This is a genomic window from Streptomyces sp. NPDC058697 (genome assembly GCF_042715345.1).
GTDB classification, from domain to species: Bacteria; Actinomycetota; Actinomycetes; order Streptomycetales; family Streptomycetaceae; genus Streptomyces; species Streptomyces liliifuscus.
In genome coordinates this window covers 374,155-484,761 of sequence record NZ_JBHXSU010000006.1, presented here as the reverse complement: position 1 = coordinate 484,761, position 110,607 = coordinate 374,155, and the positions used below count along the sequence as shown (strand labels likewise).

At 69.8% G+C, this 110,607-nt stretch carries 102 protein-coding genes, 4 tRNA genes and 1 riboswitch (2 of these 107 cut by a window edge); of the genes, 64 read left to right on the top strand and 42 right to left on the bottom strand.

The features are described 5' to 3' along the window. The 9 genes from ACFWXQ_RS18110 to ACFWXQ_RS18070 form a co-directional block, all read left to right on the top strand. Window positions 1-832, top strand: partial view of an extracellular solute-binding protein gene (locus tag ACFWXQ_RS18110; protein ID WP_383941991.1) — the 3' portion only. The gene continues 455 nt to the left of window position 1, outside the view; only the last 832 of its 1,287 coding nucleotides appear in the window; its start codon lies off the left edge, out of view; the stop codon is at window positions 830-832. 5 nt (window positions 833-837) lie between these two features. After that, a complete protein-coding gene (locus tag ACFWXQ_RS18105; protein ID WP_383941910.1) occupies window positions 838-1,932 on the top strand; it encodes a carbohydrate ABC transporter permease in 1,095 nt (364 codons plus the stop codon). Beyond that, complete coding sequence (locus tag ACFWXQ_RS18100; protein ID WP_383941913.1) at window positions 1,929-2,813, top strand: carbohydrate ABC transporter permease; 885 nt, start codon at window positions 1,929-1,931, stop codon at window positions 2,811-2,813. Before ACFWXQ_RS18105 ends, ACFWXQ_RS18100 begins: the two co-directional genes overlap by 4 nt. Window positions 2,814-2,816: 3 nt before the next feature. Then, the gene (locus ACFWXQ_RS18095; RefSeq protein ID WP_383941916.1) at window positions 2,817-4,472 is read left to right on the top strand and encodes a beta-N-acetylhexosaminidase; all 1,656 of its coding nucleotides are present in this window, start codon (window positions 2,817-2,819) and stop codon (window positions 4,470-4,472) included. 277 nt (window positions 4,473-4,749) lie between these two features. After that, window positions 4,750-5,643 (top strand): xanthine dehydrogenase family protein subunit M, encoded by an 894-nt coding sequence (locus ACFWXQ_RS18090; RefSeq protein WP_143632667.1) that lies wholly within the window; start codon window positions 4,750-4,752, stop codon window positions 5,641-5,643. Continuing rightward, the gene (locus tag ACFWXQ_RS18085) at window positions 5,640-7,205 is read left to right on the top strand and encodes a 2Fe-2S iron-sulfur cluster-binding protein (RefSeq protein ID WP_383941920.1); all 1,566 of its coding nucleotides are present in this window, start codon (window positions 5,640-5,642) and stop codon (window positions 7,203-7,205) included. Before ACFWXQ_RS18090 ends, ACFWXQ_RS18085 begins: the two co-directional genes overlap by 4 nt. Continuing rightward, the gene (locus tag ACFWXQ_RS18080; protein ID WP_383941923.1) at window positions 7,202-9,511 is read left to right on the top strand and encodes a xanthine dehydrogenase family protein molybdopterin-binding subunit; all 2,310 of its coding nucleotides are present in this window, start codon (window positions 7,202-7,204) and stop codon (window positions 9,509-9,511) included. The genes ACFWXQ_RS18085 and ACFWXQ_RS18080 overlap by 4 nt, the downstream gene beginning before the upstream one ends. Next, entirely contained in the window at window positions 9,508-9,630 is a 123-nt protein-coding gene (locus ACFWXQ_RS18075; protein WP_383941926.1) for a hypothetical protein, read from the top strand. Before ACFWXQ_RS18080 ends, ACFWXQ_RS18075 begins: the two co-directional genes overlap by 4 nt. A 277-nt stretch (window positions 9,631-9,907) precedes the next feature. Continuing rightward, window positions 9,908-11,083, top strand: a complete 1,176-nt coding sequence (locus ACFWXQ_RS18070) for an SUKH-4 family immunity protein (protein ID WP_383941929.1) — start codon at window positions 9,908-9,910, stop codon at window positions 11,081-11,083. 129 nt (window positions 11,084-11,212) lie between these two features. Here ACFWXQ_RS18070 and ACFWXQ_RS18065 read toward each other — a convergent pair. Then, window positions 11,213-11,284: transfer RNA gene (locus ACFWXQ_RS18065), tRNA-Cys, on the bottom strand. A 276-nt stretch (window positions 11,285-11,560) separates the two neighbouring features. Between ACFWXQ_RS18065 and ACFWXQ_RS18060 the strand changes: the two genes are divergently transcribed. From ACFWXQ_RS18060 to ACFWXQ_RS18045, 4 genes are all read left to right on the top strand, one after another. Continuing rightward, complete coding sequence (locus tag ACFWXQ_RS18060) at window positions 11,561-13,063, top strand: MFS transporter (RefSeq protein WP_383941932.1); 1,503 nt, start codon at window positions 11,561-11,563, stop codon at window positions 13,061-13,063. A 210-nt stretch (window positions 13,064-13,273) separates the two neighbouring features. Beyond that, window positions 13,274-15,076, top strand: a complete 1,803-nt coding sequence (locus tag ACFWXQ_RS18055; RefSeq protein WP_383941994.1) for a DEAD/DEAH box helicase — start codon at window positions 13,274-13,276, stop codon at window positions 15,074-15,076. 459 nt (window positions 15,077-15,535) lie between these two features. Further along, window positions 15,536-16,177, top strand: a complete 642-nt coding sequence (locus tag ACFWXQ_RS18050) for an IclR family transcriptional regulator (RefSeq protein ID WP_200397890.1) — start codon at window positions 15,536-15,538, stop codon at window positions 16,175-16,177. Window positions 16,178-16,421: 244 nt separating this feature from the next. Further along, window positions 16,422-17,213, top strand: a complete 792-nt coding sequence (locus ACFWXQ_RS18045; RefSeq protein ID WP_383941935.1) for a S16 family serine protease — start codon at window positions 16,422-16,424, stop codon at window positions 17,211-17,213. Between the two features lie 33 nt (window positions 17,214-17,246). On the opposite strand, the gene ACFWXQ_RS18040 is transcribed toward ACFWXQ_RS18045, so the two are convergent. Genes ACFWXQ_RS18040 through ACFWXQ_RS18020 form a run of 5 tightly spaced genes read right to left on the bottom strand, consistent with a single transcriptional unit; the run spans window position 17,247 to window position 21,570 of the window. Then, window positions 17,247-18,215, bottom strand: coding sequence for a glycine betaine ABC transporter substrate-binding protein (locus ACFWXQ_RS18040; RefSeq protein ID WP_383941938.1), 969 nt, complete (start codon window positions 18,213-18,215; stop codon window positions 17,247-17,249). Continuing rightward, on the bottom strand, window positions 18,212-19,111 hold the full coding sequence (locus tag ACFWXQ_RS18035; RefSeq protein ID WP_383941941.1) for an ABC transporter permease: 900 nt from the start codon (window positions 19,109-19,111) through the stop codon (window positions 18,212-18,214). The genes ACFWXQ_RS18040 and ACFWXQ_RS18035 overlap by 4 nt, the downstream gene beginning before the upstream one ends. Continuing rightward, window positions 19,108-20,406 (bottom strand): betaine/proline/choline family ABC transporter ATP-binding protein, encoded by a 1,299-nt coding sequence (locus tag ACFWXQ_RS18030; protein ID WP_383941944.1) that lies wholly within the window; start codon window positions 20,404-20,406, stop codon window positions 19,108-19,110. Before ACFWXQ_RS18030 ends, ACFWXQ_RS18035 begins: the two co-directional genes overlap by 4 nt. After that, window positions 20,399-21,046 carry an ABC transporter permease gene (locus ACFWXQ_RS18025; protein ID WP_143632650.1) on the bottom strand — a complete coding sequence of 216 codons (648 nt, stop codon included), beginning with the start codon at window positions 21,044-21,046 and terminating at the stop codon, window positions 20,399-20,401. The genes ACFWXQ_RS18030 and ACFWXQ_RS18025 overlap by 8 nt, the downstream gene beginning before the upstream one ends. Before the next feature lie 50 nt (window positions 21,047-21,096). After that, window positions 21,097-21,570 (bottom strand): Lrp/AsnC family transcriptional regulator, encoded by a 474-nt coding sequence (locus tag ACFWXQ_RS18020; protein WP_055617039.1) that lies wholly within the window; start codon window positions 21,568-21,570, stop codon window positions 21,097-21,099. Between the two features lie 122 nt (window positions 21,571-21,692). On the opposite strand from ACFWXQ_RS18020, the gene hppD reads away from it, so the two are divergent. Further along, on the top strand, window positions 21,693-22,838 hold the full coding sequence (gene hppD, locus ACFWXQ_RS18015; RefSeq protein WP_383941947.1) for a 4-hydroxyphenylpyruvate dioxygenase: 1,146 nt from the start codon (window positions 21,693-21,695) through the stop codon (window positions 22,836-22,838). 39 nt (window positions 22,839-22,877) lie between these two features. On the opposite strand, the gene ACFWXQ_RS18010 is transcribed toward hppD, so the two are convergent. Next, window positions 22,878-24,242 (bottom strand): tetratricopeptide repeat protein, encoded by a 1,365-nt coding sequence (locus ACFWXQ_RS18010; protein WP_383941950.1) that lies wholly within the window; start codon window positions 24,240-24,242, stop codon window positions 22,878-22,880. A gap of 226 nt (window positions 24,243-24,468) precedes the next feature. On the opposite strand from ACFWXQ_RS18010, the gene ACFWXQ_RS18005 reads away from it, so the two are divergent. Beyond that, window positions 24,469-25,884: an FAD-binding oxidoreductase gene (locus tag ACFWXQ_RS18005; RefSeq protein ID WP_383941953.1), complete on the top strand. Its 1,416-nt coding sequence runs from the start codon at window positions 24,469-24,471 to the stop codon at window positions 25,882-25,884. 47 nt (window positions 25,885-25,931) lie between these two features. Here ACFWXQ_RS18005 and ACFWXQ_RS18000 read toward each other — a convergent pair whose 3' ends face one another. Continuing rightward, window positions 25,932-26,405 carry an SsgA family sporulation/cell division regulator gene (locus tag ACFWXQ_RS18000; RefSeq protein WP_383941956.1) on the bottom strand — a complete coding sequence of 158 codons (474 nt, stop codon included), beginning with the start codon at window positions 26,403-26,405 and terminating at the stop codon, window positions 25,932-25,934. 321 nt (window positions 26,406-26,726) lie between these two features. On the opposite strand from ACFWXQ_RS18000, the gene ACFWXQ_RS17995 reads away from it, so the two are divergent. Together ACFWXQ_RS17995 and ACFWXQ_RS17990 are read left to right on the top strand one after the other, a co-directional pair. Beyond that, window positions 26,727-28,391, top strand: a complete 1,665-nt coding sequence (locus tag ACFWXQ_RS17995; protein WP_383941959.1) for an RDD family protein — start codon at window positions 26,727-26,729, stop codon at window positions 28,389-28,391. Window positions 28,392-28,452: 61 nt separating this feature from the next. Continuing rightward, window positions 28,453-29,160: an RDD family protein gene (locus ACFWXQ_RS17990; protein ID WP_383941961.1), complete on the top strand. Its 708-nt coding sequence runs from the start codon at window positions 28,453-28,455 to the stop codon at window positions 29,158-29,160. A 112-nt stretch (window positions 29,161-29,272) separates the two neighbouring features. Here the strand turns inward: ACFWXQ_RS17990 and ACFWXQ_RS17985 are convergent, their stop codons facing one another. After that, a complete protein-coding gene (locus ACFWXQ_RS17985) occupies window positions 29,273-29,572 on the bottom strand; it encodes a hypothetical protein (protein ID WP_383941964.1) in 300 nt (99 codons plus the stop codon). Window positions 29,573-30,081: 509 nt separating this feature from the next. On the opposite strand from ACFWXQ_RS17985, the gene ACFWXQ_RS17980 reads away from it, so the two are divergent. Both ACFWXQ_RS17980 and ACFWXQ_RS17975 read left to right on the top strand, forming a co-directional pair. Beyond that, window positions 30,082-32,448, top strand: coding sequence for an immune inhibitor A domain-containing protein (locus ACFWXQ_RS17980; protein ID WP_383941967.1), 2,367 nt, complete (start codon window positions 30,082-30,084; stop codon window positions 32,446-32,448). 121 nt (window positions 32,449-32,569) lie between these two features. Continuing rightward, window positions 32,570-32,905 carry a hypothetical protein gene (locus tag ACFWXQ_RS17975; protein ID WP_189843439.1) on the top strand — a complete coding sequence of 112 codons (336 nt, stop codon included), beginning with the start codon at window positions 32,570-32,572 and terminating at the stop codon, window positions 32,903-32,905. A 107-nt stretch (window positions 32,906-33,012) separates the two neighbouring features. Here ACFWXQ_RS17975 and ACFWXQ_RS17970 read toward each other — a convergent pair whose 3' ends face one another. Beyond that, on the bottom strand, window positions 33,013-33,597 hold the full coding sequence (locus ACFWXQ_RS17970) for a nicotinamidase (RefSeq protein WP_383941970.1): 585 nt from the start codon (window positions 33,595-33,597) through the stop codon (window positions 33,013-33,015). A 183-nt stretch (window positions 33,598-33,780) separates the two neighbouring features. Continuing rightward, window positions 33,781-35,109 carry a nicotinate phosphoribosyltransferase gene (locus ACFWXQ_RS17965; RefSeq protein WP_386268520.1) on the bottom strand — a complete coding sequence of 443 codons (1,329 nt, stop codon included), beginning with the start codon at window positions 35,107-35,109 and terminating at the stop codon, window positions 33,781-33,783. Window positions 35,110-35,188: 79 nt separating this feature from the next. Here ACFWXQ_RS17965 and clpS point away from each other — a divergent pair, with 79 nt between their 5' ends. The 7 genes from clpS (at window position 35,189) to ACFWXQ_RS17930 (ending at window position 40,031) form a co-directional block, all read left to right on the top strand. Next, window positions 35,189-35,506 carry an ATP-dependent Clp protease adapter ClpS gene (clpS, locus tag ACFWXQ_RS17960; protein WP_055617033.1) on the top strand — a complete coding sequence of 106 codons (318 nt, stop codon included), beginning with the start codon at window positions 35,189-35,191 and terminating at the stop codon, window positions 35,504-35,506. Window positions 35,507-35,550: 44 nt separating this feature from the next. Then, the gene (locus tag ACFWXQ_RS17955) at window positions 35,551-36,156 is read left to right on the top strand and encodes a DUF2017 domain-containing protein (RefSeq protein ID WP_383941977.1); all 606 of its coding nucleotides are present in this window, start codon (window positions 35,551-35,553) and stop codon (window positions 36,154-36,156) included. A 331-nt stretch (window positions 36,157-36,487) separates the two neighbouring features. Next, on the top strand, window positions 36,488-37,966 hold the full coding sequence (locus ACFWXQ_RS17950; RefSeq protein WP_383941980.1) for an amino acid permease: 1,479 nt from the start codon (window positions 36,488-36,490) through the stop codon (window positions 37,964-37,966). Between the two features lie 99 nt (window positions 37,967-38,065). Beyond that, window positions 38,066-38,488, top strand: a complete 423-nt coding sequence (locus ACFWXQ_RS17945; RefSeq protein ID WP_383941983.1) for a Mov34/MPN/PAD-1 family protein — start codon at window positions 38,066-38,068, stop codon at window positions 38,486-38,488. Between the two features lie 79 nt (window positions 38,489-38,567). Continuing rightward, a complete protein-coding gene (locus tag ACFWXQ_RS17940) occupies window positions 38,568-38,669 on the top strand; it encodes a putative leader peptide (protein WP_313904860.1) in 102 nt (33 codons plus the stop codon). Window positions 38,670-38,779: 110 nt separating this feature from the next. Further along, window positions 38,780-39,058, top strand: a complete 279-nt coding sequence (locus ACFWXQ_RS17935; protein WP_143632625.1) for a MoaD/ThiS family protein — start codon at window positions 38,780-38,782, stop codon at window positions 39,056-39,058. 22 nt (window positions 39,059-39,080) lie between these two features. After that, window positions 39,081-40,031 carry a PLP-dependent cysteine synthase family protein gene (locus ACFWXQ_RS17930; protein WP_383941988.1) on the top strand — a complete coding sequence of 317 codons (951 nt, stop codon included), beginning with the start codon at window positions 39,081-39,083 and terminating at the stop codon, window positions 40,029-40,031. 232 nt (window positions 40,032-40,263) lie between these two features. Here the strand turns inward: ACFWXQ_RS17930 and ACFWXQ_RS17925 are convergent, their stop codons facing one another. Beyond that, window positions 40,264-40,758 (bottom strand): type II toxin-antitoxin system PemK/MazF family toxin, encoded by a 495-nt coding sequence (locus tag ACFWXQ_RS17925; protein ID WP_383937284.1) that lies wholly within the window; start codon window positions 40,756-40,758, stop codon window positions 40,264-40,266. Between the two features lie 187 nt (window positions 40,759-40,945). On the opposite strand from ACFWXQ_RS17925, the gene ACFWXQ_RS17920 reads away from it, so the two are divergent. Further along, entirely contained in the window at window positions 40,946-41,698 is a 753-nt protein-coding gene (locus tag ACFWXQ_RS17920) for an MBL fold metallo-hydrolase (RefSeq protein WP_383937288.1), read from the top strand. Window positions 41,699-41,827: 129 nt separating this feature from the next. Here the strand turns inward: ACFWXQ_RS17920 and ACFWXQ_RS17915 are convergent, their stop codons facing one another. Then, on the bottom strand, window positions 41,828-43,078 hold the full coding sequence (locus tag ACFWXQ_RS17915) for a PTS transporter subunit EIIC (RefSeq protein WP_383937290.1): 1,251 nt from the start codon (window positions 43,076-43,078) through the stop codon (window positions 41,828-41,830). 288 nt (window positions 43,079-43,366) lie between these two features. Further along, window positions 43,367-44,653 (bottom strand): PTS transporter subunit EIIC, encoded by a 1,287-nt coding sequence (locus tag ACFWXQ_RS17910; RefSeq protein WP_383937292.1) that lies wholly within the window; start codon window positions 44,651-44,653, stop codon window positions 43,367-43,369. A 174-nt stretch (window positions 44,654-44,827) separates the two neighbouring features. Here ACFWXQ_RS17910 and ACFWXQ_RS17905 point away from each other — a divergent pair, with 174 nt between their 5' ends. The 4 genes from ACFWXQ_RS17905 (at window position 44,828) to rdgB (ending at window position 47,501) form a co-directional block, all read left to right on the top strand. After that, a complete protein-coding gene (locus ACFWXQ_RS17905; RefSeq protein ID WP_055611837.1) occupies window positions 44,828-45,061 on the top strand; it encodes a glucose PTS transporter subunit EIIB in 234 nt (77 codons plus the stop codon). 108 nt (window positions 45,062-45,169) lie between these two features. Further along, window positions 45,170-45,907: a ribonuclease PH gene (rph, locus tag ACFWXQ_RS17900; protein ID WP_383937294.1), complete on the top strand. Its 738-nt coding sequence runs from the start codon at window positions 45,170-45,172 to the stop codon at window positions 45,905-45,907. A 168-nt stretch (window positions 45,908-46,075) separates the two neighbouring features. Next, entirely contained in the window at window positions 46,076-46,480 is a 405-nt protein-coding gene (locus ACFWXQ_RS17895) for a hypothetical protein (protein WP_383937296.1), read from the top strand. Between the two features lie 418 nt (window positions 46,481-46,898). After that, complete coding sequence (rdgB, locus tag ACFWXQ_RS17890) at window positions 46,899-47,501, top strand: RdgB/HAM1 family non-canonical purine NTP pyrophosphatase (RefSeq protein WP_383937298.1); 603 nt, start codon at window positions 46,899-46,901, stop codon at window positions 47,499-47,501. 19 nt (window positions 47,502-47,520) lie between these two features. Here rdgB and ACFWXQ_RS17885 read toward each other — a convergent pair whose 3' ends face one another. Next, window positions 47,521-48,255 (bottom strand): hypothetical protein, encoded by a 735-nt coding sequence (locus ACFWXQ_RS17885; protein ID WP_383937300.1) that lies wholly within the window; start codon window positions 48,253-48,255, stop codon window positions 47,521-47,523. A gap of 160 nt (window positions 48,256-48,415) precedes the next feature. Between ACFWXQ_RS17885 and ACFWXQ_RS17880 the strand changes: the two genes are divergently transcribed. Continuing rightward, on the top strand, window positions 48,416-49,069 hold the full coding sequence (locus ACFWXQ_RS17880; protein WP_383937302.1) for an ArsR/SmtB family transcription factor: 654 nt from the start codon (window positions 48,416-48,418) through the stop codon (window positions 49,067-49,069). Window positions 49,070-49,148: 79 nt separating this feature from the next. Here the strand turns inward: ACFWXQ_RS17880 and ACFWXQ_RS17875 are convergent. Both ACFWXQ_RS17875 and bcp read right to left on the bottom strand, forming a co-directional pair. Then, a tRNA-Leu gene (locus ACFWXQ_RS17875) sits at window positions 49,149-49,233 on the bottom strand. Window positions 49,234-49,442: 209 nt separating this feature from the next. Beyond that, entirely contained in the window at window positions 49,443-49,910 is a 468-nt protein-coding gene (gene bcp / locus ACFWXQ_RS17870) for a thioredoxin-dependent thiol peroxidase (protein ID WP_055611833.1), read from the bottom strand. Between the two features lie 156 nt (window positions 49,911-50,066). Between bcp and ACFWXQ_RS17865 the strand changes: the two genes are divergently transcribed. The 3 genes from ACFWXQ_RS17865 to sugE all read left to right on the top strand — a co-directional run bounded on the left by ACFWXQ_RS17865 (window position 50,067) and on the right by sugE (window position 51,360). Next, entirely contained in the window at window positions 50,067-50,405 is a 339-nt protein-coding gene (locus ACFWXQ_RS17865) for a DUF3618 domain-containing protein (protein WP_383937304.1), read from the top strand. A gap of 136 nt (window positions 50,406-50,541) precedes the next feature. Then, window positions 50,542-50,844, top strand: coding sequence for a co-chaperone GroES (locus tag ACFWXQ_RS17860; RefSeq protein WP_055611843.1), 303 nt, complete (start codon window positions 50,542-50,544; stop codon window positions 50,842-50,844). Between the two features lie 83 nt (window positions 50,845-50,927). Beyond that, window positions 50,928-50,997: riboswitch (guanidine-III (ykkC-III) riboswitch) on the top strand. A 42-nt stretch (window positions 50,998-51,039) separates the two neighbouring features. Next, the gene (gene sugE / locus ACFWXQ_RS17855; protein WP_383937306.1) at window positions 51,040-51,360 is read left to right on the top strand and encodes a quaternary ammonium compound efflux SMR transporter SugE; all 321 of its coding nucleotides are present in this window, start codon (window positions 51,040-51,042) and stop codon (window positions 51,358-51,360) included. Between the two features lie 42 nt (window positions 51,361-51,402). Here the strand turns inward: sugE and ACFWXQ_RS17850 are convergent, their stop codons facing one another. Next, complete coding sequence (locus ACFWXQ_RS17850; RefSeq protein ID WP_383937308.1) at window positions 51,403-53,811, bottom strand: transglycosylase domain-containing protein; 2,409 nt, start codon at window positions 53,809-53,811, stop codon at window positions 51,403-51,405. A gap of 199 nt (window positions 53,812-54,010) precedes the next feature. Between ACFWXQ_RS17850 and ACFWXQ_RS17845 the strand changes: the two genes are divergently transcribed. Genes ACFWXQ_RS17845 through ACFWXQ_RS17830 form a run of 4 tightly spaced genes read left to right on the top strand, consistent with a single transcriptional unit; the run spans window position 54,011 to window position 57,459 of the window. Then, complete coding sequence (locus ACFWXQ_RS17845) at window positions 54,011-54,820, top strand: ABC transporter permease (RefSeq protein ID WP_383937310.1); 810 nt, start codon at window positions 54,011-54,013, stop codon at window positions 54,818-54,820. Further along, window positions 54,813-55,679 (top strand): ABC transporter permease, encoded by an 867-nt coding sequence (locus tag ACFWXQ_RS17840; RefSeq protein ID WP_383937312.1) that lies wholly within the window; start codon window positions 54,813-54,815, stop codon window positions 55,677-55,679. Before ACFWXQ_RS17845 ends, ACFWXQ_RS17840 begins: the two co-directional genes overlap by 8 nt. A 6-nt stretch (window positions 55,680-55,685) precedes the next feature. Then, window positions 55,686-56,699 carry an ATP-binding cassette domain-containing protein gene (locus tag ACFWXQ_RS17835; protein WP_383937314.1) on the top strand — a complete coding sequence of 338 codons (1,014 nt, stop codon included), beginning with the start codon at window positions 55,686-55,688 and terminating at the stop codon, window positions 56,697-56,699. Window positions 56,700-56,709: 10 nt separating this feature from the next. Then, window positions 56,710-57,459, top strand: a complete 750-nt coding sequence (locus ACFWXQ_RS17830) for a DUF1707 domain-containing protein (RefSeq protein ID WP_383937316.1) — start codon at window positions 56,710-56,712, stop codon at window positions 57,457-57,459. A gap of 86 nt (window positions 57,460-57,545) precedes the next feature. Here the strand turns inward: ACFWXQ_RS17830 and ACFWXQ_RS17825 are convergent, their stop codons facing one another. Beyond that, window positions 57,546-58,871, bottom strand: a complete 1,326-nt coding sequence (locus ACFWXQ_RS17825) for an SGNH/GDSL hydrolase family protein (protein ID WP_383937318.1) — start codon at window positions 58,869-58,871, stop codon at window positions 57,546-57,548. 221 nt (window positions 58,872-59,092) lie between these two features. Here ACFWXQ_RS17825 and ACFWXQ_RS17820 point away from each other — a divergent pair, with 221 nt between their 5' ends. The 3 genes from ACFWXQ_RS17820 to ACFWXQ_RS17810 all read left to right on the top strand — a co-directional run bounded on the left by ACFWXQ_RS17820 (window position 59,093) and on the right by ACFWXQ_RS17810 (window position 63,296). Beyond that, window positions 59,093-60,454, top strand: a complete 1,362-nt coding sequence (locus tag ACFWXQ_RS17820; RefSeq protein WP_383937320.1) for a DUF445 domain-containing protein — start codon at window positions 59,093-59,095, stop codon at window positions 60,452-60,454. 183 nt (window positions 60,455-60,637) lie between these two features. Beyond that, window positions 60,638-62,161 (top strand): MFS transporter, encoded by a 1,524-nt coding sequence (locus ACFWXQ_RS17815; protein ID WP_383937322.1) that lies wholly within the window; start codon window positions 60,638-60,640, stop codon window positions 62,159-62,161. Between the two features lie 184 nt (window positions 62,162-62,345). Then, window positions 62,346-63,296 carry an alpha/beta hydrolase gene (locus ACFWXQ_RS17810; RefSeq protein ID WP_383937324.1) on the top strand — a complete coding sequence of 317 codons (951 nt, stop codon included), beginning with the start codon at window positions 62,346-62,348 and terminating at the stop codon, window positions 63,294-63,296. A gap of 126 nt (window positions 63,297-63,422) precedes the next feature. Here the strand turns inward: ACFWXQ_RS17810 and ACFWXQ_RS17805 are convergent, their stop codons facing one another. After that, entirely contained in the window at window positions 63,423-64,508 is a 1,086-nt protein-coding gene (locus ACFWXQ_RS17805; protein ID WP_383937326.1) for a helix-turn-helix domain-containing protein, read from the bottom strand. Between the two features lie 135 nt (window positions 64,509-64,643). Between ACFWXQ_RS17805 and ACFWXQ_RS17800 the strand changes: the two genes are divergently transcribed. Then, window positions 64,644-65,180 (top strand): hypothetical protein, encoded by a 537-nt coding sequence (locus tag ACFWXQ_RS17800; RefSeq protein ID WP_383937328.1) that lies wholly within the window; start codon window positions 64,644-64,646, stop codon window positions 65,178-65,180. On the opposite strand, the gene ACFWXQ_RS17795 is transcribed toward ACFWXQ_RS17800, so the two are convergent. Continuing rightward, on the bottom strand, window positions 65,143-65,643 hold the full coding sequence (locus ACFWXQ_RS17795) for a protease (protein WP_383937330.1): 501 nt from the start codon (window positions 65,641-65,643) through the stop codon (window positions 65,143-65,145). The genes ACFWXQ_RS17800 and ACFWXQ_RS17795 overlap by 38 nt on opposite strands. 199 nt (window positions 65,644-65,842) lie before the next feature. Here ACFWXQ_RS17795 and ACFWXQ_RS17790 point away from each other — a divergent pair, with 199 nt between their 5' ends. Beyond that, window positions 65,843-66,796, top strand: a complete 954-nt coding sequence (locus ACFWXQ_RS17790; RefSeq protein ID WP_383937332.1) for a GlxA family transcriptional regulator — start codon at window positions 65,843-65,845, stop codon at window positions 66,794-66,796. Between the two features lie 23 nt (window positions 66,797-66,819). On the opposite strand, the gene ACFWXQ_RS17785 is transcribed toward ACFWXQ_RS17790, so the two are convergent. The 5 genes from ACFWXQ_RS17785 to ACFWXQ_RS17765 all read right to left on the bottom strand — a co-directional run bounded on the left by ACFWXQ_RS17785 (window position 66,820) and on the right by ACFWXQ_RS17765 (window position 70,016). Next, the gene (locus ACFWXQ_RS17785; protein ID WP_383937334.1) at window positions 66,820-67,122 is read right to left on the bottom strand and encodes a hypothetical protein; all 303 of its coding nucleotides are present in this window, start codon (window positions 67,120-67,122) and stop codon (window positions 66,820-66,822) included. A gap of 65 nt (window positions 67,123-67,187) precedes the next feature. Next, window positions 67,188-67,889 (bottom strand): rhamnogalacturonan acetylesterase, encoded by a 702-nt coding sequence (locus tag ACFWXQ_RS17780; protein WP_383937336.1) that lies wholly within the window; start codon window positions 67,887-67,889, stop codon window positions 67,188-67,190. A gap of 231 nt (window positions 67,890-68,120) precedes the next feature. Continuing rightward, on the bottom strand, window positions 68,121-68,837 hold the full coding sequence (locus ACFWXQ_RS17775; protein ID WP_383937338.1) for a hypothetical protein: 717 nt from the start codon (window positions 68,835-68,837) through the stop codon (window positions 68,121-68,123). 85 nt (window positions 68,838-68,922) lie between these two features. Next, window positions 68,923-69,444, bottom strand: coding sequence for a PASTA domain-containing protein (locus ACFWXQ_RS17770; protein ID WP_383937340.1), 522 nt, complete (start codon window positions 69,442-69,444; stop codon window positions 68,923-68,925). Then, window positions 69,441-70,016 carry a SigE family RNA polymerase sigma factor gene (locus ACFWXQ_RS17765; protein WP_383937342.1) on the bottom strand — a complete coding sequence of 192 codons (576 nt, stop codon included), beginning with the start codon at window positions 70,014-70,016 and terminating at the stop codon, window positions 69,441-69,443. Before ACFWXQ_RS17765 ends, ACFWXQ_RS17770 begins: the two co-directional genes overlap by 4 nt. Window positions 70,017-70,150: 134 nt before the next feature. On the opposite strand from ACFWXQ_RS17765, the gene ACFWXQ_RS17760 reads away from it, so the two are divergent. Beyond that, a complete protein-coding gene (locus ACFWXQ_RS17760; RefSeq protein WP_383937344.1) occupies window positions 70,151-70,852 on the top strand; it encodes a maleylpyruvate isomerase family mycothiol-dependent enzyme in 702 nt (233 codons plus the stop codon). A 146-nt stretch (window positions 70,853-70,998) separates the two neighbouring features. Beyond that, the gene (locus tag ACFWXQ_RS17755; protein ID WP_186001011.1) at window positions 70,999-71,274 is read left to right on the top strand and encodes a DUF1876 domain-containing protein; all 276 of its coding nucleotides are present in this window, start codon (window positions 70,999-71,001) and stop codon (window positions 71,272-71,274) included. 10 nt (window positions 71,275-71,284) lie between these two features. Here ACFWXQ_RS17755 and ACFWXQ_RS17750 read toward each other — a convergent pair whose 3' ends face one another. The 3 genes from ACFWXQ_RS17750 to ACFWXQ_RS17740 form a co-directional block, all read right to left on the bottom strand. Next, window positions 71,285-72,637, bottom strand: coding sequence for a DUF222 domain-containing protein (locus tag ACFWXQ_RS17750; RefSeq protein WP_383937347.1), 1,353 nt, complete (start codon window positions 72,635-72,637; stop codon window positions 71,285-71,287). Between the two features lie 553 nt (window positions 72,638-73,190). Beyond that, a complete protein-coding gene (locus ACFWXQ_RS17745; RefSeq protein ID WP_383937349.1) occupies window positions 73,191-73,412 on the bottom strand; it encodes a DUF397 domain-containing protein in 222 nt (73 codons plus the stop codon). After that, the gene (locus ACFWXQ_RS17740; RefSeq protein WP_383937351.1) at window positions 73,409-74,257 is read right to left on the bottom strand and encodes a helix-turn-helix domain-containing protein; all 849 of its coding nucleotides are present in this window, start codon (window positions 74,255-74,257) and stop codon (window positions 73,409-73,411) included. Before ACFWXQ_RS17740 ends, ACFWXQ_RS17745 begins: the two co-directional genes overlap by 4 nt. Window positions 74,258-74,484: 227 nt before the next feature. On the opposite strand from ACFWXQ_RS17740, the gene ACFWXQ_RS17735 reads away from it, so the two are divergent. Then, window positions 74,485-75,129: an ATP-binding protein gene (locus ACFWXQ_RS17735; RefSeq protein WP_383937417.1), complete on the top strand. Its 645-nt coding sequence runs from the start codon at window positions 74,485-74,487 to the stop codon at window positions 75,127-75,129. A gap of 3 nt (window positions 75,130-75,132) precedes the next feature. Here the strand turns inward: ACFWXQ_RS17735 and ACFWXQ_RS17730 are convergent, their stop codons facing one another. After that, complete coding sequence (locus ACFWXQ_RS17730) at window positions 75,133-78,294, bottom strand: DUF3427 domain-containing protein (protein ID WP_383937353.1); 3,162 nt, start codon at window positions 78,292-78,294, stop codon at window positions 75,133-75,135. A gap of 155 nt (window positions 78,295-78,449) precedes the next feature. On the opposite strand from ACFWXQ_RS17730, the gene ACFWXQ_RS17725 reads away from it, so the two are divergent. Beyond that, a complete protein-coding gene (locus ACFWXQ_RS17725; RefSeq protein ID WP_383937355.1) occupies window positions 78,450-79,439 on the top strand; it encodes a YDG/SRA domain-containing protein in 990 nt (329 codons plus the stop codon). Window positions 79,440-79,461: 22 nt separating this feature from the next. On the opposite strand, the gene ACFWXQ_RS17720 is transcribed toward ACFWXQ_RS17725, so the two are convergent. After that, window positions 79,462-80,475: an SEC-C domain-containing protein gene (locus ACFWXQ_RS17720; RefSeq protein WP_383937357.1), complete on the bottom strand. Its 1,014-nt coding sequence runs from the start codon at window positions 80,473-80,475 to the stop codon at window positions 79,462-79,464. Between the two features lie 212 nt (window positions 80,476-80,687). On the opposite strand from ACFWXQ_RS17720, the gene ACFWXQ_RS17715 reads away from it, so the two are divergent. Beyond that, on the top strand, window positions 80,688-81,485 hold the full coding sequence (locus tag ACFWXQ_RS17715; protein ID WP_383937359.1) for a class E sortase: 798 nt from the start codon (window positions 80,688-80,690) through the stop codon (window positions 81,483-81,485). Window positions 81,486-81,515: 30 nt separating this feature from the next. Here the strand turns inward: ACFWXQ_RS17715 and ACFWXQ_RS17710 are convergent, their stop codons facing one another. Genes ACFWXQ_RS17710 through ACFWXQ_RS17700 form a run of 3 tightly spaced genes read right to left on the bottom strand, consistent with a single transcriptional unit; the run spans window position 81,516 to window position 86,946 of the window. After that, window positions 81,516-83,882 carry a bifunctional serine/threonine-protein kinase/ABC transporter substrate-binding protein gene (locus ACFWXQ_RS17710; protein ID WP_383937419.1) on the bottom strand — a complete coding sequence of 789 codons (2,367 nt, stop codon included), beginning with the start codon at window positions 83,880-83,882 and terminating at the stop codon, window positions 81,516-81,518. Between the two features lie 35 nt (window positions 83,883-83,917). After that, a complete protein-coding gene (locus ACFWXQ_RS17705) occupies window positions 83,918-86,128 on the bottom strand; it encodes a bifunctional serine/threonine-protein kinase/ABC transporter substrate-binding protein (RefSeq protein WP_383937360.1) in 2,211 nt (736 codons plus the stop codon). After that, on the bottom strand, window positions 86,125-86,946 hold the full coding sequence (locus tag ACFWXQ_RS17700) for a hypothetical protein (RefSeq protein WP_383937362.1): 822 nt from the start codon (window positions 86,944-86,946) through the stop codon (window positions 86,125-86,127). Before ACFWXQ_RS17700 ends, ACFWXQ_RS17705 begins: the two co-directional genes overlap by 4 nt. Before the next feature lie 249 nt (window positions 86,947-87,195). On the opposite strand from ACFWXQ_RS17700, the gene ACFWXQ_RS17695 reads away from it, so the two are divergent. The 3 genes from ACFWXQ_RS17695 to ACFWXQ_RS17685 all read left to right on the top strand — a co-directional run bounded on the left by ACFWXQ_RS17695 (window position 87,196) and on the right by ACFWXQ_RS17685 (window position 89,488). After that, a complete protein-coding gene (locus ACFWXQ_RS17695) occupies window positions 87,196-87,510 on the top strand; it encodes a DUF6412 domain-containing protein (RefSeq protein ID WP_383937364.1) in 315 nt (104 codons plus the stop codon). A 187-nt stretch (window positions 87,511-87,697) separates the two neighbouring features. Further along, window positions 87,698-88,465: a YidC/Oxa1 family membrane protein insertase gene (locus ACFWXQ_RS17690; protein WP_383937421.1), complete on the top strand. Its 768-nt coding sequence runs from the start codon at window positions 87,698-87,700 to the stop codon at window positions 88,463-88,465. A 165-nt stretch (window positions 88,466-88,630) separates the two neighbouring features. After that, window positions 88,631-89,488, top strand: a complete 858-nt coding sequence (locus ACFWXQ_RS17685; protein WP_383937366.1) for a fumarylacetoacetate hydrolase family protein — start codon at window positions 88,631-88,633, stop codon at window positions 89,486-89,488. Between the two features lie 237 nt (window positions 89,489-89,725). Here the strand turns inward: ACFWXQ_RS17685 and ACFWXQ_RS17680 are convergent, their stop codons facing one another. Together ACFWXQ_RS17680 and ACFWXQ_RS17675 are read right to left on the bottom strand one after the other, a co-directional pair. Continuing rightward, window positions 89,726-90,202, bottom strand: a complete 477-nt coding sequence (locus tag ACFWXQ_RS17680) for a heme-degrading domain-containing protein (protein WP_383937368.1) — start codon at window positions 90,200-90,202, stop codon at window positions 89,726-89,728. Then, on the bottom strand, window positions 90,199-91,320 hold the full coding sequence (locus ACFWXQ_RS17675) for a Gfo/Idh/MocA family oxidoreductase (protein WP_383937370.1): 1,122 nt from the start codon (window positions 91,318-91,320) through the stop codon (window positions 90,199-90,201). The genes ACFWXQ_RS17680 and ACFWXQ_RS17675 overlap by 4 nt, the downstream gene beginning before the upstream one ends. A gap of 118 nt (window positions 91,321-91,438) precedes the next feature. On the opposite strand from ACFWXQ_RS17675, the gene ACFWXQ_RS17670 reads away from it, so the two are divergent. The 6 genes from ACFWXQ_RS17670 to ACFWXQ_RS17645 all read left to right on the top strand — a co-directional run bounded on the left by ACFWXQ_RS17670 (window position 91,439) and on the right by ACFWXQ_RS17645 (window position 97,681). Continuing rightward, window positions 91,439-92,566 (top strand): ROK family transcriptional regulator, encoded by a 1,128-nt coding sequence (locus ACFWXQ_RS17670; RefSeq protein WP_383937372.1) that lies wholly within the window; start codon window positions 91,439-91,441, stop codon window positions 92,564-92,566. A 264-nt stretch (window positions 92,567-92,830) separates the two neighbouring features. Further along, window positions 92,831-93,664: a hypothetical protein gene (locus ACFWXQ_RS17665; RefSeq protein ID WP_386268498.1), complete on the top strand. Its 834-nt coding sequence runs from the start codon at window positions 92,831-92,833 to the stop codon at window positions 93,662-93,664. A 171-nt stretch (window positions 93,665-93,835) separates the two neighbouring features. Further along, on the top strand, window positions 93,836-94,615 hold the full coding sequence (locus tag ACFWXQ_RS17660; RefSeq protein ID WP_143632539.1) for an HAD-IIA family hydrolase: 780 nt from the start codon (window positions 93,836-93,838) through the stop codon (window positions 94,613-94,615). A 101-nt stretch (window positions 94,616-94,716) separates the two neighbouring features. Then, complete coding sequence (locus ACFWXQ_RS17655; RefSeq protein ID WP_383937376.1) at window positions 94,717-95,367, top strand: hypothetical protein; 651 nt, start codon at window positions 94,717-94,719, stop codon at window positions 95,365-95,367. 6 nt (window positions 95,368-95,373) lie between these two features. Next, entirely contained in the window at window positions 95,374-96,039 is a 666-nt protein-coding gene (locus ACFWXQ_RS17650; RefSeq protein WP_383937378.1) for a class F sortase, read from the top strand. A gap of 601 nt (window positions 96,040-96,640) precedes the next feature. Next, window positions 96,641-97,681: a glycoside hydrolase family 6 protein gene (locus ACFWXQ_RS17645; RefSeq protein ID WP_383937380.1), complete on the top strand. Its 1,041-nt coding sequence runs from the start codon at window positions 96,641-96,643 to the stop codon at window positions 97,679-97,681. A gap of 82 nt (window positions 97,682-97,763) precedes the next feature. On the opposite strand, the gene ACFWXQ_RS17640 is transcribed toward ACFWXQ_RS17645, so the two are convergent. From ACFWXQ_RS17640 to ACFWXQ_RS17625, 4 genes are all read right to left on the bottom strand, one after another. After that, window positions 97,764-99,701, bottom strand: a complete 1,938-nt coding sequence (locus tag ACFWXQ_RS17640; RefSeq protein ID WP_383937382.1) for a galactose oxidase-like domain-containing protein — start codon at window positions 99,699-99,701, stop codon at window positions 97,764-97,766. 103 nt (window positions 99,702-99,804) lie between these two features. After that, window positions 99,805-101,796, bottom strand: a complete 1,992-nt coding sequence (locus tag ACFWXQ_RS17635) for a glycosyltransferase family 2 protein (protein WP_383937383.1) — start codon at window positions 101,794-101,796, stop codon at window positions 99,805-99,807. 315 nt (window positions 101,797-102,111) lie between these two features. Continuing rightward, window positions 102,112-102,822: a FadR/GntR family transcriptional regulator gene (locus tag ACFWXQ_RS17630; protein WP_383937385.1), complete on the bottom strand. Its 711-nt coding sequence runs from the start codon at window positions 102,820-102,822 to the stop codon at window positions 102,112-102,114. Window positions 102,823-102,918: 96 nt separating this feature from the next. Further along, window positions 102,919-102,995 (bottom strand) — tRNA-Lys (locus tag ACFWXQ_RS17625). Window positions 102,996-103,247: 252 nt separating this feature from the next. Between ACFWXQ_RS17625 and ACFWXQ_RS17620 the strand changes: the two genes are divergently transcribed. The 6 genes from ACFWXQ_RS17620 (at window position 103,248) to ACFWXQ_RS17595 (ending at window position 109,715) form a co-directional block, all read left to right on the top strand. Then, window positions 103,248-104,645, top strand: coding sequence for a peptidoglycan-binding protein (locus ACFWXQ_RS17620; protein ID WP_383937387.1), 1,398 nt, complete (start codon window positions 103,248-103,250; stop codon window positions 104,643-104,645). Between the two features lie 116 nt (window positions 104,646-104,761). Continuing rightward, complete coding sequence (locus ACFWXQ_RS17615; protein WP_383937389.1) at window positions 104,762-105,934, top strand: SPFH domain-containing protein; 1,173 nt, start codon at window positions 104,762-104,764, stop codon at window positions 105,932-105,934. Next, the gene (locus ACFWXQ_RS17610) at window positions 105,921-106,664 is read left to right on the top strand and encodes a nucleoside/nucleotide kinase family protein (RefSeq protein ID WP_383937391.1); all 744 of its coding nucleotides are present in this window, start codon (window positions 105,921-105,923) and stop codon (window positions 106,662-106,664) included. The genes ACFWXQ_RS17615 and ACFWXQ_RS17610 overlap by 14 nt, the downstream gene beginning before the upstream one ends. 65 nt (window positions 106,665-106,729) lie before the next feature. Next, window positions 106,730-107,332 (top strand): lytic polysaccharide monooxygenase, encoded by a 603-nt coding sequence (locus tag ACFWXQ_RS17605; protein ID WP_383937393.1) that lies wholly within the window; start codon window positions 106,730-106,732, stop codon window positions 107,330-107,332. A 129-nt stretch (window positions 107,333-107,461) separates the two neighbouring features. Then, window positions 107,462-107,998 carry a hypothetical protein gene (locus tag ACFWXQ_RS17600; protein WP_383937395.1) on the top strand — a complete coding sequence of 179 codons (537 nt, stop codon included), beginning with the start codon at window positions 107,462-107,464 and terminating at the stop codon, window positions 107,996-107,998. A gap of 55 nt (window positions 107,999-108,053) precedes the next feature. After that, complete coding sequence (locus ACFWXQ_RS17595) at window positions 108,054-109,715, top strand: AMP-binding protein (protein WP_383937397.1); 1,662 nt, start codon at window positions 108,054-108,056, stop codon at window positions 109,713-109,715. A gap of 80 nt (window positions 109,716-109,795) precedes the next feature. On the opposite strand, the gene ACFWXQ_RS17590 is transcribed toward ACFWXQ_RS17595, so the two are convergent. Together ACFWXQ_RS17590 and ACFWXQ_RS17585 are read right to left on the bottom strand one after the other, a co-directional pair. Beyond that, a tRNA-Lys gene (locus ACFWXQ_RS17590) sits at window positions 109,796-109,869 on the bottom strand. Between the two features lie 87 nt (window positions 109,870-109,956). Beyond that, a protein-coding gene (locus tag ACFWXQ_RS17585; protein WP_383937399.1) for an IclR family transcriptional regulator crosses the window boundary here: on the bottom strand, window positions 109,957-110,607 show its 3' portion. It continues 108 nt past the right edge of the window; 651 of the gene's 759 nt are visible here — the last part of the coding sequence; the start codon falls outside the window, past its right edge; the stop codon is at window positions 109,957-109,959.

Sequence of the window (110,607 nt, the reverse complement as noted above, 5' to 3'; positions counted from 1 at the left end):
CCGCGCCCTCTACTACCGCACGGACGTGTTCGAGGAGCTGGGCCTCGAAGTACCCAAGACCCAGGCCGAGTTGATCAGCACCGCCAAGGAGATCCGGCAGGCGAAGCCGGACCTGTACGGGCTCGCGGTCGGCGGTGCCTACACGTACGGCGCGATGCCGTTCATCTGGTCCAACGGCGGCGAGATCGCCGAGGGCAAGGGCGGCTCGTACGCCTCGACGATCGACGGCACGGACGCCCAGAAGGGCATCAAGGCGTACACCTCGCTGTTCGGCGACGACAACTGTCCGGCCGCCAAGTGTGCGGGCATGGGCGGCAACGACACCGTCACCGCGTTCGCCTCCGGCAAGGCGGGCATGGCGATCGGCGGCGACTTCAGTCACGCGGCGATCGAGGCCGGGAAGGTCAAGGGCAAGTACGCGGTCGTGCCGCTGCCCGGAGTGAAGTCCGGTGAGATCGCTCCCGCGTTCGCGGGCGGCAACAACCTCGGCGTGCTGAACAGCACTTCGCACCGCACGCTCGCCGTCGACCTGATGGAGCAGCTCGCCTCGAAGAAGTCGCAGGACGAACTCTTCGACGCCATGGGCTTCCTGCCGACGTTCACGGACGTACGCCAGGACGTCGCCAAGCGCGAGCCGTTCGTCGCGCCCTTCGTGAAGACCCTGGGCGCGGGCGCCAAGTTCGTCCCGGCCTCGCCCGCCTGGTCCCAGATCGACGCGTCCCTCGTACTGCCCACGATGTTCCAGGAGGTCGTCAGCGGGCGTAAGAGCGTGGACGCGGCCTCGAAGGACGCGGCGAAGAAGATGAACGACGCCTTCAGCTCCGCGGGGTGACCCGGATGACGAACCGTCCGCTGCCGGGGGCCGCTCCGCCGCCGGGCCCGTCCGCGGAATCGCCCTCGCGCGACGGCGGGCCGGACGGGGCGCTGCCAGGGGCCACGGCCCCGCCCGCGCCCCGGCGGGGTGGGTCCGGTCCGGCAAAGGGCGCGTCGCCCGCACCCGTCCGCACGGCGGCCCGCCCGGGCCGCCGTGGCGGCGGGGGCCGCAAGTCCCCGCTCGCGCGGGGCGGTTGGACGCCCTGGCTCTACCTCGCCCCCGCGCTCGTCGTCATCGGCGGGCTGCTCGTCTACCCCGTCTACCAGCTCGGGCTGATCTCGTTCCTGGAGTACACGCAGGCGCAGGTCAGCGGTGGGGAGCCGGCGACCTTCCAGGGGTTCGGGAACTACGCGACGCTCTTCGGGGACCCGCAGTTCTGGCAGGTCCTGCTGGCCACCGTGCTGTTCGCCGGCGCGTGTGTGGTGTCGACGCTCGCGGTGGGCTGCGCGCTCGCCGTCCTTCTGACACGTGTCCGTGCCGTGCCGAGGCTCGCGCTGATGCTGGCCGCGCTCGGCGCGTGGGCGACACCCGCGGTGACCGGCTCGACGGTGTGGCTGCTCCTCTTCGACCCCGACTTCGGTCCGGTCAACCGGATCCTCGGGCTCGGCGACCACTCCTGGACGTACGGCCGTTACAGCGCCTTCGCCCTCGTCCTGCTCGAAGTGGTCTGGTGCTCCTTCCCGTTCGTGATGGTCACGGTGTACGCCGGCATCCGCGCCGTACCGGCCGAGGTGCTGGAGGCCGCGTCCCTGGACGGCGCCTCCCAGTGGCGGATCTGGCGCTCGGTGCTCGCCCCGATGCTCCGGCCGATCCTCGTGGTCGTCACCATCCAGTCGGTCATCTGGGACTTCAAGGTCTTCACGCAGATCTACGTCATGACGGGCGGCGGAGGCATCGCCGGCCAGAACCTCGTACTGAACGTGTACGCCTACCAGAAGGCCTTCGCGTCCTCCCAGTACAGCCTCGGCTCGGCGATCGGAGTGGTGATGCTGCTGATTCTGCTCGCCGTCACGCTCGTATATCTGAGGCTGATCAGAAGGCAGGGGGAGGAGCTGTGAGTTCCGCAAGTCCCGTGAAAACAGAAGGCTTTGTACGTGATTTCGCACGACGTTCCGTACAGCGGCCGTGGCGGCTGGCCGCCGAGGCGTCCGCACTGCTGATCGCGGCGGTCGTCGCATTCCCCCTCTACTGGATGGTGCTCAGCGCCTTCAAGCCCGCCGGGGAGATCGAGTCGGCCGAGCCGCGGCCCTGGACGCTGGACCCGACGGTCGATTCCTTCCGACGCGTCTTCGGGCAGCAGGAATTCGGCCGGTACTTCCTCAACAGCCTTGTCGTGGCGGTCACCGTGGTCGCCGTCTCGGCGCTCATCGCGTTTCTCGCCGCGACCGCCGTGACACGATTCCGCTTCCGTTTCCGCACCACCCTGCTCATCATGTTCCTGATCGCGCAGATGGTGCCCGTCGAGGCCCTGACGATCCCCCTCTTCTTCCAGATGCGGGACCTCGGTCAGCTCAACACGCTGGGCGCGCTGATCCTGCCGCACATCGCCTTCTCGCTGCCCTTCGCGATCTGGATGCTGCGCGGCTTTGTGAAGGCCGTCCCGGAGGCCCTTGAAGAGGCCGCCTACATCGACGGGGCGAGCCGGACGCGGTTCCTGTGGCAGATCCTTTTCCCGCTGGTCTTTCCCGGGCTCGTCGCCACCAGCGTGTTCTCGTTCATCTCCGCGTGGAACGACTTCCTCTTCGCCAAGTCCTTCATCATCAGCGACACTTCGCAGTCCACTCTGCCGATGGCCCTCCTTGTCTTCTACAAGCCCGACGACCCCGACTGGGGCGGTGTGATGGCCGCGTCCACGGTGATGACCATTCCGGTACTGATCTTCTTCGTACTCGTACAGCGGCGGCTGGTCTCCGGACTGGGCGGCGCGGTGAAGGACTGAGACATGACCACCTCGGAACTGATTCCCGGGCCGCTGACCACGTCGACCTGGGGCGACGGCGTTTTCCCGCTCGACGAGGAGACGACCCTCACGGCGGGACCGGAGACCGACGGCACGGCACGCTGGCTGCGCGCGGTGCTCGTCGCCGCCACGGGGCTTCCGCTGCGCGAAGGCGAACCCGGGCCGTCCGGGCACGCGGCGGAGAACTCCGTCGAACTGCGCCTCGACCCGCAACTGCCGCCCGAGGGCTACCGGATCACGGTCCGCGACCGGCGGGCTCTTGTCACCGGAGGCGGCCCGGCCGGGGTGTTCTGGGGTGCCCAGACGCTACGGCAGCTGCTGGGCCCCGACGCCTTCCGGCGTGCCCCTCTGCGGCGCACCGGCTGGCAGCTGCCGGAAACCGAGATCCAGGACGCCCCGCGATTCGCCTGGCGCGGCCTCATGCTCGACGTCTCACGGCACTTCATGCCCAAGGACGGTGTCCTGCGCTATCTCGACCTGATGGCGGCGCACAAGCTGAACGTCTTCCACTTCCACCTCACGGACGACCAGGGCTGGCGTATCGAGATCAAGCGGTACCCGAAGCTCACGGAGACCGGATCCTGGCGGGCGCGCACCAAATTCGGCCATCGCGCCTCGCCCCTCTGGGAGGACAAGCCGCACGGGGGCTTCTACACCCAGGACGACATCCGCGAGATCGTCGCGTACGCCACCGAGCGGCATATCGCCGTCGTCCCCGAAATCGACATCCCGGGGCACTCGCAGGCCGCCATCGCCGCATATCCGGAACTCGGCAACACCGACGTCATCGACACGACCTCCCTCTCCGTCTGGGACACCTGGGGCGTCTCCAAAAACGTACTCGCCCCCACTGACAACGTCCTTCGCTTCTACGAGGGCGTCTTCGAGGAAGTCCTCGACCTGTTCCCCGCGGACGCGGTCGGCTTCTCGGAGTTCGTCCACGTCGGCGGCGACGAGTGCGCCAAGGACCAGTGGGAGGCGTCGCCGGCCGCGAAGGAACGGATCGTGGACCTCGGGCTCGCGGACGTGGACGAACTCCAGTCGTGGTTCATCCGGCACTTCGACAACTGGCTGACCGCGCGCGGGCGTCGGCTGATCGGCTGGGACGAGATCCTGGAGGGCGGCCTCGCCCCGGGCGCCGCCGTGTCCTCGTGGCGCGGCTACCGCGGCGGCATCACGGCCGCCCGCGCGGGCCACGACGTCGTCATGTGCCCCGAGCAGCAGGTCTACTTGGACCACCGTCAGCACGGCGGCCCCGACGAGCCGGTGCCGATCGGCTTCGTACGCACCCTTGAGGACGTCTACCGCTTCGAGCCCGTTCCACCGGAGTTGACCTCCGATCAGGCGCGGCACGTCCTGGGCACCCAGGCCAACCTGTGGACCGAGGTCATGGAGGACCGCACCCGCGTGGACTACCAGGCGTTCCCCCGGCTCGCCGCCTTCGCCGAGGTCGCCTGGAGCGCCCTGCCCGACCCCGCGGAGCGCGACTTCGCCGGCTTCGAGCGGCGGATGAGCGCCCACTACGGGCGACTTGACGCCCTCGGAGTCTCCTACCGGCCCCCCACCGGGCCGTTGCCCTGGCAGCAGCGCCCAGGAGTGCTCGGACGCCCGATCGAGGGAGCGCCCCCGAACGTGTGAGGTGCCTCCCAAGGGGTGTCGTCCGAAGCGGTTGCCCTGGGACGGTGACCCTCAAGGAGAAAGGCCCCCAAGGGCCATCGAAGGCTGCCAATTCGCGCTGACGGGCGATGTGGTGCGAAAACGGACCATCCGCTGGTGGCGGTAGGAATGCCTCCTAGCGGACCCCCGCGCCGAGGGGCGGGGAAGATGTGCCAGAGTTGCCACGTCCGCCCTGTCAGCACGTACCGTACGGCAACACAGGTGGGACCAGGTGGGGCAGCGGGAAGGGGCAGCCGGTTTGACCACGCACGCACCGCAGGCGGCGCAGGCCGTGACACTGCCCGCCTCGCTGGACGAGGCCGTGGCGGCTCTCGCAGCCATGCCCGCGGCCGTTCCCGTGGCCGGCGGCACCGACCTCATGGCCTCCGTCAACTCCGGGCAACTGCGGCCCGCCGCGCTCGTCGGCCTCGGCCGGATCAGCGAGATCCGCGGCTGGCAGTACCAGGACGGCCACGCGCTCCTGGGCGCGGGCCTCACCCACGCCCGCATGGGACGCCCCGACTTCGCCGCCCTCATCCCCGCCCTCGCGGCCGCCGCGAGGGCCGCGGGACCGCCGCAGATCCGCAACGCGGGCACCCTCGGCGGCAACATCGCCTCGGCGTCCCCCACGGGGGACGCGCTTCCCGTGCTCGCCGCACTGGAGGCGACGCTCATCATCGCGGGCCCCGGCGGCGCCCGCCGCGAGATCCCCGTGTCCCACCTGCTCGCGGGCATGGAGATGCTCCGCGGCGGCGAACTCATCGGGTACGTGCGCGTGCCGCTGCTGCACGCCCCGCAGGTCTTCCTGAAGGCGACCGGACGGACCGGGCCCGGGCGCGCCATCGCGTCCGTCGCGCTCGTCCTGGACCCCGCCCGGCGCGGAGTGCGGTGCGCCGTGGGCGCCATAGCGCCGATGCCGCTGCGGCCCCTGGACGCCGAGCAGTGGGTCGCCTCGCTGATCGACTGGGACAACAACCGCGCGATCGTGCCCGAGGCGCTGAACGCCTTCGGCGAGTACGTCGCCGCGGCCTGCATCCCGGACCCCGCGCCCGCCGAGGACGGCTCCGCCCAGCAACTGCCACCCGCCGTACTGCACCTGCGGCGTACTGTCGCCGCGCTGGCCCGACGAGCACTGGGGAGGGCACTTTCGTGACCGACGACCAGCACGGAGAGAGCGGCCCCCGGTCGGGCAGCCGCTGGGATCCGCTGCCCCAGGGCGACTACGACGACGGCGCCACCGCCTTCGTCAAGCTCCCCGAAGGGGGCATCGACGCGCTCCTGGCCGACTCGCCGCTCGCCGCGCCCGGCCACGGCTACGTACCGCCGCCGATAGCGCCCTCGCCCGCCACGGAGGACGGCACCGACCCGGCCGCGCCCGGCTCCTGGGCCGCGCCGCCCGAGGGCGGGCAGCCGCAGCCCGTGCAGTGGCCCGACCCCAACACCCTGCCCGAGGAGCACCGGCAGGGCGCCCAGGACGCTTTCGTGTACAACCCGGGGGCCACCGGCCAGTGGACCTTCGACGAGCCCGCACAGGGCCGCCAGGGCGGTCACGGGGACCAGGGCGCGCCCGGCCAGGACGTGACCGGGCAGTGGTCGATTCCCGTCGCCGACGGTGATCTGCCCGACGAGTCCGGCGAGTTCACGACCTCGGCCCTGGTCGAGCAGTGGGGCGGGACCCCTCCGGCGACCCTGCCGGGCGGAGCGGCGGCGCCCTGGGCCAACGAGCCCTGGGCCCAGCAGCCGGCCCCCGGACAGCAGCCGCCCGCAGGGGAGGCCGCGGCCCACGCCGAGCACGGCACCGCCGGGCCCACCGCCGCCGAGATCGAGGCGGCCGAGATCATCGACGTCTCCGGAGCGCACGCCGACGAGATCGCGGTCTCCGTGGACCGCGAAGAATCGATGCGCGAAGGCACGATGCGCGAGGAGCCGGGTGACGCACCGGCCGGTCACGGACCCCCGGAACGGGCCGACGAACCTGCCTCCGAACGCGGGACGCACTCTCCGGAGGAGACCGCCGAGTCACCTGCCGACGCCGCCGAGGGACCCGCGGCCGACGACACCCCGGGCACCCCCGCGCACAACGACCACCCCCTCGCCTCGTACGTCCTGCGGGTGAACGGCGTCGAACGGCCCGTGACGGACGCCTGGATCGGCGAATCGCTGCTCTACGTACTGCGCGAGCGGCTCGGTCTCGCGGGCGCCAAAGACGGCTGCTCGCAGGGCGAGTGCGGGGCCTGCAACGTGCAGGTGGACGGCCGGCTCGTGGCGTCCTGCCTGGTGCCCGCCGTGACCGCCGCCGGGAGCGAGGTGCGCACCGTCGAGGGACTCGCCGCCGACGGGCAGCCCTCCGACGTCCAGCGGGCGCTCGCCAAATGCGGCGCCGTGCAGTGCGGATTCTGCGTCCCGGGCATGGCGATGACCGTGCACGACCTCCTGGAGGGCAACCCGGCGCCGACCGAACTGGAGACGCGCCAGGCCCTGTGCGGCAACCTGTGCCGCTGCTCCGGCTACCGCGGCGTCCTGAACGCCGTACGCGACGTCGTCGCCGAGCGCGAGGCCCACGCGTCCGGCGACAATGCCACGGACACCGCGGACTCCGCCGACGCCCGTATCCCGCACCAGGCGGGCCCCGGCGCCGGAAGCGTCAACCCGTCCGCGTTCGAGTCCCCACAGCCGCACCAGCAGCCGTACGGCCAGGACGGAGGCCAGGCGTGAGCAACGACACCGCCACCGCGACCACCGCGGAGCCCGGCACCGCCCCGGAGCCGCTGCCCCACGGCCTCGGCGTGTCCCTGCCGTCCGCGGAGGCCCGCGCCAAGACGGAGGGCACCTTCCCGTACGCGGCCGACCTGTGGGCCGAGGGCCTCCTGTGGGCCGCCGTCCTCAGATCACCGCACCCGCACGCGCGCATCCTGTCCATCGACACCACCCACGCGCGCGAGATGCCCGGCGTACGGGCCGTCATCACCCACGAGGACGTACCCGGCACCGCGCTGCACGGCCGCGGCAGAGCCGACCGCCCGGTGTTCGCCTCCGAGGTCGTACGCCACCACGGGGAGCCCATCGCGGCCGTCGCCGCCGACCACCCCGACACCGCCCGCATGGCCGCGGCCGCCGTCATCGTCGAATACGAGACACTCGACCCGGTGACCGACCCTGAGCAGGCGTTCGAGGCCGAACCCCTGCACCCCGACGGCAACCTGATCCGCCACATCCCGCTGCGCCACGGCGACCCGGACGCGGCCGGCGAGATCGTCGTCGAGGGCCTGTACCGCATCGGACGCCAGGACCCGGCCCCGATCGGCGCGGAGGCCGGCCTCGCCGTGCCCCGCCCCGACGGCGGGGTCGAGCTCTACGTGGCGTCCACCGACCCGCACGCCGACCGCGACACGGCCGCCGCCTGCTACGGCCTGGAACCGGAGCGCGTGAAGGTCGTCGTCACCGGAGTGCCCGGCGCCACCGCCGACCGCGAGGACCAGAGCTTCCAGCTCGCCCTCGGACTGCTTGCCATGAAGACCGGATGTCCGGTCAAACTCACCGCGACGCGCGAAGAGTCCTTCCTGGGGCACGCCCACCGGCACCCGACGCTCCTGCGCTACCGGCACCACGCCGACAGCGACGGCAAGCTGGTCAAGGTCGAGGCACAGATCCTGCTCGACGCGGGCGCGTACGCCGACACGTCGTCCGAGGCCCTCGCCGCCGCCGTCTCCTTCGCCTGCGGCCCCTACGTCGTCCCGAACGCCTTCATCGAGGGCTGGGCCGTCCGCACCAACAACCCGCCCTCCGGGCACGTACGCGGCGAGGGCGCCATGCAGGTGTGCGCCGCCTACGAGGCCCAGATGGACAAGCTCGCCAAGAAGCTGGGCGTCGACCCGGCCGAACTGCGCCTGAGCAACGCCATGGCCACGGGCGACGTGCTGCCCACCGGCCAGACCGTGACCTGCCCGGCCCCGGTCGCCGAACTGCTGCAGGCCGTACAGGACTTCCCGCTGCCCGCCCTCCCGAAGGACACGCCCGAGGACGAGTGGCTGCTGCCCGGCGGACCCGAGGGAGCCGGCGAACCCGGTGCCGTACGGCGTGGCGTCGGCTACGCCCTGGGCATGGTCCACATGCTCGGCGCCGAGGGCGCGGACGAGGTCTCGACCGCCACCGTGAAGGTCCACGACGGCATCGCCACCGTGCTCTGCGCGGCCGTGGAGACCGGCCAGGGCTTCACCACGCTGGCCCGGCAGATCGTCCAGGAGACGCTCGGCATCGAAGAGGTGCACGTCGCCTCCGTGGACACCGACCAGCCCCCCGCGGGGCCCAGCTGCCGCGGCCGCCACACCTGGGTGTCCGGCGGCGCGGTCGAACGGGCCGCCAAGATGGTCCGTACGCAGCTGCTGCAGCCCCTGGCCCACAAGTTCGGGATGTCCACCGAGCTCCTCCAGATCACCGACGGCAAGATCACCTCGTACGACGGTGTGCTGTCGACCACCGTCACGGAGGCGATGGACGGCAAGGAGCTGTGGGCCACCGCGCAGTGCCGCCCGCACCCCACCGAGCCGCTCGACGGCACCGGCCAGGGCGACGCCTTCGTGGGGCTCGCCTTCTGCGCGGTCCGCGCGGTCGTCGACGTCGACATCGAGCTGGGTTCGGTGCGCGTCGTGGAGATGGCGCTCGCCCAGGACGTGGGGCGCGTGCTGAACCCCGCGCAGCTCGCCTCCCGGATCGAGGCCGGTGTCACCCAGGGCATCGGTGTCGCCCTCACGGAGAACCTGCGCACCGCGCGCGGGCTGGTGCGCCACCCCGACCTCACGGGGTACTCGCTGCCGACCGCCCTCGACACCCCCGACATCCGCATCGTCAAGCTCGTCGAGGAGCGTGACGTGGTCGCGCCCTTCGGCGCGAAGGCCGTCAGCGCGGTCCCGGTGGTCACCTCCCCGGCCGCGGTCGCGTCCGCGGTACGGGCGGCCACGGGCCGTCCGGTGAACCGGCTGCCGATAAGGCCGCAGGCGGCCGTGGTGACGGCGACGCAGTGACCCCGCCCGAGCCGCCGCGCTACGAACCGGCCCCCGGCGTCGGGAAACTGATGCTGTGGCTGCTGGTGTTCGTGCTGGCGGCGGTCGTGGTCGTCGCGGGCGGCGTGTACTTCGGCTGAGCCCGGGTCGGGCTAGGGCCGGGCCGAGGTCCGGCCACGGCCGAACGCCGCCGGGAAGCCGCTGGTCACGGCGGTGCCGGGGCATTGTCAGTGGTGCCGCGTAATGTTCTGGGCAGTGGGAGGACCGCTGGGCGGCGGGGCATCCTCCACGGGTTCTCCATGCGTTTTCCGTGAGTCTGTCCACAGGTTCCGTGCGTGGGTTTCCGTGGGTTTCCCTGAGCATGCCGCCCGGTCTGGTCCTGCCGGGGGACTGTGAACAACCATGCGCGGGGGAACGATGAGCACGACGGACGCCGGCATCAAGACGATCACCCTGACCGAGGACGAACTGGACCCGTACGTCACGCACGCGGCGACGCGGCACTGGCTGGCGGGCCCCGGACTGCCGGACGACGGCGGCCTGTTGACCTTCGAGGCACTGCGCGCGGACGGACCCCGGACGGTGGCGGACTCGACCGGCGACCCGGACCTGCTCGCGGACGACCTGCGGGATCTGTTGGTGATAGGTGCGCTGTGTGGCGGCTCCGCCGACGCCGAGACGGAGTCGGTCCTGCTCGACGGAGCGACGGGCGAGGTCTCCACCACGTACTTCTTCCACGACCGCCCCGACCTGATGGACCGTCGCCCGCTCGCACCCTCGCTCCAGGTGCTGACGGAGTTCGTGGCGGCGACGGAGGAGATGGCAGCCAGACGCGGTCGATTCGCCTCCTACGAGGGCCGGTTCGGGCCGAAGGCCGTGGCCGCGATGTCGCAGCAGTTGCTCGCAGTCTTCGAGGAGGGCACCGGCGGCGAGATCCCGCCGTTCTGGCGGATGGCCGCGCTGATCCGCCCGCTCGCCCTCGTCGCCGGCCCGCCCGCCGACGAGACCCTGACCCTGGACCTGCCGGCCCGGCTGCTGGACCAGGAGTTCGGCCAGAGCAGGGTCGTGCGCTTCGAGGACGTCGACTTCCCGGCGGCGCTGACGCACGAGCCGACCCGCCGCTTCCTGCGCGACACGGGCCTGCCGGAGGACGGCTTCCTCTTCCAGCTGGACACGGACGTCCCACTGCCGACCCTCGCCGAGTACTACGAGGACGAGCGCCCGGGCGAGTACACCGCCGCCGAACTCCCCGACAGATCCGGCCACTTGATACGCCTCGGCCACCTCATCGAGGACAACAGCCTGGTCGTCGACGGCTCCACGGGCGAGATCCTCAACTGGAGCGAGCCCGAGGCCACCCTGCACGCCCTCAACACGGACGTCTCCACCCTGGCCTTCACCCTCTGGCTCCTCCACCGCGAGAAGGCCATCGACGGCACCCTCTCCCACGAACTGACCACAGAGGCCTACGACCAGCTGGCCACGACGATGACGCAGACCCTCTCGACGGTCGACCCCACGGGCTCCGCCTCCCAGGCGGACTGGCACTACTGGACGGAACTGTTCCAGGACGAGGCGGGCGGGGTGTTGTGAGCCTCTCCCGTACACGGAGGCACGCCCCCGCCTGAACCGGTTGCGCACGGCCGCCCCACACGCGTCCGGGCCCGCCGCACACGCGTAGGGGCCGGCCGCCTGACAGCGACCGACCCCGACACCGAACAGAGGCCGTGGCGGGAATTGAACCCACGTGCCTCGCTTTGCAGGCGAGTCCCTAAGCCACTCGGGCACACGGCCAAGCTTGAGTCCGGGGTTGCGGTGACCCGGTCACCCGGTGTTCCGGACTCGTTGTGTCGAACGTACGGCGCTGTCGGCAGGGGCTCAAGGGACGGGGCGGGGCTGCAATGGGACTGCCACACGGCGTTCATGAAAGGAGGTGGGGAGCGGGGTGGGGAGGGGCCGGGAGAGGGGGGTGGGAAGGTCGGGCGAGGGTGGTCGTACGACCAAGGTCCCGGGGTGGGACCCATCCTCCGACAGGGGTCAATGTCAGTCGTGCCCCTTACGCTGGCGGGCATGACCACCCTGGAACCGAGCGACACCGGCGTCGCTGAGACCCCGGCCGACCCGGCCCATCCTGCTGCGGAAACGGCCGTACAGATCCCGGCGACCGGAGTCGACGCCCACGAAGGCGTCCACGAAGGCGTCCTCGGGCGTGATCACCGGGCGCTCAGCGTCGGGATCGTGTCCGTCGTGCTGCTCATTGCCTTCGAGGCGACTGCCGTTGGGACGGCAATGCCGGTGGCGGCGCGGGAGCTGGGCGGGGTCTCGTTGTACGCGTTCGCGTTCTCCGGGTACTTCACGACCAGCCTGTTCGGGATGGTGCTGGCCGGGCAGTGGTCGGACCGTGCGGGCCCGCTGGGGTCGCTGACGGCGGGGATCGGGGCGTTCGCGGCGGGGCTGCTGCTGTCGGGGACGGCCGGGGTGATGTGGCTGTTCATCCTCGGGCGGGCCGTGCAGGGGCTCGGCGGCGGGCTGGTGATCGTCGCGCTGTACGTGGTCGTGGGGCGGGCCTATCCGGAGCGGTTGCGGCCGTCGATCATGGCGGCGTTCGCGGCGAGCTGGGTGATCCCGTCCGTGGTCGGCCCGCTCGCCTCCGGGGCGGTGACCGAACACCTCGGCTGGCGCTGGGTGTTCGTCGGGATACCGGTCCTCGTCCTCCTGCCGCTGGCGTTCGCGCTGCCGCAGATACGGCGACGGGCGTCCGGCCCGGCCGAGGGCACCGTGGCCGCGCCCTTCGACCGGCGGCGTATCCGGCTGGCGCTCGGTATCTCGCTGGGCGCCGGGCTGTTGCAGTACGGGGCGCAGGACCTGAGGTGGCTGTCGGTCGTCCCGGCCGTGGCGGGGGTCGCCCTGCTGATCCCGGCTGTGCTCGGGCTGCTGCCCAGAGGGACCTATCTGGCGGCGCGCGGGCTGCCGTCCGTCGTGCTGCTGCGCGGGATCGCCGCCGGGTCCTTCATCGCGGCCGAGTCCTTCGTGCCGCTGATGCTGGTCACCGAGCGGGGGCTGTCGCCGACGCTGGCCGGATTCTCGCTGGCGGCGGGCGGGGGCACCTGGGCGCTGGGTTCCTTCGTACAGTCCAGGGCGCGCGTGGAACCGTACCGGGACCGGCTGATGATGCTGGGCATGGTGCTGACCGCCGCCGCCATCGCCGCCGCGCCGAGCGTGCTGATCGACGGGGTGCCGGTGTGGACGGTCGCGGTGGCCTGGGCCTTCGGCTGCTTCGGTATGGGCCTGGTGATCTCCTCCACCAGCGTCCTCCTGCTGCACCTCTCCGCCCCGGAGGAGGCCGGCACCAACTCCGCCGCCCTCCAGATATCCGACGGCCTCTCGAACGTCCTCCTCCTCGCCGCGGGCGGCGCGGCCTTCGCGGCCCTGGGCGGCGGCACGGTCACCCACGCCGCCACGGACGCCTCCGGCGGCCACCCGGCCGCCTTCGCCGCGGTGTTCCTGCCGATGGCCGGGGTGGCGCTGGTGGGGGCCTGGGTGACCACACGGCTGCGGACCGAGTCCCGGTGACGCCCGATCCGGCAGTGCTTGCTGTGACCTGAGTCCCATCCAAGGGTGACCCCGCGTCGTCCGCGCGTTGACGCGGGCGGGGCGCCGGTAGGGTGGCCCGGTTGTCATACGCAGCCGTTGCCAGCCATAGCCGAGCCGCCCAACCACCCCACGGAGACCGTGACTACCGCCCGCCCGTCGCCCGCCGCCACCCTCAACGGAGGGCCCTCCGTGCCCGCCTCTCCTGTTGCCAGTGCCACCTCCTCGCACCACCTGTCACCCGCGTTCCCCGGCCGTGCCCCTTGGGGTACCGCCAGCAAGCTGCGTGCCTGGCAGCAAGGTGCCATGGAGAAGTACATCCAGGAGCAGCCGCGTGACTTTCTCGCCGTCGCCACACCCGGAGCCGGCAAGACGACCTTCGCGCTGACGCTCGCCTCCTGGCTGCTGCACCACCATGTCGTGCAGCAGGTGACCGTGGTCGCGCCGACCGAGCATCTGAAGAAGCAGTGGGCGGAGGCGGCCGCGCGGATAGGGATCAAGCTGGACCCCGAGTACAGCGCGGGGCCGCTCAGCAAGGAATACCAGGGCGTCGCGGTCACGTACGCCGGTGTCGGCGTGCGGCACATGCTGCACCGCAACCGCGTCGAGCAGCGCAAGACCCTGGTGATCCTCGACGAGATCCACCACGCCGGTGACAGCAAGTCCTGGGGCGAGGCCTGCCTCGAAGCCTTCGAGCCCGCCACCCGCCGGCTCGCGCTCACCGGTACGCCCTTCCGGTCCGACACCAACCCCATCCCCTTCGTCGCGTACGAGGAGGGGAACGACGGGATCCGGCGGTCCGCCGCCGACTACACCTACGGCTACGGCAGCGCGCTGGGCGACGGCGTCGTGCGGCCCGTCATCTTCCTCTCCTACAGCGGCAACATGCGGTGGCGTACGAAGGCGGGGGACGAGATCGCCGCCCGGCTCGGCGAGCCGATGACCAAGGACGCCGTCTCGCAGGCCTGGCGCACCGCCCTCGACCCGCGCGGCGAGTGGATGCCCAGCGTGCTGCGCGCCGCCGACCAGCGGCTCACGGAGGTCAGGAAGGGCATCCCGGACGCCGGCGCCCTCGTCATCGCCTCCGACCAGGAATCCGCCCGCGCCTACGCCAAGCTCATCCGGGACATCACCGGCAGCAAGGCCACCCTCGTCCTCTCCGACGACACGGGCGCGTCCAACCGCATCGACGAGTTCAGCCACAGCGACGACCGCTGGATGGTCGCGGTGCGGATGGTGTCCGAGGGCGTGGACGTGCCGCGGCTCGCCGTCGGTGTGTACGCCACCACCATCTCCACGCCGCTCTTCTTCGCCCAGGCCGTCGGCCGTTTCGTACGGTCCAGGCGGCGCGGCGAGACCGCCTCCGTCTTCCTGCCGACCGTCCCCGACCTCCTCACCTTCGCCAACGAGATGGAGGTCGAGCGCGACCACGCCCTCGACAAGCCCAAGAAGGAGGGCGAGGAGGACCCGTACGCCGAATCCGAGAAGGAGATGGAGGAGGCGAACAAGGAGCAGGACGAGGACACCGGGGAGCAGGAGCAGTTCTCCTTCGAGGCCCTTGAGTCCGAGGCCGTCTTCGACCGGGTGCTCTACGACGGCGCCGAGTTCGGCATGCAGGCCCACCCGGGGAGTGCGGAGGAGCAGGACTACCTCGGTATTCCGGGGCTCCTCGAACCCGACCAGGTCCAGCTCCTGCTCCAGAAGCGGCAGGCCCGGCAGATCGCGCACAGCCGCAAGAAGCCGGACGACGAGGCGGATCTTCTCGAACTGCCCGCCGAGCGGCGGCCCGTGGTCTCCCACAAGGAGATGCTGGAGCTCAGGAAGCAGCTCAACACGATGGTCGGCGCGTACGTCCACCAGAGCGGCAAGCCGCACGGTGTGATCCACACCGAGCTGCGCCGGGTGTGCGGCGGGCCGCCGAGCGCGGAGGCGACGGCCGGGCAGCTGCGTCAGCGGATCGCCAAGGTGCAGGAGTGGGCCACCCGTATGCGGTGACCGCGCCCCTGCCCGCCCCGCCCCGGTACGGCCACGGGCCCGGGTACGGCCACGGGCCCGGGTACGTCCACGAGCCCGGGTACCTCCACGTGAGCGCCGGTGTCCTTCACGACACCGGCGCTCACGCGTGTGCGCGCTCTGTGCAGGGCTCGTGCACGCCCAGTGGCGCGCGCCGGATATATCAGGGCGAAGGTGAACCTAACTCCGGGTAACCGAACCCGGTCCGTACCTGCGAACGCCCGGATTCTGGACGGAGACTTCCGCTGAGCGAACCAGCTCGCTACTGTCCCGCTACGCACACGCCCCGTGGCAGCGCCGCCGCGGAGCGCAGCCGGTGCCCGCCCGGGAGAGCCCGGGACGTTGCCGAACCGGCGGCCTCTGACGCGCGTCGCCGATGGGACCGGTGACGCATCCGCCGCGTACGGGGCCGTCGACTCTCACCACTAAGGAGTGGGCGTCGTGACCGCGGAAACCTCCCAGACGCTCGACCGGGGACTCCGTGTCCTCAAACTGCTCGCCGACACCGACCACGGTCTGACCGTCACCGAGCTGTCCAACAAACTCGGAGTCAACCGGACCGTTGTGTACCGCTTGCTCGCCACGCTGGAGCAGCACGCCCTCGTACGCCGTGACCTGGGCGGCCGTGCCCGGGTCGGGCTCGGGGTGCTGCGGCTCGGGCGGCAGGTGCATCCGCTGGTCCGCGAGGCCGCGCTGCCCGCGTTGCGCTCGTTGGCCGAGGACATAGGGGCGACCGCCCATCTCACGCTGGTCGACGGTGCGGAGGCGCTCGCCGTCGCCGTGGTCGAGCCGACGTGGACCGACTACCACGTGGCCTATCGCGCCGGGTTCCGCCATCCGCTCGACCGGGGGGCCGCCGGCAAGGCGATCCTCGCCGCGCGGGCCGCTTCCGCGGAGGAGCCGGGGTACACCCTCACTCACGGGGAGCTGGAGGCGGGGGCCAGTGGGGCGGCCGCGCCGCTGCTCGGGGTGACCGGGGTGGAGGGGAGTGTGGGGGTGGTCATGCTTGCGGATGCTGTGCCTGAGCGGGTGGGGCCGCGTGTCGTTGACGCGGCCAAGGAAGTTGCCGAGGCGTTGCGTTGATCTTGGTTCGGGGGGTTCGGGGGGTTGGGGGTGCCGTGGGGGAGGTTGTGTGTCGTCCGCGGCCCGGTGGGGGCTTGTCGCGCAGTTCCCCGCGCCCCTAAAAGATTGCGCAGTTCCCCGCGCCCCTGAAAAGCTCGCCGCGCCCCTAAGGCGCGCACTTCCCGCAGCCTCTGAGAAAAGGTGCCCAGCCGGTCAGCTGTGGGTGGGCACCGGCCGGAAAACTGCCGCGCGTTAGATTGATCCCGTGCTCTCTCGTCTCACGCGCCCCCGGGCCGTCGCTGTCTGCGCTCTTCCCGTTGTGGGTCTGCTGGCCACGGCGGTGTTCGCGCCGTTGCCCTTTTCGGTGGCTCAGCCCGGGATGACGGCGAATGTCCTCGGTGAGAACAAGGGTGACCCGGTGATCACGATCACCGGCGCCGACAGCCGTGAGACGCGCGGGCAGCTGCGGATGACGACCATCGAGGCGACGGGCCCCGACCAGGACGTGAGCCTGGGCGATGTGCTCGACGGCTGGTTCCGTACGGATCAGGCGGTGATGCCGCGCGACTCGGTGTACCCGAGCGGCGACACCGTGAAGGAGATCGAGGAGCACAACGCCGAGGAGATGAAGAAGTCCCAGGACACCGCCACCGAGGCCGCCCTCAACCACCTCGGTGAGGAGTCGGACGACATCAAGGTCAGCCTCAAGCTCGCCGACGTCGGCGGCCCGAGCGCCGGGCTCCTCTTCTCCCTCGGCATCGTCGACAAGCTGGACGGCGACGGCAGCGGCGGCGACCTCACGGGCGGCCGCAACATCGCGGGTACGGGGACGATCGACGCCGACGGGAAGGTCGGCGCGGTCGGTGGTGTCGCCCTCAAGACGCAGGCCGCCCGCCGCGACGGCGCCACGGTCTTCCTGGTCCCGAAGGCGGAGTGCTCGGACGCGAAGACGGACCTCCCGAAGGGGCTCCGCCTCATCCCGGTCACCACGCTGAAGGGCGCGATCACCGCCCTGGTGGCCCTGGAGAAGGACCAGGGCGGCGTACCGAGCTGCTAGCCGAACCGGACCGTCCCCTCGGAGAGTCCTCGCTCAGCCCTCCTTCACGAACCCCTCGTCCTTCATCCAGTCCAGCGCGACCGAGTGCGGGTCCTCCCCGTCCACGTCCACCCGCGCGTTCAACTCCTGCGCCACGTCGTTGTTCAGGCGTCTGGTGATCGGGTCGAGGACCTGCGCGATCGCCGGATACTTCTTCAGGGCCTTGGAGTTGATCTCCGGAGCCACGTTGTAGTTGGGGAAGAACTTCTTGTCGTCCGCCATCACGACCAGGTTCATCGACCTGATGCGCCCGTCGGTGGTGAAGACCTCCCCGTACGTGCAACTCCCCTTCGCCGCCTGGGTGTAGATGATCCCGGTGTCCATCTGCGTGATGTTCCCGGCGGGCAGCTTCATGCCGTACGCCTTCTCCATGCCCGGCAGCCCGTCGGCCCGGTTGGCGAACTCGCTCTCCACGCAGAGCGTGACCGCCTTCGGATCGGACTTGGACAGCGCGGCCACGTCGGAGAGGGTCTTCGTGCCGTACTTCTTGAAGTTGGCCTGGTTCATGGCGAGGGCGTAGGTGTTGTTGAGTGCCGACGGGGGCAGCCAGGTCAGGCCGTTCTTCCGGTCGGCGTCGCGTACCGCCTCCCACTGCTTGCGCGGATCGGTGATGGGCCCGCTGTTGCCCTGGTAGGTGATCCAGGCGGTGCCCGTGTACTCGTACATGCCGTCCGCGTCCCCGCTCTTGACCGCCTCGCGGGCGCCGATGGAGCCCTGGATGCCCGTACGGTCCAGTACCTTCGCACCGGCCGCCTCGAAGGCGATGCCCATGATCGCGCCGAGGATCAGCTGCTCGGTGAACTCCTTGGAGGTGACCGTGAGATCGGCGCCCTTGAGCGGCTTCCCCTGCCCGATCGAGCCGGGCTCCACATCGTCGACCATGGGCGAGCCGCTGGTCAGTCCGCACCCGGCCGAGGCCGCCAGCACCGCCCCGGCGGCCACCAGACCCGTACGCCGTCTCATGTTCCCGCCTCCAACCCGCGCGGGCTGAGCAGCAGTTCGGCCAGCGAGGCCAGCCAGTCGACCAGCAGCGCGAGGGCCACGGTCAGGATCGAGCCGAGCACCAGCACCGGCATCCGCTGGTTGGTGATGCCGGTCGTGATCAGTACGCCGAGACCGCCGCCCCCGCCGAAGGTGGCGAGGGTCGACGTGCCCACGTTCAGGACGAGGGCCGTACGGACGCCGGCGAGGATCAGCGGTACGGCCAGGGGCAGTTCGACACGGGCCAGCACTCCCACGGACGACATGCCGATGCCCCGGGCGGCCTCCACCAGCGTCGGGTCGTTCGCCTTCAGCCCGGCGATCGTGTTCGACAGGACCGGCAGGACGGCGTACGCGATGATGCCGATCAGCGCCGCCTTCCGGCCGATCCCCAGCCAGATCACGAGCAGCGCCAACAGGCCGATCGCGGGGGTCGCCTGTCCCATGTTGGCGAGGGCCATGGCGGCCGGGGTCGCCTTCCGGAACGCCCCGCGGGTCAGCAGGATGCCCAGTGGAATCGCGATGATCAGCACGAAGAACGTGGAGATCACGGTCAGTTCGATGCTCTGCCGCAGCGCCTTCCACACCTGGCCGCCGGACAGCGCGTTCTCCGAGAGCGGGTCCAGGTCCGCCTGCCGGAACCAGAGCCAGGTGGCGAGCAGCACCACGGTGAGCACGGCCGGCAGCAGGGTCAGCTTCTGCCAGGTCACCCGGGACGCACGGGACGTGCCGGGCGGGAGGGCCTTCGCCCCCTCGAACCCGGCGTCCGTACCGGCGCCTGTGCCAGCGTCCGTACCGGCGTCTGTACCAGCGTCCGTCCCGGAGCCCTCGCCGCCCGGGTCCGCCTCGGTGTCGTGGCCGGTCTCCGGGGCCCTCACGCCTTCGCCTCCCCGTCGGCACCGCTGATGCCCTCCTGCTCGTGACGGGTCTGCCCGGCGCGCGTCTCCTCCAGTTCGTGCTGGTGCTCCATCGCGTCGAGCCGGTCGGCCTCAAGCAGCTCGTGCACGGAGTTCATCAGCGTCTCCATGTCCACGACGCCCGTGTACTCCCCGCGCCGCCCCGTCACCACGACCCGCCCCGCGTTGTCGATGAGCACGGCCTCCAGCGCGTCCCGCAGCGTCGCGTCTCGGGTCACCGTGTCGTGCACCAGCGTGCCCGCCCGGGCCAGCGAGCCCTTGGCCCGCATCAGGTCCCCGCGCCGCAGCCACTTGTAGGGCCGCCCGCGCCGGTCGAGCAGCAGGATCTCGTTCGTACCGCTCGACCTCAGCTTGTTGAAGATCTCCTGGAGCGGGTCGTCGACGGTCACCGTCGGATAGTCGGTGATCTCCACATCCCGTACGCGCGACAGATTGAGCCGCTTCAGCGCGGCCCCCGCGCCCACGAACCCGGACACGAAGTCGTCGGCGGGGTTGGTGAGGATGGCCTCCGGGGTGTCGAACTGGGCGATGTGCGACCGCTCCCGCAGCACGGCGATCCGGTCGCCCAGCTTGATCGCCTCGTCGAAGTCGTGGGTGACGAAGACGATCGTCTTGTGCAGCTCGTGCTGAAGCCGGATCAGCTCGTCCTGGAGGTGGTCACGGGTGATGGGGTCCACGGCCCCGAACGGCTCGTCCATCAGCAGCACGGGCGGATCGGCCGCCAACGCCCGTGCCACGCCCACCCGTTGCTGCTGCCCGCCGGACAGCTGCCGCGGATAGCGCCCGTGGAACTCGCCCGGGTCGAGACCGACCAGATCCAGCATCTCCTCGACCCGCGAGTTGATCCGCGCCTTCGGCCACCCCACCATCCTCGGTACGAGGGCGATGTTCTGGGCGACCGTCATGTGCGGGAAGAGCCCCGAGGCCTGGATCGCGTACCCGATCTTGCGGCGCAGCTTCACGGGATCCATGTCGGTGACGTCCTCGCCACCGATCCTGATCCGCCCGCCGGTGGGCTCGATCAGCCGGTTGATCATCTTCAGGGTGGTGGACTTCCCGCACCCCGAGGGGCCGACGAAGACGACGAGCTCGCCGGCGTTGATCTCCATGTTGACGCTGTCGACGGCCGGGTCGGGGCTCCCCGGATACCGCTTGGTGAGGTTCTCCAGCTCGATGGTGGCGCCGGTGGTGGCGTTCGCTCCGGCGGTCGCGGCGGCAGAGGTGGAGGTCGCGGTGGTCGTGGTCGGCTCAGGCACGGATCCCCCTGGGAATGGTCAGCCGCCCGATGAGGACGTACGCGGCGTCGAACAGCAGGGCCAGGACGATGATCCCGAGCGTGCCCGCGAGCACCTGGTTGAGCGCGTTCTTGCTGCCCAGGGAGGCGATCCCGCGGAAGATCTCGTTGCCGAGCCCCGGCCCCGAGGCATAGGCGGCGATGGCGGCGATCCCCATCAGCATCTGCGTGGAGACCCGGATCCCGGTCAGGATCGGCGGCCAGGCGAGCGGCAGCTCGACCCGCAGGAGCCGGGCGAGCCGCGACATCCCGATGCCGGTGGCCGCGTCGACGAGCGAGGGATCGACCCCGCGCAGCCCCACGATCGAGTTGCGCACGATCGGCAGCAGCCCGTAGAGGGTCAGCGCGATCACCGTGGGCGGAACCCCCAGTCCCACGATCGGGATGAGCAGACCGATCATGGCGAGCGAGGGAATGGTCAGCAGGGTCGCCGTCGTGGTCGTGGCCAGATTCCCGGCCCACTCGCTCCGATAGGTGACGACACCGACCACCACGCCGATCACCGTGGCGACGACCATGCACTGGAAGACGGCGCTGGCGTGCTGGTAGGCGTCGGCGAGGAGCTGCTGATGGCGACTGCCCAGGTACTCCCAGAAGCTCACCCGCTTTTCACCCCTGTCGCCTAGCCGTCACTGTCGCTCAGTCGTCGTCCTCAGTCGTCGTCCTCCGCGGCCTGCTCCACCAGCGGGATGATCCGCAGCGGCACGGGGTTCTCCATGACGATCGCCGTGGAGGCCCGGACGATGCCATCAAAACCGACAACCCGGTCGATCACCCGCTGAAGATCGGCGTTGGACCGCGCCACGAGCCGGCACAGCATGTCCCCGCCGCCCGTCGTCGTGTGCAGCTCCAGCACCTCGGGCACGGTCGCCAAGTGCGCCCGTACGTCCGTGCCTTGGCCCTGCCGGATCTGCAGCGTCGCGAAGGCGGTGACGGGATAGCCGAGGGCCGCGGGATCCACCTGCGGCCCGAACCCCCGGATGACTCCATTCGACTGAAGCCGGTCGAGCCGCGCCTGCACGGTCCCGCGCGCGACCCCGAGCCGCCGGGACATCTCCAGCACACCGATCCGCGGCTCCCGCGCGAGCAGCACCAGCAGCCGCCCGTCCAGATGATCGATCGCCATGAAGGCCTCCGAGGTGGTCATCCTGTACACAAAGACCGATCCACCCGGCCTTTCTCTGCACATATTGCCCAGCAGATTCGCAAACTATTGCGCACCTTGCCGAACGGAGAGAGCCTGCGGCCATGACTCAGACAACCCATACCACCCCCGACACCGCGCGGCAGGCAGACCCCTTCCCGGTCAAGGGAATGGACGCGGTCGTCTTCGCCGTGGGCAACGCCAAGCAGGCGGCGCACTACTACTCCACCGCCTTCGGCATGAAGCTGGTCGCCTACTCCGGACCGGAGAACGGCAGCCGCGAGACCGCGAGCTACGTCCTGGAGAACGGCTCCGCCCGCTTCGTCCTCACCTCCGTCATCAAGGCCGCCACCCCCTGGGGCCACTTCCTCGCCGAGCACGTGGCGGAGCACGGTGACGGCGTGGTCGACCTCGCCATCGAGGTCCCGGACGCCCGCGCCGCGTTCGCCTACGCCGTCGAGCACGGCGCCCGCCCCGTCACCGAGCCCCACGAGCTGAAGGACGAGCACGGCACCGTCGTACTCGCCGCCATCGCCACGTACGGCAACACCCGCCACACCCTGGTCGAGCGCACGGGCTACGACGGCCCCTACCTCCCCGGGTTCACGGCCGCGGACCCGATCGTCGAGCCGCCCGCCCACCGCACTTTCCAGGCCATCGACCACTGCGTCGGCAACGTGGAACTCGGCCGGATGAACGAGTGGGTCGCCTTCTACAACAAGGTCATGGGCTTCACGAACATGAAGGAGTTCGTGGGCGACGACATCGCCACCGAGTACAGCGCCCTGATGTCCAAGGTCGTCGCCGACGGCACGCTCAAGGTCAAGTTCCCGATCAACGAGCCCGCCATCGCCAAGAAGAAGTCCCAGATCGACGAGTACCTGGAGTTCTACGGCGGCGCCGGCGTCCAGCACATCGCGCTCAACACGAACGACATCGTGGAGACCGTACGGACCATGCGCGCGGCCGGCGTCCGGTTCCTCGACACCCCGGACTCCTACTACGACACCCTCGGCGAGTGGGTCGGCGACACCCGCGTCCCCGTCGACACCCTGCGCGAACTGAAGATCCTGGCCGACCGCGACGAGGACGGCTACCTGCTGCAGATCTTCACCAAGCCGGTCCAGGACCGCCCGACGGTCTTCTTCGAGATCATCGAACGCCATGGCTCGATGGGCTTCGGCAAGGGCAACTTCAAGGCCCTCTTCCAGGCGATCGAACGGGAGCAGGAGAAGCGCGGCAACCTGTAGGCGCCGTGCCCCGCAAGGCCGTTGGGGCACTGGGCGCTGTCACACCGGGCCCAGCGCCCCCAACGCCTCCTTCGCCGCCGGAACGCCCAGCGGCGAGAAGTACGGACTGATCCGCAGCGCCTCCTCAAGATGGCGGCGCGCGGGTCCCTCCCGCTTCAACTTCCGCTCGATCATGCCCCGGTGGTACGCGTAGGGCGCGCTGCGAACGGCGCCCACGTGCTGCTTGTCCGTGGCCTTCGTGGCGAAGACGAGCGCGTCCTCGTGCTGCCCGGCGCGGTGCAGCGCCCACCCCAGCGCATCCGCGACCGCCGCGGAGGGATGCCGCTCCCACTCCTCCCGCAGCAGCCGCACGGCGGCCTCCGGGTCACCGTGGTCCGCCTCGAAGAGACCCGCCACGAGATCGGTGTTCACCCCACCGGCGGCGCCCTCCCGCACCCGCTCCCGCACCACGTCGTACTGAGCCCGCGCCTCGTCGCCAAGCCCCAGCGACTCGTACAACTCGCCCAGCTCCCACGCGTACTGGGGCAGCGCCCGCTTCTCCGACGCGGCCCGGTACGCGCGTACGGCCTCCGGGGTCCGTCCCAGCGCGGCCAGCGCCCGGCCCTGCCCGGCGAGGGCGGCGTGTCCGTCGTGTCCGTCGGGATAGGCCCGCACCGCGGCCTCGAAGGCGCGCAGCGACTCGGCGGGCTCCCCACGTTCCCAGGCCAGCTCCCCGGCCCCGACAAGACAGTTGGCCTGCTCGGCCGGAGCGGAGGCGAGCGCCACCGCGTCGGAGAGCGCGGCGGCGGCGTCCTCGCGCTGCCCCTGGTCCCGGTGGACGAGCGCGGCCCGCGTCAGCACCCGCGCCCTCGGCGCCGCCCCCTTCGGCAGCCGTACGAGCCTGGCCAGCGCCTTGTCCGCGGCCTTGAACTCCCCGAGCCCCCGGTACGCGTCGATCAGCGCCGGATAGGCCGTCCACCGCTTGGGCGAGGCCGCCACCGAGGCCTCGCCCCACTTCCGCGCCGCCCGGAAGTCGTGCCGGGCATTGGCGAGCGCGGCCAGTCCGTCGAGCGCCTCCACGTTCTTCCTCGGCTTCGCCCGCAACGACGTACGCAGCGCCTTCTCGGCCTTCGGGTAGAACCGCGCCTCGCCGGTCCGCTCACCCCGCTCCGCGTACGCCGCGCCGAGCACCGCCCACGACCGCACATCACCCGGATGGGCCCGCAGATGCGCCTCGCGGTCCCCGATCAGCGCGACCAGATCGGGCAGCGAGGCGGGCACCCCGGCCCCGACGGCGGTCTCGGCCCGAGCCACCGGACCGGGCGCGGGCGGCGGCCCACCGCGCTCGGGGGGCGCCACCATCAGCACACCGCCCAGCACGGCGCACCCCACGACGGCACATCCCACGGCGGCACCGACGAGCATCCCCCTCCTGGCCGAACGACCCGCCGAGCCATCCGCCGAACGACTCGCCGGGCCACCCACCGGACCATCAGCCGGACCGCCCGCCGAACCCGAGGCCAGCTCTTTTCCCATGCCGCTCTGCATGCGGCTCACTGTGCGCCAATACGAAGAGCACACCCGGCCACCACCCCGGCACGGAAAGCCTCGCGCGGGCGGGGTTCACACCGATGGCCCCGGGTGCGACGCTGTGATCATGAGCCGTATCGAAGCCCGACCCGATGAAGACACCGTGGCGGTGGGCAGCCTCGTCGACCGTCTCCTCGCGGGCCTGCCGGCCGAGGCCGTCCTCACCGACCCGGACGTCACGGCCTCGTACGCCAACGACATGGCCAGCTTCTGCGAGGCCGGCACCCCCGCCGTCGTGGTGCTGCCGCGCACCGTCGAGCAGGTCCAGCACGTCATGCGCGTCGCCACCGAACTGCGCGTCCCGGTGGTCCCGCAGGGCGCCCGTACGGGCCTGTCGGGCGCCGCCAACGCCTCCGAGGGCTGCATCGTGCTGTCCCTCGTCAGGATGGACCGCATCCTGGAGATCAGCCCGGTCGACCGGATCGCGGTGGTCGAGCCGGGCGTCGTCAACGCCACGCTCTCCCGAGCCGTCAACGAACACGGCCTCTACTACCCGCCGGACCCCTCCAGCTGGGAGATGTGCACGATCGGCGGCAACATCGGCACGGCGTCCGGCGGCCTGTGCTGTGTGAAGTACGGGGTGACGGCCGAGTACGTCCTCGGCCTGGACGTGGTCCTCGCCGACGGCCGCCTCATGTCCACCGGCCGCCGTACGGCGAAGGGCGTCGCCGGATACGACCTCACCCGCCTCTTCGTCGGCTCCGAGGGCTCGCTCGGCATCGTCGTACGGGCCACTCTCGCCCTCAGGCCGCAGCCGCCCCAACAGCTGGTGCTGGCCGCCGAGTTCGCCTCCGCCGAGGCCGCCTGCGACGCGGTCTGCCGGATCATGGAGGGCGGCCATGTGCCGTCCCTCCTCGAACTGATGGACCGTACGACGGTGAAGGCCGTCAACGACATGGCGAACATGGGCCTGCCGGAGTCCACCGAGGCCCTGCTCCTCGCCGCCTTCGACACCCTCGACCCGGCCGCCGACCTGACCGCCGTGGGCGCGCTCTGCGAGGCGGCCGGCGCCACCCAGGTCGTACCGGCGGACGACGCTGCCGAGTCCGAACTGCTGCTCCAGGCACGCAGGTTGTCCCTCACCGGCCTCGAAGCGGTCAAGGGCACGACGATGATCGACGACGTGTGCGTACCGCGCTCGAAGCTCGCCGAGATGCTCGAAGGGGTCGACCGGATCGCCGAGAAGTACCGGCTGACCATCGGCGTCGTCGCACACGCCGGCGACGGAAACACCCACCCGACCGTCTGCTTCGACGCGGGCGACCCCGACGAGTCCCGGCGCGCCCGCGAGTCCTTCGACGAGATCATGGCCCTCGGCCTGGAACTCGGCGGCACGATCACCGGCGAGCACGGCGTGGGCGTCCTCAAGAAGGAGTGGCTGGCGCGCGAACTCGGCCCGGTGGGCGTGGAGATGCAGCGGGCGATCAAGACGGCCTTCGACCCGCTCGGCATTCTCAACCCCGGCAAGCTCTTCTGAGTCACCTCCTCGGCTTCTCGCGCCCCTCCGTCTCACCCTCCTCCCTCTCACTCCCCGTCCTTGGACTCGTCCGAGGGCCAGGGGTCGCGCAGCCAGAGATCGTCGGCCGGGGTGGGCGCGAGCAGCTCGGCGAGGCCGCCGTCGATCCCGAGCTGCTCGGTCTCGGAGCCCGGGGGCACCGCCCGCAGGGTGCGCTCCAGCCAGGCCGACACCTGCGCGGCGGGCGCTTCGAGCAGGGCGTCCCCGTCGGGCGAACTCAGCGCCATCAGGACCACGCTCCGCCCGGCGACCTTCGTCGGCCACACCCGCACATCCCCGTGCCCGCACGGCCGGAACACCCCCTCCACGAGCAGCTCGCGCGCGAACGTCCAGTTCACGGGCTGGGCCGAGCCGATGTGGAAGGCGATGTGGACGGCGTACGGATCGTCGGTGCGGTAGCTCAGCCGGGCCGGGACCGGGATGCTGCGCTCGGGGGACAGGACCAGTTTCAGTTCGAGCTCGCGCTCCACCACGGTGTTCATGTCGTGCGTTTCCTCTCGTCCGGTGGCCCTGTGGACGGGCCCGTACGAGTGGAGAGGGCGCGGGCGGTGAAGCATTACGCGGGTTCGCGGAACTTTTCCGAAGGCACCGGCACCCGACCGCCGGACACGGTCGGCACCCGGCCGCCAGACACGGTCAGCACCCGGCCGCCAGACGATCGGCACCCGAGCGGAAGCGGCCGGAAAACGTGGCGGAACCTTGCTCGAAGGGGGTAGGTACGCCAGGAGCGGCAGTGACCCTTGCGCCGGTCTGATAGATGTGGACGCTCAACACGACCCCCGAGCAGATACGGGACGACGGACATGAGCGCCCCAACCCCGGCCCCAGGCGACGACAGGCCCCGCGAAGGGTATTACCCGGACCCCTCCATTCCTGGATATGTCAGGTACTGGAACGGTGCCGCGTGGGTGCCGGGCACCAGCCGGCCGGCGCCGTCCGGCGGCGAGCCGCTGTCGTCGCCCGCGGACGAACGGTCCGTGCCCGCCTCCACGGAGGAGACGGGGCCGCACTTCTTCGACGAGGACCCGCCGGCCGCGAGCCCGTCGCCCGCCGACGCCCAGCACGGCAGCCGGCCCGAGCCCGCGACCGCGTGGGGCGCCGACCGCTCACGGCAGACCGGCTTCGGCGGCGACCCGGACCGCCGGATCCGATGGGGCAAGCCCGATCCGCGTGTCCCCGCCGAGCAGCCGGCCGAGTCCGCCGGGCCCTCCCTGCCGTCCCAGCCCGACGGCAGGTCGGACCACACGGACGGCATGGCCACGTTCCACTCGTACGAGTCCCAGGCCGATTCAGGTTCAGGTTCAGGTTCCGGTGCCGCGGCCGACGGGGGCTCGGGGACCCTCAAGCCGCCGGGCTCCGGCGGTTCGGTGGTGTTCCGCAGGCCCACCGGACCGGTGCCGCCGACCGGAGCGGCGGGCTCCGCGGCTTCCGGGGGCGCCGGGGGCGCGGACATGGCCGCCGGGCAGGCCGGGGGAGCGGGCGCGGCGGGAGCCATGGGCGCCGGGCGCGCGCATGGCTCGGGCGCCGACCGTTCGGGCGGTGTCCCCGGCTCCCGTGAACCCCTCGCCTCCGAGGGAACGATGACGTTCAGGCCCGTACCGCGCGGGGGCCGGCAGCGCGGTTCGGGGCCCGCCGCCGCCCAGCCCTCGGCGGCGGCCCAGGCAGCCCAGGCAGCCGCGGCTCAGGCGGCCGCGGCTCAGGCCCAGGCGGCCCCCCAGGGCCCGGCAGCCGCCTTCCCGGCGGCCCCCGCGACCCCGCAGCAGTCCACCCCTCAGCAGTCCGCCCCCGGCACCCCTCAGCAATCCACCTCCGGTACCCCTCCGCAGTCCGGCTCCGGCGCGCCCATGGCCGCGGGTGCCGGCGGCGGGCAGCCCTCCTGGGCCCAGCAGGTGCACCGCCTGGCCGGGCCGGAGGGCGACCAGCCCGTCGTGCCGTGGAAGCCGGTGCGGGAGGACCCGTTCCAGGCGGTGGCCCGCTCGCAGGCGAACGCGCGCCCGGCGGGGCTCGGCAAGCGCTTTGCGGCCAGGCTCGTGGACACGATCGTGCTGGCGGCGGTCACCGGCGCGGCCGCCGTTCCGCTCGGCACCAGGGCCCTGGACCACGTCAACGAGAAGATCGACGCGGCCAAACTGTCGGGTGAGACCGTCACGGTCTGGCTCCTTGACGGCACCACCGCGGTCTACCTCGGCATCATCCTCGCCGTACTGCTCCTCTTCGGTGTCCTCTACGAGGCGCTGCCCACCGCCAAGTGGGGCCGCACCCTGGGCAAGAAGCTGTGCGGCCTCCAGGTGCGGGACATCGAGGGCGGCGACCCGCCGTCGTTCGGTCTGGCGCTGCGCCGCTGGCTCGTCTACAGCGTTCCGGGCCTTCTCGCCATCGGTGTCGTGGGTGTCCTGTGGGGCGCGTTCGACCGCCCGTGGCGCCAGTGCTGGCACGACAAGGCGGCCCACACGTTCGTCGCGGGCTGACCGGTCCCCCGGACGGCCGCCCCCCATTGCGCAGTCGGGGGGTTCGCGGTCGACTCGGGATATGACGACCGAGCCGCCGCCCCCGCCGGATGACGATCCGTTCAAGAAGAAGCCGTCGGACGAGGGCTCGTCCGGACAGCAGCCGCCGCCCGGCGAGGGCCCGCCGTTCGACCCCTCGTACGGCAACGAGCCCCCGCCGGGCACCGGTTCGCCGTACGGCGCCACCCCGCCGCCACCGCCCTACGGCGGCGGTGACCCGTACGGCAGCGGTGGTGGTGATCCGTACGGCGGCGGCCCGTACGGCAATGACCCGCTGGCCGGGATGCCTCCGCTCGCCGACAGCGGCAAGCGCACGCTCGCGCGGATCATCGACATGATCCTCGTCGTCATCGTGGTGTGGCTGGTGACGTGGGCCTTCAACGTCAACGAGTACGACGTGGACACGGACAAGATCGACTACGGCAGGTCGTTCGGCCAGTCGCTGATCGCCGCGGTGCTCTACGTCGGCTACGACACCGTCATGACCGTCAGGGCGGGGCAGACCCTCGGCAAGAAGTGGCTGCATCTGCGGGTGGCGAACCTCGACAACGGCTCCACGCCCTCCGTGCAGACCTCGCTGGTCCGCGCGCTGGTCCTGTGGCTGCCGTTCGCGTTCTGCTGCGCGTGCATCTGGACTGCGATCGCGGGCGGTTGGAGCTTCTTCGACAAGCCCTACAAGCAGGGCCTGCACGACAAGGCGGCCAAGACGGTGGTGGTCAGCACGGGCTGAGTCCCACAGGAGTCAGCACGGGCTGAGTCCACAGGCGGCGCAGACGACCGGCGGGTCCGTGGTCAACGGGCCCGCCGGTTCGTGTGGTGGTTCGGAGCGGTTCGGGGTGCGCTCAGGCGCGCTCGCGGACCGGCTCGGGTGCGCTGGCGGCGGCCGCGACGGTCGCGCGCTGCACCGGAACTCGGTGTTCCGAGAGGGTGACAGACGCGGGCCGGGCAACGGACACGGTCGGCGCGGCGGGCTTCGGTACGGGAACCGTCATGGCCACGAGGAGGCCGAGCACGAGGGCGGAGAGCGCTATCACCACGACTCCCAGGCCCGAACTCGTCTGTGACAGCAGCAGCATGGCGAGCGTGGAGAAGATCACGGTGCAGGAACCGTAGGCGAGCTGTGCGGCGGTCGGACGAGGCATGGCTATTCCGATCCTCGGGGTGGGGGTCTCCCCCCGTGCCTCTCGCGATGGGGGAGGGTGCGGATAAGAATCTGGGGTTCGACAACGGTGTCCGGTTGGCAAACCACCGGAAATCCGGCGAGCCGCCAACCGACTCTAATCGGCTGTCTGCCCGAGCGGAACGAGCAGTAAGCGTGACCTAACCCACGGTGCCGGTGCACAGGGGGCGCACGGAGTCATGGCGTCCATCAAGTGGACGTTCGAACGCGCCTGTTGAGCGGATCGCTCCGCGGGGGGCGGTTGATCTTCTGCGGGTTGGTGGGGGCTGGTCGCGCAGTTCCCCGCGCCCCTTTCGGGGCGCTGGTCCCTAGCCCCATATCTCGCTTGACCTGTTCAAGTCAAGATCTGTCTTTTCTCCTGCAACTCCGATCGAATGTCGTCACTTGTGACGCGCATAGAGCGCGCGCGGACTCCATGACCTGGACACCCCTCCATTCCGCGCGCCCGGGCGCGGGGGAGGACTGCATCAAGTGACCAGCAGACCATGGACGTTCAGAGCAGCCGCGGTGGGTGTGTCGCTCGCAGCGGCCGCTGCCACGTTCTCGACCTTCGCGGTGGCGCAGGCCGCTGCCGGCGATCGGCCGGCCGCGGCGGCGGGCCGTCAGGATCCGGCCGCGAACCGGCAGGACCCGGCGCGCGCCGAGAACAACACCGATCGCGAGCACGACCTGAAGGGCCCGCTGACCGAACGTCAGGAGGCCCAGCGCGAAGAGGCGCTCAAGCGGGTCATATCCGGCGACGCCACCGTCAAGAACCGCGGCGGCTCGCAGGTCGTGAAACTCCAGGACGGCAAGTACGTCGAGCTCGGCCGGGAGAAGACCGACCAGATCTTCACGATCCTCGTGGAGTTCGGCGACAAGACGGACCCCCGCTACGGCGGCACCCCGGGTCCCCTGCACAACCAGATAGCCGAGCCGGACCGCGCCGAGGACAACAGCACGGCGTGGCAGGCGGACTACAACAAGAAGCACTTCGAGGAGCTCTACTTCGGCACCGGCAAGGGTGTCGAGTCGATGAAGAAGTACTACGAGAAGCAGTCCTCGGGCCGCTACTCCATCGGCGGCGCGGTCTCCGACTGGGTCAAGGTGCCCTACAACGAGGCCCGTTACGGCTCCAACAAGTGCGACCCCGACACCTGCGCGTGGAATGCCGTCGCCGACGGTGTCACCGCCTGGGCCGACGCCCAGAAGGCGGCCGGCAAGTCCGACGCCGACATCAAGTCCGAGCTGGCCGCCTACGACAAGTGGGACCGCAACGACTTCGACGCCGACGGCAACTTCAACGAGCCCGACGGCTACATCGACCACTTCCAGATCGTGCACGCCGGCGAGGACGAGTCCGCGGGCGGCGGCGCCCAGGGCGAGGACGCCATCTGGGCCCACCGCTGGTACGCGTTCGGCACGGACGCCGGCGCCACCGGCCCCGAGGGCAACAAGATGGGCGGGGCGCAGATCGGCACCTCCGGCATCTGGGTCGGTGACTACACCATCCAGCCGGAGAACGGCGGACTCGGCGTCTTCGCCCACGAGTACGGCCACGACCTCGGTCTGCCGGACCACTACGACACCACCAACACCGCCGAGAACTCCACCGGGTTCTGGACGCTGATGTCGTCCGGCTCCTGGCTCGGCGAGGGCAGGAACACCATCGGTGACCTGCCCGGCGACATGACGGCCTGGGACAAACTCCAGCTCGGCTGGCTGAAGTACGACACGGCCAAGGCCGCGACGCGCTCCACCCACAAGCTGGGCGTGGCGGAGTACAACACCAGGAACGCCCAGGCGCTGGTGGTCGAACTGCCCGAGAAGGAGGTCACCAACCCGGTGGTCACCCCGGCGCAGGGCGCCACCCAGTGGTGGAGCGGCAGCGGTGACGACCTCAAGAACACGCTGACCCGTTCCGTCGACCTCACCGGCAAGTCCTCGGCCACGCTGACCCTCGACGGCTGGTACGACATCGAGACCGACTTCGACTACCTCTACACCGAGGTCTCGACCGACGGCGCCAACTGGACGCCGCTGGACGGCACGGTCGACGGCGCTGCTCTCCCGCGCGACGGCAGCGGCAAGCCCGCGCTGACCGGCACCGTGGACGCGTACAAGAAGCTCTCGTTCCCGCTCGACGCCTACGCGGGCCAGAAGTTCGACCTCCGCTTCCGCTATCAGACCGACGGCGGGGTGGCCCAGAAGGGCTTCGCGGCCGACGTGATCACGGTGACGGCCGATGGTTCGCCGGTCTTCTCGGACAACGCCGAGACCGCCGACGCCGCCTGGAAGTCCACCGGCTTCTCCCGTATCGGCGCGGCCGTCACGGACGACTACGCGCAGTACTACATCGCCGAGAACCGCCAGTACGTGTCGTACGACAAGACCCTCAAGTCCGGCCCGTACAACTTCGGCTTCTCGACCACGCGCCCGTCCTGGGTGGAGCACTTCCCGTACCAGAACGGTCTGCTGATCTGGAAGTGGGACACCTCCCAGAACGACAACAACGTCAGCCGGCACGCGGGCTCCGGTCTGCTGCTGCCGGTGGACGCCCACCCGAAGCCGCTGAAGTGGTCCGACGGCACGCTGATGCGCAGCCGCATCCAGTCGTACGACTCGCCCTTCAGCACCTACCGGACGGACGCCCTCAGGCTGCACAAGGCGGACGTCGCCACGAAGATCCCGTCGCTCCCGGGCAACCGGATCTTCAACGACCACACGAACACCTACTACGACGAGACCAACCCCACCGCCGGTGTCCGTGTCACTGACACCAACACCAAGATCGCGATCGTGAAGGAGCCGCGCGACGGCTCGACGATCACGGTGAAGGTCTCCGCCGCGACGAAGTAAAAGGCATTTCCGCAGGTCAAACCATGATCGGCCGCAACCCTCTGGCGGGTTGCGGCCGATCGTGTTTAGGTGCGTGCTGTGACTCTCTTATTGACACTGGTTCTCACGGGGGTGTGACTGCATGGCCGCAGGAGGTTTCTGCAAGCTGCCGAACGGCACGGTGGTGGTGGCGTTGAACCTGCCCCGACCGCCCGCCGCGGGCAGCGGCTCGGTACGCGTGCTCGTGCACGCCCAGAACCGCGCCCGCGCACTGACGCGGCTGCGCAACCTGGGCATGCGGGCGGTGTACCTGCGCGGCAACGCGGAGCCCCCGACCCCGGACGAGATCACCGCGGTCCTGCACCATCCCGACGGCCTCATATGGCGCACGGCACCCGGCGCGGACGCCTGCGCGGCGGAGCTCTGGCACCCGATCCGGGCGCTGATGCGGCGTACGGCTACGCCGCAGGGGTTCTGAGCGGTCGGTCGGCGTTTGGTGCGTTGCCTGCGGGTTCGTTGTGGCTGGTCGCGCCCACGCGGCGGAGCCGCAAATGTCACAGCCCCGCGCCCCTTACGGGGCGCGGGTCAGACGATCGGCTTGCCGCTCAGTTCCACGCCTGCCGCGCTCAGCTCCTCCAGGGCCTGCTCGGTGGTCTCCTCGGCCACTCCTGCGGTGAGGTCGAGGAGGACCTGGGTGCGGAAGCCCTCGCGGGCCGCGTCCAGGGCGGTGGCGCGGACGCAGTGGTCGGTGGCGATGCCCACCACGTCGACCTCGGTGATCTGGCGCGCGCGCAGCCAGTCGCCCAGCGTCATGCCGTTCTCGTCGGCGCCCTCGAAGCCGCTGTACGCCGCCGCGTACGCCCCCTTGTCGAAGACCGCGTCGATCGCGCCGGAGGCGACCGCCGGGGCGAAGTTCGGGTGGAAGCCGACGCCCTCGGTGCCCGCCACGCAGTGCGCGGGCCAGGAGTGGACGTAGTCGGGGTTGTCGGCGAAGTGGCCGCCGGGGGCGATGTGGTGGTCGCGGGTCGCCACGACGTGGCGGTAGCCGGCGGGGGCCTGCCCGATCAGCTCCGTGATCGCGGCGGCGACATCGGCTCCGCCGGACACGGCGAGGCTGCCGCCCTCGCAGAAGTCGTTCTGCACGTCTACGACGATCAAGGCGCGGCGCATGTCGGTTTCCTTCTGCGGGTTGTAGTGGGCTGGTCGCGCAGTTCCCCGCGCCCCTGACGGGGCGTGACTGTGTGACCGAGCTGTTGCCGTTGCATTCCCGCTCCTCGTCCGTTCATGCCCGTTCGGGCTCGGGGTGGCCTGAGGTGTGCGCCCGGGTTTTCCTCGGATCCGGTCCCATGTGGCTCATACGTACTCGGTCGGAATGACGGCTTCCCCGCGGGAGAGCTGGGTCGCCGACAGGGGCAGATTGGCGCGGGCCGCCGCGTGCCGGTCGCGTACGACGTCCAGGGGCTCGCGGGCGAGGACCTGGCCGCCCTTGACGAGCTCCACCAGGAGCTGACGGTCGCTGAGCTCGGCAGGGACGGCGCCGAGGCCGATCACCTCGGCCTCGGCGACCCCGTACGCGTCGAGTCGCCGCGCGGCCCATTTGCGGCCGCCGATGGACGTCTTGCCGCCCGTCGACCTCTTCGCCACCGGAACCAGCGGAGCCTTCGGGTCCGCCGACTCGGCACGGGCGACGAGCTTGTAGACCATCGAACATGTCGGATGGCCGGATCCCGTCACCAGCTGGGTACCCACGCCGTACGCGTCCACGGGCGCCGCGGCCAGCGAGGCGATCGCGTACTCGTCCAGGTCCGAGGTCACGATGATCCGGGTGTTCGTGGCGCCCAGCTCGTCCAGCTGCTGGCGTACCCGGTGCGCCACGAGCAGCAGGTCACCGGAGTCGATGCGGACCGCCCCCAGCTCGGGCCCGGCCACCTCGACGGCCAGCCGGACGGCCTCGGCGACGTCGTAGGTGTCGACCAGCAGCGTCGTGCCCCGGCCGAGCGAGTCCACCTGGGCCCGGAAGGCGTCCCGCTCGCTGTCGTGGAGGAGCGTGAAGGCGTGGGCGCTGGTGCCGACGGTCGGGATGCCGTAGCGGAAGCCCGCGGCCAGGTCGGAGGTGGTCGTGAAGCCGCCGACGTACGCCGCCCGGGACGCCGCCACCGCGGCCAGCTCGTGGGTGCGGCGGGCGCCCATCTCGATCAGCGGGCGCTCCCCGGCGGCCGAGGCCATCCGGGAGGCGGCGGCCGCGATCGCCGAGTCGTGGTTGAGGATGGAGAGGATCACGGTCTCCAGGAGCACGCACTCCGCGAAGGAGCCCTCGACCCGCAGGATCGGCGACCCGGGGAAGTACACCTCGCCCTCGGGGTAGCCCCAGACGGCGCCGCTGAAGCGGTAGGAGGCCAGCCACTCCAGGGTCGGCTCGTCCACCACGCGGCGCTCGCGCAGGAAGCCGAGGACGTCGGCGTCGAAGCGGAAGTTCTCGATCGCGTCCAGCACCCGTCCGGTGCCCGCCACGACGCCGTAGCGGCGGCCCTCGGGCAGCCGGCGCGTGAAGACCTCGAAGACCGAGCGCCGGTCGGCGGCCCCGCCCTTGAGGGCGGCCTGCAGCATGGTCAGCTCGTAGTGGTCCGTGAAGAGCGCGGTGGAGGGAACATCAACCGGCAGCCCAAGGTCCGCAGTGTTCATGGCAAGAGATGGTACCCCTATCTCGTCACTCTGACGATTTGTGGGTTCGTTTGGCCGGGCACCCACCTGTGGTGGCAGCATGGGCCGTGTGACGGCTCCCGCACCCCTAGAGACCGAAAAAACCGAGTCGGCGGAGGAGGTCTTCGCCGTACCCGAGCCCGACGTCCCCTGGGTGACCATCGTCCACAACGACCCGGTCAACCTGATGAGCTACGTGACCTACGTCTTCCAGTCGTACTTCGGCTACCCGAAGGACAAGGCCACGAAGCTGATGCTCGACGTCCACCACAAGGGCCGGGCCGTGGTCTCCAGCGGCACCCGTGAGGAGATGGAACGCGACGTACAGGCCATGCACGGCTACGGTCTGTGGGCCACCCTCCAGCACGACCGGAAATAGAGTTGCCCGACGCCCGCGCAGTACTGGAAGTAGCGACGCACCTGATGCCAGGACACTTCGAACCGCTCCCCGGCGGCGGCGCGGCCGTCGCGCTCGACGAGGTCGAGATCTCCATCATCCGCTCCCTCGCCGTACAGCTCCTGGAGCTCATCGGACCGGGACCGGGCGAGGACGCCTCCGACGACCCGCTCGCCGAGCTGTTCGCGGAGGGCCCGAGCGAACCGCCCTCCGACCCCGTGCTGAAGCGGCTCTTCCCCGACGCGTACAGCGGGCCCGACGTCGAGGCGAACTCGCCCGAGCAGGCCGAGGAGCAGCGCGCGTACTCCGCGGAGTTCCGCCGCTTCACCGAGAACGACCTGCGCGCGGCCAAGCGCGAGAACGCGCTCACGGTGATCCGCTCCCTCGACACGCTCTCGGCTGTGGGGGAGGGCGGCGCGGTCCTCAAACTCTCCGCCGAGGAGTCCGAGCAGTGGCTGCGCGCCCTCAACGACCTGCGTCTGGCCATCGGGTCCCGCCTCGACGTCGTCGACGAGGAGGACACCGACCTCCTCTACCAGCTGCCGGACGAGGATCCGCGCAAGCCGATGGTGATGGCGTATCTGTGGCTGGGCGGGCTCCAGGAGACGTTGGTTGAAACGTTGATGTCCTGACATATTCCGTTCGCTCAGCGGACGCTCAAATCCGAATAACGATCCCGTCACGTGACCGCGCCCTATGGGGCGCGGTCCGACTTTTGTCCGGTTCTCCCTGTGGCGTGCGCTACACGCGCCTCAGGCGATCAACATTGCGGCCGTGATAAATCTTCACGACCGCCCGGCAGGACGCCACCCATGTCCGGCCGGGTGCGCCACCGGTCGGCGGATCGCCGACCAGGCACGAGTGGGCCGGGGAGCCCGCTCAGCTCCATTCAATCCGGGGGGATCGGGACCCGATCCGGAGCCGACGACGGCTCGGATCGGCATGGAGAAAGGCGCACCAGACATGACCTCGGTGCAGGTCGGCAAGAACGACGACGGGCACGACCGCAAAGGTGTCGTGGGCGGCGAAGTCCCCGTAGAGGGTCACGCCCCCGAAGAGGGCTACGAACGCGGTCTCAACAGCCGTCAGGTCCAGATGATCGCGATCGGCGGCGCCATCGGCGTCGGCCTCTTCCTGGGGGCCGGGGCGAACATCGCCAAGGCGGGCCCCAGTCTCATCCTCATGTACGCCCTCGCGGGCGTCATCATCTTCTTCATCATGCGGGCCCTCGGAGAGCTCCTGCTCTACCGTCCCGTCTCGGGCTCCTTCGCGGAGTACTCCCGCGAGTTCCTCGGCCCGTTCTTCGGCTACTTCACCGGCTGGACGTACTGGCTGATGTGGGTCGTCACCGGCATGGCGGAACTGACCGCGGCCGCGATCTACGTCAACTACTGGTTCCCGCAGATCCCGCAGTGGGTCACGGCCCTGGTCTTCCTGCTGGTCCTCTTCGGCGCCAACCTGATCTCGGTGAAGCTCTTCGGCGAGATCGAGTTCTGGTTCTCGATGGTCAAGGTCACCGCCCTCATCGGCATGATCGTGATCGGCCTGGGCGTCCTCACCTTCGGCTTCAGCTCCGCGGGCGACTCGGCCGCCGTCTCCAACCTCTGGGCCTTCGACGGCTTCTTCCCCAAGGGCATCGGCTCGTCCCTGATGACCCTGCAGGGCGTGATGTTCGCGTACCTCGCCGTCGAACTCGTCGGCGTCACCGCGGGCGAGTCCGAGAACCCGGAGAAGACGCTCCCCAAGGCGATCAACACCCTGCCCTGGCGCATCGCCCTCTTCTACGTCGGCGCTCTCACCGTCATCCTCTGCGTCGTGAAGTGGACCGAGTTCGCACCCGGGGTGAGCCCCTTCGTGGAGGCCTTCGCGAAGATCGGCATCCCGGCGGGCGCGGGCATCGTCAACTTCGTCGTCCTGACGGCGGCCCTGTCCTCCTGCAACTCCGGCATGTACTCCACCGGCCGCATGCTGCGCACCCTGGCGGACAACGGCGAGGCCCCCAGGATCTTCAACAAGCTGTCCTCCACCAAGACGCCCGCGCTCGGCATCACCGTCTCCATGCTCTTCATGGGCATCGGCGTGGTCCTGAACTACATCGTCCCGGAGAAGGCCTTCGGCTACGTCATCTCGGTCGCCACCGCGGCGGGCATCTGGACCTGGCTGATGATCCTGGCCAGCCACATCCTGTACCGCCGCGCGGTCGACGCCGGACGCCTGCCCGCCTCGTCCTTCCCGGCCCCGGGTGGCGCGAAGCTCAGCTGGGTCGCGGTCGTCTTCCTGCTCTTCGTCACCTGCCTCATCGCGTACGACGCGGACTCCCGCGTCTGCCTCTACGTGATGGCGGGCTGGGCGGCGGCACTGGGCATCGGCTGGACCGTACTGAAGTCGCGGAACCCCGAGGTCACCGAGCGCCGCGACCCGGAGTTCGAGAAGATCGGCTGACGGACCTCACGCAGAGCGTGCCGGGCTCGTGGCCCAGCATGTGGGCCTCCCCGTACCACCCCTCGGTACGGGGAGGCCCTTCTGCTTATCCTGACGACCATGCTGACCATCACCCAGGCCCTCTTCGACCAGATCGTCGCGCACGCGCGCAAGGACCACCCCGACGAGGCGTGCGGCGTGGTCGCCGGCCCGGAGGGCACCGGCCGCCCCGAGCGGTTCATCCCGATGCTCAACGCCGCGCGCTCGCCCACCTTCTACGAGTTCGACTCCGGCGACCTCCTCAAGCTCTACCGCGAGCTGGACGACCGCGACGAGGAACCGGTCGTCATCTACCACTCCCACACGGCCACCGAGGCGTACCCCTCCCGCACCGACATCTCGTACGCGAACGAGCCCGGCGCGCACTACGTCCTGGTCTCCACCGCGGACGCCGACGACGCGGGACCCTTCCAGTTCCGGTCCTTCCGGATCCTGGAGGGCGAGGTGACGGAGGAGGAGGTCACGGTCGTGGAGACGTACTGATCCCGTATTTCGGTCAGGATTCATCCAATATCTGAGATCACATTCCAGAACCCGGACCGGGAATCGATACGATGACCCCATGGTTTCCCACGACGTGAGCGACAAGACCCCGGGCATGCTGCTCGTGGCACGGCTGCACGTCGACCTGTGCAGGCTGCAGAGCGCCATCTGTACGCGCTGAACCCTGCCGCCGTACGGCCGTGAGCCGCGGCGCCTCACGATGCACCAACCCGCTTTTCTGCGCTGCCGCGCGCCCACCGACCGACTCACTCCCGACAGGAGCCCACAGCCATGGCCATCGAGGTCCGCATCCCCACCATCCTCCGCACCTACACCGACGGCCAGAAGGCCGTCGAGGGCGGCGGGGAGACCCTCGCCGCCCTCTTCGCCGACCTGGAGACCCGTCATGCGGGCATCCAGGCCCGCATCGTGGACGGCGGCGAGCTGCGCCGCTTCGTGAACGTGTACCTGAACGACGAGGACGTGCGCTTCCTCGACGGCATCAACACCAAGCTGACCGACGGCGACAACGTCACGATCCTGCCGGCCGTCGCCGGCGGCATGGTCTGACCGGCCCGGGCTCTGATCGCTGATGCGTTACGACTCCCCGCTGGCCGCGGTGGGCAACACCCCTCTGGTGCGCCTGCCGCGGCTCTCGCCGTCCGCCGACGTCCGCATCTGGGCGAAGCTGGAGGACCGCAATCCGACCGGCTCGGTCAAGGACCGTCCCGCGCTCCACATGATCGAACAGGCGGAGAAGGACGGCCGGCTGACGCCCGGCTGCACGATCCTGGAGCCCACCTCCGGCAACACCGGCATCTCGCTCGCCATGGCGGCGAAGCTCAAGGGCTACCGCATGGTGTGCGTCATGCCCGAGAACACCTCCCAGGAGCGGCGCGAGCTCCTCGGCATGTGGGGCGCCGAGATCATCCCGTCCCCTGCGGCGGGGGGTTCGAACACGGCGGTGCGGGTGGCCAAGGAGCTGTCCGCCGAGCATCCCGACTGGGTGATGCTCTACCAGTACGGCAACCCCGACAACGCGGGCGCGCACTACGCGACGACGGGCCCGGAGATCCTCGCCGATCTCCCCTCCGTGACCCACTTCGTCGCCGGGCTCGGCACGACCGGCACGCTCATGGGCGTGGGCCGCTTCCTCCGCGAGCACAAGCCCGACGTCAAGATCGTCGCGGCCGAGCCGCGGTATGACGACCTCGTGTACGGGCTTCGGAACCTCGACGAGGGGTTCGTGCCCGAGCTGTACGACGCGTCTGTGCTGACGACCCGGTTCTCCGTCGGGTCCGCCGATGCGGTTACCCGTACTCGGGAGCTGTTGCAGCAGGAGGGGATCTTCGCGGGTGTTTCCACGGGGGCGGCGTTGCATGCGGCGATCGGGGTCGGGCTGAAGGCCGTGAAGTCGGGCGAGCCCGCCGACATTGTCTTCGTCGTGGCCGACGGGGGTTGGAAGTACCTCTCCACGGGGGTCTATACCGCTGCCACGACGGAAGAGGCCATCGAGACGCTGCAGGGCCAGCTCTGGGCTTAGCCGGCTTTTCTCGCCCCCGCCGCCCCTACCCGTCCCGTCCCCTGGGGCTCCGCCCCAGACCCCGTGGGGGTTCGTTTTTGGCTGCGGGCCGTCGTGGGTTGCTCGCGCAGTTCCCCGCGCCCCTAAAAACCTTAGGGGCGCGGGGAACTGCGCAATCTTTTTGGGGGTTCGGGGGCGAAGCCCCTGAGACAGGGACGGGAATGGGTAGGGGCGGCGGGGGCGAGGAAAAGGCCTAGCGGGACAGGTTGCGGACCTGGTTCCAGATGGTGGGGTCCACCGGGCCCACCCGGCGGCGGAAATCCCGTACCGGCAGCCCGCGCAGCTCATCCGTTTCGAGGAAGCTGGCCCGCCCCCGCGCATCCCCCACGGACCCGGGCGGGAGCGGAATCACCCCGGCCCGCCGCTCGTCGTGGTTCTTGCTGGTGATCTTGGCGACGACAGCCGTGCGGCCCCGCACGGACAGGACCAGGCAGGGCCGGTCCTTCGCCCCGGGCCCGTCCTCGAACGGAACATTCGCCCACCAGATCTCGGCAGGCCGCGGACGGGAAGTACGGGAAGAACGCAGGCCTCGCGGCCGCCCCGGAGGACGGTCCGGCAGGCGACCGGGCTTACGGCCCCGCGAACGGCTCCGCCCGCCGGAGGACCCCCGCCCCCACCCGTCCACCACCGTCGCGACACCCGCCAACAGCACCACGGCCACCAACGCGAGCCACCACGACGTATCCATGGATATGACGGTACCGGCGTGACGGGGCCCACGCCGGGCCACCCCGCTGGCCCCCGAACCGGTGACACCGCAGGTGAGTTCCCCCACAACAGCCCTCGACGGAGGAGCGACAGGACCTTTTGCGCCTTACGCTCGACGGACCGCACGACCCCCGTCTTCACTCCCCGCCAGCGGAGGTTTCTGCTTTATGAAGCTCACCGTCGTCGGCTGCTCGGGGTCGTTCCCGTCCGCGGAATCGGCCTGCTCGAGCTACCTCGTCGAGGCCGACGGCTTCCGGCTGCTTCTCGACATGGGCAACGGTGCCCTTGGCGAGCTGCAGCGCCACTGCGGTCTCTACGACCTTGACGCGATCTTCCTCAGCCATCTGCACGCCGACCACTGCATCGACATGTGCGCGTACTTCGTCGCACGCTACTACCGCCATGACGGCGGCCGCTGCGATCCGATCCCCGTCTACGGACCGGAGGGCACGGAGCAGCGCCTGACCACCGCGTACGCGGACACGCCCTCCGCCTCCTCCATGAGCGAGGTCTTCGACTTCCACACGGTCAAGCCGGGCTCCTTCGAGATCGGCCCCTTCTCGGTGCACACCGAGAAGGTGAGCCACCCCGTGGAGGCGTACGGCATCCGTGTCGAGCACGGCGGCCGGTCGCTCACGTACTCCGGGGACACCGGCGTGTGCGACTCGCTGGACGAACTCGCCCGGGACACCGACCTGTTCCTCTGCGAGGCCGCGTTCACCCACGGCAAGGAGAACATCCCGGATCTCCACCTCAACGGCCGCGAGGCCGGCGAGACCGCGACCCGTGCCGCGGCCCGCCGCCTGGTCCTCACCCACATCCCGCCGTGGACGGACCCCCAGGCGAACCTGGCCGACGCCCGAGCGGCGTTCGGGGGACCGGTGGAACTCGCCACACCGCGAGTCACGTACGAGATCTGACGTCGTCCGTACGAGATCCGACGTCGTCCGTACGCAGCACTGCGCAGGGTTACGCAGCACGAGGCCCCCGGAACCGATCGGTTCCGGGGGCCTTCGTCATGCCTACGCCTTGGTCCTAGGCCCTGTTCCTCACGCCTTGGTGAGGTCCTCGACCTCTTCCTCGGGCTCGCGGCCCGGCGTCGCGAGGTTGAACCTGATGATCGCGAAGCGGAAGGTCGCGTAGTAGATCGCCGCGAAGACCAGGCCGATCGGGATGATCATCCATGGCTTGGTGGCGAGGTTCCAGTTCAGGAAGTAGTCGATGGCACCGGCGGAGAAACTGAATCCGTGGTGGACGCCCAGCGCCCAGGTGACCGCCATCGAGATCGCGGTAAGGACCGCGTGGATCACGTACAGGACCGGCGCGATGAACATGAACGCGAACTCGATCGGCTCGGTGATGCCCGTGACGAAGGAGGTCAGCGCGAGGGAGACCATCATGCCGCCGACGGCCTTGCGGCGCTCGGGGCGGGCGCAGTGCGTGATCGCCAGGGCGGCGGCCGGCAGCGCGAACATCATGATGGGGAAGAAGCCCGTCATGAACTGACCGGCGGTCGGGTCGCCGTGGAAGAAGCGCGGCAGGTCACCGTGCCAGACGGCGCCGGCGGAGTCCGTGTAGGTGCCGATCTCCTGCCAGGCGACGGTGTTCACGAACTGGTGCATGCCGACCGGCAGCAGCGCGCGGTTGATGGCGCCGAAGATGCCCGCGCCGACCGCGCCGAGGCCGGTCATCCACTCGCCGAAGTTTGTGATGACATCGCCGATGGGCTCCCAGACGAGGCCGAAGAAGACGCCGACGGCGGTGCCGATGAAGGCCATCAGGATGGGCACGAGACGGCGGCCGTTGAAGAAGCCGAGCCAGTCGGGGAGCTTGGTGCGGTGGAAGCGCTGCCAGGTGACGGCGGCTATCAGGCCCATCACGATGCCGCCGAGGACCTTGGGGTCGTTGTAGGTCGCGGCGACGTCCGCGCCCTTCTGGACCTTGGCCTCGCTGATCGGGAACGCGGTGAGGACGTTCTTGTAGACGAGGAACCCGACGAGCGCCGCGAGCGCGGTGGAGCCGTCCGACTTCTTGGCGAAGCCGATGGCGATGCCGACGCAGAACAGCAACGGCAGGTTGGCGAAGACCGCGTCGCCGGCGGTGGCGAACACGGACGCGACCTTGTCCCAGCCGAGCCCGTCCGCACCGAACACATCGGGCTGGCCGAGACGGAGCAGGATGCCGGCGGCCGGCAGCACGGCAATGGGGAGCTGCAGGCTGCGGCCGACCTTCTGCAGGCCCTGGAGCAGGCCGGATCCCCACTTCTTCGCGGGGGCCGCCGGAGCTGTGGCGGTGGTCATGGTTCCTCCATGTGCAGGGTGCTGCCGGGGACGGGAAGTGAACGGAAGGGAAGTGCACGGGGGATGGACAGCATCCACGTGGTCTACACCACTCAGTGGTGTAGACCTGTTGTAGCACGGTGAAGGCGAGATAAGGAACCCGCAGTTTTTGTGGCCTGGACCATACGGAATCAAGCATCAGGAAACATGAAAAAGCGCCCCGTAGGGGGCGCGGGGAACTGCGCGAACGGCCACAACGGTCCGCGGCCTGTGAACCGGCCTCGGACCCCCCCCAGGAAAGCGGAGCGCTTACGCCTTCGTCACGTCCTCGACCTCGTCCTCCCGCTCCCGGCCCGGCGTCGGCAGGTTGAACTTCGTGATCGCGAACCGGAAGACCACGTAGTAGACGACGGCGAAGCACAGGCCGATCGGAATGATCGCCCAGGGTTTCGTGGCCAGATTCCAGTTGATGACGTAGTCGATCAGGCCCGCCGAGAAACTGAACCCGTCGTGCACGCCCAGACCCCATGTCACCGCCATCGAGGCACCCGTGAGAATCGCGTGCACCGCGTACAGCGCGGGCGCGATGAACACGAAGGAGTACTCGATCGGTTCCGTGATGCCCGTGACGAACGACGTCAGGGCGATCGACGTCATCAGGCCGCCAATCTCCTTGCGGCGCTGGGGTTTTGCGCAGTGCGTCATCGCGAGGCACGCGGCCGGGAGGGCGAACATCATGATGGGGAAGAAGCCGGACGTGAACTGCCCCGCGTTCGGGTCGCCCGCCAGGAACATGTTGATGTCGCCGTGCACGACCGTGCCGTCCGGCTTGGTGTAACTGCCGAACTGGAACCACATGGGCACGTTCAGGAACTGGTGCAGCCCGATCACGAGCAGCGCACGGTTGGCGACACCGAAGACACCCGCACCCCACGCGCCCAGACTCACCAGCCAGTCGCTGAAGTCCTCAAGACCCCGCCCGATCGGCGGCCACACCCACAGACACAGCGCCGCGAACGCGATCGCCACGAACGCCATGATGATCGGGACGAGACGGCGGCCGTTGAAGAAGCCCAGCCAGTCCACCAGCTTGGTGCGGTGGTAGCGCTGCCAGAAGTAGGCCGCCATCAGCCCCATGATGATGCCGCCGAAGACACCCGGATTCTGGTACGTGAACACCACCACCGAGCCGTCGTCCGCCTGACAGCCGGCAGCCACCACCTTCGCCTGCTGCGCACAGTCCTCGGGGAACTGCCGCAGCACGTTGTAGTAGACGAGGAACCCCGCCACCGCCGCGAGCGCCGTCGAACCGTCGGCCTTCTTCGCCATGCCGATCGCCACACCGACGCAGAACAGCAGAGGCAGACCGAGCGAACCGTCCAGCAGCGCGCCGCCCGCGCCCGCCATCACCTTGGAGACGTTCGTCCAGCCGAGACCGTCGTCCCCGAACACATCCGGCTGGCCCAGACGGTTGAGGATGCCGGCGGCCGGCAGTACGGCGATGGGCAGTTGGAGGCTGCGGCCCATCTTCTGCAGGCCCTGGAACAGGTTGCTCCAGCGGGCGCGCGCGGGCGCGGGGGCGCTTTCGGCACTCATCGGCGTTCCTCCTGCACCCCTCCATTTGGCGGCCGTTGAAAACTGGTGTAGACCAGTCGGCGAACGGTTGCGCTGTCGTGTTCGCCATCATTCGGTACGGGTGACGTGACCGCTCGCGAAGATGGGCCAACTGTGGGTTACTGCGACAAAGCGGTTCGGATCAGGGAGTAGGACATGGCCAGCAAGGCTGAGAAGATCGTCGCCGGGCTCGGGGGCATCGAGAACATCGAAGAGGTCGAGGGCTGCATCACCCGCCTCCGCACCGAGGTCATCGACCCGAGCAAGGTCGACGAGGCCGCCCTGAAGGCCGCGGGCGCCCACGGCGTCGTCAAGATGGGCAACGCCATCCAGGTCGTCATCGGCACCGACGCGGACCCGATCGCCGCGGACATCGAAGACATGATGTGAACCCTCCGACTCCGGGCCCCGGCCCGCAGATCTGAGGGACTCACTCCTGAGGGGCCGCTTCCGTTACCCGGGGCGGCCCCTCACCCGTATACGACTAGGCTCGACGCCATGTCTCGAATCGACGGCCGCACGCCCGAACAGCTCCGCCCGATCACCATCGAACGCGGCTGGAGCAAGCACGCAGAGGGCTCCGTCCTCATCTCCTTCGGCGACACGAAGGTCTTCTGCACCGCCTCCGTGACCGAGGGCGTCCCGCGCTGGCGCAAGGGCAGCGGCGAGGGCTGGGTCACCGGCGAATACTCCATGCTCCCGCGGGCCACCAACACCCGCGGCGACCGCGAATCCGTCCGTGGCAAGATCGGCGGCCGCACGCACGAGATCAGCCGCCTCATCGGCCGCTCCCTGCGCGCCGTCATCGACTACAAGGCACTCGGCGAGAACACCATCGTCCTCGACTGCGACGTCCTCCAGGCCGACGGCGGCACCCGCACCGCAGCCATCACCGGCGCTTACGTCGCCCTCGCGGACGCCATCTCCTGGGCCCAGGGCAAGAAGATCATCCGCGCCGGCCGCCAGCCCCTCACCGGAACGGTCAGCGCCGTCTCCGTCGGCATCGTCGGCGGCGTACCCCTCCTCGACCTCTGCTACGAGGAGGACGTCCGCGCCGACACCGACATGAACGTCGTCTGCACCGGCGACGGCCGATTCGTCGAGGTCCAGGGCACCGCCGAGGCCGAACCGTTCGCCCGCGAGGAGCTCAACTCCCTTCTCGACCTGGCCGTTCTGGGCTGCACAGAACTCGCTGTCGCCCAGCGCACGGCGCTTGATACGGTCCTGGAAAGGTAAAGGACACACCAAGACAGCCGCCTGCCACGGGCAACCACGGCACCGGCCGTCGCGTCCCTACCGGTACGGGCGTACGGCACACCGCTGTACGCCCGGCCAGCACCACACGGGGGCCTTGTGGCCTACGCAACGGGGCCCTCGGGCCTGACGCAACGGGAGGACCGTTCCATGGCCGCGAGTCGCCGCCGAGTACGCCGTACCACTGCCATCGCCGCCGCCGTGGCAGCCGTCGCGCTGACGGCCGGGCTGACCACCGGCTGCGACGCCGTCAACAAGGCCCTGGACTGCGTCCAGACCGCCGACACCATCGCCGACAGTGTCACCGACCTCCAGCAGGCCGTGGAGAACGCCGCGAACGACCCGACGCAGGCCGACGAGGCGCTCGACTCCATCGACAAGAACCTCGACACCATCGGCGACAAGACCGACGACACCGACATCAACAAGGCCGTGGACGACCTCCAGAAGGCGGTCACCAACGTCCGCGACGCCATCAAGAACGGCGACGAGACCCCGGACATCAGCCCCGTCACGGACGCGGCCGGCGAACTCACCAAGGTCTGCACGCCGTAGCGGCAGCGGTAGCCGTACGCGGTAGCGGCAGCCGTAGCTGCAAGGCTCGTTCCGCCGCGGGGCAGCGACCGGTCCGCCGTGAGGCAACGGCCGTCTCACCGCGGGGCAACGGCCGTCTCGCCGGGGGTGGGCGACTACCGGTCCGCCGCGGGCGAACGGCTGGGCCCTCCGCAGGTGGACGAGTGGCCCATCCGCGGGTGGCACCCGGTCCCGCCGCGGGTGGGTGACTGGCTCCTCCGTGGGCGGACGACCGGTCCCGCCGCAGGTGGATGACTGGCCCCGCCGCGGGTGGCAGACGATCACGGGCAGCGGCGGCGGGAGCGGGAGCGGCGGCCGCCAGCCGGTCAGATCACAGGCACCCGTGGGCGATCACAGGTATCGCACGAGCCGTACGGCCCGCCTGGCTAGGGTGAGCACCATGACCCGCCTGATCCTCGCCACCCGCAACCCCGGAAAGCTCACCGAGCTGACGGCGATCCTCGCCGCCGCAGGTCTGCACCACGACCTCGTCGGCGCGGACGCCTACCCGGAGATCCCCGACGTCAAGGAAACCGGCGTCACCTTCGCCGAGAACGCCCTCCTCAAGGCGCACGCCCTCGCCCAGGCCACCGGCCTCCCCGCCGTCGCCGACGACTCGGGCCTCTGCGTCGACGTCCTCGGCGGCGCCCCCGGCATCTTCTCCGCCCGCTGGTCCGGCACCCACGGCGACGACCAGGCCAACCTCAGGCTCCTCCTCGCCCAACTCGGCGACATCGCCGACGAACACCGCGCCGCCCACTTCGCCTGCGCCGCCGCACTCGCCCTCCCCGACGGAACGGAACGCGTGGTCGAAGGCCGCCTCAGCGGCACCCTCCGCCACGAACCCACCGGCACCCACGGCTTCGGCTACGACCCGATCCTCCAGCCCGACGGCGACACCCGCACCTGCGCGGAACTCACCCCCGACGAGAAGAACGCGATCAGCCACCGGGGCAAGGCGTTCCGCGGACTCGTACCGGTGGTGCGGGAACTGCTGGGCTGACCCCCTCCTGGTACCCCGGCTACCCCACCCCGCCGTACGACCGCAGCGCCACCCGCGCGTCCAGGTCGATGCCGTTCACGCCCGCCGGGGCCGGTAGCCGCAGCACCCTGTCGAGCACGGGGCCCAGTCGGCCGCAGCCCGAAGTGCCCGGTGCCGCAAAGCGGTTGTCGGCCACCCCGAAGGCGACGACCAGCGGATCCGGCGAGACGACCCTCGACGGCTCCGTCTCCTTGAGCACCAGGTGGACCGGGGCCGCGTCGGTACCTATGGAACAGCCGCGCGGCACGCCCGGCCCCGATATACGGAACGTCAGATCCAGCTCGCCCCGCCGCTCGTCGTTCGACTCGAAGTCCGAATACCCGCCGTATCGAGGCGTGATCGACAGCGGTGTGCCCCGAACTCGTAGGGGAGTGGCGGCCATCGACCCGAACACCTGACGGAACTCGCCGTCGACCCTGCCCTCCGCGAAGGTGATCGCCAGGGGCCGGTCGATCGGCAACTCGACACGACCGAGGCTCAGATGCCCGGTCGCGGTCATGGCCTCACACCGCCACTTCGCCGGATCCGCGCCCTCGGGAAGCTCGGAGAGGCTCGGACAGTCCGCGAAGCCACGCTGCAGCGCGTCCACGCCGGCACCGGCGTTGGCGTTGGCGTTGGTGTTTGCGTGCACGGGACCCGCAGTCGCCGCGCCCGTACCGGCGGCGAGGGCCAGGGCGGACAGTGTCACGGCGAGACGTCGTCGGGCGCGAAGCATGAAGGCCTCCAGGTGAATGGTGGACGGGCGGGAGGGTCCCGCGATGTCGATGTCCGCACCTCAAGGATTGCAGCCATTCCTCTGCAATGGAAGATCTGCAGAGAAAATTCTGCAGACTTCACTCTGCAGAGGTTCGGCTGTGTGACGGTAGGCTGCCCCCATGAGCGATGAAGGCGAGCCCGAGCCCGGGCCGGAGGTCGACGCGGACGCCGGCGCGGGTGCCGAGACGGGTGCCGAACCGGCTGCCGATCCGGGTGCCGATCCGGGCGGCGAACGCCGCACGGTCAGCGATCCGGCGGCCCTCAAGGCCCTCGCCCACCCCCTACGGCTGAAGATCCTCCGCCACCTGGCAGTTTCCGGCCCGGCGACCTCCACGACCCTCGCCACCGCCCTCGGGGAGAACACCGGCACCCTCAGCTACCACCTGCGCCGCCTGGAGCGCGGGGGCTTCATCGAGGACGTGCCGGAACGGCCCAACAGCCGCGAGCGATGGTGGCGGGCGGTGCGCGGACTCGACGTACGCAGGCCCGCGCAGGACGAGATGACCGACGGCGAGCGGGCGGTCGCGGGGGCCCTCGACCGGATGCGGCTGGACGAGGACATCGAGCTGGCCCGGCGCTTCACCGAGGAACAGGCCGAGTCGGACGGCTGGATGCGCGGCTCCCGCAGCCTCAGCCACCTCACCAAGGAAGAGGTGACCGCCTTCCACGACGCCTACCTCGACCTCCTGACCCGCTTCGCCCGAGGCCCGGAGGACGCCCCACCGGACGCCAGGCCGGTGTTGCTGCGGTGGTTCGCGCTGCCGGTTGAGTAGCGGTCCCGCCTTTCAGTCGTGGGACTCGCTGCAAAGGAAAGGCCTGCGAATCGATCTTTCGATTCGCAGGCCGTCACTGTGCGGCGGAAGGGATTCGAACCCTCAAGCCGTTTCACGGGCCACAGATCCTAAGTCTGCTGCGTCAGCCGTTGCGCCACCGCCGCCAGCCGCCTGTCATCGTACCGGTCGCAGGGGCGCTGATGAGCGGGGGTTTGCGTCCCGCTGTTCTCCCCGGCTTCGGCTGCCTCCTCCGCATCAGGTGCTGGTGGACGCATGGCAGTTGGGGCGCAACAGTCGCAGGTTTCTCGCGCGGGCCTCAGGTCCTGGGATCCCCGGGTCCTCGAATCCCCAGGGCTTCAGATTCCCCGGGGCCTCAGATCCCCAAGTCCTTGATGATCTTCGCCACGTGGCCCGTCGCCCGGACGTTGTAGAGGGCCCGTTCGACCTTGCCCTCCTCGTCCACCACGATCGTGGAGCGGATGACGCCCATGTAGGTCTTGCCGTAGTTCTTCTTTTCGCCGTAGGCCGCGTAGGACTCGGTGACCGTCTTTTCCGGGTCGGCGAGCAGGGTGATCTTCAGGTTTTCCTTGTCGCGGAACTTGGCGAGCTTCTCGGGCTTGTCGGGGGAGACGCCGATGACGTCGTAGCCCGCGCCGGCGAGGAGCTCGAGGTTGTCCGTGAAGTCGCAGGCCTGCTTGGTGCAGCCGGGGGTCAGGGCGGCCGGGTAGAAATAGACGATGACCTTGCGGCCCTTGCGGTCGGCCAGGGAGACCTCGTTGCCGTCGGCGTCGGGCAGGGTGAAGGCGGGGGCGGTGTCGCCGGGCTGGAGTCGCTCGGTCATCTCGTTCGGTCTCCTTGCGAGGTGGTGGGTACGCACCCGAGCGTAATGGGGGTGCCGGGCGGTGCGAGGCGTGCGGAGCTGACAGACTGTCGACCAGAGAAAAGGCCGAAGAGAACAGGCCACGGGAAGAAACGACCACGACCACGGAGGCAGCGCGTGTCGGACACGTCGAGCACGCCGGACACCAGGACTCCGGCGCAGATCGAGGCGGACATCGAGCGCCGTCGCGAAACTCTCGCCGAGACGCTCGACGAGATCGGTGTGCGGGTGCATCCGAAGACCATCGTCGGGGACGCCAAGGCCAAGGTGGCGTCCAGCGTCGACCACACGCTCGGACGTGCCTACGTCGGCGTCAACCGCGTCGTCGGCGATGTGAAGGGGCAGTTCGTCACGGAGGAGGGGGCGCCGCGGCTGGACCGTATCGTGCCCGTCGCCCTCGTCGTGGTCGGAGTCGTCGGACTGCTCACCCTGAGCACCAGGCGCCGCAGGGGTTGACCCACCGTCACCCGCGCCCGTACGCCGGGTACGCAGCCGGTCGGCCGACCGCACCCCACGTACGTACGAACCGTGTGAAGGCAGGTAGGTTCGAGACGTGAGCGAGAAGAACCATCACGACAAGCTGCCCATCCGGATGCTCCACGACCGTGTGCTCGTGCGGCAGGACACCGCCGAGGGCGAGCGCCGGTCCGGCGGCGGCATCCTGATCCCCGCGACGGCGGCCGTAGGCCGGCGGCTCGCCTGGGCCGAGGTCGTCGCGGTCGGGCAGAACGTACGGACCGTGGAGCCGGGCGACCGCGTCCTGTACGACCCGGAGGACCTCGCCGAGGTCGAGGTGCGCGGCACCGCGTACGTGCTGATGCGTGAGCGGGATCTGCACGCCGTGGCGGCGGACCGGTTCGAGGGCTCAGAGGACTCGACCGGTCTGTATCTGTGAAGCACCTGTACCTCTGAAACAGAGGTCGAAAGCGGAGCAAGGGGCTGGTGACCATCGTCACCAGCCCCTTCTGCTTGGCCTTGCTTGCCCTTTGCTACCTTGGAAGGACCCCGACGAGACGCGCCGTACCGGGACTCGCAAAGACGACGCACCCCTGTTGATCAACGCCTGTTGATCCGTTCACGGAGGTGCCTCATGGCCTGGGTCCTGCTTGTCGTCGCCGGTCTGCTGGAAGTCGGCTGGTCGATCGGTATGAAGTACACCGACGGGTTCACGCGGCTCGTGCCCAGCGTGCTCACCGGCGCCGGCATTGTCGCCAGCATGTTCCTGCTGTCGTACGCGGCGAAGACGCTGCCCATCGGTACCGCCTACGGGGTGTGGGTCGGCATCGGTGCGGCCGGGGCGGCGGTGTTCGGCATGGTGGTGCTCGGTGAACCCACGACCGCCGCCCGGATCTTCTTCGTCTGTCTGCTGCTGGTCGCCGTGGTGGGGCTGAAGGCGACCTCCGGCCACTAGGCCCCGGGGCTACGGGTGCCCCGGGCTACGGGGTGCCAGGGGCTACGGGAAGCCGCCGAAGTTCGTTCCCGTGATCCCCTCGTCGCCCCCTGCTCCCTCCGTCGTGCTGCCGTCCGTCGTGCCGCCGTCGCCGGTGGTGCCGCCCGCGCCGTCGGTGCCGCCCGTGGGGAAGCCGGTGCCGCCGCCCGTCGTCGCGCCTCCGGTGGTCGCCCCGCCGTCGCCCGTGGTGCCGCCGTCGGTGGTTGTCCCGCCGTCGCCGGTGGTGCCGCCGTCCGTGGTGGTGCCGCCCGTCTGGCCCTCGGTCGCGGGGGTCTCCTCGCCGCCGGTGGTCGTGCCGCCGTTGTCCTGCCCGGCGTCCGTGCCCGGCTGGTCCTCGTCGGGGTCGGCGGGCGGCAGTTGCTGCTCCTCCGCGCCGTCCTGGAGCCGCAGGTCGAACTCCTGGGCCGAGGTGCCCTTCAGGGCGGCCTTCGTGTACTGGGCCCAGATCTGCGCCGGGTAGCCGCCGCCGTTGATGCGGGGCTGCCCGAGCGCCCCGTACAGCGGCTTGTGCACGCCGGAGTCCGGGTCCTGGCCCATGATGGCGACGACCGTGGCGAGGTTCGGGGTGTAGCCCGCGAACCAGGCCGCCTTGTCGTCCTCCGCGGTGCCGGTCTTGCCCGCCACAGGCCGCCCGGCGGCCTGCGCGGCCGTGCCGGTGCCGCCGTCGACGACGCTCTGCAGGACCGAGGTCGTGGTGTCGGCGGCCTCGCGGCTCACCGCCTGCCAGGTCTTGCGCCCGGGCAGGTCCACCACGTCCGCGCCGTCCTTGGTGATCTTCTCGATCATCGTGTACGTGCCGCGCTTGCCGTGGTTGGCGAGGGTCGCGTACGCCTCCGCCATGTCGAGGACGCTGGCCGTGGCCGGGCCGAGCGCGATCGACGGGGACGCCGTCAGGTCGGGGGTGTCGGACGGGATGCCGAGGCCGACGGCCGTCTTCTCGACCTTCTCCGGATCGACGTCCACGGCCATCTGCGCGTACACGGAGTTCACGGACTTGTCCGTGGCGGTGCGGACCGAGATCTGCCCGTACGAGACCTGGTCCTCGTTCTCCGGGGCGTACGTGCCGCCCTCCCAGCCCTGTACGGGACGCTTGTTGGTGCCGTCATAGACGGTGTTCGGGGTGATCGTGCGGCCGTCCTGGGTGGTCGAGTCGTTCTGCACGGCCGCGGTGAACACGAACGGCTTGAAGGTGGAGCCGACCTGGTAGTCCCGGCGGGTCGCGTTGTTGTAGTACTGCTTCGTGTAGTCGATGCCGCCGTACATCGCGAGGACCCTGCCGGTCTTCGGGTCGATGGAGGCGCCGCCCGCGCGGACGTAGTTGTCGACCTTGCGGTCCTTCTTGTCGAGCTTCTCCATCACCTGGTCGTTCACGGCCTTCACGAAGGCGTCCTGCTTGGGCTTCTGCAGGGTGGTCGTGATGCGGTAGCCGCCGGCGTTCAGCTCGTCCTCGTCGAGGACCTTGTTGTCGATCAGGTAGTCGTTCACGGCCTTCACGATGTAGCCGCGCTGTCCGGACATGCCGGCCGCGATCACCGTCTGCTTGGGCTCGGGGAACTTGATGCCCGAGCGCTCCGAAGCGGTGATCCACTTCTTCTTGACCATGCCGTCGAGGACGTAGTTCCAGCGGGCCAGCGCCGCGGGCTTGTTCTCCGGGTGGGCCACCACGTCGAACTCGCTCGGCGCGTTGAGCAGCGATGCCAGGTAGGCGCCCTGGCCGACCGTCAGGTCCTTGGCGTCGACGCCGTAGTAGGCCTGGGCGGCGGCCTGGATGCCGTAGGCGTTGCGGCCGAAGTAGCTGGTGTTGAGGTAGCCCTCCAGGATTTCGTCCTTGCTCTTCTCGCGGTCCAGCTTGATCGCGATGAAGAACTCCTTCGCCTTCCGGGTGACCGTCTGCTCCTGGGCCAGGTAGTAGTTCTTCACGTACTGCTGGGTGATCGTCGAGCCGGACTGCTTGCCCTTGCCCGTCGCGGTGTTCCAGCCGGCGCGGACCATCGCCTTGGGGTCGATCGCCGACTCGCTGTAGAAATCGCGGTCCTCGGCGGCCAGCACCGCGTGCTGGGCGTCCTTGGAGATCAGCGCCAGGGTCACGTTCTCCCGGTTGACCTCGCCGTCACGGGCGAGCTGGCTGCCGTCCGAGTACAGATAGACGTTGCTCTGCTTCATCGCCGCCGAGTTCGCGGCCGGGATCTTCACCAGGTAGTAGCCGAGTGCGAACAGGCCGATGAGCAGCAGGAGCCCGGTGAGGACCGTGCCGAGCACCATCCGCCAGGTCGGGATCAGGCGTCGCCATCCGGTGCGTTTTTGGCGCTTGGGCTTCTTGCCGGGTGCCTCCGGTGCCGCCGCGGCGGCGGGCCCCGGTTCCCTCGGTGCCCAGCCCTCGCTCGGCTGCTGCGGCTGCGGCTGGTCGTTCATGTTGTGCCGGACTCCCGTTTCGCGTCATACGTCTCGTACGCCCTCGTACGCCTTGTGCGCCCCTCCTTGAAGACTGTCGCACCCGGCGATTCGTTCCCGGCACGTGGCACGCGTCCCGGGGAGAAAATGCGTGGCACGCGGTAGGGCCCCCGGGCTAGGCTCCTGCGCTTTGGCTCGGACCGGTCGAAGGGGGCCCGACGTGGGGACTTGGCGGTTGTACGCGGCCGTCGCGACGGGCGCGTTCCGGCGGTACGCGACCTACCGGGTGGCGACCGCCGCGGGCGTGTTCACCAACACCGTCTTCGGGCTGATCCTGGCGTACACGTACATCGCGCTGTGGGACGAAAGGCCTGGCCTCGGCGGGTACGACCAGTCCCAGGCGGTGACGTACGTGTGGCTCGGGCAGGGCCTGCTCGCGGTGGTCGCGGTGATGGGCGGCGGCTTCGAGGACGAGATGATCGAGAGAATCCGTACGGGTGACATCGCGATCGACCTGTACCGGCCCGCGGACCTCCAGATGTGGTGGCTGGCGGCCGACGCGGGGCGGTCCGCGTTCCAGTTGCTGGGGCGTGGTGTGGTGCCCATGGCGTTCGGGGGGCTCGTGTTCCAGCTCGCGCTCCCCACCGATGCCGGGGCCTGGCTGGCGTTCCTCGTCGCCGTCGTCCTGGGCGTCCTGGTGAGTTTCGCGATCCGCTATCTCGTGGCGCTGCTGGCGTTCTGGTTCATGGACGGGGCGGGCGTGCAGCAGCTGGCCGTGCTCGCGGGGCTCTTCTTCTCCGGGATGACGCTGCCGCTGAACGTCTTCCCGGGCGCCCTCGGCGAGCTGGCCCGGGCGCTGCCCTGGTCGGCGCTCATCCAGGCCCCGGCGGATGTGCTGCTCGGCGAGCGCACGGGCCTCGGGCTGCTGCGGACGTACGCCTTCCAGGCCGCCTGGGCCGTCGGGCTGCTCGCGGTGGGCCGCCTGGTCCAGTTGGCGGCGACGCGCAGGGTGGTGGTCCAGGGTGGCTGACCTGGGGGAGAGGCACGACGTGCACCGCGGCTTCCCGCCGTCCGGTCGCTCGCGTGTGGTGGACGGGCTGCGGGCCTACCGGCTGATCGCCTGGATGTGGATCCGCTCGACGATGGCGTACCGCGCGTCCTTCGCGATGACCGTCTTCGGCAACTTCGCGGGGACCGCGCTCGACTTCGTGACGATCCTGCTGATGTTCTCGCGGGTCGACGAGCTCGGCGGCTACTCGCTGGGCGAGGTGGCGTTCCTGTACGGGCTGTCCAGTGCCGCGTTCGGCCTCGCCGACCTGGTGCTCGGCTCGGCGGACCGGCTCGGGCAGCGGGTGCGCGACGGCACGCTCGACTCGCTGCTCGTACGGCCCGCGCCGGTGCTCGCGCAGGTCGCCGCGGACCGGTTCGCGCTGCGCCGCCTGGGCCGGATCACGCAGGGGCTGCTGGTCCTCGGGTACGCGCTCGTCGTGCTCGACATCTCCTGGACCCCGCTGAAGGTGCTGCTGATGCCGGTGATGGTGGTCAGCGGGGCCGCCATCTTCGCGTCGGTGTTCGTGGCGGGCGCGGCCTTCCAGTTCGTGGCGCAGGACGCGTCCCAGGTGCAGAACTCCTTCACGTACGGCGGCACCACGCTGCTGCAGTATCCGCCGACGGTCTTCGCGAAGGACCTGGTGCGCGGGGTGACGTTCGTGCTGCCGCTGGCCTTCGTCAACTGGCTGCCCGCGCTGTACGTGCTGGACCTGCCGTACCCGCTCGACCTGCCCGAGTGGGTCGCGTTCCTGCCGCCGCTGGTGGCGGTCGTCTGCTGCGCGCTCTCGGGGGTCGCCTGGCGCGCGGGTCTTCGTTCGTACCGGAGCACGGGGAGTTAGCCGCACATGGACACGCAGACGGACACAGGGACGGACTTCGGCCACGCCGACGATCACGGTGACGACTTCATTCGCCTCGACCGCGTCGAGAAGGTCTTCGACGTACGCAAGAAGACCGGCTTCATGCGCAGTGAGCGGCGGCAGGTGCGGGCGGTCGACTCGATCTCCTTCGCCGTGGCGCGCGGCGAGATGGTCGGCTACATCGGGCCGAACGGCGCGGGCAAGTCCACCACCATCAAGATGCTCACCGGCATCCTGACTCCGAGCGGGGGCCGCCTCCGCGTGGCGGGCATCGATCCGTCCCGCGAGCGCACCCGGCTCGCGCAGCGCATCGGGGTGGTGTTCGGGCAGCGGACGACCCTGTGGTGGGACCTCCCGCTGATCGACTCGTACCGGCTGATGCACCGCATGTACCGGATCCCGGACGCGCGGTACGCCGAGAACCTCGACCGGTGCGTCGAACTCCTCGAACTGGGCGAGCTGTTGGACGTGCCTGTACGGCAGCTCTCGCTCGGGCAGCGGATGCGCGGGGACATCGCGGCGGCGCTGCTGCACGACCCGGAGGTGCTGTACCTGGACGAGCCGACGATCGGGCTCGACGTGATCAGCAAGGCGAAGGTGCGGGAGTTCCTGCGGCACCTCAACGCCGAGCAGGGCACCACCGTCCTGCTCACCACCCACGACCTGACCGACATCGAGCAGCTGTGCCGGCGCGTGATGGTCATCGACCACGGGCGTCTGATGTACGACGGGCCGCTGACCGGGCTGCACGAGATCGGTGAGAGCGAGCGGACGCTCGTGGTGGACCTGGAGCGTGAACTCCCGCCCATCGAGGTCGAGTCGGCGCGGGTCGTGAAGGTCGAGGGGCCGCGGCAGTGGCTCGCTTTCCCGGCGGCGGAGTCGGCGGCGCCGCTCGTGGCGCGGATCGCCGCCGCCTATCCGCTGGTGGACCTGTCGGTACGTGAGCCGGACATCGAGGCGGTCATCAGCCGCATGTACGAGGAGAAGGCAACCTCGTAGGCTTCTGTCCATGACGGACGAACTCCCCGACGGGCTTCCCGAGCTGCGAGCCTCCGACGCCGACCGCGAGCAGGTCTCCGAAGTGCTGAGGGACGCCCTCGCGGAGGGCCGCCTCGACATGGAGGAGTTCGAGGAACGTCTGGAGGCGACGTACAAGGCCCGTACGTACAAGGAGCTGGCGCCCATCACACGGGATCTGCCCGCGCCCGGGGTGACTCCGCCCGCGCCGACCGTGTCCATGGTCAAGAGGCCCGCCGCCGAGACGGGGAGCTGGGCGGACCGGATCGTCGACGGCGAGAGCGGCACGTCCCAGTGGGGTGTCGCGATCATGTCGGGGTTCGAGCGCAAGGGGCGCTGGACCGTGCCGAGGAAGTTCAACGCCTTCGCGTTCTGGGGCGGTGGTGTCGTCGACCTGCGCGAGGCGAACTTCGCCGGCGGCGAGGTCGTCGTCAACTGCATCGCGATCATGGGCGGGATGAGTGTGATCGTGCCGCCGGGTGTCGAGGTCGTCGTCCGCGGCATTGGTGTCATGGGCGGCTTCGACCACCGCGAGGAGGGTGTGCAGGGCGACCCCGGCGCGCCGCGTGTCGTCGTCACCGGGTTCGCCTTCTGGGGCGGTGTCGGTGTCGAGCGCAAGGTGACCCGGGCCGAGCGGCTCCGCCAGAAGGAGGAGCGGCGGCTGGAGAAGCTGGAGCGGAGGGCTGCGCGGCAGGAGGAGTTGGAGGAGTCCCGGCGGGATGATCGGCGGGACCGGGACTGAGTCCAGCTGGAGCGCTCCCGCGGGTGGTCGTAACGTGCGGGTGCGCTGTGGCTTGTCGCGCAGTTCCCCGCGCCCCTAAAGGGCGCTTACAGCTCGGCCGGGGCTGATCCCTTCAGGTCCTTGAGGTCGAAGACCTCGCCCATGCGCTTGTAGCCCTTGTCGCTGGGGTGGAGGTGGTCGCCCGAGTCGTAGTCGGAGCGGAGGCGGCGGGGGTTGTAGGGGTCGCGGAGTGCCTTGTCGAAGTCGACGTAGGCGTCGTAGACCTTGCCGGCGCGGATCTGGGCGTTGACGGCCTGGCGGGTGTCCTCCAGGTGCGGGCGGTAGCCGCGGTGGCCCTGGAAGGGCATGAGCGTGGCCCCGACGACCCGCAGGCCCCGGGCGTGGGCCATGCGCTTCAGTTCGCGCAGCCCGGCGGTGATCTTGTTCGCGTCGGTCTGCTGGGGCGTACGGAGGATGTCGTTGACGCCGAGGGCGACCACGACCGCCCTGACGTTCGTACGGCCGAGTACGTCACGGTTGAAGCGGATCAGACCGCTCGGGTTCTCGGCGGGCCGGCCGAGGCCGCTGCCGAGGACGCGGTTTCCGCTGATGCCCTGGTTGACCACGCTGTAACGCGGCCCGTCCGAGTTGTCGCGCGGTTCGCGCAGCCGGTCGGCCAGGACGTCCGTCCAGCGCCGGTTCTCGCCCACGGACGAGGTCGAGCCGTCGGTGAGCGAGTCGCCGATGACGACGACCGTGCCGTCCGACTCGTTGCTCAGCACGTCCAGCGCGGTCACATAGCGCCAGTAGGGCGTCTGCCCGGTGTACGCGGTGCCGGTCACGTCCTCCGTGAGGTCGCCCTCGGCGGTGTACGAGATCTGCCGTGCCTGCGGGTGGATGGTGACCGGCCCGGACGGGGTCGGCGAGTACGTCGTCACCAGCACGTCCGTGTCGTGCGGGACGAGCAGGCGCACGGCGTCGCTGACCACCTGCTGCCCGGCCGGCACGACCACCGACGGGCTGCCGCGGAAGGTGAGGCGGCGCATGGTGCCGGCCGCGGCGGCGGGGTTGTTCGCGGCGGCCGCGACGGCGACCGAGGCGTGCGTGATGCTGAGCGGCTGCTGTCCGTAGAGGTTGGACAGGGTGATCCGGGCCGCGGTGCCGCCGACGCCGACATGCACCACGTTGCGGACCGAACGGCCCGCCATTCCGTTGGTCTCGGTGCCGGGCTCCGCCCCGGACGGGGACGCCGACCAGGCGCCGACCCAGGTGCCGACGGACGCGGGGGCCGCCGAGTTGTGTGGCGTACGGCCGCCCACGAGCGGCTTCTCCTCGCCGTCGTCGGCTGAGACCCCGACGTATATGGCGGCTGAGATGACCACGACTACGGCGACGATCGCGGCCAGCAAGGCATAACCGTGACGCTTGGTCATGCGGTGCAAGTCTCCTCGGGCAGTGGGAGCCCAGGGCTCCGATGTGATGACCCCATGATGAGGCATGGCATGGGGGGAAGCGGACAGGGCCCCCATTGCCCCCGCCGCCCGTATCCGTTTTTTCCGGCCCCGCCCGGCAAGACGCCGGGAACTCCTGTTCCGTTCCAGTAGTCGGTCAGGTTGGGACAATGGGTGTGGGGGACAGGGAACGGGTGGAGTGGATGGAAAGCACGAAAGCGGATCAAAAGGACGACGCGGGGCCCGAAGGGCAGCATGCCCGGCCCGGCGGTGCGGCGAACCGCACGGTGCCCGGGCGCGCGATGAACTCGTTCAGCCCCGCGGACGAGGAGAAGTTCCGCGGGGTGCGCCGGATGAAACTCACGGCGACGGGCCTGCTGTTGTTCGTCGCCGTCGTGTACGTACTGGCCAAGTGGGCCGGGAACTCCGGCGCGGGCGCCTGGACGGGCTATGTCGCGGCTGCCGCCGAGGCCGGGATGGTCGGCGCGCTCGCCGACTGGTTCGCCGTCACCGCGCTGTTCCGGCACCCCCTCGGCATCCCCATCCCGCACACCGCGATCATCCCCACCAAGAAGGACCAGCTCGGTGTCTCCCTGGGCGAGTTCGTCGGGGAGAACTTCCTCTCGCGGGACGTCGTACGGCAGCGGCTGCGCGCCGTCGGCATCGGCAGCCGTCTCGGCGCCTGGCTGGCCGATCCGGAGCACGCCGACCGGGTGACCGCGGAGCTGGCCACCGCCCTGCGCGGCGCCCTCGCCGTGCTGCGCGACTCGGATGTGCAGGCCGTCGTCGGCGAGGCCATCAACCGGCGGGCCGACGCCCAGGAGATCGCCCCCGGCATAGGGAAAATGCTGGAGAAGGTCGTCGCGGACGGCGGCCACCGGCGGGTCGTCGACCTGATCTGCGTACGCGCCCACGACTGGCTGGTCCTCCACAACGACCAGGTGATGGACGCCGTACAGGGCGGCGCCCCCGGCTGGACCCCGCGGTTCGTCGACAAGCGGGTCGGCGAGCGCGTCTACAAGGAACTGCTGCGCTTCGTCACCGAGATGCGCGACATGCCCGCCCACCCGGCCCGCGGCGCCCTCGACCGGTTCCTCACCGACTTCGCCTCCGACCTCCAGTCCGACACCGACACCCGCGCCCGGGTGGAGAACCTCAAGCGGGAGGTCCTCGGCCGTGGCGAGGTCCAGGACCTCATCGCGTCCGCCTGGTCCTCCGTACGGCAGATGATCGTGTCCGCGGCGGAGGACGAGCGGAGCGAGCTGCGGCTGCGTGTTCGTGCCTCGCTGCTCTCGCTCGGGGCGCGGATGGCCACCGACGCGAAGCTTCAGGCCAAGGTCGACGGGTGGGTCGAGGGGGCGGCGGTGTACGTCGTGACGACGTACCGGGACGAGATCACGTCGCTCATCACCGACACCGTCGCGGGGTGGGACGCCGAGCACACCTCGAAGAAGATCGAGGCGCATATCGGGCGGGATCTGCAGTTCATTCGGATCAACGGCACGGTGGTTGGCTCGCTGGCGGGCCTTCTGATCTATGTGGTGTCCCGGGCGTTGGGAGCGTAGCGCTCCGCTGGGTGTGGGTTCGTCTGCGGGCCCGGTGGGGGCTGGTCGCGCAGTTCCCCGCGCCCCTAAAGGGGCGTAGCCCCGCCGGACGGCGTGAAAGGTGTCAGGTGAGAGGGGCGCGGATCTGGGGACTCGGGGATGTGCCCCGGAGCCGTGCGTGCCCGGGGGTGGAGGAGGCGAGCCATGGCCGTCACCGAGGCCGATACCGGCACTGTCACCACAGCTGTCCCGGCCCGGCTGGACCGGCTGCCCTGGTCACGGTGGCACTGGACCATCGTCATCGGGCTCGGCACGGTGTGGATCCTCGACGGGCTTGAGGTCACCGTCGTCGGGAACATTGCGGGCCGGCTCTCCGAGTCCGGCAGTGGGCTGCCCATCTCGGCCGCCCAGGTCACCGGTGTCGCGGCCGCGCTCTATGTGGCCGGGGCCTGCGCGGGGGCGCTGTTCTTCGGCCGTCTCACGGACGTCTTCGGCCGTAAGAAACTGTTCATGATCACGCTGGCCGTCTATCTCGCGGCCACCGCCATGACGGCGTTCTCCTTCTCCACCTGGTGGTTCTTCCTCTTCCGCTTCCTCACCGGCTTCGGCATCGGCGGCGAGTACGCGGCCATCAACTCGGCGATCGACGAACTGATCCCCTCCCACTACCGCGGCCGCGTCGACCTGATCATCAACGGCAGCTTCTGGCTCGGCGCGATCGGCGGCTCGCTCCTGTCGATCGTCGCCCTGAACACGGACCTGTTCGCGATCAACGTCGGCTGGCGGCTCACCTTCCTCCTCGGCGTCGTCCTCGGCCTGGTGATCCTGCTCGTACGCCGCAACGTCCCCGAGAGTCCGAGGTGGCTGTTCATCCACGGCAGGGGAGAGGAGGCCGAACGCCTGGTCTCCTCCGTGGAGCGGCAGATCGAGGAGGAGACCGGACGCGAACTCCCGCCGCCCGCGGGCGAGATCACCATCCACCAGCGCAAGAGCATCGGGTTCCTCACCATCGGGCGCACGGTCTTCTCCACGTACCGTAAACGCGCCGTGCTCGGCCTCTCCCTCTTCATCGGGCAGGCGTTCCTCTACAACGCGATCACCTTCGGCTTCGGCGCGATCCTCACCAAGTTCTTCGACGTGCCGACCTCCTCGACCGGCTACTACTTCGCCGTCATCGCGGCCGGCAACTTCCTCGGCCCGCTGCTGCTCGGCAAGCTCTTCGACACCGTGGGCCGCCGGATCATGATCTCGTCCACCTACCTGCTCTCCGGCATCCTGCTCTTCGCCACCGCCTGGCTCTTCGACCGGGGCTCGCTGAGCGCGACGACGATGACCGCCTGCTGGTGCGTGGTCCTGTTCTTCGCCTCCGCGGGCGCCAGCAGCGCGTACCTCACGGTCTCCGAGATCTTCCCGATGGAGACCCGCGCGATGGCCATCGCCTTCTTCTACGCCATCGGCACCGCGGCCGGCGGCATCAGCGGGCCGCTGCTCTTCGCCGACCTGACCAGCACGGGCGTGGTCGGCGACACGGTGCTCGCCTTCCAGATCGGCGCCGGGCTGATGTGCGCGGCGGGACTGGTCGCGGCGGCACTCGCGGTACGGGCGGAACGGCGCTCGCTGGAGGACATCGCCAGGCCGCTGTCGGAGGCGGCTTCGCCGTCTTCGGGGGCGAAGCCTTCCGGGCCGGAGGGACCGGCTGGACCGGCGGCTTCCGGGGCGACGGCGTAGGCCCGCCGCTTCCGGAGCCCTCAACCTTCGGCCCGTACGGCTGTCGGGTCGCCCTCCCGGATTGCCCGACGCCCGTCGGGTGACCTGCGAGGATGCGCCGTGTCACCGTTCTCGGAACGACGCAGCGACGTGACGACGCAGAGCCGCGACGACGACGGGAACGCGCGTCGAATCGGAGGACGAGATGACGACCTACCCCCTGGACCCGGAGCTTGCCGCGGTCGTGCCCATGCTGCCCAGGGCCGACACCTCGGACCTCGAAGGCGCCCGGGCCGAGATGCTCGTCGGCGTCACCGCGGCCCTCGCGGACGTGGACGCCACCGGCGTGGACGTCTTCGACGTGGTGGCCCCCGGGCCGGAGGGTGCCCCGGACGTCGTCCTGCGCGGCTACCGCCCGCAGGGCGCCGAGGGCCCGCTCCCGGTGATCTACGACATCCACGGCGGCGGCTTCATGCTGGGTACCGTCGACTTCGACCACGGCGTCAACGTGGCGCTCGCGCGGGAACTGGGCGCCGCCGTCTACTCCGTGGAGTACCGGCTCGCCCCCGAGAACCCGTACCCGGCCGGCCTCGAAGACGCGTACGCCGGACTCGTCCACATCGCCAAGAACGCCGCCGAGTTCGGCATCGACCCCACCAGGATCGCCCTCTTCGGCGCCAGTGCGGGCGGTGGTCTCGCGGCGGGTCTTGCGCTGCTCGCCCGGGACCGGGGCGGCCCCGCGATCGTCTTCCAGTACCTCGGCATACCCGAACTCGACGACCGCCTCGACACGCCCAGCATGCGGGACTTCACCGACACGCCTCTGTGGAACCGGCCCAACGCGATCATCAGCTGGGACGCCTACCTCGGCGCCGGTGTGCCGGGCAGCCCCGACGTCCCCGTGTACGCGGCTCCCGCCCGGGCCACCGCCGAGCAGCTTGCGGGGCTGCCGCCCGCCTACATCTCGGTGATGGAGTTCGATCCGCTGCGGGACGAGGGCATCGACTATGCGCGTGCGTTGCTCGCGGCCGGGGTGAGTGTGGAGTTGCATCTGTTTCCGGGGACGTTCTACGGCTCGGCGATGGTCGCCCATGCGGAGGTCTCCCAGAGGGATGCGGCGGAGGTTGTTGCGGTGCTTCGGAAGGCGCTGAGGTAGCGCCTTTCGAAGCACCGGCGGGTATCTGTTGTTTTCGGCTGCGGGTGCGTTGTGGCTTGTCGCGCAGTTCCCCGCGCCCCTAAAGGGGCGCCAGCCAACGGGGCGCCCAGCTAACGGGGCGCCCAGCTAACGGGGCGCCAATCGCAGTGCGTACAAAGTGAGTTGGGCTCTGAAGCGGGCCTGTGGGTTGCTCAGGCGGTAGCCCAGGGCCGTTTCCACGCCTGTGAGGCGGGCGGCTACCGAGCTGTGGTGGAGGTGGAGGTCGGTGGCGGCGTGGCGGAGGGAGCCGGTGCGCAGGAAGGCGGTCAGGGCGGCCAGTGCCGCCGGGCCGCCCTTGCCCTCCGCCAGTTCGGCCAGGGCGCGTACGTCGGGCTGGGCCCGCAGCCGGTCGACGGGGATGTCGGCGAGCAACGCCACCGGCCCGAGAGTGTCGTGGTCCACGACGGCCTCGTCGGGCAGCCCCGCCACATCGACGGCGAACCGCAGCGCGAGCCGGGCCTGCGCCCAGGAGACCCCGGCGTCCAGGGCGGGAGCACTGCCGCCGATCCCGATCCGTACCCCCTCGGCACCGTGCTCACGGAGAAACGCCCGCAACCCCTCGGCGGCCGACTCGGCACCCGGCGCCAGCGCCACGGCGAGCGGACCGACCGCGGCGACCCGCACACCCGGACGCAGTGCGCGCCGCCCGAGCACGGCCACCGACGAGGCACCAGCGACGGCCACCACGCGCAGTGGCTGCTCGGGCGCCAGACCCAGCAGGCGCAGCGCCCGTGCCCGGTCCTCGACGGCCTCGCGCTCCGACAGCACCCGCTCGACCAGCGCCGGGTCCGCCACCTGATGGGGCGCGCTCTCCTGCTCCCGGCCGCCGTGCACGACGCCCGCGGCGATGGCCATCCACTCAAGCACCAGCTCGTCGAAGGGCCCCGGCGCCCCCGCCCGCTCCAGCCACACCCGCCCGCCCGGCGCGAACTCGGCGCTCCCGGAGACCGTGCCGACAGGCCCCGCCGGTACGGTCCCGGCCGGCCCGAACCGCACCACACGCCCGCCCACCTCAAGGCCCGCCGGACACTCGGCAAGCCCCGCCGTGGACCGCACGAGCGACTCGGTGCCGAGCCGCCCGGCCCCGAGCAGCGCCTCGAAGTGCGCGATGACCCGCAGCGCCGCCGCCGCGTCCGCGTCGAGGGCCGACAGCCGTAGCAGCAGTCCCTTCATGACCTGGGAGTCTAGGCCGTGGGTGGCGTATACGGACCGGTCGTACGGGTCGCCGTACGGCCGGGAGGAAGGCCTCAACGATCTGAGTACGCGTACTCTGTCGGCCCCCTGTCCGTCTGAGGAACTCTCGTTCCCATGACCCCCAAGACCGAGAAGCTGCTGGGCCTGCTGTCGAAGCGCCCCTGGACGGAACGCTGGCTGACCCGCCTGCTGGGTGCCGCCCTGTCCTCGGCGGCGTACCTTCTCTGCCTGCCCTGGGATCTGCGCAACCGCCCCGAGTCACCCGGTTCGACGACCGAGACGACCCCGGTGACCGTCCTCGGCGTCACGGTCCTGGCCGTGACCCTGCTCCTCCTGGCCGTGTACTTCGGCCACCGCGACGCCCTCGCCTGGCCCCTGCTGCTGGTGGCGGCGCCCCCGGCGACACTCATGTACCTCTCGTTCCGCACGGACCCCGAGCCGCCGGACGCCTCCCTGTGGCCTCTGACCTGGGCGTTCTCCACGCTTGTGATGGCGGCGGGGGTACTCGTCGCCGCGTCCGTCGCCCGGCAGTTCAGACAGGACACGGGAGACTCGACGGACGGGCTGGTGTTCGCCCACTCCTCGTCGGGAGCGGGCGGCGGTTGCCCGGCCGTCAGGCACCCGTCGTGGAACCCGGGCGGACGATCATGAGGATCGTGACGGTGGCCCAGAGCAGATTGAAGACACCGGTGAACATGGCGAGCCGGACGGTGGCACGGGGGTTCGCGGCGACGCCGGTGGCCGTGGTGGTGCCGGCTCCGGTGGCATCGGTGACCTCCACCGCTGCGAGGAGTTCCTCCTGACGCGGCAGCACCAGCGCCAGCAGGACCGCCGCCGCGATCCCGGTCAGCGCCATCGAGGCGATCAGCCAGGCGTCACCGAGTACGCCCATGCTCATGGCCGTGGCGAGACCGAGTACGGGAACGGCGATGCCGAGGCCCGCGTACACCCGGCAGATCCGGTGCAGCAGCCGTAGCGTCTCCGCCGCCCGCTGGTCCCCCGGATCCGCGAGGGCGCGGCGCGCGCCGGGCGGGAACATGCTGGCCGCCACGGTGACGGGCCCGACGGCGACGATCGCGGCCAGGACATGGAGAACGAGGAAGAACTTGGTCACGAGGGGACGGTAGGCGGCGTACCGGATCTTGTGGAAGTGGCGGTATTGCCAGGGTTCAACGGATTCTCGCCAGGGCTCGCCAGGGCCTGCTCGGGCGGTTGGCAGACCGACGGTAGGCCCGCATCAGGCCAGCAACAAGAGGTCGACACCAGGCCGACCCCCTGTTGGCCAGAACCCGCGCCACCCCTACCCTTTTGCCATGCACACAGTCGCCGTACTGGCACTGGACCAGGTCATCCCGTTCGACCTCTCCGCGCCGATCGACACGTTCAACTGGGCCCGGCTGCCGGACGGCCGGGCGCCCTACCGGATCAAGGTCTGCTCGGTGGCCGAGGAGGTGAGCGCGGGCCCGTTCAACGTACGGGCGCCGTACGGTCTTGACGCGCTGGCGGAGGCGGACACGATCGTCGTGCCGGGTACCACCGACCCGACCGTGCCGCTGCCGCCGGGCGTGGCGGAGGCTCTGTGCGCGGCGGCCGCGAACGGGACGCGTATCGCGTCGATCTGCGTCGGCGCGTTCATCTTCGCCGCCACCGGTCTGCTGGACGGACAGCGGGCGACGACCCACTGGATCGCGGCGGCGGACCTGGCGGCCATGTACCCGAAGGTGACGGTCGACCCGAACGTCCTCTACGTAGACAACGGCCAGTTCCTCACCTCGGCCGGTGCCGCCGCGGCGATGGACATGTGCCTGCACATGATCCGCCTGGACTACGGTTCGGCCGTCGCCGCGCACGCGGCCCGGATGTCCGTGATGCCGCTCGAACGGGAGGGCGGGCAGGCCCAGTTCATCGTCCACGACCAGCCCCCGGCCCCGGCCGGCACGACGATGGAACCCCTGCTGAGCTGGCTGGAGGAGCACTCCGACCGCGATCTGACCCTGGACGACATCGCGGCCCGGGCGGGCATGAGCGCCCGTACGCTCAACCGCCGGTTCCGTGAACAGACCGGTACCACACCCCTGCAGTGGCTCCACCTGGCGCGGGTGCGCCGCGCCCAGCACCTCCTGGAGACCACGACCCACCCGGTCGAACGGATCGCGGTCCAGACGGGGTTCGGCTCACCGACGGCCTTCCGCGACCGCTTCAAGCGGGTCGTGGGAACGAGCCCGCAGGCCTACCGGAGGGCGTTCCGGGGAGCGCCGGTGGGATAGGGATCCGGCCCTCCCCGGGGACCTCAGCCGCGCCGGTCGGCCACCGCCCAGGACGCCAGCGCCACGGCTCCGGCCACGCCGAACACCGCGGGCCAGGAGCCGACCTTCTTGGCGAGGGGATGCGATCCGGCGAACCCGGCGACGTACGCGACGGTCAGCGCACTCGCCGCCCGCCCGCCGGCCCGCTGCCGCCACTGCTGTGCGGCCGCAGCCCCGGCGACGGCGAGTACGACCCCGCCGAGCTGCCGCTTCTTCGTCCAGCGGGCGACCCCGTACCCACCGATGAGCCCACCCGCGGCCACCGCCGCGGCCGGTACCTTCGCCATCACTGCCTCCTGGTGCTGCCTCCGGCCGGGACTCCGGACGGGACTCCGACCGGGACTCCGGCCGGTCAACCGAGGCTAACCGGCCCCCGCCGGGCGCCCGGCACCACCTCTCCCGAGATCGGCAGCCCCAGCCCCGCCACGGCCCGGGCGACCAGCCGGGCCATCTCGACCGCGCCCCGCTCCTGGAAGTGGGTGTTGTCCTGGACCCCGTTCGGGAAGTTCGGGTACTGCCCCGCGGCCAGCCACAGGAAGATCCCCTTGGACCCCTCGATCCCGACCCCGTCGAGGTAGCTCCGGCTGGCCGCCGAGAGGTCGACCAGCGGGGCGCCCTCCTCCCGCGCGACCGCCTTCGCGGCATCCACGTACGCCGGGAAGGAGACGTTGAACTTCCCCGTCGTCGCGTTGTAGGAGCGCCGCGACACCGGCGTCACCACGACCGGGGTCGCGCCCCGCGCCCGGGTCGCCCGGATGTAGTCGTTGCGCAGGTACTCCTTGTAGTCGGCGGGAGACGTGTACCGCTCCGGATTGCCCACGGTCGCGTCGTTGTGCCCGAACTGCACGAAGAGGTGGTCACCGGCCCTGATCACCTGATGGATCGCGGCCAGCCGCCCCTGCTCGATGAAGGACCGCGAACTCCGCCCACCGATCGCATGGTTGGCGACCGTGACGTTCGAGGTCAGAAACGAGGACAGCTTCTGCCCCCAGCCCGCCTGGGGGTAGTAACGGGAGTTGTACGTCTGGGCGGTGGAGTCACTGGCGATGTACACGGTCCCACCCGCCACCGCAGCGGCAATAGCGGAACCGGGCAGCCCCAGCACCCCGACCGCCCCACCCCCGATCACACCCGCACCACCGACAAGAAACCGTCGACGACTGCACACACTGCCATTGCGTCTCATCCGACCATCCCCGCAGAGGAGTTGAGGAACTGTCAGAGAGAGGTGGCAGCCGGGAGTCGAAAGGTTGCCGGGGTGCCCCGCAACCCGGTCCCCGCGCCCCTACTGCCGCGCGTCAGCCAGCCAAGTCCGCCAGACATGGCGGCTGTTGGGCACCTCGGGCCGGTCCAGAATCCACAACACGTACCCGGCGTGCAGCTGGGCCCAGGGGTTCTCCGAACGCCGGGCACCCTCCAGGCGTACGCGCAGCGGGTCGCCGTCGACGACCCGGGCGATGCGTACGTACTCGCGGTCCTTGCAGCGGTAGGCACGCCGTACGACGATCTCCACCAGGTCGATCAGCTTGGTCCGGGCGACCGGATCCTGCCCGACGGCGTCGGTGGCGAGATCCCGGATGAGCCCCTCCTTGGTGCCCCACGCCTTGGCATGCCGGGTCCACTCCTCCGGATACCGGGCCTCCCACTCCAGGAAGAGCAGCGCGTAGGGCAGCCCGGGCCATTCGGCGAGATCCTCGCCGTGGCCTCTGTCCCACATGCCGCTGGGCAGCGAATGGCTCCGGGCCCACAGGTACTCCTCGTTGGCCGACCGCAGGGCCGGATCCTCGTACGGATACATCACCCCCTGCCCCTGCAGCGTCCGCAACGTCTCGTTGAACCGATGCTGCGCCTCCTCGGTCCTCCTGCGCGCGGAGGCCAAGTGGTCGAGCGCGGCGGCCCGTTCGGCCGGGTTGTCCGCGATGAGTCCGTACGCCCATGCCAGCCGCTTGTCCCACGCCCGGGCGTCGTCCATGTCCGCCCCGTGCCCTTTCCCATGCCCCATGGGACAGATCATCCCTGAGCGCGCCGCGCCCCGCTCCTCCGGGCACCGGTACCGGGAGGAGCGGGGCGCGAACAGGGGCCTCTGGTCAGCCGGCGCAGAGCGTCACATTGACGGTGTCGCCGTTGGCGACGGTCTTCGGGCTGTGGGGGTCGACCTGGATGACCGTGCCCGGCTTGCCGTACTTGCCGCAGTCCACCTTGCTGACCTTGCCCAGCTTGGTCTGGGTCTTCTCGATCTGCCCCTTGGCGTCGGCCAGGCTCCGGCCGAGGAGGTCGATGGGGATGGTCATGCCCGCGCTGTGGGCGAACAGCAGGGTGGCGGCGTCCTTGGCGGGCGCCGCGGTGATGGCGGCCGCGGGAGCGGCCTTCGGCGCGTCCGAACCGCCGGTGATGGAGGCGAGGGCGGTACCGCCGCCGGCCACGATGAGGGCGGCCGAGATACCGGCAATGGCCGTGGCACGCTTGCGACGGGACCTGCGGGTGATGCCGGGCGCGTCGAACGTGGGCGCGTCGGCGGAGTTCGCGAAGTTGTTCATGGCGTTCACCAGTTCCTCTTCGAAGGATGTGGGGTGTGCGCAGCCGAAGGGCCGCGAATCGTTCGAGGTCATCGGGTTCCCTCCTCGGACTGCCGTGCTGAAGGGCCGGAGAGCGCGGGAAACTGGCTTCTGAGCTTTTCCATGCCGCGAGCGAGCTGCGACCGTACGGTGCTCTGCGAGATGCGCAGGTCGGCCGCGATCTCGGCGTCGGACAGATCGTGGAAGTACCGCAGCACCACGACCGTCCGCATCCGCATCGGCAGACTCTGCAGAGCGCGGACCAGCTGGTCCCTGCTGTCTATACGTCCGTACTCGTCACCCGGAGCCGCCATGTCGCCGGTGTCCTGGTGCGGAACCGTGCGACGGAACCTCCGCCAACGGTCGTTGGCCAGGTTCACCATGATCCGCCGGACGTATGCGTCCGGAGCGTCCTTGGCGGCGATCGTGCGCCACTTGCGGCAGACCCGCTCCAGCGTCTCCTGGACCAGGTCCTCCGCCGTCTCGCGGTTCCCGGTCAGAACGAGGGCGCCGCGGAACAACGGAGCCGACCGGGCGGCGACGAACTGCTGAAAGTCCATCTCCGCCGGCCCGGCCCCGGCCTCACCGCGACCGGCACTCAGCTTCCACTCGGTCACCAGATCCACACGCTCCTCCCTTCCTGTCACCCCCTCGACGCGGAACCCGTGTCTTCTGCTGCACAGTGATGATGAGACCTGGATCACAGGCGGATCGAAGGCCGGCGACCACGCCCATGCCCTCTGACAGGAGACGTCCCCGAATGACTGAAGCGAACCCAAGAGACCCAAGTGGGCAGGGAGAACCGAGAGCGGCTCGCGGCAGCCGAGGGACGGCCACCGGAATCTGGCCCCTGATCCGCGCGGAACGAACGTCGCTGGCGGCCGATCTGGCGGAACTCACCGACGAGCAGTGGACAACGCCGTCCCTGTGCACCGAGCTGACGGTGCGCGAGGTGCTGGCCCACCTCACCGCGGCGGCGAACCTCAACTCCGTACGCTGGCTGGCGGGTGTGATCCGCTGCCGGTTCGACTTCGACAAACAGGTGGCGATGCGGCTGGCCGAGCAGCTGGGCGCCACCCCGGCGGAGACACTGGAGAGATTCCGGCGAGTGGTCCCGAGCACGACCAAGCCGCCCCTCCCCGCCCTGGCCATGCTGGGCGAGACGATCGTGCACGGTGAGGACATCCGACGCCCACTGGGCATCGTCCGCGACCACCCGACCGAGACGGTCACGCGGGTGGCCGAGTACTACCGTGGCTCGGACCTCGTGGTCCTGGCCAAGGGACGCATCGACGGCCTGAGACTCACCGCGACGGACGGCCCCTTCACGACCGGCGCGGGCCCGCTGGTCTCCGGTACGACCCTGGCCCTGGTGATGGCGATGACAGGGCGTGCGTCGTACTGCGACGACCTGGAGGGCGAGGGAGCGGAGCTGCTCCGGGACCGCTGCGGGACGGCGTGACGCGAGGGCGCCAGGGAGCTTCAGTCACGGGCACGCCGTGCAATCGCAGCCGAGCAGGCGCACTCTGGAGGAAGGCGGAAGCAGCGGAAGGCAGCTGGGAGACAGCTGGAGGGCAGCTGGAAACAGCGGCTCCGGAGGTGATCGTGATGACGATGAAGACCGCTGTCGGATGGCACATAGAGCTGGAATTCGACGAGGACGACAACCGCACCCGCGCAGCCGCCCTCGTACGCCTCCCCGACGGAAGCGAGGTACGGGCCCACGGCTACGCGAGCCGCCACCCCTCCGACTCCAACCAGCCGAGGGTGGGCGAAGAAGTAGCCGGCGCCAGGGCCCTGAACGAACTGGCGATGAAACTCCTGACCAAGGCCCACGACGAAATAGACGAGGCCTCGGGCCGAACCTCACACCCGCTGACCTGAGCGGCCTCGCTCACTCACGGTAGACGGGCGGGGTGTTGATATACGTATGCCCGGTCGGCGCGGTCCAGACGGCGGCCCCCGTACGGACATCTCTGCCGACCCTCCACCCCGGGTGATGGGTCTTGAGCCGATGATGCCGCCGACACAGCGGCTGAAGATTCTCGGGGGTGGTGGGCCCACCCAGCTCAGGACGGGCATGGTCAAAAGCCCGAACATGATCGAGATCGCAACGCGAGGCAGGCATCCGACAACTGGGAAAAGCACAGTACTGATCCCGAGCAACCACATGCCGCGCGGTCTCCGCGGTCGGCTTGTAGGTAGTGGGATCGCTCTTCACGAGCAGCCCACCAGCAGGCTGAACAAGAAGCCGCCGCCATACGGTCCCGGCAGCGAAGGCGAGGTCCCGAACCTGGCTGGCGGTGACCGGGCCGTACCCCTTCAGCTCACCCGGCCCATCATCAACGCCCATGAGCACATCGATCGGCACGGTGACGTGAACAACGGCGGTGGCCCTGGAGCGGGTCTCCGGCGCTCCGCTCCGCTGCTCGACGACCAGGTCGTACAACGCATCGGCCCGCTTCTGATCCAACGTACGCCCGTCATCCCCGTACCCAACGGCGTACGCCTCCACGACCTGCTCCATCACGGCGGCGCGCTGGGCGGGCAACACGGCCCCGAACAAGGCCATCCCATCCTCCTGCGGATAGGACAACAACTTCCGCTCCCGCACGCGCTGCTGATGACGACCCTCAGCCCCCTCGGGATCAACCCGAAGAACCTGCCGCCGCACAGCGGCCCGAGTCTGCCCAGCAGCCTGCTGAGGCATCCTCTCGACGAGCGCCCTCTCGACTTCCCCCGCCACCCCCACGGCCAACCCAGCACACTGCTCGGCCACGATCCTGGCCTGCTGATACGAGATCTCCCCATCAGCGAGCAACCCCAGGGTCGCCGGATGCCGCCCGGCGAGAAGCCGAGCGGTCTCCAACCGCTGAGCAGCAGTGGAATTGGCCAACTTCAGGGCACAGGCGACTTCTTCAACGGCGCAATCCCACTCACCGAGAAAAACGGCATCCATATCAGAACCCACAGCCGGAACATCGGCCGAGGCCGACCCCTCGGTGTGATCGGAAATGAAGGCCAACAACTCAACCTGCTTGGCCTGCAACCAAGCCAGATGCCGCTCCACAACGGCAAGCGCATCAATCCGCCCCCGAGGAGAAAGCCACTCCCCCTGCAAATCATCAAGAGCGCCAGCGGTCTCACGACAGGGAACTTGCTCCCGCAACATCGCGACCCAGGCATCCAAAGAATCCGAGGCCACGCCAGTGGAGAAGGGCACTCCTTCCGAAACCACTTCGCTCACAGCCAACGCACCCCCCGCTGCCACGCCCCGAGATCACACCAACTCACCTTCTCGCCAGGCGAGTTGACTCCTTTAATTCTCCCTCACTCAACGTGATAAGGCCAGGTCAGCCGAGCAATCGAAAGGATGAAAGAAGGGGGAACGCGGCAGGAAGCTCCCGGAGGCACCTAGGCAGGAACCGAACTTCCCCCCACCCGAAAGCCGCTAAGCCACCCGCGCGTGCAGGCGAGACGCAACCGCGCCCGAAGACCCCGCCCCACACCCAATCCCACCCGCGCGCATCCCTACCCGGGACCCCACTCTCCCCGGCCGCCCGCTCGCTTCTACCCCGTGATTCCGTGGGCCGAGTCAAGGGTGAAGCGAAGCGAAATCGCCGCAGGCGACGGCCAAAGGCCGCCCTTTACTCGGCCCACGGAATCACGACACTGAAAAAGAAGCGGGCGGCCCCACGGCACCTCCGAAGCTCAGGCTCACCAACACCACCTCACCCGGACATTGGCTTGACCAAGCCATGAAAACTCCGCCAGCCCGCGCAGTGGCGTACGCCGGCAAGTTACTGTTCCGAGTCTGTGCGAATCGGCGGCACCGCTCGTATGAAGGCTTGCCAAGCGTGAACGCGAATGCTGAGTATGGGGCCACCGGTGCTTTTGGAATCGCGCACGAGGGCCCTGCCGACGGTGTGGGCGCACTCGACACACTCGCCGCCCGCGCCGTTGCTGTAAGAGGATTTGAACCACGACGAGGGGTCCTGGGGAGCAGGCCGCGCAATGCTCATCTTGCATATTCCTTAAGAATGGACTTGATCAGCTGGGCGGAGCGCTGAGGGCTCAGGGCGGCTGCCCTCAAGCCGTCGAATGCCCTCGTGTACTCACGCACATGATGCTCCCCTTCCAGGTAGACGGCATCCGTGATGCCGTCCCGGTACACGATGTCCGGGTCCTCCTGATCGGGGAAGCCGAGCATGGTGAACGATCCCGTGGCCGGATAGGTGCCTGAGTCGAACGGGAGGACCTGCAGGGTGACGCTCGGCAACTCCGACGACTCCAGCATGCGTTCGAGCTGCTCTCTCATCAACGCCCGCTCCCCGATGACATTGCGGAGAGACCCTTCGTTCACGACGAACCAGGCATCCGGTGCCTCGGGCCGCGTCAGCATGGCTTGGCGCTCCATACGTACGCGCACCGCCCGATCGATGTCCTGGGCGGGCAGATGCGCTCCAGTCCTGTGGAGTTGGCCGGCGTACGCCGGGGTCTGCATGAGCCCGGGGAGCAACTCGCACTGGTACTGGCGGAATGTGGAGGCTTCCTGCTCCAGGCCGATGTAGATGGAGAACCACTGGGGCACCCCCGATCCGTGCTCCTGCCACCAGCCGCGTGTCTTGGCCTGCCTCGCAAGAGACTTCAGGAACTCGCGCAGCTCATCACCGGTCTCGTAGAAGCGGCACAGCGCATCGATGTCGGACGGCTGGACCCTGCCGCTTCCCGTCTCCATCCGATTGACCTTGGAGCCACTCCAGTCCAGTGCTGCACCGACTTGGGCGCAGGTCAGGGCATTGGTTTCGCGCAGCTTCTTCAGTTCGATCGAGAGGCGACGACGACGTGCCGTCGGTGAACCTGCCATTCCCAACACCCTTCTCGGTAACCGGCGTTCAGTCTCGTGCCAAGGGGCGGGCTTGCCAATCACTCGGAAGTGGGAATCCCGTCGTGCACATTGCACGACGGGATGCGTGGGCGCCATCCTGACAGGCAACGCCACTCACTGTGAGCGTTCGTGACACTCCGCCGATCATCTGGAGCTGGCGGCGATGGCGAGCGACGAGAGGGGACCCGGTGATTCAGGAAGCGTGCATGTCCCGGAAGCCATGGGACTTGGCTTTCACGGCCGAACCCGAGGAGGTGGCATCCCTGCGCCGCATCATGAGGCTCCACCTGGGGGTCTGGGGCCTGCACGAAGTCACCGACGACGCCCAACTTTGCGTTAGCGAGCTCGTGTCCAACGTGATTACGCACGTTGGTCCCGGCACTCCGACCACTCTCGCTGTTTCTATGAACGGCACTCATCTGCGTATCGAGGTCCACGACCCCGACGCCCGAGCCCTTCCGACGCTCCTTAGCTCGGACCTCGATGCCGAGTCGGGGCGGGGCATGGCGCTCATCGATGCCACCGCCGACCGTTGGGGCGTCCAACTCCTGGCTGACCGCAAGGTGACATGGTGCGAGCTCTCCACCAGCCTGACCACGCCCAACGGGCACGGCGGTGGATCCCGTGTGGCAAGAGCCGAGGGAATGCTCGAACTGTATCGGGCAGCAAAGTCGCCGCGAACAGCAGTCGCAAGTTCGCTGAGCATGGCCAGGGCAGAGGAAGCGGCGATTCATGCCATCGCCGACCTCCTGCACTGGCTTCGAGCTCATGGCCGTGATGCGGATGAAGCGCTCGACCGAGCCCAGACGCACTTCGAGGCTGAAGTCGGCCTCGTAGGCGAATCGATGTGAGAGTCACCCCGCCACGATCGCCGAGTACGTCCAGACATCCGCTGGGATCTTGTGCCTCAGCTTCCATGTGATTGCCATCGGCTTGCTTCCCGTGTGGCCGTCGTACTCGGCCAGGCCGAGCAGCATCCAGGGCTGAGCTCCTCCGATATCAGTGCTCTTGTAGCGGCGCACAAAGAGCAGGACGTGACTGCCCTCAGTGGTGTGATGCTGGTAGCGGAGCCCGGTCGGGGAGGTGTCCGAGGTCTGGTTCTGCGACTCCCAATGGAAGGCAGTCTCGCTCAGTGCGTAGTCGTGGTAGCGGGTCTGCGGAGAGAAGTCTTTCTCGTCCTTCTCTAGCGTGATGAGGAGAGCGTCTGTCTTGTGCGACTCGCACCACTTCACACCCTCGCGGAAGTCTCCTGGCATGAAGCCGCCGATGTAGGACTGGCCAAGGGCGGGAAGGATCTCCTCGCGGCTGTAAGAGGCGTGCACGGTCAGTGGGACGTCGTTCTGCCCGCCAATCCCTAGCAGTGGGATCGGGACGTGCTCGGTGTGGTCGAGGTTGTGTGCCAGCACCTGGCGCAGCTCGCTGCGAACGGCGTGCTGCTTGCGCAGAGTTGCAAATCCGGCGTCGTAGTGTGCGAAGCCCTTGCGGGTGATGCCTCCGAGCGGCCACAGCTGGAAGAAGAGCATGCGGGCGTAGGCCTGCCCCTGCTCGTCGAGTTCGGTGTAGAGGGGGGCGCCGTCTTCCAACATCCGTGTGTACGCCGCTACTCGGAGCGGGTCGTCCACGTGGAGGAAGGCGGAGATTCGCTTGAGTAGTGCTGCTTCGCCTTCCGGTTCCGCACCTTTCAACAGGCCAGAGCGGCGCAGCAGCCCAGTCCACGAGTTGCCGTTTCCTCGGTAGAGCTCTTTTAGTTCGCGCCCGCTCTCGCGGAGATAGAGGCTCAGCATCGGTTCGGCATAGTCTGCGACCTCGCGCGCCAGAGCAGTAACGTTGACGCCGATCTGTTCCTTGATGTTGGCGATGATGGTCTTCTTCGCCTTCTCCTCAAGGATGATCTGGCAGCCGGACGGAAGCTGCGGGAAGTCATGCTCGATGTTGTCCAGGAGTCGCTTGCGGGTCAGGTTCGTGAGCGCTCGGAACTGATTCTCGAAGCGAAACTCCTTGCGATGCTGCCCAATGAAGTCCAGCACGGTCAGCACCGCTTTGTCCTCGGTGCGGCGAAGGCCCCGGCCGAGCTGCTGGAGGAAAACCGTTGCGCTTGAGGTGGGGCGGAGCAAAAGCAGCGTGTCTACATCAGGGATGTCGAGGCCCTCGTTGAAGAGATCGACGGAGAAGATCACCTGTAGGGACCCGGACTTGAGGTCGGCCAGTGCCTGCTCGCGTTGCTCGGCTGGACTCTCGCCGGACAAGGCAATGGCGTTGAGGCCGGCAACGCGGAAGTACTTCGCCATGAAGTGCGCGTGCTTGACTGACACGCAGAAGCCCAGTGCACGCATGGCACCCGGCTCAACCAGCTTTTCTTCAACGGCCTTGACGACCAGTCGTGCCCGTGCGTCATTGCCGGTCAGTACATTGCTCAGATCACTTGCGTCGTACGCTCCGCGGCCCCACTTCACCGTACTCAGATCGGTGTTGTCGCTGATTCCGAAGTAGTGAAAGGGGCTGAGTAGATCGTTCTCCAAAGCCTCCCATAGTCGCATTTCGGCAGCGATCCGGCCATCGAAGAACTCGTCTTGGATGTTCTTTCCATCCATGCGCTCGGGCGTCGCTGTTAGCCCAAGCAACTCCAATGGCTGGAAGTGCTTGAGGATCTTCCGATATGTTGGTGCGGTCCCGTGGTGGAATTCGTCGATCACGATCACGTCGAAGTGATCAGAGGCCAGTCGGTCGAGAGCGCGTTCGTTTAGCGATCGCACGCTGGCGAAGACATGCGTCCAGTGCTCTGGGATTTCCCCGCTGTGGAGAGACTCGCCGAAATTTGGGTCCACCAGGACGTCTTGGTACGTTCGCAAGGACTGCTGCAAGATCTCCTTGCGGTGGGCGACGAATAGCAGCCGAAGGTCACGCCCGTGCTTCTTACGCAACTGCTTGTAATCGAGCGCAGCCATCACAGTCTTTCCGGTGCCAGTAGCGGCCACCAGAAGATTTTGGTGTTCGCCGTGCACCTCCCGCTCGACTTCTAGCCGTTCCAACATGTCGCGCTGATGCGGGTAGGGCCGCACTTCAAGACCGGACAGCGTGATACCGCGGTCCGCGGCTGGCTTTGAAGAGGTGCCTCCGGCGATCGCCAAGGCTTCCTGTAGGCGAGTTCCATCAGCTTCAGGGTCGTATATCTCGAAGGACGGGTCACTCCAGTACGCCTCGAAGGTTGCCTCGAATTTTCGGAGTACATCGGGCGTGGCGATAGAAGAAAGCCGAACATTCCACTCCAGGCCATCGAGCAGTGCAGCCTTGGAGAGGTTGGAGCTTCCGACGTACGCCGTGTCGTAACCGCTCCTGCGACGGAATAGCCAAGCTTTGGCGTGAAGCCGTGTCGACCGCGTCTCGTAGTTGACCTTGACTTCGGCGTTGAAATCTCGCACCAAACGATCCAGAGCGCGACGCTCGGTTGCTCCGATGTACGTCGTCGTGATGACGCGTATGGGTACGTCCCGCTCATGGGCTGCTTTGAGGGACTGCTCGATGATGCGCAGACCGTGCCACTTCACGAAGGCGCAGAGGAGATCGACCCGGTCGGTGGTGGCGAGCTCGGCGCGCAGTTCGAAGCCGAGACTGGGGTCCTCTGGTGAGTTGGTGATCAGCGCTGTGTCGGAGAGTGGGATGGCTGGGCGGACGGCGAAGACGCCCGGTGCCTCCTGCCGTGTTAGCGCTAGGAGTTGGCGCGGTCCTTCGGCGACCACGTCCACCCATTCCTTCGCCCCTTCAAGAGTGCCGATGGACTCCAGGATGTGGTTCGCCGCGTGCACCCGCTCCTCAGCTGGGAGGTTGTTCAGTACGCGTCGCACAGCTCCGGCGACGTGTCTTGCCAGAACATGGGGAACCGATTCGGCTCCCACAGCCTCGTGTACCGGGTGCCATCCCAGGGCGGCGAGTTCCTTCAACCTCTGCTCGCACCGCAGCGTGATGAGCTCCTCGTACACACCCGCGACGGGCTGCGACAGGTCTCTCGGCTCAGACACGCTGACCCCCTTGATCGCTCAGGCAACTGCGCCCATGTGTAACAGAGACCACTGACACCGGGCGAGGAGGGCTGATTCGGAACCTCCATGCGCTACAACCAGTCAACTCTTGATAAGGGTTTGACATCAGTGATCGATTTCGCTCCAGTGGAGTCGTGGAAATCGAACGAGTCATCGGTCATGTCGAGGGTGCCGCGGTGGGGGATGTCTTCCATCGGAGGATGGATGTGCTGCGGGCCAAGCTGCACCGAGCCAACCAGAAGGGCATCTCTTGGCTCGCCGACCAGGACGGCAGTGAAGTTGGCGACGCCATCGTGCTGCACGGGGGGTATGAAGACGACGAGGACCACTGGACCTGGGTGCGATACACAGGTGCCTCGCCGGACAAAGACAAGGACGCAGCAACTGGGAAGCTTCTGCGTAGCCAATCATGGCTGTATCAGGATAACGCTGCCCTGAAGCGCAGCTATGAGCGCAAATATCCCGTCCGTGTCATCCGCGGCTTTGAAGGAGACCCGCGCTACTCGCTGCCTGATGACTACCGGTATGACGGCCTGTACGAGATTACGGCGATCCGTACGGCGATTTCGAAGTCGCCTGCACCAGACGGCTCGGATATCGAAATCTGTCAGTTCGACTTGGAGCGTCTCTCTGACCCTCTCCAAGAACCTACCTCTGCAGAGCGCCATATCGTTGAAATGCTAGAGGAGCTCGACGAACAGCAAGAGGAAAAGTTTCCCGAGGTGCGCACTTCGAAAGTGCAGCGTCTTGTGCGAGATGCCGCGGCAGCCAGGCGCGTCAAGAAGCTCTACGCGGGCGTGTGCCAGCTGTGCGGCCTCCGCATGGAAGGACCGGATGGCAAACCCTACAGTGAGGGTGCCCACATAAGGCCTATAGGTGCGCCTCACCATGGCCCTGACGTTGAGCCGAATATCCTGTGCCTGTGCCCCAACTGTCATGTGCGGCTCGATATCGGGGCTGTCGTCGTGGCCGATGACTGGTCAATCATCGTGCGCGCAGGCATGTTCGGCGCAGATGTATTGCCGAAGCTCACGATGAAGGGCTGGCATAAAGTGCACCCGGACTACGTTCGCTATCACCGTGAGCAGTGGGAGAAGCAGGCCAGCCCCAGCCAGGAACAGTAAGGCTGGGGCTCATTGTGGCGGGCTATTCTGTCCCGTGGCACCCCTCATACACTCGCCCCGACCCACACCAACACCCAGCCCCCCGCTCCGGCGGCCAAGCCACAGCCCGTCCCCGTGCCGCCAACGTCGTCGCATACTGCGGCAACAGCGAAGCATCCCCAGGCGAAGCCCCCTCCGAAGCGGCGAACGCCTCATACGAAGGAACCGTGCCCGTCACGATTCCCAAGTTGGGGGTGCCCGAGGCGGCGAGCTCCCTCAGTGAGCCCTCTATCGTCGCGAGGTGCTCCTCATGAGAGGGGTATTCCTCGGCCAAAGTCGGATAGGCCGTCAGGAGTTCCGCAAGCTCCGCGGCCGGCCAGTGCAAGACCGCTACCGGGAACGGGCGGGACAGCGCCTCCCTGTACGTGCCCAACTCGGCGCGCAGGCGCGAGATCTCCGCTTCCAGTTCCGCCGGGTTGTCCGAGCCCAGGGACCAGACGCGCTTGGGGTCGTGGAGTTCGTCCAGGGAGACGGGGGAGGAGTGGAGGGTGTCCGCGAGGGCGTCCCAGTTGTCGTGGGGGAGGCCCAGCATGCGGCGTACGCGGTGGCGGCCGAAGAGGACCGGGTGGGTCGCGTACGGGGGTTCGGGGACGTCCGTCAGGAGGTGGGTCGCCGCCTCCGTGAACGTCTGCTGTGCGGCTTCGAGCTCGTCGTGGGACTCCAGCGACTCGGCCACGATCACCCAGGGGGCCGGGTCGCGCGGTGACGCCGCGCGGACGCCCTCGATGATCGCCTTCGCCTCGGCCTCGTGGCCGTACTCCCAGAGGTTGGCCGCCTTGAGGGCCCGTACCAGGAATGGGTTCTCCAGGGGGGTCGCGCTGGAGAGGAGACGGTCGTAGAAGGCGGTGGCTCGCGGGCGGTCGTCGGCCAGTTCGAGGTGGGCCGCAGCCTGCAGCAGCAGGTGCTCGGCGTCCTCGGGGTAGAGGCCGGCGGTCCGCTCCAGGCGTGCTGCTTCGGCGTTGTGGTCGACGTACTCGGCAGACGTGTCGGGGCGCATGGTGGACACCGTACTGCCGACCGCCCGGCGGAGGAGAGGTATGGGCAGGCCAGGGGTGAGATCGGGGGTGGGGGCGTGAGGAGTCGTGGGTGGCCGTGAGCCGGTGGGGACGGGGCGGCTCGTTCATGGGGATGGTGAGTTGCAGCTTCAGCCCTTATCTTGCGGCAGCCACAGCAGGCCGAGGCTCTTGCGGGGAGGAGGCAGGCGTCCGCATGCGAGTCCCCGTCGTCCATCAGCAGGCCCGGCGGCGGCGTGCGCGCTACGCCCATCTCCTCTGGAACGGTGCCGAGATCCTCGTAACCCTCGGTGTCGTCCTCATGCTTCTCGTCGTCCACCAGCTGTGGTGGACCAATCGGCAGGCCCGGGAGGGCGCCGAGAGGAAGGTCCAGGCCCTGGAGAGGGAGTGGGAGGGGGAGGGGGAGGGGGACTGGGGTGCCAGGGACGGGGCGGGCTCGGCCGCGGTCGGTGGTTCCGGCTCTGCCCCTGACGAGTCCGGCGCCGGCTCCCGGACCGCGCCGGACTCCGCCTCCGCCACCGACCCCCGCCCCCGCCCCCGCTGGACCCAGGCCTACGCCATCCTCAGCATCCCCCGTCTCGGCCTGCGCGTTCCGGTCGCGGAAGGGATCAGTAAGGGGAACGTGCTCAACAAGGGGTACGTCGGGCACTACCCGGGGACCGCGCAGCCCGGGCGGGCCGGGAACTTCGCGCTTGCCGGGCATCGGAACACCCATGGGGAGCCGTTCCGGTACATCAACCGGCTGCGGCGGGGGGACCGGATCGAGGTGGAGACTCCGGCCGCCGTCTACACGTACGTCGTCGACAGGACGCTGACGCAGACCTCGGCGGGGGACGGTGGAGTGATACGGGAGATTCCTCGCAGTACGGTCAGGCCCTCGTACGGTTACACGGATCCCGGGTACTACCTCACGCTCACCACGTGCACTCCGGAGTACACGTCCAAGTACCGCCTGGTCGTCTGGGGGAAGCTCGGCTCCATGCGGCCCCGCTGAGCCACCCCGCGCCCCGTGCCCCCCGCTGGATCAGGGCTTCTTCACCTGGTCGTAGCGGCCGAGGAATTGTGGGGCGCCCTTTTCCACCCGGTGGAGAAAGAGGCTGTTGACCCAGCGGAACTGCTTGGTCACCGGATCGAACTCGATGGTCTTGGCAAGCCCCTTGTAGGTGGTCAGACGCAGCCTGCGCACCATGGCGCCCCGCTCGGGCTCGACGCTGCCCAGATCGTGCAGGCCTTGAGCGGCGAAGAGCAGCGCGTCGTACGCCTCCAGCGCGAAGCGGTCGACGGTGCGTACGCCGAAGCGCTTCTTGTACGCCGTCATGAAGCGTGCCGCGGAGGGCAGCTCGGCCGGGTCGACGTAACTCGTGGTGATCACCCAGCCCTCGGCCGCCGGGCCCGCCTCCGTGAGGAACGCGGTCTCCAGGACCGGTTCCGGCGCCATCCGCGGGCCGCCGAATCCGGCCTGTTCCAGCGCGCGGGCGCACCGGGCGGCCCGGTGCGGGGAGGAGCCGCCGTACACGACGGCGTCCGCGTCGGCGGCGAGCACGGCGGCGGCGACCGGCTCGAAATCGTCGCTGTCCGCGGGGACGACATGGGTCGTGGTCGTGCCCCTGGCCGGAGGGTACGCGGCCACGTCCTTGACGATGTGCCAACTGGTGCGGCCGGCCGCCCTGTCGTCTATGAGGGCGGTCCTGCGGCTCTCCTCGGTGTGGGTGAGGTAGTGGATGAAAGGCGTCGACAGGGCGTTCTCGTCGGGCCTGAGCTGAAAGTAGGCGCGGGTGGTGGAGCGGATGGTGGACTGGTCGTACAGATCGGCGCCGGCGGAGACGGTCACGACGGGCAGCAGGGCCTTCTCGTAGCGGGAGACGGCAGCCTCGGCCGCGATGCTGCCGGTCGGGCCGATGACGGCGTACACGTCGTCGTCCGCGACGAACTCTCCGGCCACCTCCAAGGCTCGCTTCGCCTCTCCCGCGTCGTCCATGACCTTCAGGGCCAGGTCGAAGGTGCGACCGTCACGGGAGCGGGAGTTGAACTCCGCCACGGCCAGCCGCGCGCCCCGCTCCTGGGCCCGGCCGAGTGCCTTGTCCGGGCCCGACAGGTCCGCGTGCAGACCGATGACGTACTGGGGGAGGGGTCCGGAGCGTGTTGCACCGTCGTCGCCGTCGGCCCCGGTTCTGGTGGCCGCCCACGCCGCCAGGCCGCCGCCGGTCAGGACCACCGCGGCCGCCGAGCCCAGCGTCAGCAGGCGGCGCCGGGAGACGGCGGGCCCCTCCAGCGGCTGCACGAGGGTGGTCGGGCCGGGGTCGGGCAGGGCCAGGACGGCGGACGAGCGTTCCGCGATCAGCCGGGGCAGCGAGGACGGCAGCCAGTCGGCCTCCTGCCCGGCCCTCCGTCCGGCTCCTCGCCTGCTCGCCGGGGCATCCTCCTGTCCAGCTCTCCGTCCGGCTCCTCGCCCGCTCGCCGGATCGCCCTCCCGTCCTGCCCCCTGCTCGCCCGCCGAGCCGCCCGCCGAGCCGCCTGCCTGCTCGCTCGCCGAGCCGTCCGCCCGTTCGCCCGCCGAGCCGTCCGCCGAGTCGCCCTCCCCGTCGTCCTCACCCGCCAGAGCGGCCCGTACCTCCTCTGCGGTCGGTCTGGCCGTCGGGTCCTTGGCGAGGCAGTCGGTCAGCAGCGGGACCAGGGTCCATGGCACGGCGTCCAGGTCCGGTTCCTGGTGGACCGTACGGAAGATCACGGCGGCCGCCGTACCGGTGCCGAACGGGCGGCGGCCGGTCGCCGCGTACGCCAGGACGCAGCCCAGCGAGAAGACGTCGGTCGGCGGGCCGATGTCACGGCCCTGCCCCCGCGCCTGCTCGGGCGAGAGATAGCCGGGCGAGCCGATCACCACATCGCTCGCGGTCAGCGCGGTGGCACCGGTGGAACGCGCGATGCCGAAGTCGATCAGGCGGGGGCCGTCCAGGGCGAGCAGGATGTTGCCCGGCTTGACGTCCCGGTGCACCAGGCCCGCGGCGTGCACCTCGGTGAGCGCCTCGGCCAGCCGGGCCCCCAGGACGCGGACCGTGCGCTCCGGCAGCGGCCCGTGCAGCGTGACCGCCTCGGCCAGCGACGGGCCCGGTACGAAGGCGGTCGCCAGCCAGGGCTCGCGGGCGGCCGGTTCCGCCGCGGTGACCGGTACCACCCACTGCCCGGTGAGCCCGCTCGCCGCCTCCGCCTCGCGCCGGAAACGGGCCCGGAAGTCGTGGTCGGCCGCGTACTCGGCGCGGATCACCTTCAGCGCGACCAGCGCCCCGCCCGTCGAACGGGCCAGGTAGACCACGCCCATGCCGCCCGCGCCGAGCCGGCCGAGCAGCCGGTAGCCGCCGACGAAGGGCGGGTCGCCCGCCTTGAGCGCGCGCACGCCCGCGGGCCCCTCGGTCGGCGCCCCGCTCACGGCTATACCTCGTAGGGGGCGTCACCGAGGAAACGGAACCGCCCGTCCTCGACCTGGTGCAGGAAGATGCCCCAGCCGGCGAACGTGCCGTCCTCCGGCTTGAAGGAGAACTCCTTGGTGATGCCCTTGTAGCGGCTCTTGCGGAGCAGGCCCACCAGTTCCTTGCGTCCCGGCGGCCGTCCGCCCTTCGTGGCCTTCACCAGCTCCTGGAGGAGTAGGTTGACGGTGTCGTACGCCTCGACCGCGTAGTAACCGGGCGCGGCACCGAAGCGCTTGCGGAACGCGGCGGTGAACGTCGCCGCGGCCGGCAGCGCGGCGGGGTCGACGAAGGAGGCGGTCATCAGCCATCCCTCGGCCGCGTCCCCGGCCAGCTCCAGGAACTCCTGGTCGATCACGGCCTGTGAGGCGATCCGCGGCCGGTCGAAGCCGGCCGCCGCGAGCGCGCGGGCCACCTTGGCGGCTCCCGGCGCGTAGCCGGCGTAGATGAAGGAGCCGATCCCGGCGCGCAGCATGTCGGCGACGATGGGTTCCATGTCCTGCGTGTTCTCCGGGACCACCCGCGGGTAGGGCGGCCGGCCCAGTCTGCGCAGCATGGTGGCGTTGATCCCGGCGGACGTCTGGGCGTACGTCTGCGCGGTGCGGTCCTGGAGGAGGCCGGGGCGCAGGGTCCCCTTCTGCTTCATGAGATAGATGCTCATGGGGAGGGAGAGGTTCGCGTCGTTGGGGCGGCAGTGCACGAAGGACCGGTACTCCTGGGAGGTCAGGAGCAGCCCTCCGGCCGAGACCGACAGCAGCGGCAGCAGCGCCTCGTCGTACGGGCCGAGGACCGTGGTGGCCGCCTCGTCACTGGTCGGGCCGAGCACGGCGAGCACGTCGGCGTCCTGGATCAGCTTCTTCGCCGCGGCCGACGCCCGCCCCGCGGTGCCGCCGTCGTCCACGGTCTTCAGGACGAGCTCGAAGGGCTTGTTCCTACGGGAGTTGAACTGCTCGACCGCCAGCCGCGCGCCCCGCTCCTGCGCCTCGCCCGCGGCCCGCTGGGGCCCGCTCAGATCCGCCTGTACGCCGATGGCCCAGCGGCGGGCCCGTGGCGCCGCCGTGCCCGGGGGGTCGTCGTCGCGCAGGGCGGCCCAGGCCGCGGTTCCGCCCGCCGCCATGAGCAGTGCCGCGCCGGAGGCCAGGAGCAGCCGGCGGCGGCCGGGCGACGCCGGTTCCGCCTCCGTCGGTGCTTCGGCGGCCGACGCGTCGGCGACGGTCGGCTCGATGTCGGGGAGCGCCAGCATCGCTGCCGAACGGTCGGCGATGATCCGTACGACGTCCTCGGGCAGCCAGTCGATCTGCCCGCCCTCGGGGACCGCGTCCTCGACCAGCAGAACCGTGCCGAACTGCTCGGCCGTCGGACGGTCCGCCGGGTCCTTCGCCAGGCACAGCCGCAGCAGCGTCAGCAGCTCGACGCCTCCCGTGTCCTCCGTGTCCTCCGCGTCCCCCGTGTTCTCCTCGGCCTCGATGCCGGACAGGTCGGGCTCGTCGTGGACCGTGCGGTAGAGCAGGGCGTCGGCCGTGCCGGTGCCGAACGGCGGACGGCCGCTCGCCGCGTACGCCAGCAGACAGCCCAGCGAGAAGATGTCGCTCGCCGGGCCCACCGCGGCGCCGCGCGCCTCGGCCTGCTCGGGGGAGAGGAAACCGGGCGTGCCGACGACCAGGTCGGTGGAGGTGATCGCGGTCTCGTCGGTCGCGCGGGCGATCCCGAAGTCGATGAGGCGCGGGCCGTCCACGGCGAGCAGGACGTTGGCGGGCTTGACGTCGCGGTGGACGAGACCGGCGGCGTGCACCTCGCGCAGCGCCGCGGCGAGCATCCGGCCCAGGACGCGCACGCTGCGGGCGGGCAGCGGGCCGTGCCGGGCGACCGCCTCCTCCAGCGAGGGGCCGGGTACGAAGGCGGTGGCCAGCCAGGGCTCGTCCGCGTCCGGATCGGCGCCGGTGACCGGTACCGCCCAGGGGCTGGTCACCCGGCGGGCCGTCTCGACCTCACGGCGGAACCGGGCACGGAAGTCCGGCTCGTCCGCGTACTCGGCCTGGATGACCTTGACGGCGGCCAGGGACCCGGCCTCCGTACGGCCGAGGTAGACCACGCCCATGCCGCCCGCGCCGAGGCGGGCCAGCAGCCGGTGCCCGCCGATCGAGGCGGGGTCGGTGGGGAGCAGACGCTCGCTCATTCGGCCGCCTCCAGTTCGGTCTCGACGCGGTTCAGCATCTGGACCGCTCCCTGCCGGAGGGCGGAGTCGACGTCTTCCGTGGACCGCCCCTCGGACCCCCTGCCGACGACGGCCACGGTGACCTGGGCCAGCCGGCTCTGTATCCAGTAGTAGTAGAGAGGACCGCCCAGCTCCTCGCTGTAGTACTCGCCGCCCTCTGAGAGCGTGTCCTCGGAGGTGAAGTTGCCCATCAGACCGAATTCGGCGCCCTGGGAAAGCAGTCCGCTGATCCGCTCGTTCTGGCGGAGCTGCTGGTCGGGGCAGCGCAGGGCCTCCTCCAGGGTCCCGGCCATCTCCCAGTCGGCGTCCTTCACGGTCCGGTGCACGGTGACGGTCGCGGTGACGCGGATCGGGCCCTTGCCGTCCTCCGCGGGCAGTTCGCTGCTGCGGGCGAGGTTGGCGAGCACCGTCGAGGGCAGCGGCTCGCGCTGCCAGACGCAGTCCGGGGCGAGTACGGGCCAGGAGGCGGGATCGCTTTCGTACGGGCTGTGCCTGACGAAGCCGGGGCCCCAGTCGGCGGGTGCCGCCGCGACGGCGCGGGCCAGGCGCAGGGCCGCTGCGCGGGTCTTCGGCGCGCGGTCGGGATCGGGGGCGAAGTCCAGGCTCGTGGCGCCGGCGCTGGGACTCGGGGTCGGGCTGGAGCGGGTGTCACCGCTCGCGGCGGCCTGCGGGGAGCCGGTGGGCCTGGAGTCGGAGGGCTTGGCGGTCCCGTTGTCGCCGCCTCCCGAACAGGCGGCCAGCAGCAGCCCGGTGGCTAAGACGCCGACACACGGACGCACACGTCTTCGGTACATCATCGACTCCCCCAACTCCCCATACCCGTACGCGCGTTCCCCCGCTGGGAGCGTAGCGACTATGCCCCCGGGGTACTACGGACTTGCCGGAGTCTGTTGTTCCCTGTTCTGTGTTCATGCGGCTCACCTGCGGCAGCGGCTTCCGGAGGCGATCCTGTATAACGGCAGGAGGCCACAGAGCCAGTAGGACCAATGGGACAAGGACCTGAGAGACCAGCGGGGAGGAGGCAGCCGATGACACGGACCTGGGCGCAGCTGAAGCCCGCCGTTCTGCTGCTCGTTCTCCTTCTGCAGGTGGCGCTCCTCGACACCGGCAGCCTCGCCGGAGCCGTCGCCGTCACGTTCGCGGCGACCGCCGCCGCCGGGTCCGCGCTCACCGCCTGCTCCCTCATCGCCTCACGGCTCGCCCCCGCCGTACCCCGTACACGGGTCCGTACGGCCATGCGCGACCGTGAGAAGCGCACGGCGTTCCTGCCGCAGCGTGACCCCGACGCCCGGGGGCGCAGGCGTCCCCGAGCACCCGGCCGTTCCCTCCTGACGGCCGCGTAGGGGATCACCGACCACCCTTTGGATCTTCCGAACGCTCTCGGAGCGTCCGTAGGAGATCTCCGGAGAACCTCAGCAGACCCCCGCGCGGGTCGTCATGCCGACGTACGTCACGTCTCATCTCCTCGGCACGACGAGACCCACGGAGGGCTCATCCATGTCCGGCTTCTCTTCCCTCTTCTCTTCCTCCATGTCCGCGTTCGCGAGCCTCGTCGAAGGGCTCGCCGAGCTGCTCGAACCGCTCTTCCAGGCCTCGGCGGCGGCCGCCGCGATCGTCCTGTTCACCGCGCTCGTACGACTCCTCGTGCATCCCCTGTCCCGGGCCTCGGCGCGCGGGCAGCGGGCCCGGGCCGCCCTGCAGCCGCAGATCGCCGCACTGCGCAAGAAGCACGGCAAGAACCCCGAGAAGCTGCAGAAGGCGGTGCTGGAACTGCACGCCAAGGAGAAGGTCTCGCCGCTCTCCGGCTGCCTGCCCAGCCTCTTCCAGCTACCGGCCTTCTTCCTCCTCTACCACCTGTTCTCGAACTCGCAGATCGGCGGCGAGGCCAACTCCCTGCTCGCCCACCAGCTCTTCGCCGCCCCGCTCGGCGGCCGGTGGGCGGACGCCCTCGGCGACGGCGGGGTCCTCGGGGCGTCCGGCCTGGTGTACCTGGCCCTGTTCGTGATCGTCGCGGCCGTCGCCACCTTCAACTACCGGCGTACGAAGCGGATGATGGCCGCCAGTGCGTCGGTGGCTCCGGTGACCGGCGGAGCCCAGGGTGAGCAGCAGGTGCCCGGGCTCGGCGCGATCACCAAGGTCATGCCGCTGATGTCCTTCCTCACACTGTTCACCGTGGCGGTGGTGCCGCTCGCCGCCGCGCTGTACGTGGTGACCAGTACGACGTGGAGCGCGGTCGAGCGGGCCGTGCTGTACCGGGACATGCCGGGGGCCGCACCGGCCGCCGCGATACTCGGCTGACGGGCAGGAGGCCTGTCGGGCGGGAGGCGCTGTCGGGGGCGGGTGGTTACGGTCCAGTCCGTGAACCGGGTCTTGCGGACTGGACGCCGACCTTGGACGATCGACCAGTCCTCCGATGGCTGCACCCGTCGGACGGGCCGCCCGCGATCAAGGGAGATTGTGATCATGAAGCTGCTGCGAGTCGGTACGACAGGGGCCGAGCGGCCCGCGCTCCTCGATGCCGAGGGAGTCCTGCGGGACCTGTCGGGCGTCGTGCCGGACATCGACGGGGCGCTGCTCGCCGACGAAGCGGCGCTCGGCCGGATCCGTACCGCCGCCGAGGCCGGCGAACTGCCCGTGCTCGACGCGGACGGGCTGCGGGTCGGCCCGCCGGTCGCCCGGATCGGCAAGGTCGTCTGCATCGGCCTCAACTACCACGACCACGCCAAGGAGACCGGCGCGGAGCCGCCCGCGGAGCCGGTGATCTTCTTCAAGGCTGCGGACACGGTCGTCGGGCCGTACGACACCGTGCTTGTGCCGCGCGGCTCGGTGAAGACCGACTGGGAGGTCGAGCTGGCGGTCGTCATCGGGCGTACGGCCCGGTATCTCGGCTCGCACGAGGAGGCGCTCGCGCATGTCGCCGGGTACGCGGTGGCGCACGACGTGTCCGAGCGGGAGTTCCAGATCGAGCGGGGCGGGACCTGGGACAAGGGGAAGAACTGCGAGACGTTCAATCCGCTCGGGCCGTGGCTCGTGACCGCGGACGAGGTTCCGGATCCGCAGGGGCTGGGGCTGAAGCTGTGGGTCAACGGGGAGTTGCGGCAGGACGGGAGTACGTCCGACCAGATCTTCTCCGTTGCCGAAGTCGTGCGGTATGTGAGTCAGTTCATGACTCTCTATCCCGGGGATGTCATCAATACCGGGACGCCGGCGGGGGTTGCTCTGGGGATGCCCGAGCCCAAGCCGTTCTTGCGGGCGGGGGATGTTGTGGAGTTGGAGATTGAGGGGTTGGGGCGGCAGCGGCAGGAATTCAAGCCTGCCTGAGCGATTTGTTGGGTGCGGGGGACTGCGGTGCGTTGTTGGGTGCGGGGCCGTTGTGGCTGGTCGCGCAGTTCCCCGCGCCCCTTAAAAGCGACAAGATTGCGCAGTTCCCCGCGCCCCTAAAAGCGACAAGATTGCGCCGTTCCCCGCGCCCCCAAAGGGCCAAAAGATTGCGCCGTTCCCCGCGCCCCTGAAAAAGCCAAAGACTGCGCCGTTCCCCGTGCCCCTGGAAACGCGTTCCTAAGCGGTCGCCGAGAAGCGTTCCAGTGCCTCCACCACCATTGCGTGGTCCTCCAGTTGGGGGAGGCCCGAGACCACTACCGTGCCGATTACGCCGGTGTCCTTGACCGTGATCGGGAAGGCTCCGCCGTGGGCCGCGTACACGTCTGGGTCCAGGCGGGAGGAGTCCTCGAAGGTTGTGTTCTTGGCTCGGAAGCGGGTGCCGATCAGGAGGGATGAGGCGGCGTAGCGGTCGACGACCCGGCGTTTGCGGTCGATCCAGGCGTCGTTGTCGGGGGTGGAGCCGGGGAGGGCGGCGTGGAAGAGCTGCTGGCCTCCCCGGCGGATGTCGATGGCCACGGGGGCGCTGCGCTCGCGGGCCAGTTCGACCAGGAGCGTGCCGAGGGCCCATGCGTCGTCGTACGTGAAGTGAGGGAGCGTCAGGCGGCGCTCCTGCTCCTCCAGTTCGGCGATGGTCGGTGCGGTGGGGGTGCTCACAGGGTCACCGTCACGTTCTCGCGGGCCGAGCGGCGCGCGCCTTCCAGGACGTCCAGGGCGGCGGCGGCCTCCAGCGCGGTGACCGGGTTCTCGCCGGTGCCGCTCAGGGCGGCGGCGACGGCCGCGTAGTACGCGGGGTAGGCGCCCGGAACGGTCGGGACCGGGGCGCCGCCGCCGGTCGCCGGGGACTCTCCGGAGCCGACGCGGCCCCACAGCTCCTCGGGCTCGACGCCCCACTGCTTCTCGTTGCCCGCGACCGGACGCTCGCCGTCGCGCAGGGCGGCCTCCTGGGGGTCGAGGCCGTACTTCACGTAACCGGCCTTCGAGCCCAGCGTGCGGAAGCGCGGGCCGAGTTGGGCGGTCGTCGCGGAGACGTAGAGGTGGGAGCGGACGCCGTTCGTGTGCGTGATCGCGATGAACGTGTCGTCGTCGGCCTCGGCACCCGCGCGGCGTACGTCCGACTCCGCGTACACCGTGGCGGCCGGGCCGAAGAGGACCAGCGCCTGGTCGACCACGTGGCTGCCGAGGTCGTACAGCAGACCTCCGACCTCTGCCGGGTCGCCGGACTCGCGCCAGCCGCCCTTGGGCTGGGGGCGCCAGCGCTCGAAACGGGACTCGAAGCGGTAGACGTCACCGAGGCCGCCCTCGGTGACCAGCTTGCGGAGGGTCAGGAAGTCGTTGTCCCAGCGGCGGTTCTGGAAGACGGAGAGCAGCAGCCCGCGCTCCTCCGCGAGGGCGGCGAGCCCGCGGGCGTCCGCCGCCGTGCCCGCGATCGGCTTGTCGACGACGACCGGCAGGCCCGCCTTGAGGGCGGCCGTGGCGATCGGGACGTGCGTCTTGTTCGGGGACGCGATGACGACCAGGTCCAGCTCGTGGGCGCGCGGCCACAGCTCGTCGGGGGCCGTCGCGATCCGTACGTCCGGGAACTCGTCCCTCGCCTGCTGCTGCCGGTCCGCGTTCGACGTGACGACCGTGTCGAGGGTGAGGCCCTCGGTCGCGGCGATCAGCGGGGCGTGGAAGACGGAACCCGCGAGGCCGTAGCCGACGAGTCCTACACGGAAGGGACCCTCGCGGACGGTGCCTTCGCCGAGGGAGGTGCCAGTGCCTGTACCAGTCATGCCTTCCACTTAAGCAACGCTGTTGCCAAAGTGCAAGCGCGGGGGACAATGGGGCTGTGGAGCACGCAGTAGCCGTGGCCCACGCAGTACAGGCGCACGCGGCACAGGGAGGATCTGAGTGGCTGGGATCGGGGCTGGTTCCGGAGCGGCCCGGGTGGGCGGCGGGGTGAACCTGCTCGCGCTGCGCAGTCACAACGCCGCCCTGCTGCTCGATCTGCTGCGGCGCGCCGGGCGTACGGGGATGAGCCGCCTCGAACTCGCGGAGCGTACGGGGCTGACGCCTCAGGCCGTCAGCAAGATCACCGCCCGCCTTCGGGAGGACGGGCTGGTCACCGAGGCCGGGCGGCAGGCCTCCACCGGCGGCAAGCCGCGCACGGTGCTGCGGCTGGTGCCCGAGGCCGGGCATGCGGTGGGGCTGCATCTCGACCGGGACGAGCTGCGGGTCGTGCTCGTCGATCTCACGGGCGCGGTCGTGGCGGAGCGGTGTGCTCCGCTGGATCTGGGGGCCGGGGCGGACGCCGTGCTGGATGCGGTCGTGGCGGAGGTCGGAGAGGTGGTGGCGGGCCTTGGAAGTGTCGGCTCCACCGTTCTCGGGGTCGGTGTCGCCATGCCCGGGCCCCTCGATCACACGCACGGCGTGCTGCACCGGGTGACCGGGTTTCCCGAGTGGGACGGGTTCCCCCTGCGCGACGCGCTGTCGCGGCGGCTCGGCGGTGTGCCGGTCGTGCTGGACAAGGACACGAACGCCGCTGCGCTCCGGCTCGCGGTCGGGGGTGAGGCCGGGGCCTTCGCGTATCTCCATCTCGGTACGGGGCTGGGGGCCGGGCTCGTCCTCGGTGGGGCCGTGCATCGCGGGTCCCGTACCGGGGCGGGCGAGTTCGGGCACCAGGTCATCCAGCTGGACGGGCCGCCCTGCTCGTGCGGCAACCGGGGGTGCGTCGAGGCGTTGTGCCTCGCGGCGGTGGCCCGGGGGGACGTGGACGAGGCGGCCCGTGTTCTCGGCGAAGGTGCCGCGAACCTTGTGGGGCTGCTGGACATCGACCTTGTGCTGCTGGGCGGGCGCACGGTTGCCGCGGAGTCGGAGCGGTTCGTGAGGGGGGTCGGGGTGGTGCTCGATGCGCGGGCTCGGCGGGAGGGGGTGGGGAGTCCTGTGCCCGTACGGGTTGCCTCCGGCGGGGTGCGGGGGGTTGCTGAGGGGGCGGCTCAGTTGTTGTTGGTGCCGTTGTTTGGGCGGGCGGAGGGGTGAACGGGCGCTTCCGCGGGTTCGGTGTCGGGTGCGGGTTCGTTGTGGCTTGTCGCGCAGTTCCCCGCGCCCCTAAAAGATTGCGCCGTTCCCCGCGCCCCTAGGGAGATCGGCTCTGCCCCGGTTGGGCGCAATACCCACCCCCGAACGGGCCCCGTGCCAGCGTGCCGGGGTCGGTCTGTGGGTGCGGCGTGGCAGGCTCCCGTGTCCATGCGACTGAGCAAGCCCGTGTGTCTCGCCGTAAGTGCTGCAGCCGCCCTTGCTCCTGTGCCGGCCGATGCCGCGGTGGGGGTGGATCAACGGCCCAGCCGGCCCACCTGTGCCGAGCCGGGGGGCGGGGAGTTTCCGGTCCGTACGCGGATTCATGGTGGGCCCGCCGAGTACGACGCCGGGGGCGGGTTCCGGACCTGGTACATCGACCTCACCAACACCACGGACGCGACCTGCGGGAACATCCACCCGGTGGTCGTCCTCGTGGACGGGAAGCGGGCGCTGCGGCCGGAGCAGCCGCGGCTCGAGTTCTACGACGGGGATCGGCCCCGTCCCGTCGGCTTCGAGCGGACCGATCAGGACGAGAACATCGGAGTCCTCGGCTCCCCCGTGAGCCGGGCCGACGGATCCGACACCGACAGCTCCGAAGCCGACGAGGCTCCCTTCCCCGGGTTCACCGTCGCGCCCGGCGCGACCCTCTCCGTCAAGGTGCGGCTCGCCGTCACCTCGGACGCCGTCGCCAACGAGGTCGTCGCGCACGCCGCCGTCGTGCAGCGGCAGGGGGACGACGGCGACGACGGCGACTGGGTCGGGCAGTCGAACGACTACCGCTTCCGCATCCTCGGGGAGGGAGAAGGAGAGGGGGAGGGAGCGGGAGACGGCGATGGGGGCGAGAAGGGCGAGGTCGGCGGCAAGGACGGTGCCGCCATCACGGGTGACCGGGACCGTGCCGACGCCTCCCCGCGCGTACCGGACGGCATTCCCTTCGCGGAGGAGCTCGCCCGGACGGGGCTGCACTCGACCCGTGGGGTCGTCGCCGCGACGGCCGGTGCGCTCCTGCTCCTCGGCGCGGGACTCGGCGCGCTGCTCGCGGCCCGCCGCAGACGCTGAGGGCGCCGCGGGAGCCGCGGGATTTCTCTGCTCGGGCCGCTGCCGCCCCCCTCCACCAAGATCGGGCGCATCGCTAGTCTGGAGGCGTCGGCACACAGCTGTGACGGCGTCCCCCACACCCGCGGCAGACCCGCACGGCTCACGCAGCACGCGTACGGCAGGAGACGGCACATGGCAGAGCGCAAGCCCATCGAATCGTGGCTCACGGACATGGACGGGGTGCTCATCCACGAGGGTGTGCCGATCCCCGGCGCCGACGCCTTCATAAAGAAGCTCAGGGAGTCCGGGAAGCCCTTCCTGGTGCTCACCAACAACTCCATCTACACGGCCCGCGATCTGCACGCCCGCCTGCGGCGGATGGGCCTGGACGTGCCCGTCGAGAACATCTGGACGTCCGCCCTGGCCACCGCCCAGTTCCTGGACGACCAGCGCCCGGACGGCTCCGCTTACGTCATCGGTGAGGCTGGTCTCACCACCGCGCTGCACGACATCGGGTACGTCCTGACCGACCACGACCCCGACTACGTGGTCCTCGGCGAGACCCGTACGTACTCCTTCGAGGCCATGACCAAAGCCGTGCGGCTGATCAACGACGGCGCCCGGTTCATCGCCACGAACCCCGACGAGACCGGCCCGTCCGCCGAGGGCGCCCTGCCCGCCACCGGAGCCGTGGCCGCGCTGATCACCAAGGCGACCGGCAAGAAGCCGTACTTCGCGGGCAAGCCGAACCCGCTGATGATGCGTACCGGGCTCAACACCATCGGGGCGCACTCCGAGACCAGCGCGATGATCGGCGACCGCATGGACACGGACGTCCTGGCCGGCCTGGAGGCGGGCATGGAGACCTTCCTCGTCCTCACCGGTCTCACCGGCCGGGCGGAGATCGAGAAGTACCCCTACCGCCCGTCCACGGTCGTCGACTCCATCGCGGACCTCGTCGACCGCGTCTGAGCCACCCGTACGGGAGCGCCACCCGTACGGAGCAGCGGACCCCCTCCCCGGATGCGGCCCCGGGCCCCGAGGAGGACGCTCCAGATATCTGGAGGTTCACGATGGGTTCACTGCGACTGACTCTCTGTGCCGGGGTGGTGGCTGCCGCCGCGCTCGCCCCCACCGCGTACGCGGCCGACGGGGGAGTCTCCGTGACCCCGGGGTCCCCGGCTCCCGGCAGCGACATCCAGCTGCGGGTCAAGGGCTGCTCCGGGATGTCCGGCACCGCCGCGTCCGAGGCGTTCGTCGCCGACGCGCAGCTCACCGGGAAGCCCGGGGTCCTCACCGGCGAGACCCGCGTCCGCTCGACGCTCGACCCCGGCACGTACGACGTCAAGGTCACCTGCGACGGCTTCGAGGACAAGGTCAAGGGCGCCATCACCGTCCTCGACAAGAAGCAACGCGAGAAGCAGCAGAAGCAGGAGAAGCAGGAGCAGAACGAGAAGAAGGATCAGCAGCAACAGAAGGATCAGCAGGAACAGAAGGAGCAGGAGGAACAGCGGGAGGCGCAGCCTGTCGCGCCCGCGTCCCCCGTCGCGCCCGTGCACGCGGGCGGCGGCGGGTCCGCGCGGCTCGCCGTCGTGGACGCCCGCTCGGAGGGGCCCGGCACCCGGCACGCGGTGGTCGGGCTGGTCCTGGCCGGTGTCGCCGCCGTCGCCGTGGCGGTCCGCAGTTCCCGTCGGAGTCGCGGGAGTACCCGCGGTACGGACTGACCGGCCATGACCGACCGGGAACACACCTCCGGCGGTGGCCGGCTGCTCATGGGAGTGGCCTGGGCGCTGCTGCTCCTCGGGCTGTGGCTGTGGGGCCGCGAGGTGACCGACGTACGCCAGGGCATATCCGCGCCGACCACGGGTGACGTGGCGGCGGTCGGGCGGCCCCTCGGCGTCGAACTGCCGCCCGCGGCCGAGCCGTTGGGGGACGCGCGGCCCCAGCGCGTGGACATCCCCGCGCTGGGCGTACAGGCGCCCGTGGTGACCCGTGGACTCGACACCCGCGGGGCGATCGACCCGCCGCCGTACGGACAGCCGGGCACCGTCGGCTGGTACGGGGACGGTGCGCGGCCCGGGGCGGCCGGGACCGCGCTGCTCGTCGGGCACGTGGACACCGAGACCCGGCCCGCGGTCTTCTACCACCTCAGCGAGGTGCGGCCGGGCGAGACGGTCCGGGTGATCCGCGACGACGGCAGGGTCGCGGAGTTCACCGTCGAGGACGTCCAGGTCTTCGCCCGGGACCGCTTCGACGCCCAGAAGGTGTACGGGACACGGCAGACCGGCCGCGCCGAACTGCGCCTGATCACCTGCGGCGGAACCTTCGACCGGACCAGCCGTACGTACACGGCGAACGTGGTCGTCTCCGCGTACCTCAGCGGCACGGGTCTGTGAGCCCGGGGTGAGCCCCGGGCTCAAACCGCCCACGAACCCTCGTACCGAACCCGAGTGCCCCTCGTGCCTCACCTGGCCCGGTCGACGACCCGCTCCCCCCGGAGCCGTCGACCGGGCTGGTCCTCGACCGTGCGCGCACGGGCTGCGGGAGTAACCCGGCGACCGGCACGGGAGGTTCAGGGGGCCATCCGCGCGTTGCGAACGCGCCTCACGAATGGTCCGACAGCCAAGGGCCTGAGCCGTCTTATAAGACTCTAGTTCGGATGAGCGCTCCGGCCTAGGGTCCGATTGACGCCATGTCCCGGACCGGTGGCGCTGCGTTATCCGCGCAGCTGACCGTGGGGTTCCACGCAGGTCCTGGGCGCTCGCGGCCCCAGCTCCGGCACGAATACGTCGAGGGCGCCGAGCGGGATCCCGTTCCGGCGCGGCGGTACCGCGAAGGTGCTCCCGAGTCCGGCCACCGCCCCCGCACGTCCGTCCGGCGCCTGCCCGGCGGGGAGGGGGTGTAACAGCTAGTGGACAAGGGGCGGACGAGCTCGTGGGCGGACCGACACGTATGTCAGGATTGGTACTTCGGACGGTGCACCCGAGGGGGAGTTTGATGTACGGGAGCAGGGGGGCTGTGTCTCTTTTCGCCACTGGAGGGGTGGCAAAGGCGTCCGTGGCGGTGGCCGGAGCTGTGCTGCTGCTGGCGGGGTGTTCATCCTCGGACGGCGACGGCGAGAAGGGCCAGTCGGGCGCCAAGGTGAGCCAGCAGCCCAAGGACAAGGACCCGTTCTGGGTCAATCCCGACGGGAACGCCGCCGAGCAGGTGGCCTCATATGTGAAGGACGGCAAGAAGGACGACGCCGAGCTGATCCGTAAGATCGCCGAGCAGCCCACCGGTGAGTGGCTCACTCCGGAGAACGCCGAGCAGGAGGCGCGCGGCTTCACCGAGGCCGCCGCGAAGGCCGACCGGGACGCGCTGCTCGTCGTCTACAACATCCCGCACCGCGACTGCGGCCAGTTCTCCGGCGGCGGCGCCGCGGACGGCAACGCGTACCGGGGCTTCATCGACCAGGTCGCCAAGGGCATCGGCGACCGTGCGGCCACGGTGATCCTGGAGCCGGACGCCGTGCTGCACCTGGTGGACGGCTGCACCCCGGACGAGTTCCACGAGGAGCGTTACGACCTCCTGCGGGGCGCGGTCGAGAAGCTCAAGTCCCTGAAGAACACGAAGGTCTACCTGGACGCGGGCAACGCGGGCTGGGGCAAGCCCGACGACATCACCGAGCCGCTGAAGCTGGCGGGCGTCGAGCAGGCCGACGGCTTCTCGGTCAACGTGTCCAACTTCTACACGACGGCCGACAGCACGAAGTACGGCAAGGAGCTGTCGTCGAAGGTCGGCAACAAGCCCTTCGTGGTCGACACCAGCCGCAACGGCAACGGCCCGTACACCGAAGGTGATCCGGCGGAGAACTGGTGCAATCCGCCCGGCCGCGCGCTCGGGGAGACGCCCACGACCAAGACCGACGACGACCTCGTCGAGGCGTATGTGTGGGTCAAGCGGCCCGGCGAGTCCGACGGCACGTGCAAGGGCGGCCCGAAGGCCGGCCAGTGGTGGCCCGAGTACGCGCTGAAGCTCGCGAAAGCGACCAAGTAAGAACCCGCGGGCAACAGCCTGTACGTGACTGGGGGCGCCCTCCGCCAAGGAGGGCGCCCCCAGTCACATCACTTGCTCCGGGTCAGGGGATCTTGACCCACTGGGCCTTGCTCGGGGTGCCCTGGTCGTCCGTGACGAACAGCATGTACCAGCCGGACTCGACGAGATTGCGGCTCTCGGGCACGGTGACCTCGATGCCGTCCTTCGTCTTCGTGAAGTCCAGCGCGATGGACCGCTGGTCGACGTCGGTGACGTGCGTCGACGCGCTCGGCCGGATCAGCCGGGCCGTCTTGATCGACGAGGCGTGCTGCGAGGTGAACGTCGCGGAGCCGCCGCGCTCGATGGTCTTGGGACCGCCCGAGAGCGAGGGCCGCGAACCCTGGTACAGATACGGCGGCGTGTAGATCTCGACGCGCTGCTCGAACTTGCCCGGCTTGGTGTTGGCCTTGTCGGCGTAGAGCGAGTCCGAGCCGAAGAACATCACGCGGCCGTCGGGCAGCAGGATCGAGCCCGAGTGGTAGTTCCGGCCCACCAGCGGGTCGGCGACCCGCTTGAAGTCGTTGGACTTCGAGTCGTACATCCGCGCCTGGAGGATGTTGGAGTCACCGCGGCCGCGGTAGTCCTCCGAGCCGCCGGACACCAGCACGTCGTCGTTGGGCAGGATCGAGTACTGCGGATAGCGCGTACCCTTCTCCAGCTCGGGACCGTCGACGAACTTCGGGTCGTCGGCCAGCAGGTCGATGATGCGGGTCTTCTTGCTGGACTGCGTGGACTCGCCGACCCCGCCGCCGCCGATCACCATGTACTTCTCGTCCTGCGCGGGCGGCAGCAGCACCGTGCCCGCGGTCTCCAGGAGCTTGGGGTCGGACATGCCGCCGAGCTTGTTGAACTTGTTCGACTTCAGGTCCCAGACGCCCGGGTCACGGCCGACGTCGTCGGGGCCGTAACCGGCGTTCGCGCCCGAGTAGAACAGCTTGCCGTTCTGCATCAGGGAGATCGCCGGGTAGGTCGGGAACTGCCGGACGCCCTTGGTGTACGTCCACTTCTTGGTCTTCGGGTCGTACACCTCGTTCTTGCCCGGCACCAGCTGGCCGATCTCGTCCAGGCCGGAGAGGCTGAGGATCTTGCCGTCGGACAGCGTGGTGAGGGTCGGGTACCAGCGCGCCTCGTTCATCGGGTCGACCTTGATGTACTTCTCGGCGACCGGGTCGAACTCGTAGGCGTCCTTGATGCCCTGGAAGTCCTTCTTGTCCAGGGCGAGCTTCTCGGCGATGCCGTACGTGTTGCGCGCCTCGGCGCCCGACAGGCCCTGCACGCGGTAGTTGTCCTGCGTACCCGTCTCGTACTTCTTGCCGCTCTTCTGCGCCTCGACGTAGATGCGGCCCAGGCCGGGCTCGTTGCGGAGGAACTTGCCGGTGTCCGGGTCGAAGACCTTCTTGGCCCGCTCGACGACGACCGGGTCCTTCGACACGAACGTCTTGCCGCCCTCCTTGCCCGTGAAGCGGGTGCCCGCGGGCAGGGTGATCGGCTTGTCCGGGTTCTCGTTGTGGACGACCATCAGGCCGCCGGCCTTGGTGATGTCGCCCTTGAGCTTCTCGTACCGCTTGGTGCCGCCCGCGATCAGCAGGTTGCCGTTGGGCAGTTGCGTGTGGCCCGTGCAGAACAGGTCGGCCGGCGTCGGGACCTTCTTGATCGTCTTCTTGACCGGGTCCCAGACACGCGTGTCGAACTTCTTCGCGTCGAAGTTGTCCTGGTTGTTGCCGGAGCCCGCGATCAGCAGGATCTTGCCGGTGTGCAAGAGCGCGGCATGGATGGTGTTGAGCCGGTACTCCTCGGGGAACTCGACGATGTCCCACTTGCCGTTGTCGGCCTTGTACTCAGGTCTGTTGATCTTGTACTCGTGGTACTGGTCCGACCCGAAGCGGTAGAGCGCGGGTCCGTTCATCCCGGCCAGCGCAAGCACCACCGCCGCACCTATCGCGATGCGGCGGGCGCGGCGGCGGCTGGAACCGTCTTTCACTTCAATCCCCGTCTAACTTGTCGTGGTGTCTGGCGTGCAAGGCTTTTCGGCTGGGGTCTTGGGGCCCGGGCTCCGAGGGCCGGCGGCGGGGTCGCCGCCGGTCTCAGTTCCCGGAGTGATGCTGCCGTCCCCCGAGGGCGATCTGCACCGTCTGGTCGTTGCCCCCGCCCGCCGCCCAGCTCGGCTTCTGCTGGGGCGTGTGCGGTGCGGCCGGAGGTTGCTGTGAACCCTGTGGCTGCTGGGGAATGCGGCTGTCCTGCGGGGGCGGAGGCGGGTCCTGGGGACCGCCCTGCCGGTGCTTGCGCCCCTTCTTGTCCTGCCGCATCATCCAGCGCCAGGCGAACATCGGCGAGGCGGTGATGAGCAGCGCGAAGGTCGCCCAGATGATCATCGCCGGGTGGGCGTGTCCGTAGACGAAGCCCGCGGCGATCGAACCGGCGAAGATCAGCATGAAGTACCAGTGGTACCTGAAGGTCCCGAACCAGGTGTCCGGGCTCGCGGAATCGCCCTTCGGGGTGACCACGAACTTGCTCTTGCGACGCAGGACGGAGTCGATCAGCGCCTTCGCGTAGAGCGGCGCCGACAGCGCGGACATGATCATGCCGGCCACACCGCCGGAGCCCTCGGGCTCGTGCGGCGAGACGTTGTGGCGGCGGTTCCAGACGTAGAGACCGATCTGCAGCGCGGAGGCGTTGCCGTAGAGCATCAGCCAGATCGCCGGGTCGATGTTCACACCCGAGGCGCCCAGGCCCAGGAACAGCGCACAGCTCAGCGCCGCCAGGATCCAGTTGAGGGCCGACATCGGGTAGAAGATGATCATCATCGTGTAGTTGAAGAGCTTGCTCGGCGGAAGCGAGTACCAGCCCTTCCAGTACTGCTTGAGGATCGTCTCGTACGTCCCCCGCGACCAGCGCATCTGCTGGGTGAAGAAGTCCGTCCAGGCGTTCGGGCCCTCACCGACGGCCAGCACGTCCGGCGTGTAGACCGAGCGCCACTTCTTGCCCGTCGCCGGGTTCTTGTGGCGGTGGATCTCGAAGCCGGTCGCCATGTCCTCGGTGATCGAGTCGTACAGACCGCCGATCTGCTTCAGCGCCTTGATGCGTACGGCGTTGGACGTGCCGACGAACATCGGGGAGCCGTAGGCGTTGCCGGCCCGCTGGATCAGCGCGTGGAACAGGAACTGCTGCGACTCGGCGGCCTTGGTGATCGGGTTGTCGTAGTTGCCGTAGACCTGCGGGCCGATCACGAAGCCGACGTTCGGGTCGCGGAAGAAGCCGAGCATCCGCTCCAGGTAGTTCGGCAGCGGCACGTGGTCGGTGTCGACGGAGGCGAAATAGTCGTAGTTGTCGCCGTGCGCGTCCAGCCAGGCGTTGTAGTTGCCGTGCTTGGTCTTGGCGCGGTGCGGGCCCTTGGGCATGTTCCACTTCGCGACGCCCTTGCGGGAGAAGTGGCGCACGCCGAGGCGCTCGCAGACCTCCCGGACCTCGGGGTCGTTGCCCTCGTCGAGCAGCCAGACATGCATGAGGCCGCGGTGGCGGATCTTGACCGCGGCTTCGAGGGTCTTCGTCACCATCTCCAGCGGCTCCTTGCCGGGCACGAAGGAGGTGAGGAAGGCCACTCTCGTACCGGTCTCGGGCACCACCGGGATCGGGTCGCGGGCGACCAGCGTGGCGTGCGCGTTCGACAGCACGTTCATGCAGCGGAAGAGCTCGATCAGACCGATCGAGACCAGCATCACGATGTCGAGCGCCGGCAGGAAGTCGAAGGCCGGGTAGTCGCGTTCGGTCCAGTGCGCGGGCTGGAGCAGCCATACGAGCAGGACGAGTGAGAGCAGCGGCGCCGCGCCCAGCATCAGGGCAGCGCGCAGCCGGTGCGGCTCCTGCGAGAGCAGCGAGCGGTACTGCACCTTGTACGGCTTGGTCGGATCAGGTTGTGTGAGAGGACCCGCGAGCCGGCTGTAGTGCTCGTAGTCGTATCTCGGCAGTGTCTTCTTGATTCTCCGGAAGCTGCCGGTCCGAGTCTGTGACGGCACCCTCAGTTGGGTGGTCTCGGACGGATCGGAGTTCTGCCGGGCGCCCGTCGGCGTCGACGTCATGAGTCATCCCCCCACACGCGAACCATCGCGTGCTCGTTGTTCCGTTCGCCCGCTCATGTCCCCCTAGACATTCACAGGCGCATCAACAGCAGGCCCCCGCCACCACATCATCCTCATACCCTATAGACACGGCGCACCGGCCTTCCGGTTGCATGATGCCCCCCTCGACATCCGTTCATGAACGGGGCCCCTATTCCCCGCCTTCGCACGCAACCGGTTCCAAGCCCCCAACTGCCCTGTAACCGCAGCCTCTTGTCGCCCAGGGTTCTACGCCATTCACCATGATCGCAAGATGCGAAACATGGTGTTTACCGGTCATACGCGCTCATTGGGGTTTCTGATGGTCTCGTTCGGTGTGGTTACGGTCAAGCGGGTACGGATGTTGCCGAAGTGTTCCCTTATCGAGTCCTCGGCCCTGGTGGCGTCGCCGGAGCGCACCGCGTCCAGGATCTCCCGGTGCTGCCGGCAGGTGACCTTCGGATCCTGCGGCAGCCCCACGAGATCCGTGCGTACGCGGTGGAAGGCGTCCCAGAAGGCCTCCAGGAGCTCGCTCAGCAGCAGGTTGCCCAGACCGCGGTAGAGGGTGGCGTGAAAGGCGCGGTCGGTGTCCGCGAGACCGGTGCCCGCGGCCGCCTCCGCGTCCATACGGTCCACCAGGGCATCCAGTTCGGCGAGATCGTCCGCCGGGACCCGGCCTGCGAGCCGGACGATCAGCCCGGTCTCCACGGCCTCGCGCAGCTGCAGGAGCTGGAGCAGGCTGTCCTCGCCCCGGTAGTGCCCGGCGACCGTGCGGAAGGCGAGGCCCTCGATCATCGGTGCCATGGACATCGGTCCCACGTAGGTACCGAAGCCGTGCCGGATCTCGACGATGCCCATCGCCTGGAGCGCCTTCAGCGCCTCGCGCACGGAATTGCGGCTGGCGCCGAGCAGCTCCATGAGCTCGGGCTCGGTCGGGAGTACGGCGCCCGAGGGCAGCCGACGGTCGATGATGAACTTCTTGATCCGCTCCTGGAGGTCGCGCGCCATGGCCAGAGGGTAGCGGGCCGAAAGGGTTCGGCCATACGTGATGGAGTTTCGGCCGTACGCGAAGAGGCTCCTCGCGGTGACGAGGAGCCTCTTCGGTGGTGCGCCGCCAGGGACTCGAACCCCGGACCCGCTGATTAAGAGTCAGCTGCTCTAACCAACTGAGCTAGCGGCGCGTGCTGCTCCGCAGATCTTACCTGGTGTTGAGGGGTGCCCCGGCCCTCCATGCACGTGTGCGCCCCTTCAGGGGCGCGGGGAACTGCGCGATCAGCCCCCACCCGCCCGCAGGCACAAAACAACCCCCCTCCCGAACCGCCGGAGGCAACCCGTACATCATTTGGACCGTCAACATGCGACACCCGGTGACAGTTGAGAAACTGACGGACGTGCAGAAGCGCGGACTTTTCCACCAGGAGGAGGGGAATCGCATGGCGGCTCCGGTATTCGAGGAATTCGATCCCGAGAGCGACTGTGAATGCCCCGGATGTACCCACTGGCGGCTTGTGCTGCCACATTCCGCGGCCACCGGATTCGGCGGCCACCCGGCGGCCCACCGAGCGCTCGTGCTGGCCGCCGCGGCCGGCACGGCGCTCGGCGCGGGCCACGTCGTACCGGCCGTCGCGGCCGCCGCGCACGCCCCCCGGCTGCCCGGCGCCCCCGTGGCCGACGAACCCGACACACCGCAGGGCGGCAAGGCCCCGCTCCACGGCCCCGGAGGCGTTCCGGCCAAGGTCAAGGCACCCCCGACGACCCGGGCCGAGATCATCAACCGGGCCAAGGAGTGGGTCGCCGCCGAGGTGCCCTACAGCATGAGCGCGTACTGGTCCGACGGCTACCGCCAGGACTGCTCGGGCTTCGTCTCGATGGCCTGGAACCTCGGCGGCAACGAATGGACGGGCAGCCTCGACAAGTTCGGCGTCCGGATTCCCCGGGAGCAGCTGGAGCCCGGTGACATTCTCCTTTTCCACAATCCGGCGGACCCCGAGAAGGGGTCGCACGTCGTGATTTTCGGAGGCTGGACGGATTACACGCAGGACTATTACATCGCGTACGAGGAGGCCCGCCCGCGCGCCCGCAAGCAGGCCACCCCGTACGCCTACTGGAAGTATTCGGACCGCTATCTGGCGTACCGCTACAAGGGGCTGAAAGGGGGAACGGAGGGCGAGGGTCCGGCTTCTCCCGCCGATCCGAAGACCCCGGCCAATCCGGCAACTCCAGCCACCCCCGTCACCCCTGTCACCTCTCCGGGGACGAAACCGGCGGCACCGCCCTACCCGGGTGCGGCGGCGTTCCGGCCCGGGGCGAGCAACGCCAGCGTCACCCGGCTGGGGCGGATGCTGGTCGAGCGGGGCGCGAGAGCGTTCTACTCGGCGGGGCCCGGGCCGAGCTGGTCGGAGGCGGACCGCAGGGCCACCCAGGCGTTCCAGCGTGCGCAGGGCTGGACGGGTGCGGACGCGGACGGGTTCCCGGGGCCGGCGACCTGGGCGTACCTGGTGAGTGACAAGGGCCGGGACATCGTCGCCCCGAGCGGCGGCAGTTCGGGCAGGCCCGGGCGGCCCCCGGCCGGAGGTGTCGCCTCGCACGGCGTCCCCGGCTACCCCGGACGGGCACTGTTCCGGCCGGGCGCCAGCAACGAGTACGTCACCCGGCTCGGGAAGCAGCTGGTGAAGAAGGGGTTCGGCAAGCACTACACGCAGGGGCCAGGACCGCGCTGGGGCGAGGGCGACCGGCGCAACGTCGAGGCGTTCCAGCGTGCGCAGGGGTGGCGCGGCGGTGCGGCCGACGGCTACCCGGGTCCGGAGACCTGGCGGCGGCTCTTCTCCTGAGGGGCCCGGACGGCCTGATGAGTCCGGACGGCCCGAGGAGCCGGGGCCGTCCGGACGGCTCCTGACGGCATTTCTCTCATGACAGTTCTTCCTGGCGCGGAGGCACGGAGGCACGTATGAGTACGACGACTGAACAGTCCCCGGAGTTCGAGGGGACCCCAGAGGCGGGCGGTCGGGACACGGGTGGCCGCGGGGCGCGGCTCATCCACAACGAGGCGACCACCGAGATTCCGGTCCATCTGCTGTTCCGCGACGAGCCCGAGCCGGTGTCCGTGCCGCTCGCGCCCGCCGTCGTGAGCCGGCGGCGCGGCACGGGCGAGCAGCCGAGGGTCACCCGGCGCCCGCCCGGCCCGGTGCGGCCGCGGCCGGTGGTGGAGGTCGACCCCGACCTGGCGGAGCGGCCCGCGGGCGTACTGCCGGGCATGGCCGGGGTGCTGGCCGGTGCCGTCGGCGCGGCGGGCTGCGTCCTCGCGTCGTGGTGGGCGGGTGTGCTGCCGCCGCTCGCCGTGGACGCGCTGGGGCTGCCGGTGCGGATGAGCGCCGGGCTCGGCGTGCCGCAGTGGGCGGCGCTCGCCGGGGCCGGGGCGCTCACCCTGTTCGGCTTCGGCGGGCTGGCCCGCGGCCGTACCGGACGTGCCTGGGTGCTCGGCCTCTTCGGCCGCTACCGGGGCACGGTCCGGCGCACCGGACTCATGTGGGTGAACCCCCTGGTGCTGCGCCGCCGGGTCGACGTACGCCTGCGGCACTGGCGCAGCGACCCGATGCCGGCGGTCGACGCGAACGGGGTCGCGCTCAGGGTCGTGGTGCTCGTCGTCTGGCGGGTGCGGGACACCGCGCGTGCCGCGCTCGGCGTCGAGGACCACCAGCGGTATCTGCGCGAGTGCGTGGAGGCGGCGCTCGCCCGGGTGCTGGCGCAGCTGCCGGCCGATGTCGCGCCGAACTCGCCGAGGGCCGCCGACTCCGCGACCCTGCGCAACACCGAGGCGGTCGGCGACTCGCTGACCCGCATCGTGGCCGCGGACGCGGCGGCGGCCGGCCTCCAGGTGTTCTCGGCACAGCCGCTGCGAGTCGAGTACGCCCCGGAGGTCGCCGCCGTGATGCAGCGCCGCCGGATCGCGGCACTCGACGCGCAACACCGCGACAAGGTCCTCACCTCGGTCGTCGACTCCGTCGAGGACACGGTGACCCGGCTGACCGTGCGCGGGCTCGTCGAACTCGACGACTACGAGCGCAAGGCTCTGGTGAAGGATCTGACGGTGGCGTTCTATACGGGACATGGAGATCGCTGACCGCCGCACCCCCACCGGTGACCGCCGCACCCCTGCCGACGAACACCGCACCCCCGCCGGAGACCACGTCACCCCTGCCGGAGACGACCTCACCCTCGCCGGGCTCGCCTCGGACGCCTGGAGCCTGACCGACGGAACACCGCGCGCCGTGCTGGGCCTCGCAGGTCCGCCCGGCGCCGGCAAGTCGACCCTCGCCCGCGCCCTCGTCGCGCACCTGGGGGAGGGGGCCGCCTATCTGCCGCTCGACGGCTTCCATCTCTCCAACGCCCAGTTGGAGCGCCTCGGCCTGACCGCCCGCAAGGGCTCCGAGCCGAGCTTCGACGTGTGGGGATACGTCGACCTGCTGCGCCGGGTCCTCGACGAGACCGGCCGCGACATCTACGTACCGGACTTCGACCGCACGCTCCACGAGCCGGTCGCCGCACGGCATGTGGTGCCCCCGACGGCCCGGCTGATCGTCACGGAGGGGAACTACCTCGCCTGCGACCTGCCGGGATGGCGGGAGGCGTATGTGTTCATGGGGGAGTGCTGGTACGTCGAGGCGCCCGGGGACGTGCGCCAGGTGAGGCTGGTGGAGCGGCAGTTGGCGGGTGGGAAGGACGAGGTCCGGGCCCGGAACTGGGTCGCCACCAACGACGACCCGAACGGCGAACTGGTGGAGAAGTCCCGGGACCGCTGCCAGCGAATCCTGTCCACGATTGGTATGGACATGTTCAACAATCAGCAATAATCTGGGACTTGGTCTAGACCTGCAAAGCTCACGGAACTTCCCCCACGTTCTCCAGGAGCGGCAGCATGCGGAAAAAGACGAAGTTGTACGCCGCCGCGGTCGGCCTCGCCACCACGGGAGCGCTCGTGCTCTCCAGCGGCGGTGCCACCGGCCACGGCTACACCGATCTCCCCATCAGCCGGCAGAAGCTCTGCCAGAACGGCTCCGTGACCAACTGCGGCGCCATCCAGTGGGAGCCCCAGAGCGTCGAGGGCCCCAAGGGCTTCCCGGCGGCCGGGCCCGCGGACGGGCAGATCTGCTCCGCGAACCACACCAACTTCGGCGCGCTCGACAAGGCGACGACGCCCTCGGGCGGTGCCTGGCCGACGACCAAGGTCAGCGGAGGACAGAGCTACACCTTCCGCTGGCAGTTCACGGCCCGGCACTCCACGACCGACTTCAAGTACTACGTCACGAAGAACGGCTGGAACCAGAACGCTCCGCTGACCCGGTCCGCGCTGGTCACAGCCCCGTTCCTCACCGTCCCCTACAGCGGCCAGCCGCCGGCGACGCTCTCGCACAGCGGCACCCTGCCGACCGGCAAGAGCGGTCACCACGTCATCCTCGCGGTGTGGACGATCGCCGACACGGCGAACGCGTTCTACGCCTGCTCGGACGTGACGTTCTGAGCGCCCGCCACCCGTTCGACGCGCAACTCTGAGCATCTCTTGAGGCTCTTGCCCACCCCCCACGGGTAGGTTCCACGCACGTCGGCATGACCATGACGGCGTGCGTGGAGCTGTACCGAACATCGGGGGATGTCGATGGACTTCATGTTCTATGCGGTGCCGGGCCTGATCATGGCCGTGACCGTCTTCCTTGCGGCCAGGGTGATCCGCCGCGCGCTGGAGCTCAGGCGCGCCTGGAACAGCGGGCTGACCGCCGAGGCACGCTGTCTGCGCACGTACACGACGACCAGCGGCGGCAGCGGCGACTCCTCCGTGCGCACCACGCTGCACCACGTGTACGAGTTCACGGCCCGCGACGGGCGCACCATCCGTTTCGAGGAGGAGGACGGGCCGGGCACGACGCTGGAGGGCGACATCGTCGTCGTGCACTACACCGAGGGCGAGACCGTCAAGGCCACCGCCCAGGCGCCGAGCCACGTCAGGAACACGGCCTCCACCGTGGGCATCCTGACGTTCCTCTCCGTGATCGTGGTCTTCTGCGTCGGCTTCATGGTCACGTACACCGAGGCCTTCGGCGACAACTCCTTCATGGACGACGACCCTTCCGTCAACAAGGTGGACGAGCCTTTTTCGATCGACGACAGGCCCTACAACAAGGTGCCGTGACCCTTCCGCGCCTGACCCTCCACATCTGACGCCCCGTCAATTATGGTGCGCCTCCATGGGATCCAGGAGCGTGGGGACCGGCGCGCGGACCGTCGCGGAGCTCGTGCAGGACCGGTGGGGCGACCACCGGCCGGGGCTGTGGTTCGAGGAGCGGACCCTGACCCACCACGAGGTGGCCGCGGGAGCGGCGGCGCGGGCCGCGCTCCTGACGGACCTGCTGCCGCCCGGCGCGGAACCGCATGTGGGCGTGCTGCTCGACAACACCCCTGAATACCCCCTGTGGCTGAGCGCGGCGGCCCTGGCGGGTGCGGCCGTCGCCGGGATCAATCCCACCCGCCGCGGCCCCGAGCTCGCCCGCGACATCCTGCACACCGAGTGCCGCGTCCTGGTCACCGAGCGGGCCCACCTGCCCCTCCTCGACGGACTCGAACTCCCGGGCGTACGGCTGCTGGTGACCGACACCGAGGCGTACGGGCAACTGCTCGCGCCGTACGCGGACGCGTGCCCCGAGCCGGCGCGGGCCGCCCCGGGGAGCCGCCTCCTCCTGTACTTCACCTCCGGCTCGACCGGGGCGCCCAAGGCGGCGATCTGCTCGCAGGGGCGGCTCGCGGCGGCCGGGCGGTCGCTGGTCGGCCACTTCGGGGTGCGTGCGGACGACGTGCACTACATCTGCATGCCGATGTTCCACGGCAACGCGGTCATCGCGGACTGGGCGCCCGCCCTCGCGGCCGGCGCGGGAGTCGCCCTGCGGCGCCGGTTCTCGGCCTCGGGCTTCCTGACGGACGTACGGGCGTACGGGGCCACGTACTTCACGTACGTGGGACGGGCCGTGCAGTACATCCTGGCCACCCCCGCCCGGGCCGACGACCGGGACAACCCGCTGCGGACGGGCTTCGGCACGGAGGCGGGGGCGGTGGACGCGGCCGCCTTCGAGGAGCGGTTCGGGGTGCGGCTGGTGGAGGGGTACGGGTCCTCCGAGGGCGGGGCGGCGATCCAGCGGACGCCCGGCACACCGAAGGGGGCGATCGGGCGGGCCGCGCCCGGCGACGATCTCGCGGTGGTCGACCCGGCGAGCCGCACCGAGTGCCCCGCGGCGGCCTTCGACCCTGACGGCAGGCTGCTCAACGGGCAGGATGCCATAGGCGAGCTGGTGAACCGCGGGCCCAACCCCTTCGAGGGCTACTGGCGCAACGAGGCGGCGGAGGCCGCCCGGCAGCGGGACGGCTGGTACTGGACCGGGGACCTCTTCTACCGGGACGCCGACGGATTCCTGTACTTCGCGGGGCGCACGGACGACCGGCTCCGCGTCGACAGCGAGAACCTGGCCGCCGCGGTGATCGAGAGCATCCTCGCCCGCTACGAGGGCGCGGACGCCGTGGCCGTCTACGCCGTGCCCGACCCGGTGGCGGGCGACCAGGTGATGGCCACTGTGGCCGGCGCCTTCGACCCCCTCGCCTTCGAGGCATTCCTCCGCGCCCAGCCGGACCTGGGCACCAAGATGGCCCCCCGCTTCGTACGGATCGTGGACCGTATGCCGGTCACCGCCACCAACAAGATCCACCGGGTCGGGCTGCGGCGGGAGGGGTTCCGGTGCGCGGATCCGGTGTGGTGGCGGCCGGCGGGGGAGGGCGCGTACCGGCGGCTGGACGAGGCGGACCTGGCGGAGCTCATGGAGCGGTACCGGGCGCGGGGGCGCGAGGAACTGCTGGTGAGGTAGGCCGGACCTGCCGAAGCCCCGCCGGCTGCGGCTGAGGCGGGTACGCGAAAGGCCTCCGCTCTCGCGGAGGCCTTCGTTTGTGCGCCGCCAGGGACTCGAACCCCGGACCCGCTGATTAAGAGTCAGCTGCTCTAACCAACTGAGCTAGCGGCGCATGACTCTCGCCAACCGCTTTTCGCGGCTGGCGACAGAAAAAATAATACCTGGTCCGAGCGGGTGCTCCGGACCACGCCGTCCGCGATCAGATCGCGAGGGAGAGCAGCACGGGCGCGGCGCCCCGGTTCAGGGTGTCCGCCGCCTCGCGCAGCCGGTGGGCGTGGGACACGGGCAGGGAGAGGGCGAGGCAGCCCACGGCCGAGCCGGCCGTGATGGGGACCGCCGCGCACACCGTGCCGACCGCGTACTCCTGGAGGTCGAGCACGGGCACGGTGGGTGCCTGGGCGTCGAGCCGGGACAGGAGAGCGCGCTCGTTCGTGATGGTGCGCGAGGTGAGGCGGGCCATCCGGTGGCGGGAGAGGTGGTCGCGTCGGCCGTTGAGGTCGAGCTGGCCGAGGAGGCTCTTGCCGATCGCGCTGGCGTGGGCCGCGGAGCGGAAGTCCACCCATTCGTTGACCGCCGGGGTGGTCGGGCTGTCGGCCCACTGGGAGACGTGGATCTCGCCGTCCACGTACCGGCTCATGTAGACGGCGGCGCCGACCGAGTCGCGCAGCCGGTCGAGGTTCCGCTGGAGCTGGGTGCGCAGGGCCTCGTCCCGGCCGTGTGCGGAGCCCAGCCTGCCGAGTGCCGCGCCGGTGACGTACGCCCCGTCGGTGGTCTGCTCGACGTACCCCTCGCGGCGCAGCATCCGCAGGAGTGCGGTGAGGCGCTCCGTGTCGAGGCCGGTGCGGCTGGC

What these genes read in the sequence shown, in the direction of transcription:
- ACFWXQ_RS18105 (WP_383941910.1), top strand. Translation starts at nt 838, where the DNA reads ATGACGAACCGTCCGCTGCCGGGGGCCGCTCCGCCGCCGGGCCCGTCC.
- ACFWXQ_RS18095 (WP_383941916.1), top strand. Translation starts at nt 2,817, where the DNA reads ATGACCACCTCGGAACTGATTCCCGGGCCGCTGACCACGTCGACCTGG.
- ACFWXQ_RS18070 (WP_383941929.1), top strand. Translation starts at nt 9,908, where the DNA reads ATGAGCACGACGGACGCCGGCATCAAGACGATCACCCTGACCGAGGAC.
- ACFWXQ_RS18060 (WP_383941932.1), top strand. Translation starts at nt 11,561, where the DNA reads ATGACCACCCTGGAACCGAGCGACACCGGCGTCGCTGAGACCCCGGCC.
- ACFWXQ_RS18040 (WP_383941938.1), bottom strand. Translation starts at nt 18,215, where the DNA reads ATGAGACGGCGTACGGGTCTGGTGGCCGCCGGGGCGGTGCTGGCGGCC.
- ACFWXQ_RS18020 (WP_055617039.1), bottom strand. Translation starts at nt 21,570, where the DNA reads ATGGCGATCGATCATCTGGACGGGCGGCTGCTGGTGCTGCTCGCGCGG.
- hppD (WP_383941947.1), top strand. Translation starts at nt 21,693, where the DNA reads ATGACTCAGACAACCCATACCACCCCCGACACCGCGCGGCAGGCAGAC.
- ACFWXQ_RS18010 (WP_383941950.1), bottom strand. Translation starts at nt 24,242, where the DNA reads ATGCTCGTCGGTGCCGCCGTGGGATGTGCCGTCGTGGGGTGCGCCGTG.
- ACFWXQ_RS18000 (WP_383941956.1), bottom strand. Translation starts at nt 26,405, where the DNA reads ATGAACACCGTGGTGGAGCGCGAGCTCGAACTGAAACTGGTCCTGTCC.
- ACFWXQ_RS17995 (WP_383941959.1), top strand. Translation starts at nt 26,727, where the DNA reads ATGAGCGCCCCAACCCCGGCCCCAGGCGACGACAGGCCCCGCGAAGGG.
- ACFWXQ_RS17990 (WP_383941961.1), top strand. Translation starts at nt 28,453, where the DNA reads ATGACGACCGAGCCGCCGCCCCCGCCGGATGACGATCCGTTCAAGAAG.
- ACFWXQ_RS17985 (WP_383941964.1), bottom strand. Translation starts at nt 29,572, where the DNA reads ATGCCTCGTCCGACCGCCGCACAGCTCGCCTACGGTTCCTGCACCGTG.
- ACFWXQ_RS17975 (WP_189843439.1), top strand. Translation starts at nt 32,570, where the DNA reads ATGGCCGCAGGAGGTTTCTGCAAGCTGCCGAACGGCACGGTGGTGGTG.
- ACFWXQ_RS17970 (WP_383941970.1), bottom strand. Translation starts at nt 33,597, where the DNA reads ATGCGCCGCGCCTTGATCGTCGTAGACGTGCAGAACGACTTCTGCGAG.
- ACFWXQ_RS17965 (WP_386268520.1), bottom strand. Translation starts at nt 35,109, where the DNA reads ATGAACACTGCGGACCTTGGGCTGCCGGTTGATGTTCCCTCCACCGCG.
- clpS (WP_055617033.1), top strand. Translation starts at nt 35,189, where the DNA reads ATGGGCCGTGTGACGGCTCCCGCACCCCTAGAGACCGAAAAAACCGAG.
- ACFWXQ_RS17955 (WP_383941977.1), top strand. Translation starts at nt 35,551, where the DNA reads ATGCCAGGACACTTCGAACCGCTCCCCGGCGGCGGCGCGGCCGTCGCG.
- ACFWXQ_RS17950 (WP_383941980.1), top strand. Translation starts at nt 36,488, where the DNA reads ATGACCTCGGTGCAGGTCGGCAAGAACGACGACGGGCACGACCGCAAA.
- ACFWXQ_RS17945 (WP_383941983.1), top strand. Translation starts at nt 38,066, where the DNA reads ATGCTGACCATCACCCAGGCCCTCTTCGACCAGATCGTCGCGCACGCG.
- ACFWXQ_RS17940 (WP_313904860.1), top strand. Translation starts at nt 38,568, where the DNA reads ATGGTTTCCCACGACGTGAGCGACAAGACCCCGGGCATGCTGCTCGTG.
- ACFWXQ_RS17935 (WP_143632625.1), top strand. Translation starts at nt 38,780, where the DNA reads ATGGCCATCGAGGTCCGCATCCCCACCATCCTCCGCACCTACACCGAC.
- ACFWXQ_RS17930 (WP_383941988.1), top strand. Translation starts at nt 39,081, where the DNA reads ATGCGTTACGACTCCCCGCTGGCCGCGGTGGGCAACACCCCTCTGGTG.
- ACFWXQ_RS17925 (WP_383937284.1), bottom strand. Translation starts at nt 40,758, where the DNA reads ATGGATACGTCGTGGTGGCTCGCGTTGGTGGCCGTGGTGCTGTTGGCG.
- ACFWXQ_RS17920 (WP_383937288.1), top strand. Translation starts at nt 40,946, where the DNA reads ATGAAGCTCACCGTCGTCGGCTGCTCGGGGTCGTTCCCGTCCGCGGAA.
- ACFWXQ_RS17915 (WP_383937290.1), bottom strand. Translation starts at nt 43,078, where the DNA reads ATGACCACCGCCACAGCTCCGGCGGCCCCCGCGAAGAAGTGGGGATCC.
- ACFWXQ_RS17910 (WP_383937292.1), bottom strand. Translation starts at nt 44,653, where the DNA reads ATGAGTGCCGAAAGCGCCCCCGCGCCCGCGCGCGCCCGCTGGAGCAAC.
- ACFWXQ_RS17905 (WP_055611837.1), top strand. Translation starts at nt 44,828, where the DNA reads ATGGCCAGCAAGGCTGAGAAGATCGTCGCCGGGCTCGGGGGCATCGAG.
- rph (WP_383937294.1), top strand. Translation starts at nt 45,170, where the DNA reads ATGTCTCGAATCGACGGCCGCACGCCCGAACAGCTCCGCCCGATCACC.
- ACFWXQ_RS17895 (WP_383937296.1), top strand. Translation starts at nt 46,076, where the DNA reads ATGGCCGCGAGTCGCCGCCGAGTACGCCGTACCACTGCCATCGCCGCC.
- rdgB (WP_383937298.1), top strand. Translation starts at nt 46,899, where the DNA reads ATGACCCGCCTGATCCTCGCCACCCGCAACCCCGGAAAGCTCACCGAG.
- ACFWXQ_RS17885 (WP_383937300.1), bottom strand. Translation starts at nt 48,255, where the DNA reads ATGCTTCGCGCCCGACGACGTCTCGCCGTGACACTGTCCGCCCTGGCC.
- ACFWXQ_RS17880 (WP_383937302.1), top strand. Translation starts at nt 48,416, where the DNA reads ATGAGCGATGAAGGCGAGCCCGAGCCCGGGCCGGAGGTCGACGCGGAC.
- bcp (WP_055611833.1), bottom strand. Translation starts at nt 49,910, where the DNA reads ATGACCGAGCGACTCCAGCCCGGCGACACCGCCCCCGCCTTCACCCTG.
- ACFWXQ_RS17860 (WP_055611843.1), top strand. Translation starts at nt 50,542, where the DNA reads ATGCTCCACGACCGTGTGCTCGTGCGGCAGGACACCGCCGAGGGCGAG.
- sugE (WP_383937306.1), top strand. Translation starts at nt 51,040, where the DNA reads ATGGCCTGGGTCCTGCTTGTCGTCGCCGGTCTGCTGGAAGTCGGCTGG.
- ACFWXQ_RS17850 (WP_383937308.1), bottom strand. Translation starts at nt 53,811, where the DNA reads ATGAACGACCAGCCGCAGCCGCAGCAGCCGAGCGAGGGCTGGGCACCG.
- ACFWXQ_RS17835 (WP_383937314.1), top strand. Translation starts at nt 55,686, where the DNA reads ATGGACACGCAGACGGACACAGGGACGGACTTCGGCCACGCCGACGAT.
- ACFWXQ_RS17830 (WP_383937316.1), top strand. Translation starts at nt 56,710, where the DNA reads ATGACGGACGAACTCCCCGACGGGCTTCCCGAGCTGCGAGCCTCCGAC.
- ACFWXQ_RS17825 (WP_383937318.1), bottom strand. Translation starts at nt 58,871, where the DNA reads ATGACCAAGCGTCACGGTTATGCCTTGCTGGCCGCGATCGTCGCCGTA.
- ACFWXQ_RS17820 (WP_383937320.1), top strand. Translation starts at nt 59,093, where the DNA reads ATGGAAAGCACGAAAGCGGATCAAAAGGACGACGCGGGGCCCGAAGGG.
- ACFWXQ_RS17815 (WP_383937322.1), top strand. Translation starts at nt 60,638, where the DNA reads ATGGCCGTCACCGAGGCCGATACCGGCACTGTCACCACAGCTGTCCCG.
- ACFWXQ_RS17810 (WP_383937324.1), top strand. Translation starts at nt 62,346, where the DNA reads ATGACGACCTACCCCCTGGACCCGGAGCTTGCCGCGGTCGTGCCCATG.
- ACFWXQ_RS17805 (WP_383937326.1), bottom strand. Translation starts at nt 64,508, where the DNA reads ATGAAGGGACTGCTGCTACGGCTGTCGGCCCTCGACGCGGACGCGGCG.
- ACFWXQ_RS17800 (WP_383937328.1), top strand. Translation starts at nt 64,644, where the DNA reads ATGACCCCCAAGACCGAGAAGCTGCTGGGCCTGCTGTCGAAGCGCCCC.
- ACFWXQ_RS17790 (WP_383937332.1), top strand. Translation starts at nt 65,843, where the DNA reads ATGCACACAGTCGCCGTACTGGCACTGGACCAGGTCATCCCGTTCGAC.
- ACFWXQ_RS17785 (WP_383937334.1), bottom strand. Translation starts at nt 67,122, where the DNA reads ATGGCGAAGGTACCGGCCGCGGCGGTGGCCGCGGGTGGGCTCATCGGT.
- ACFWXQ_RS17775 (WP_383937338.1), bottom strand. Translation starts at nt 68,837, where the DNA reads ATGGGGCATGGGAAAGGGCACGGGGCGGACATGGACGACGCCCGGGCG.
- ACFWXQ_RS17770 (WP_383937340.1), bottom strand. Translation starts at nt 69,444, where the DNA reads ATGACCTCGAACGATTCGCGGCCCTTCGGCTGCGCACACCCCACATCC.
- ACFWXQ_RS17760 (WP_383937344.1), top strand. Translation starts at nt 70,151, where the DNA reads ATGACTGAAGCGAACCCAAGAGACCCAAGTGGGCAGGGAGAACCGAGA.
- ACFWXQ_RS17755 (WP_186001011.1), top strand. Translation starts at nt 70,999, where the DNA reads ATGACGATGAAGACCGCTGTCGGATGGCACATAGAGCTGGAATTCGAC.
- ACFWXQ_RS17745 (WP_383937349.1), bottom strand. Translation starts at nt 73,412, where the DNA reads ATGAGCATTGCGCGGCCTGCTCCCCAGGACCCCTCGTCGTGGTTCAAA.
- ACFWXQ_RS17740 (WP_383937351.1), bottom strand. Translation starts at nt 74,257, where the DNA reads ATGGCAGGTTCACCGACGGCACGTCGTCGTCGCCTCTCGATCGAACTG.
- ACFWXQ_RS17735 (WP_383937417.1), top strand. Translation starts at nt 74,485, where the DNA reads ATGTCCCGGAAGCCATGGGACTTGGCTTTCACGGCCGAACCCGAGGAG.
- ACFWXQ_RS17720 (WP_383937357.1), bottom strand. Translation starts at nt 80,475, where the DNA reads ATGCGCCCCGACACGTCTGCCGAGTACGTCGACCACAACGCCGAAGCA.
- ACFWXQ_RS17715 (WP_383937359.1), top strand. Translation starts at nt 80,688, where the DNA reads ATGCGAGTCCCCGTCGTCCATCAGCAGGCCCGGCGGCGGCGTGCGCGC.
- ACFWXQ_RS17705 (WP_383937360.1), bottom strand. Translation starts at nt 86,128, where the DNA reads ATGAGCGAGCGTCTGCTCCCCACCGACCCCGCCTCGATCGGCGGGCAC.
- ACFWXQ_RS17695 (WP_383937364.1), top strand. Translation starts at nt 87,196, where the DNA reads ATGACACGGACCTGGGCGCAGCTGAAGCCCGCCGTTCTGCTGCTCGTT.
- ACFWXQ_RS17690 (WP_383937421.1), top strand. Translation starts at nt 87,698, where the DNA reads ATGTCCGCGTTCGCGAGCCTCGTCGAAGGGCTCGCCGAGCTGCTCGAA.
- ACFWXQ_RS17685 (WP_383937366.1), top strand. Translation starts at nt 88,631, where the DNA reads ATGAAGCTGCTGCGAGTCGGTACGACAGGGGCCGAGCGGCCCGCGCTC.
- ACFWXQ_RS17675 (WP_383937370.1), bottom strand. Translation starts at nt 91,320, where the DNA reads ATGACTGGTACAGGCACTGGCACCTCCCTCGGCGAAGGCACCGTCCGC.
- ACFWXQ_RS17660 (WP_143632539.1), top strand. Translation starts at nt 93,836, where the DNA reads ATGGCAGAGCGCAAGCCCATCGAATCGTGGCTCACGGACATGGACGGG.
- ACFWXQ_RS17655 (WP_383937376.1), top strand. Translation starts at nt 94,717, where the DNA reads ATGGGTTCACTGCGACTGACTCTCTGTGCCGGGGTGGTGGCTGCCGCC.
- ACFWXQ_RS17650 (WP_383937378.1), top strand. Translation starts at nt 95,374, where the DNA reads ATGACCGACCGGGAACACACCTCCGGCGGTGGCCGGCTGCTCATGGGA.
- ACFWXQ_RS17645 (WP_383937380.1), top strand. Translation starts at nt 96,641, where the DNA reads ATGTACGGGAGCAGGGGGGCTGTGTCTCTTTTCGCCACTGGAGGGGTG.
- ACFWXQ_RS17635 (WP_383937383.1), bottom strand. Translation starts at nt 101,796, where the DNA reads ATGACGTCGACGCCGACGGGCGCCCGGCAGAACTCCGATCCGTCCGAG.
- ACFWXQ_RS17630 (WP_383937385.1), bottom strand. Translation starts at nt 102,822, where the DNA reads ATGGCGCGCGACCTCCAGGAGCGGATCAAGAAGTTCATCATCGACCGT.
- ACFWXQ_RS17620 (WP_383937387.1), top strand. Translation starts at nt 103,248, where the DNA reads ATGGCGGCTCCGGTATTCGAGGAATTCGATCCCGAGAGCGACTGTGAA.
- ACFWXQ_RS17615 (WP_383937389.1), top strand. Translation starts at nt 104,762, where the DNA reads ATGAGTACGACGACTGAACAGTCCCCGGAGTTCGAGGGGACCCCAGAG.
- ACFWXQ_RS17610 (WP_383937391.1), top strand. Translation starts at nt 105,921, where the DNA reads ATGGAGATCGCTGACCGCCGCACCCCCACCGGTGACCGCCGCACCCCT.
- ACFWXQ_RS17605 (WP_383937393.1), top strand. Translation starts at nt 106,730, where the DNA reads ATGCGGAAAAAGACGAAGTTGTACGCCGCCGCGGTCGGCCTCGCCACC.
- ACFWXQ_RS17600 (WP_383937395.1), top strand. Translation starts at nt 107,462, where the DNA reads ATGTCGATGGACTTCATGTTCTATGCGGTGCCGGGCCTGATCATGGCC.
- ACFWXQ_RS17595 (WP_383937397.1), top strand. Translation starts at nt 108,054, where the DNA reads ATGGGATCCAGGAGCGTGGGGACCGGCGCGCGGACCGTCGCGGAGCTC.